The 115,343-nt window shown below is 42.6% G+C and carries 119 protein-coding genes, 2 rRNA genes, 1 pseudogene and 2 riboswitches (1 of these 124 running past the window's edge); of the genes and pseudogenes, 73 read left to right on the top strand and 49 right to left on the bottom strand.

Going from position 1 to position 115,343, the window contains the following annotated elements:
• From QT716_RS00005 to QT716_RS00030, 6 genes are all read left to right on the top strand, one after another.
• Nucleotides 1–129 (top strand): 23S ribosomal RNA (locus QT716_RS00005); the annotation flags it as partial.
• 201 nt (nt 130–330) lie between these two features.
• A 5S ribosomal RNA gene (gene rrf / locus QT716_RS00010) occupies nt 331–446 on the top strand.
• A gap of 773 nt (nt 447–1,219) precedes the next feature.
• Nucleotides 1,220–2,038 (top strand): YihY/virulence factor BrkB family protein, encoded by an 819-nt coding sequence (locus tag QT716_RS00015; RefSeq protein ID WP_317933613.1) that lies wholly within the window; start codon nt 1,220–1,222, stop codon nt 2,036–2,038.
• A complete protein-coding gene (locus QT716_RS00020; protein ID WP_317933614.1) occupies nt 2,039–2,716 on the top strand; it encodes a response regulator transcription factor in 678 nt (225 codons plus the stop codon).
• A complete protein-coding gene (locus tag QT716_RS00025) occupies nt 2,713–4,092 on the top strand; it encodes a sensor histidine kinase (protein WP_317933615.1) in 1,380 nt (459 codons plus the stop codon). Before QT716_RS00020 ends, QT716_RS00025 begins: the two co-directional genes overlap by 4 nt.
• A gap of 73 nt (nt 4,093–4,165) precedes the next feature.
• Nucleotides 4,166–4,564, top strand: coding sequence for a hypothetical protein (locus tag QT716_RS00030; RefSeq protein WP_317933616.1), 399 nt, complete (start codon nt 4,166–4,168; stop codon nt 4,562–4,564).
• Between the two features lie 221 nt (nt 4,565–4,785).
• On the opposite strand, the gene QT716_RS00035 is transcribed toward QT716_RS00030, so the two are convergent.
• The gene (locus QT716_RS00035) at nt 4,786–6,255 is read right to left on the bottom strand and encodes an MDR family MFS transporter (protein ID WP_317933617.1); all 1,470 of its coding nucleotides are present in this window, start codon (nt 6,253–6,255) and stop codon (nt 4,786–4,788) included.
• Nucleotides 6,256–6,516: 261 nt separating this feature from the next.
• Between QT716_RS00035 and cls the strand changes: the two genes are divergently transcribed.
• The gene (cls, locus tag QT716_RS00040) at nt 6,517–7,971 is read left to right on the top strand and encodes a cardiolipin synthase (protein ID WP_317933618.1); all 1,455 of its coding nucleotides are present in this window, start codon (nt 6,517–6,519) and stop codon (nt 7,969–7,971) included.
• Between the two features lie 55 nt (nt 7,972–8,026).
• On the opposite strand, the gene QT716_RS00045 is transcribed toward cls, so the two are convergent.
• Entirely contained in the window at nt 8,027–10,168 is a 2,142-nt protein-coding gene (locus QT716_RS00045; RefSeq protein ID WP_317933619.1) for a type IA DNA topoisomerase, read from the bottom strand.
• Nucleotides 10,169–10,510: 342 nt separating this feature from the next.
• A complete protein-coding gene (locus tag QT716_RS00050) occupies nt 10,511–11,428 on the bottom strand; it encodes a DUF7916 family protein (RefSeq protein WP_317933620.1) in 918 nt (305 codons plus the stop codon).
• A gap of 268 nt (nt 11,429–11,696) precedes the next feature.
• On the opposite strand from QT716_RS00050, the gene QT716_RS00055 reads away from it, so the two are divergent.
• Complete coding sequence (locus tag QT716_RS00055; protein WP_317933621.1) at nt 11,697–12,077, top strand: DUF6508 domain-containing protein; 381 nt, start codon at nt 11,697–11,699, stop codon at nt 12,075–12,077.
• A 38-nt stretch (nt 12,078–12,115) separates the two neighbouring features.
• Nucleotides 12,116–12,466: a protease inhibitor I9 family protein gene (locus QT716_RS00060; RefSeq protein WP_317933622.1), complete on the top strand. Its 351-nt coding sequence runs from the start codon at nt 12,116–12,118 to the stop codon at nt 12,464–12,466.
• 106 nt (nt 12,467–12,572) lie between these two features.
• Here the strand turns inward: QT716_RS00060 and QT716_RS00065 are convergent, their stop codons facing one another.
• From QT716_RS00065 to QT716_RS00135, 15 genes are all read right to left on the bottom strand, one after another.
• Entirely contained in the window at nt 12,573–13,025 is a 453-nt protein-coding gene (locus QT716_RS00065; RefSeq protein WP_317933623.1) for a DUF5342 family protein, read from the bottom strand.
• Between the two features lie 70 nt (nt 13,026–13,095).
• Nucleotides 13,096–13,698: an ABC transporter ATP-binding protein gene (locus QT716_RS00070; RefSeq protein WP_317933624.1), complete on the bottom strand. Its 603-nt coding sequence runs from the start codon at nt 13,696–13,698 to the stop codon at nt 13,096–13,098.
• A complete protein-coding gene (locus QT716_RS00075; protein ID WP_317933625.1) occupies nt 13,691–14,629 on the bottom strand; it encodes an ABC transporter ATP-binding protein in 939 nt (312 codons plus the stop codon). Before QT716_RS00075 ends, QT716_RS00070 begins: the two co-directional genes overlap by 8 nt.
• Nucleotides 14,630–14,663: 34 nt before the next feature.
• Complete coding sequence (locus QT716_RS00080) at nt 14,664–15,521, bottom strand: ABC transporter permease (protein ID WP_317933626.1); 858 nt, start codon at nt 15,519–15,521, stop codon at nt 14,664–14,666.
• Nucleotides 15,518–16,510, bottom strand: a complete 993-nt coding sequence (locus QT716_RS00085) for an ABC transporter permease (RefSeq protein WP_317933627.1) — start codon at nt 16,508–16,510, stop codon at nt 15,518–15,520. The genes QT716_RS00080 and QT716_RS00085 overlap by 4 nt, the downstream gene beginning before the upstream one ends.
• Nucleotides 16,511–16,525: 15 nt before the next feature.
• Nucleotides 16,526–18,130 (bottom strand): ABC transporter substrate-binding protein, encoded by a 1,605-nt coding sequence (locus tag QT716_RS00090; protein WP_317933629.1) that lies wholly within the window; start codon nt 18,128–18,130, stop codon nt 16,526–16,528.
• Nucleotides 18,131–18,252: 122 nt separating this feature from the next.
• The gene (locus tag QT716_RS00095) at nt 18,253–19,080 is read right to left on the bottom strand and encodes an urease accessory protein UreD (RefSeq protein ID WP_317933630.1); all 828 of its coding nucleotides are present in this window, start codon (nt 19,078–19,080) and stop codon (nt 18,253–18,255) included.
• Entirely contained in the window at nt 19,073–19,693 is a 621-nt protein-coding gene (ureG, locus tag QT716_RS00100) for an urease accessory protein UreG (protein WP_317933631.1), read from the bottom strand. Before ureG ends, QT716_RS00095 begins: the two co-directional genes overlap by 8 nt.
• Before the next feature lie 92 nt (nt 19,694–19,785).
• Nucleotides 19,786–20,472: an urease accessory protein UreF gene (locus QT716_RS00105; protein ID WP_317933632.1), complete on the bottom strand. Its 687-nt coding sequence runs from the start codon at nt 20,470–20,472 to the stop codon at nt 19,786–19,788.
• Nucleotides 20,465–20,923: an urease accessory protein UreE gene (ureE, locus tag QT716_RS00110; RefSeq protein WP_317933633.1), complete on the bottom strand. Its 459-nt coding sequence runs from the start codon at nt 20,921–20,923 to the stop codon at nt 20,465–20,467. Before ureE ends, QT716_RS00105 begins: the two co-directional genes overlap by 8 nt.
• Before the next feature lie 12 nt (nt 20,924–20,935).
• Entirely contained in the window at nt 20,936–22,648 is a 1,713-nt protein-coding gene (gene ureC / locus QT716_RS00115; protein ID WP_317933634.1) for an urease subunit alpha, read from the bottom strand.
• The gene (locus QT716_RS00120; protein WP_317934217.1) at nt 22,645–22,968 is read right to left on the bottom strand and encodes an urease subunit beta; all 324 of its coding nucleotides are present in this window, start codon (nt 22,966–22,968) and stop codon (nt 22,645–22,647) included. Before QT716_RS00120 ends, ureC begins: the two co-directional genes overlap by 4 nt.
• 54 nt (nt 22,969–23,022) lie before the next feature.
• The gene (locus QT716_RS00125) at nt 23,023–23,325 is read right to left on the bottom strand and encodes an urease subunit gamma (RefSeq protein ID WP_317934218.1); all 303 of its coding nucleotides are present in this window, start codon (nt 23,323–23,325) and stop codon (nt 23,023–23,025) included.
• Between the two features lie 750 nt (nt 23,326–24,075).
• On the bottom strand, nt 24,076–24,681 hold the full coding sequence (locus QT716_RS00130) for a nucleotidyltransferase family protein (RefSeq protein WP_317933635.1): 606 nt from the start codon (nt 24,679–24,681) through the stop codon (nt 24,076–24,078).
• Nucleotides 24,678–25,664: an XdhC family protein gene (locus tag QT716_RS00135; RefSeq protein WP_317933637.1), complete on the bottom strand. Its 987-nt coding sequence runs from the start codon at nt 25,662–25,664 to the stop codon at nt 24,678–24,680. Before QT716_RS00135 ends, QT716_RS00130 begins: the two co-directional genes overlap by 4 nt.
• Before the next feature lie 147 nt (nt 25,665–25,811).
• Between QT716_RS00135 and QT716_RS00140 the strand changes: the two genes are divergently transcribed.
• Genes QT716_RS00140 through QT716_RS00155 form a run of 4 tightly spaced genes read left to right on the top strand, consistent with a single transcriptional unit; the run spans nt 25,812 to nt 29,637 of the window.
• Nucleotides 25,812–25,964: a capping complex subunit for YIEGIA gene (locus QT716_RS00140; RefSeq protein ID WP_317933639.1), complete on the top strand. Its 153-nt coding sequence runs from the start codon at nt 25,812–25,814 to the stop codon at nt 25,962–25,964.
• Nucleotides 25,965–25,988: 24 nt separating this feature from the next.
• Nucleotides 25,989–28,334: a xanthine dehydrogenase family protein molybdopterin-binding subunit gene (locus tag QT716_RS00145; RefSeq protein WP_317933640.1), complete on the top strand. Its 2,346-nt coding sequence runs from the start codon at nt 25,989–25,991 to the stop codon at nt 28,332–28,334.
• Nucleotides 28,331–29,167, top strand: coding sequence for an FAD binding domain-containing protein (locus tag QT716_RS00150; RefSeq protein ID WP_317933641.1), 837 nt, complete (start codon nt 28,331–28,333; stop codon nt 29,165–29,167). The genes QT716_RS00145 and QT716_RS00150 overlap by 4 nt, the downstream gene beginning before the upstream one ends.
• Entirely contained in the window at nt 29,164–29,637 is a 474-nt protein-coding gene (locus QT716_RS00155) for a (2Fe-2S)-binding protein (RefSeq protein ID WP_317933642.1), read from the top strand. The genes QT716_RS00150 and QT716_RS00155 overlap by 4 nt, the downstream gene beginning before the upstream one ends.
• 49 nt (nt 29,638–29,686) lie before the next feature.
• Here the strand turns inward: QT716_RS00155 and QT716_RS00160 are convergent, their stop codons facing one another.
• The 3 genes from QT716_RS00160 to QT716_RS00170 all read right to left on the bottom strand — a co-directional run bounded on the left by QT716_RS00160 (nt 29,687) and on the right by QT716_RS00170 (nt 31,923).
• A complete protein-coding gene (locus QT716_RS00160) occupies nt 29,687–30,073 on the bottom strand; it encodes a hypothetical protein (protein ID WP_317933643.1) in 387 nt (128 codons plus the stop codon).
• Nucleotides 30,074–30,209: 136 nt separating this feature from the next.
• Nucleotides 30,210–30,662, bottom strand: a complete 453-nt coding sequence (locus tag QT716_RS00165; RefSeq protein ID WP_317933644.1) for a hypothetical protein — start codon at nt 30,660–30,662, stop codon at nt 30,210–30,212.
• 163 nt (nt 30,663–30,825) lie between these two features.
• Nucleotides 30,826–31,923 carry an acyltransferase gene (locus QT716_RS00170; RefSeq protein WP_317933645.1) on the bottom strand — a complete coding sequence of 366 codons (1,098 nt, stop codon included), beginning with the start codon at nt 31,921–31,923 and terminating at the stop codon, nt 30,826–30,828.
• A 300-nt stretch (nt 31,924–32,223) separates the two neighbouring features.
• On the opposite strand from QT716_RS00170, the gene QT716_RS00175 reads away from it, so the two are divergent.
• Nucleotides 32,224–32,445, top strand: coding sequence for a hypothetical protein (locus tag QT716_RS00175; RefSeq protein ID WP_317933646.1), 222 nt, complete (start codon nt 32,224–32,226; stop codon nt 32,443–32,445).
• A 53-nt stretch (nt 32,446–32,498) separates the two neighbouring features.
• Here the strand turns inward: QT716_RS00175 and opuFB are convergent, their stop codons facing one another.
• The 3 genes from opuFB to QT716_RS00190 all read right to left on the bottom strand — a co-directional run bounded on the left by opuFB (nt 32,499) and on the right by QT716_RS00190 (nt 36,459).
• A complete protein-coding gene (opuFB, locus tag QT716_RS00180) occupies nt 32,499–34,016 on the bottom strand; it encodes an osmoprotectant update ABC transporter permease/substrate-binding subunit OpuFB (protein WP_317933647.1) in 1,518 nt (505 codons plus the stop codon).
• Nucleotides 34,013–34,963, bottom strand: a complete 951-nt coding sequence (locus QT716_RS00185) for an ABC transporter ATP-binding protein (protein ID WP_317933648.1) — start codon at nt 34,961–34,963, stop codon at nt 34,013–34,015. Before QT716_RS00185 ends, opuFB begins: the two co-directional genes overlap by 4 nt.
• A 131-nt stretch (nt 34,964–35,094) precedes the next feature.
• Entirely contained in the window at nt 35,095–36,459 is a 1,365-nt protein-coding gene (locus tag QT716_RS00190; protein ID WP_317933649.1) for an alanine/glycine:cation symporter family protein, read from the bottom strand.
• Between the two features lie 392 nt (nt 36,460–36,851).
• Here QT716_RS00190 and QT716_RS00195 point away from each other — a divergent pair, with 392 nt between their 5' ends.
• Both QT716_RS00195 and QT716_RS00200 read left to right on the top strand, forming a co-directional pair.
• Complete coding sequence (locus QT716_RS00195; RefSeq protein ID WP_317933650.1) at nt 36,852–37,817, top strand: c-type cytochrome; 966 nt, start codon at nt 36,852–36,854, stop codon at nt 37,815–37,817.
• Nucleotides 37,818–37,979: 162 nt separating this feature from the next.
• Nucleotides 37,980–38,951, top strand: coding sequence for a c-type cytochrome (locus tag QT716_RS00200; protein WP_317933651.1), 972 nt, complete (start codon nt 37,980–37,982; stop codon nt 38,949–38,951).
• A 57-nt stretch (nt 38,952–39,008) separates the two neighbouring features.
• Here QT716_RS00200 and QT716_RS00205 read toward each other — a convergent pair whose 3' ends face one another.
• The 4 genes from QT716_RS00205 to QT716_RS00220 all read right to left on the bottom strand — a co-directional run bounded on the left by QT716_RS00205 (nt 39,009) and on the right by QT716_RS00220 (nt 41,902).
• Nucleotides 39,009–40,202, bottom strand: a complete 1,194-nt coding sequence (locus QT716_RS00205; protein ID WP_317933652.1) for an alanyl-tRNA editing protein — start codon at nt 40,200–40,202, stop codon at nt 39,009–39,011.
• 85 nt (nt 40,203–40,287) lie between these two features.
• Nucleotides 40,288–41,196, bottom strand: a complete 909-nt coding sequence (locus QT716_RS00210) for an EamA family transporter (RefSeq protein ID WP_317933653.1) — start codon at nt 41,194–41,196, stop codon at nt 40,288–40,290.
• 136 nt (nt 41,197–41,332) lie between these two features.
• Nucleotides 41,333–41,575 (bottom strand): hypothetical protein, encoded by a 243-nt coding sequence (locus QT716_RS00215; protein ID WP_317933654.1) that lies wholly within the window; start codon nt 41,573–41,575, stop codon nt 41,333–41,335.
• 21 nt (nt 41,576–41,596) lie between these two features.
• Entirely contained in the window at nt 41,597–41,902 is a 306-nt protein-coding gene (locus QT716_RS00220; RefSeq protein WP_317933655.1) for a DUF3243 family protein, read from the bottom strand.
• Nucleotides 41,903–42,059: 157 nt separating this feature from the next.
• Between QT716_RS00220 and QT716_RS00225 the strand changes: the two genes are divergently transcribed.
• Entirely contained in the window at nt 42,060–42,566 is a 507-nt protein-coding gene (locus QT716_RS00225) for a general stress protein (protein WP_317933656.1), read from the top strand.
• 96 nt (nt 42,567–42,662) lie between these two features.
• Here QT716_RS00225 and QT716_RS00230 read toward each other — a convergent pair whose 3' ends face one another.
• Entirely contained in the window at nt 42,663–42,851 is a 189-nt protein-coding gene (locus QT716_RS00230; RefSeq protein WP_317933657.1) for a CsbD family protein, read from the bottom strand.
• 218 nt (nt 42,852–43,069) lie between these two features.
• On the opposite strand from QT716_RS00230, the gene QT716_RS00235 reads away from it, so the two are divergent.
• Nucleotides 43,070–43,477: a hypothetical protein gene (locus QT716_RS00235; RefSeq protein WP_317933658.1), complete on the top strand. Its 408-nt coding sequence runs from the start codon at nt 43,070–43,072 to the stop codon at nt 43,475–43,477.
• A gap of 125 nt (nt 43,478–43,602) precedes the next feature.
• Here QT716_RS00235 and QT716_RS00240 read toward each other — a convergent pair whose 3' ends face one another.
• The gene (locus QT716_RS00240; protein WP_317933659.1) at nt 43,603–43,782 is read right to left on the bottom strand and encodes a hypothetical protein; all 180 of its coding nucleotides are present in this window, start codon (nt 43,780–43,782) and stop codon (nt 43,603–43,605) included.
• Nucleotides 43,783–43,896: 114 nt separating this feature from the next.
• Nucleotides 43,897–44,019: a hypothetical protein gene (locus tag QT716_RS00245; RefSeq protein WP_317933660.1), complete on the bottom strand. Its 123-nt coding sequence runs from the start codon at nt 44,017–44,019 to the stop codon at nt 43,897–43,899.
• A gap of 176 nt (nt 44,020–44,195) precedes the next feature.
• Here QT716_RS00245 and QT716_RS00250 point away from each other — a divergent pair, with 176 nt between their 5' ends.
• From QT716_RS00250 to QT716_RS00275, 6 genes are all read left to right on the top strand, one after another.
• The gene (locus tag QT716_RS00250; RefSeq protein ID WP_317933661.1) at nt 44,196–45,005 is read left to right on the top strand and encodes a polyphosphate polymerase domain-containing protein; all 810 of its coding nucleotides are present in this window, start codon (nt 44,196–44,198) and stop codon (nt 45,003–45,005) included.
• Nucleotides 44,974–45,657 (top strand): DUF4956 domain-containing protein, encoded by a 684-nt coding sequence (locus tag QT716_RS00255; RefSeq protein ID WP_317933662.1) that lies wholly within the window; start codon nt 44,974–44,976, stop codon nt 45,655–45,657. The genes QT716_RS00250 and QT716_RS00255 overlap by 32 nt, the downstream gene beginning before the upstream one ends.
• A gap of 125 nt (nt 45,658–45,782) precedes the next feature.
• Nucleotides 45,783–46,862, top strand: coding sequence for an AI-2E family transporter (locus QT716_RS00260; protein WP_317933663.1), 1,080 nt, complete (start codon nt 45,783–45,785; stop codon nt 46,860–46,862).
• Nucleotides 46,863–46,954: 92 nt separating this feature from the next.
• Nucleotides 46,955–47,782, top strand: a complete 828-nt coding sequence (locus QT716_RS00265) for an ABC transporter permease (protein ID WP_398291776.1) — start codon at nt 46,955–46,957, stop codon at nt 47,780–47,782.
• 4 nt (nt 47,783–47,786) lie between these two features.
• Nucleotides 47,787–48,560 (top strand): ABC transporter ATP-binding protein, encoded by a 774-nt coding sequence (locus tag QT716_RS00270; protein WP_317933664.1) that lies wholly within the window; start codon nt 47,787–47,789, stop codon nt 48,558–48,560.
• A gap of 27 nt (nt 48,561–48,587) precedes the next feature.
• Nucleotides 48,588–49,676: an ABC transporter substrate-binding protein gene (locus QT716_RS00275; protein ID WP_317934221.1), complete on the top strand. Its 1,089-nt coding sequence runs from the start codon at nt 48,588–48,590 to the stop codon at nt 49,674–49,676.
• Between the two features lie 50 nt (nt 49,677–49,726).
• Here the strand turns inward: QT716_RS00275 and QT716_RS00280 are convergent, their stop codons facing one another.
• From QT716_RS00280 to QT716_RS00290, 3 genes are all read right to left on the bottom strand, one after another.
• Nucleotides 49,727–50,692 (bottom strand): DMT family transporter, encoded by a 966-nt coding sequence (locus tag QT716_RS00280; protein ID WP_317933665.1) that lies wholly within the window; start codon nt 50,690–50,692, stop codon nt 49,727–49,729.
• Nucleotides 50,693–50,704: 12 nt separating this feature from the next.
• Entirely contained in the window at nt 50,705–51,931 is a 1,227-nt protein-coding gene (pepT, locus tag QT716_RS00285; RefSeq protein WP_317933666.1) for a peptidase T, read from the bottom strand.
• 124 nt (nt 51,932–52,055) lie between these two features.
• Nucleotides 52,056–52,277, bottom strand: coding sequence for a DUF2187 family protein (locus QT716_RS00290; protein WP_317933667.1), 222 nt, complete (start codon nt 52,275–52,277; stop codon nt 52,056–52,058).
• A 235-nt stretch (nt 52,278–52,512) separates the two neighbouring features.
• Between QT716_RS00290 and QT716_RS00295 the strand changes: the two genes are divergently transcribed.
• The 4 genes from QT716_RS00295 to QT716_RS00310 all read left to right on the top strand — a co-directional run bounded on the left by QT716_RS00295 (nt 52,513) and on the right by QT716_RS00310 (nt 55,623).
• Nucleotides 52,513–52,779 (top strand): metal-sensitive transcriptional regulator, encoded by a 267-nt coding sequence (locus QT716_RS00295; RefSeq protein WP_317933668.1) that lies wholly within the window; start codon nt 52,513–52,515, stop codon nt 52,777–52,779.
• A gap of 139 nt (nt 52,780–52,918) precedes the next feature.
• Nucleotides 52,919–53,173: a hypothetical protein gene (locus tag QT716_RS00300; RefSeq protein ID WP_317933669.1), complete on the top strand. Its 255-nt coding sequence runs from the start codon at nt 52,919–52,921 to the stop codon at nt 53,171–53,173.
• Nucleotides 53,174–53,247: 74 nt separating this feature from the next.
• On the top strand, nt 53,248–53,895 hold the full coding sequence (locus QT716_RS00305; RefSeq protein ID WP_317933670.1) for a hypothetical protein: 648 nt from the start codon (nt 53,248–53,250) through the stop codon (nt 53,893–53,895).
• Between the two features lie 211 nt (nt 53,896–54,106).
• A riboswitch (SAM riboswitch) is annotated at nt 54,107–54,221 on the top strand.
• 112 nt (nt 54,222–54,333) lie between these two features.
• Nucleotides 54,334–55,623 (top strand): O-acetylhomoserine aminocarboxypropyltransferase/cysteine synthase family protein, encoded by a 1,290-nt coding sequence (locus tag QT716_RS00310; protein WP_317933671.1) that lies wholly within the window; start codon nt 54,334–54,336, stop codon nt 55,621–55,623.
• A 135-nt stretch (nt 55,624–55,758) separates the two neighbouring features.
• Here the strand turns inward: QT716_RS00310 and QT716_RS00315 are convergent, their stop codons facing one another.
• The 6 genes from QT716_RS00315 to QT716_RS00340 all read right to left on the bottom strand — a co-directional run bounded on the left by QT716_RS00315 (nt 55,759) and on the right by QT716_RS00340 (nt 61,266).
• Nucleotides 55,759–56,655, bottom strand: coding sequence for a glycine betaine ABC transporter substrate-binding protein (locus QT716_RS00315; RefSeq protein ID WP_317933672.1), 897 nt, complete (start codon nt 56,653–56,655; stop codon nt 55,759–55,761).
• Between the two features lie 2 nt (nt 56,656–56,657).
• Nucleotides 56,658–57,311, bottom strand: a complete 654-nt coding sequence (locus tag QT716_RS00320) for an ABC transporter permease (RefSeq protein ID WP_317933673.1) — start codon at nt 57,309–57,311, stop codon at nt 56,658–56,660.
• Entirely contained in the window at nt 57,304–58,440 is a 1,137-nt protein-coding gene (locus QT716_RS00325) for a betaine/proline/choline family ABC transporter ATP-binding protein (RefSeq protein WP_317933674.1), read from the bottom strand. The genes QT716_RS00320 and QT716_RS00325 overlap by 8 nt, the downstream gene beginning before the upstream one ends.
• A 262-nt stretch (nt 58,441–58,702) precedes the next feature.
• A complete protein-coding gene (locus QT716_RS00330; protein WP_317933675.1) occupies nt 58,703–60,226 on the bottom strand; it encodes a BCCT family transporter in 1,524 nt (507 codons plus the stop codon).
• Nucleotides 60,227–60,536: 310 nt separating this feature from the next.
• The gene (locus QT716_RS00335; RefSeq protein ID WP_317933676.1) at nt 60,537–60,767 is read right to left on the bottom strand and encodes an excisionase family DNA-binding protein; all 231 of its coding nucleotides are present in this window, start codon (nt 60,765–60,767) and stop codon (nt 60,537–60,539) included.
• 13 nt (nt 60,768–60,780) lie between these two features.
• Nucleotides 60,781–61,266: a QueT transporter family protein gene (locus QT716_RS00340; protein WP_317933677.1), complete on the bottom strand. Its 486-nt coding sequence runs from the start codon at nt 61,264–61,266 to the stop codon at nt 60,781–60,783.
• Between the two features lie 9 nt (nt 61,267–61,275).
• Nucleotides 61,276–61,320: riboswitch (PreQ1 riboswitch) on the bottom strand.
• Nucleotides 61,321–61,454: 134 nt separating this feature from the next.
• Between QT716_RS00340 and QT716_RS00345 the strand changes: the two genes are divergently transcribed.
• The 7 genes from QT716_RS00345 to QT716_RS00375 all read left to right on the top strand — a co-directional run bounded on the left by QT716_RS00345 (nt 61,455) and on the right by QT716_RS00375 (nt 65,515).
• A complete protein-coding gene (locus QT716_RS00345) occupies nt 61,455–61,670 on the top strand; it encodes a KGG domain-containing protein (protein ID WP_317933678.1) in 216 nt (71 codons plus the stop codon).
• A 288-nt stretch (nt 61,671–61,958) separates the two neighbouring features.
• Entirely contained in the window at nt 61,959–62,228 is a 270-nt protein-coding gene (locus tag QT716_RS00350; RefSeq protein WP_317933679.1) for a KGG domain-containing protein, read from the top strand.
• 94 nt (nt 62,229–62,322) lie between these two features.
• Nucleotides 62,323–62,652 (top strand): four-helix bundle copper-binding protein, encoded by a 330-nt coding sequence (locus QT716_RS00355; protein WP_317933680.1) that lies wholly within the window; start codon nt 62,323–62,325, stop codon nt 62,650–62,652.
• Nucleotides 62,653–62,780: 128 nt separating this feature from the next.
• Entirely contained in the window at nt 62,781–63,182 is a 402-nt protein-coding gene (locus QT716_RS00360) for a GntR family transcriptional regulator (RefSeq protein ID WP_317933681.1), read from the top strand.
• Nucleotides 63,179–64,084, top strand: a complete 906-nt coding sequence (locus tag QT716_RS00365; protein ID WP_317933682.1) for an ABC transporter ATP-binding protein — start codon at nt 63,179–63,181, stop codon at nt 64,082–64,084. Before QT716_RS00360 ends, QT716_RS00365 begins: the two co-directional genes overlap by 4 nt.
• Nucleotides 64,059–64,811: a hypothetical protein gene (locus QT716_RS00370; RefSeq protein WP_317933683.1), complete on the top strand. Its 753-nt coding sequence runs from the start codon at nt 64,059–64,061 to the stop codon at nt 64,809–64,811. Before QT716_RS00365 ends, QT716_RS00370 begins: the two co-directional genes overlap by 26 nt.
• Nucleotides 64,808–65,515, top strand: coding sequence for a hypothetical protein (locus QT716_RS00375; protein ID WP_317933684.1), 708 nt, complete (start codon nt 64,808–64,810; stop codon nt 65,513–65,515). Before QT716_RS00370 ends, QT716_RS00375 begins: the two co-directional genes overlap by 4 nt.
• 41 nt (nt 65,516–65,556) lie before the next feature.
• On the opposite strand, the gene QT716_RS00380 is transcribed toward QT716_RS00375, so the two are convergent.
• A complete protein-coding gene (locus QT716_RS00380) occupies nt 65,557–65,736 on the bottom strand; it encodes a hypothetical protein (protein ID WP_398291791.1) in 180 nt (59 codons plus the stop codon).
• A 144-nt stretch (nt 65,737–65,880) separates the two neighbouring features.
• On the opposite strand from QT716_RS00380, the gene QT716_RS00385 reads away from it, so the two are divergent.
• From QT716_RS00385 to QT716_RS00405, 5 genes are all read left to right on the top strand, one after another.
• Nucleotides 65,881–66,570, top strand: a complete 690-nt coding sequence (locus QT716_RS00385; RefSeq protein ID WP_317933685.1) for a response regulator transcription factor — start codon at nt 65,881–65,883, stop codon at nt 66,568–66,570.
• Nucleotides 66,548–66,727, top strand: a complete 180-nt coding sequence (locus QT716_RS00390) for a hypothetical protein (RefSeq protein ID WP_317933686.1) — start codon at nt 66,548–66,550, stop codon at nt 66,725–66,727. Before QT716_RS00385 ends, QT716_RS00390 begins: the two co-directional genes overlap by 23 nt.
• Entirely contained in the window at nt 66,727–68,958 is a 2,232-nt protein-coding gene (locus QT716_RS00395) for a sensor histidine kinase (RefSeq protein WP_317933687.1), read from the top strand. Before QT716_RS00390 ends, QT716_RS00395 begins: the two co-directional genes overlap by 1 nt.
• A gap of 127 nt (nt 68,959–69,085) precedes the next feature.
• Nucleotides 69,086–69,355 carry a hypothetical protein gene (locus QT716_RS00400; RefSeq protein ID WP_317933688.1) on the top strand — a complete coding sequence of 90 codons (270 nt, stop codon included), beginning with the start codon at nt 69,086–69,088 and terminating at the stop codon, nt 69,353–69,355.
• 172 nt (nt 69,356–69,527) lie between these two features.
• On the top strand, nt 69,528–71,438 hold the full coding sequence (locus tag QT716_RS00405) for a mechanosensitive ion channel (protein WP_317933689.1): 1,911 nt from the start codon (nt 69,528–69,530) through the stop codon (nt 71,436–71,438).
• Nucleotides 71,439–71,478: 40 nt separating this feature from the next.
• On the opposite strand, the gene QT716_RS00410 is transcribed toward QT716_RS00405, so the two are convergent.
• From QT716_RS00410 to QT716_RS00430, 5 genes are all read right to left on the bottom strand, one after another.
• Nucleotides 71,479–72,114 carry a response regulator transcription factor gene (locus QT716_RS00410; protein ID WP_317933690.1) on the bottom strand — a complete coding sequence of 212 codons (636 nt, stop codon included), beginning with the start codon at nt 72,112–72,114 and terminating at the stop codon, nt 71,479–71,481.
• Nucleotides 72,089–73,135, bottom strand: a complete 1,047-nt coding sequence (locus QT716_RS00415; protein ID WP_317933692.1) for a sensor histidine kinase — start codon at nt 73,133–73,135, stop codon at nt 72,089–72,091. The genes QT716_RS00410 and QT716_RS00415 overlap by 26 nt, the downstream gene beginning before the upstream one ends.
• Entirely contained in the window at nt 73,132–73,833 is a 702-nt protein-coding gene (liaF, locus tag QT716_RS00420) for a cell wall-active antibiotics response protein LiaF (RefSeq protein WP_317933694.1), read from the bottom strand. Before liaF ends, QT716_RS00415 begins: the two co-directional genes overlap by 4 nt.
• 239 nt (nt 73,834–74,072) lie before the next feature.
• Nucleotides 74,073–74,681, bottom strand: a complete 609-nt coding sequence (locus QT716_RS00425) for a PspA/IM30 family protein (RefSeq protein WP_317933695.1) — start codon at nt 74,679–74,681, stop codon at nt 74,073–74,075.
• Nucleotides 74,682–74,693: 12 nt separating this feature from the next.
• Nucleotides 74,694–75,041: a lmo0954 family membrane protein gene (locus QT716_RS00430; RefSeq protein WP_317933696.1), complete on the bottom strand. Its 348-nt coding sequence runs from the start codon at nt 75,039–75,041 to the stop codon at nt 74,694–74,696.
• Nucleotides 75,042–75,239: 198 nt separating this feature from the next.
• On the opposite strand from QT716_RS00430, the gene QT716_RS00435 reads away from it, so the two are divergent.
• From QT716_RS00435 to QT716_RS00550, 24 genes and pseudogenes are all read left to right on the top strand, one after another.
• Nucleotides 75,240–76,388 (top strand): thiolase family protein, encoded by a 1,149-nt coding sequence (locus tag QT716_RS00435; protein WP_317933697.1) that lies wholly within the window; start codon nt 75,240–75,242, stop codon nt 76,386–76,388.
• 26 nt (nt 76,389–76,414) lie between these two features.
• A complete protein-coding gene (locus tag QT716_RS00440; RefSeq protein WP_317933698.1) occupies nt 76,415–77,563 on the top strand; it encodes an acyl-CoA dehydrogenase family protein in 1,149 nt (382 codons plus the stop codon).
• Between the two features lie 55 nt (nt 77,564–77,618).
• The gene (locus QT716_RS00445; protein ID WP_317933699.1) at nt 77,619–79,232 is read left to right on the top strand and encodes a long-chain fatty acid--CoA ligase; all 1,614 of its coding nucleotides are present in this window, start codon (nt 77,619–77,621) and stop codon (nt 79,230–79,232) included.
• Between the two features lie 588 nt (nt 79,233–79,820).
• Nucleotides 79,821–80,432: a DedA family protein gene (locus QT716_RS00450; RefSeq protein ID WP_317933700.1), complete on the top strand. Its 612-nt coding sequence runs from the start codon at nt 79,821–79,823 to the stop codon at nt 80,430–80,432.
• A 6-nt stretch (nt 80,433–80,438) separates the two neighbouring features.
• Entirely contained in the window at nt 80,439–81,266 is an 828-nt protein-coding gene (locus tag QT716_RS00455) for an undecaprenyl-diphosphate phosphatase (RefSeq protein WP_317933701.1), read from the top strand.
• Nucleotides 81,267–81,434: 168 nt separating this feature from the next.
• A pseudogene (locus tag QT716_RS00460) lies at nt 81,435–82,142 on the top strand (response regulator transcription factor).
• Nucleotides 82,132–83,487, top strand: coding sequence for a sensor histidine kinase (locus tag QT716_RS00465; RefSeq protein ID WP_317933702.1), 1,356 nt, complete (start codon nt 82,132–82,134; stop codon nt 83,485–83,487). Before QT716_RS00460 ends, QT716_RS00465 begins: the two are co-directional and overlap by 11 nt.
• Nucleotides 83,488–83,530: 43 nt before the next feature.
• Nucleotides 83,531–84,292, top strand: coding sequence for a PepSY domain-containing protein (locus tag QT716_RS00470; RefSeq protein WP_317933703.1), 762 nt, complete (start codon nt 83,531–83,533; stop codon nt 84,290–84,292).
• A gap of 290 nt (nt 84,293–84,582) precedes the next feature.
• Nucleotides 84,583–85,485, top strand: coding sequence for a chemotaxis protein (locus QT716_RS00475; RefSeq protein WP_317933704.1), 903 nt, complete (start codon nt 84,583–84,585; stop codon nt 85,483–85,485).
• A gap of 174 nt (nt 85,486–85,659) precedes the next feature.
• A complete protein-coding gene (locus tag QT716_RS00480) occupies nt 85,660–87,066 on the top strand; it encodes an alanine/glycine:cation symporter family protein (RefSeq protein ID WP_317933705.1) in 1,407 nt (468 codons plus the stop codon).
• Nucleotides 87,067–87,605: 539 nt separating this feature from the next.
• Nucleotides 87,606–89,828 (top strand): ribonucleoside-diphosphate reductase subunit alpha, encoded by a 2,223-nt coding sequence (locus QT716_RS00485; RefSeq protein ID WP_317933706.1) that lies wholly within the window; start codon nt 87,606–87,608, stop codon nt 89,826–89,828.
• Entirely contained in the window at nt 89,813–90,262 is a 450-nt protein-coding gene (locus tag QT716_RS00490; RefSeq protein WP_317933707.1) for a flavodoxin, read from the top strand. The genes QT716_RS00485 and QT716_RS00490 overlap by 16 nt, the downstream gene beginning before the upstream one ends.
• A complete protein-coding gene (locus QT716_RS00495) occupies nt 90,232–91,269 on the top strand; it encodes a ribonucleotide-diphosphate reductase subunit beta (RefSeq protein WP_317933708.1) in 1,038 nt (345 codons plus the stop codon). Before QT716_RS00490 ends, QT716_RS00495 begins: the two co-directional genes overlap by 31 nt.
• A gap of 497 nt (nt 91,270–91,766) precedes the next feature.
• Nucleotides 91,767–95,444 carry a nitrate reductase subunit alpha gene (locus QT716_RS00500; RefSeq protein WP_317933709.1) on the top strand — a complete coding sequence of 1,226 codons (3,678 nt, stop codon included), beginning with the start codon at nt 91,767–91,769 and terminating at the stop codon, nt 95,442–95,444.
• Nucleotides 95,434–97,044 carry a nitrate reductase subunit beta gene (gene narH, locus QT716_RS00505; RefSeq protein ID WP_317933710.1) on the top strand — a complete coding sequence of 537 codons (1,611 nt, stop codon included), beginning with the start codon at nt 95,434–95,436 and terminating at the stop codon, nt 97,042–97,044. Before QT716_RS00500 ends, narH begins: the two co-directional genes overlap by 11 nt.
• On the top strand, nt 97,037–97,606 hold the full coding sequence (gene narJ / locus QT716_RS00510) for a nitrate reductase molybdenum cofactor assembly chaperone (RefSeq protein ID WP_317933711.1): 570 nt from the start codon (nt 97,037–97,039) through the stop codon (nt 97,604–97,606). Before narH ends, narJ begins: the two co-directional genes overlap by 8 nt.
• Complete coding sequence (gene narI, locus QT716_RS00515) at nt 97,599–98,279, top strand: respiratory nitrate reductase subunit gamma (RefSeq protein ID WP_317933712.1); 681 nt, start codon at nt 97,599–97,601, stop codon at nt 98,277–98,279. Before narJ ends, narI begins: the two co-directional genes overlap by 8 nt.
• Nucleotides 98,280–98,324: 45 nt before the next feature.
• A complete protein-coding gene (locus tag QT716_RS00520; protein WP_317933713.1) occupies nt 98,325–98,789 on the top strand; it encodes a GAF domain-containing protein in 465 nt (154 codons plus the stop codon).
• 20 nt (nt 98,790–98,809) lie between these two features.
• The gene (locus QT716_RS00525) at nt 98,810–99,871 is read left to right on the top strand and encodes a sensor histidine kinase (RefSeq protein ID WP_317933714.1); all 1,062 of its coding nucleotides are present in this window, start codon (nt 98,810–98,812) and stop codon (nt 99,869–99,871) included.
• A complete protein-coding gene (locus QT716_RS00530) occupies nt 99,849–100,496 on the top strand; it encodes a response regulator transcription factor (RefSeq protein WP_317933715.1) in 648 nt (215 codons plus the stop codon). Before QT716_RS00525 ends, QT716_RS00530 begins: the two co-directional genes overlap by 23 nt.
• 29 nt (nt 100,497–100,525) lie before the next feature.
• Nucleotides 100,526–101,050, top strand: a complete 525-nt coding sequence (locus tag QT716_RS00535) for a hemerythrin domain-containing protein (protein WP_317933716.1) — start codon at nt 100,526–100,528, stop codon at nt 101,048–101,050.
• Between the two features lie 60 nt (nt 101,051–101,110).
• Entirely contained in the window at nt 101,111–102,601 is a 1,491-nt protein-coding gene (locus QT716_RS00540) for a nitrate/nitrite transporter (RefSeq protein ID WP_317933717.1), read from the top strand.
• A gap of 69 nt (nt 102,602–102,670) precedes the next feature.
• Complete coding sequence (locus tag QT716_RS00545; RefSeq protein ID WP_317934223.1) at nt 102,671–103,690, top strand: ThiF family adenylyltransferase; 1,020 nt, start codon at nt 102,671–102,673, stop codon at nt 103,688–103,690.
• Between the two features lie 12 nt (nt 103,691–103,702).
• On the top strand, nt 103,703–104,209 hold the full coding sequence (locus QT716_RS00550) for a MogA/MoaB family molybdenum cofactor biosynthesis protein (protein WP_317933718.1): 507 nt from the start codon (nt 103,703–103,705) through the stop codon (nt 104,207–104,209).
• Between the two features lie 21 nt (nt 104,210–104,230).
• Here the strand turns inward: QT716_RS00550 and moaC are convergent, their stop codons facing one another.
• Nucleotides 104,231–104,725, bottom strand: coding sequence for a cyclic pyranopterin monophosphate synthase MoaC (gene moaC / locus QT716_RS00555; RefSeq protein WP_317933719.1), 495 nt, complete (start codon nt 104,723–104,725; stop codon nt 104,231–104,233).
• Between the two features lie 61 nt (nt 104,726–104,786).
• On the opposite strand from moaC, the gene QT716_RS00560 reads away from it, so the two are divergent.
• Genes QT716_RS00560 through QT716_RS00590 form a run of 7 tightly spaced genes read left to right on the top strand, consistent with a single transcriptional unit; the run spans nt 104,787 to nt 110,650 of the window.
• Nucleotides 104,787–106,040, top strand: a complete 1,254-nt coding sequence (locus QT716_RS00560; protein ID WP_317933720.1) for a molybdopterin molybdotransferase MoeA — start codon at nt 104,787–104,789, stop codon at nt 106,038–106,040.
• A gap of 14 nt (nt 106,041–106,054) precedes the next feature.
• Complete coding sequence (mobB, locus tag QT716_RS00565) at nt 106,055–106,546, top strand: molybdopterin-guanine dinucleotide biosynthesis protein B (RefSeq protein WP_317933721.1); 492 nt, start codon at nt 106,055–106,057, stop codon at nt 106,544–106,546.
• Nucleotides 106,533–106,979 (top strand): molybdenum cofactor biosynthesis protein MoaE, encoded by a 447-nt coding sequence (locus QT716_RS00570; protein WP_317933722.1) that lies wholly within the window; start codon nt 106,533–106,535, stop codon nt 106,977–106,979. Before mobB ends, QT716_RS00570 begins: the two co-directional genes overlap by 14 nt.
• A complete protein-coding gene (gene moaD / locus QT716_RS00575) occupies nt 106,976–107,209 on the top strand; it encodes a molybdopterin converting factor subunit 1 (RefSeq protein WP_317933723.1) in 234 nt (77 codons plus the stop codon). Before QT716_RS00570 ends, moaD begins: the two co-directional genes overlap by 4 nt.
• 4 nt (nt 107,210–107,213) lie before the next feature.
• Nucleotides 107,214–107,768 (top strand): molybdenum cofactor guanylyltransferase, encoded by a 555-nt coding sequence (locus QT716_RS00580; RefSeq protein ID WP_317933724.1) that lies wholly within the window; start codon nt 107,214–107,216, stop codon nt 107,766–107,768.
• A 4-nt stretch (nt 107,769–107,772) separates the two neighbouring features.
• Nucleotides 107,773–108,789 carry a GTP 3',8-cyclase MoaA gene (gene moaA / locus QT716_RS00585; RefSeq protein WP_317933725.1) on the top strand — a complete coding sequence of 339 codons (1,017 nt, stop codon included), beginning with the start codon at nt 107,773–107,775 and terminating at the stop codon, nt 108,787–108,789.
• Nucleotides 108,790–108,826: 37 nt separating this feature from the next.
• Complete coding sequence (locus QT716_RS00590; RefSeq protein WP_317933726.1) at nt 108,827–110,650, top strand: SEC-C metal-binding domain-containing protein; 1,824 nt, start codon at nt 108,827–108,829, stop codon at nt 110,648–110,650.
• A gap of 129 nt (nt 110,651–110,779) precedes the next feature.
• Here QT716_RS00590 and QT716_RS00595 read toward each other — a convergent pair whose 3' ends face one another.
• Together QT716_RS00595 and QT716_RS00600 are read right to left on the bottom strand one after the other, a co-directional pair.
• Nucleotides 110,780–111,574, bottom strand: a complete 795-nt coding sequence (locus tag QT716_RS00595; protein ID WP_317933727.1) for a TIGR00266 family protein — start codon at nt 111,572–111,574, stop codon at nt 110,780–110,782.
• A gap of 66 nt (nt 111,575–111,640) precedes the next feature.
• On the bottom strand, nt 111,641–112,531 hold the full coding sequence (locus tag QT716_RS00600; protein WP_317933728.1) for a TetR/AcrR family transcriptional regulator: 891 nt from the start codon (nt 112,529–112,531) through the stop codon (nt 111,641–111,643).
• A 187-nt stretch (nt 112,532–112,718) separates the two neighbouring features.
• Between QT716_RS00600 and QT716_RS00605 the strand changes: the two genes are divergently transcribed.
• Both QT716_RS00605 and QT716_RS00610 read left to right on the top strand, forming a co-directional pair.
• Entirely contained in the window at nt 112,719–114,275 is a 1,557-nt protein-coding gene (locus QT716_RS00605) for a DHA2 family efflux MFS transporter permease subunit (RefSeq protein ID WP_317933729.1), read from the top strand.
• A 717-nt stretch (nt 114,276–114,992) separates the two neighbouring features.
• A protein-coding gene (locus tag QT716_RS00610) for an aldehyde dehydrogenase family protein (RefSeq protein ID WP_317933730.1) crosses the window boundary here: on the top strand, nt 114,993–115,343 show its beginning. 1,128 nt of this gene lie beyond the right edge of the window; 351 of the gene's 1,479 nt are visible here — the first part of the coding sequence; its start codon is at nt 114,993–114,995; its stop codon lies off the right edge, out of view.

Genomic DNA, 115,343 nt, shown 5'->3' on the forward strand with positions numbered 1-115,343 from the left:
CCTCAAGATGAGATTTCCCATTACGCAAGTAAGTAAGATCCCTCAAAGATGATGAGGTGGATAGGTCTGGTGTGGAAGCATGGCGACATGTGGAGCTGACAGATACTAATCGATCGAGGACTTATCCAAATTCGAAAAGCGGAAGCAGCCGTTTAGGCTCGTAGGCATAAGACAGATTGACGAAGCGGCGATTTGTGCCGCACAGGCAAGCTGACTTATGACCGAGAGACTGGCTGCTGGAGCTGGACATATAAGTTAAAGCACCGCAAGGTGGTCTTGATACGAATTCAATGTTGGTTTTATCCAGTTTTGAGCGAACAAGCTCAGTTGTCTGGTAATGATGGCGAAGAGGTCACACCCGTTCCCATACCGAACACGGAAGTTAAGTTCTTCAGCGCCGATGGTAGTAGGGGGCTTCCCCCTGTGAGAGTAGGACGTTGCCGGGCAATTTTAAAAACGAGTTAAGGATATTGATCCTTAACTCGTTTTTTTATTTACACCTAATTACGGGAGATCCTTGAGCTTAAAGATTATGTACCTGATAGTCGATTTTAAAAAAGCGGACAGTTTGGTTAAGTTCAAGTGATTCTTTACTATAATTTCCCTTGGATTTTATTTATACAATAGGAAATACATTTCAGTGCCTTGTTAACATAAAGAGATCTCGTCCTATCCCCTGCATATCTCATTTTCGACAACCATTAAGATATTAAATTTCAGAGCCACGTTGAATTTTGGTATCATGAGAATTAATAACATTCAAAGTTTTGGATTACATACCCTCCCCGTCGTACTATACATTTCCTTTTGGCTTAAAAACAGTACAAAGCAATTCATCACTAGAACAAACACTCGAAATAAATCAAGAGCACGATAGTATGACAGTGTGTACTACTGGGACGGTCTACTATATTGATGTAGCGTAGAAGAGACAAGATGATTCAGGATGACAAATGTACAATACGCACAAGCAATTTATCTATAGTAGTTAATTCTTCAAGTTTAGTAGCATAGGGTCATAGAGGGGACGATAGAGTCTTGAACTATCGAGAAATTTTAAAAGTTCTCAGACGATTATAGAGTTAAAGGTATGAAAATTAGGCAATGGGCAGAACATACAATATCAATAATGAAAATGTAACTAGATTTTATAATGAATAGCTAGAAAAATATTATAGTAACAGTACGTATTAATCAGATATTGAAAAGGAGAAAGATCATGAAAATCGGACTTAAGGTCTTAAAGAGGTTTGTGAATGAACGGTTCTATGACCAAGCTGCACAAACTGCTTATTATTTGTTGTTATCCATGCTGCCGTTCTTCATTTTCATGTTGTCTTTACTTAATTTGTTTCCCGTAAATGAAGAGATATTGTTTCGTTTTCTTAGACCGTTCATACCGGATCAATCATTTCAGCTAATCGAGGATAATGTCCGGGAAGTTCTGCGGAATGGGAAAGGGAAATGGCTGTATCTCAGTTTAATAGGTGCGTTTTGGTTATCATCGGTGACGGTACAATCATTGGCCCGTTCACTCGACCTGGCCAACGGGTATATTCGAAAGAGGGGGTTTTGGCTATCGCTAATTCGGGACTTGGGTGTGACGTTGTTGTTCATGTTAGTCGTGCCACTTTCTCTGCTGCTTCCATTTATCGAGAACATACTTCATCAGGTTGTGTCTTACTATGATCGTCTGGATGATTGGCAAGGATGGTTATTCTTATGGCCCAAAGTGAAATGGGGTCTTGGTACATTGTTTTTATTTGTCTTTTTCCTTCTCTTCTATACAATTGTTCCCAGTGGCAAGGTTTCATTTCGAAAGGCGTTACCGGGTGCGATTCTGTCAACTATAGGGTGGCAGCTGTTTTCTTATCTATTTGGTGGATGGGTGACCGCAGTCGATTATAAGAGATTATATGGTCAGTTATCTGGAATTATCATGCTGGTCATCTGGTTTTACATGACTGCAGTTATTATTTTAGTGTCTGGATTGTTAAATGCAGAGTGGAGCAAAGTAAAAACGAGAGGTGTGAAATAGATGTTAACTATAGTAGCGGTTGACGATGATCCGAATATATTAGAGCTCGTACGTATCACGCTAGCAGCAGCGAGCTATAAAGTAATTACAGCAAGGAATGGAAAAGAAGCTTTGGAACTTATGGATCGGGAGGTACCAGACCTAGCTGTAGTAGACGTTATGATGCCAGAGATGGATGGCTTTACGTTAACTAAAAAACTTCGATCTGAATGGGACATCCCGGTATTACTACTTACGGCAAAAGGAGAACTTGAAGATAAGGAGAAAGGGTTTCTTGCGGGTTCTGATGATTATCTGGTAAAACCTTTCGAGCCAAAGGAATTATTATTTCGAATCCGCGCAATTTTGCGTCGTTATGATAAGGCTGTTGATGTTTTCATCCAAGCGGGGCCATTATCGATTAATCGTCAGACCTATGAAGTATCCATTGGGAAAAAGGTATTGTTACTCCCACTGAAAGAGTTTGAATTGTTGTCCGTTCTTGCATCACGCGCCAATCAGGTATTTACTCGGGAAGTTCTGTTGGAGCGTGTATGGGGCTACGATTACGATGGAGACGAACAAACGTTGAACGTTCATATTAAGCGATTAAGGGACAAGCTTGAAGGACTCCCTGAAAAGGTGAATATTGTTACGATACGCGGTGTTGGTTATAAGCTGGATACAGGTGGGGTATGAGATCCCTTTACGGCAAGTTTTTACTGTACACGGCAGGGATTATGATATTCAGTGCGTTAACAGCGTTTCTAGCGGTCAACACGTATTATCATCAAAACTTGAAAGGGTCAAATGATGAAAAAAACATGAACATCGTCCGGCAGCTTACAAGTTATATCGAGCAAAGTGAGCCTGACGACCTGAATCTATATTTAAAAACTCAAGCTGCAGCGGGATATAAGTTATTACTAGTGAATGAAGATTTGGAAGGACGGCGCTACGGTCAAGAGTTTCGTGTAGATAACTTGGATGAAAAAGATGTGCAGGATGTACTTCATGGACAAGCCTATCACGGCATGAAAAACTTCCCGACCGAAACTTTTGTCACTGGTTTTTTTTCGGATGAAACCGCGAATACAGTTGGAGTTCCATTTAAATATAAAGGTCAGGAGTATGCACTATTTCTCAGACCGGATATAAAGTTATTGTTCACAGAGGTACATTATTTACTCGGTGGAATGGTGATTGTAATGGCAATTGCAAGTTTACTGGCTATGTTGATTGTTGCGAAGCGGTTAATACGGCCAATCACGCAGTTAACTCTTGCCACAAAGAAAGTTGGTAAAGAAGAATTCAGCGGTATTTTACAAATTCACCAAAAAGATGAGATTGGACAACTAGCGGAGAGCTTTCAAAAGATGACTGAGCGGCTTGGAGAGAATGATTTGATACGCAAGAAGTTCATTAGTGATGTATCCCATGACTTTCAATCACCATTGTTGAACATTAAGGGGTATGCTGGTTTATTATTAGACGAAACGCTCTCAGCTGAAGAACGGGCAGGGTATGCAAAAGTAATTCAATCAGAGACAGATCGGTTGTCTTCTTTAACTAAACAGTTGCTGCTGTTGACGTCGCTTGATCAGATGATGAGTCCGTTAAAACCTGTGACCTATGATGTTAGTGAGCAGCTAAGAGAGACAGTACGTAAATACCGATGGCTTCTTGAGGAAAAACAAATTTCCCTGTCTATGGAAATCGAGGATGCCGAGCTGACGGGTGATCCTGCTTTCCTGGAAAAGGTATGGGAGAACTTGCTGTCCAACGCGTTGAAGTATACACCAGATTACGGGACCATCAATGTTTCTTTAGATTCGGATGAAACCACTATAATTGTAAAAATCGGTGACTCCGGAATTGGCATTGCGGAAGAAAACTTATCGCACATCTTCAATAGGTTCTATCGAGAAGATGATTCTCGAACGATTGCTGCTGAAGGGACAGGACTCGGGTTATCCATTGTTCAGCAAGTAATTGAACTTCATAATGGCGGAATTACCGTTACAAGTGAGAAGGGGATAGGAACAGTGTTTACCGTCTCGCTGCCTAAATTGTAATGTCCTGTACATGTTGCGTTCATGTTGGATAGGTATGATTAAGATAATTAGAACGACACAGGAGGAATGCAATATGCAGGAAAAATGGAGTATACGCTTAATACGAATCGCTGCGATATTTGGATTGGTTGGAACGGTACTTGGTTCACATATGGCGGGGTCAGGATCGTATGCATTTAAACCTATTCACGCACATATTCTGTTGGTCGGCTGGCTGTCTGTCTTTTCATGGGGCGTGTTTTATAAAATTTACCGTGTTCGTGCAACAAAACTCGTTGCAGTTCACGGGTGGACAGCAATTATCGGATCAATCGGATTGACTGCGGGTATGTGGCTGCAGTTCATTCAGCCGTTTAATATTAACGAGACATTTGCACTCGTCTTCTACATCGTAGGCGGCACAATCTTACTACTCGCCTTTGCATTATTTGTTGTGATGACCTTTCTTATTGACCGTAAAGAAAAATGGTAATTGAAGCTGTAAAGCCGTTCCTGGACATAGGAACGGCTTTTTGTATATTTAGTATGTAAAATCACATTCTAAAAGTTCTAATGGCAATTAAACTTTAAAGCAGAATATTTATCACTCACTTACTTACATATTTTTCATAATCTAGTCAAACACTTTTTCTATAAATAGATAAAAAAACAGCTATCCGATTTTCGGATAGCTGTTACTTGAGGGATAGGATTTCAGGGAAGCTCAATACGCTCTGAATCATCACTCGGTTTCGCACGGTACACAACAAACGAGAGAATAACTGCAACAAGGGACATTGCAAAGGCTATGAAGTATACCAATTCAACACCCGATACTAACGCTAGATTGATCGTCTCAGGATCTGTTGGTGTCGATGACTTTTGTAAAACGTGCAGCTGCTTTGCATTCATAATGCTGATGAAAACCGATACGCCAATCGCACCGGCAACTGGTTGCAACGTAGACATTACTGCCGTTCCATGCGGATATAGACGTTTTGGCAGCTGATTCAATCCGTTCGTTTCAGCAGGCATCATGATGGCGGAAACAGAGAGCATGATAAGGATATAGCTCACAACGACCACCCAAATAGGCGTATCGACGCGTAATTGACTCATCATGAACATTGTACCGCTCAACACGAGTGTTGCAGGAATCATTAGCACCCGAGGTCCGAATTTATCGAACAAAGCACCCATGAAAGGCGACATGATTCCGTTTAAAATACTGCCTGGCAGTAAAACCAATCCAGCTGTTGCTGCTGTTAAAGCTAAAGGACCTTGCATATAAATTGGCAAAATGATTTCCGAAGCGAACATCGCCATAATGATGATCAAAAACATCACAACTGCGTGTGAAAACATCGGATATCGGAATACCCGCATATTCATAATCGGTTCTTCAAGCTTCAACTGACGCCAAACAAATAACGCGATGCCGATAACCCCTATGCCGATGAACAGCCAAACGATCGGACTCGCAAATCCATCCTTACTTTCTCCGACGGAACTGAATCCATAGACAATGGATCCAAAACCGATTGTCGAGAACAAGAGAGAAAGGAAGTCGATTTTGGGCTTCGTCACCTCTGACACATTGACTAAATACTTATAGGCAAAGCCGATTGAGAATAGCGCAAACGGAATGACCATGATAAACAAATAGCGCCAGCCAAAGTATTCAACAATAACTCCTGACAATGTTGGTCCGATTGCAGGAGCAAACATTATGACCAGACCAATCATCCCCATCACTTTTCCGCGTCGTTCAGGTGGATAAATTAATAGAAAAACGTTAAAAATAATCGGCATCAATAATCCAGTTCCGACAGCTTGTATTAACCGGCCAACAAGTAAGATAGAAAATGTAGGGGCACTCGCACAAATTATTGTACCAAGCGTGAACACAGCCATCGTTCCTAGGAAAAGCTGTCTCGTTGTAAACCATTGAAGCAGCAGCGCGGAAATCGGAATGACTATGGCCATGACGAGCATGAATCCAGTCGCCATCCATTGGACAGCTGTCAACGAAATTGAAAACTGATCCATGAGAGTTACGAGTGCAATATTTAATAGTGTTTCGTTTAAAATAGCGAAAAATGCCCCGATAATAAGCGTTAACATAATAGGAAGTACTTTGACATTCGGGTTATCCGCTAAGTATTCATACTGTTTCTGTACCATTCAAAAACCTCTTTCATATAATGTGGCGGTATGTCCTCCAACCTCTGTTAAACAGTTACTAGCAGTTGAGTGAAACTTATTATAATTGATTTACTGGACAATCACTAATTTAAGATACTATCTAAACATAAAAAGCATGCTGTTTCTTTTCAATGGGTACATGGTATAGTGAAGACTACTTTCTAAACAAATAAACCTATATGAAATGAAAGTAAGATGAAGAAATCTTTTTGAAAACAAATCAGGAAAGAAGGTGTGATTATGGAGTTTGGAAATATAATTACAATGATCCTATCCATTACCACGATCATCAACCTAATTTTGTTGGCGGGCGTTCTGTTTTTCGAAAGACGAGACATCGGCAATACGTGGGCTTGGGTATTAGTTTTGGTATTCATCCCGATTGTTGGATTTTTCATATACCTATTCCTTGGTAGAAATATGAAGCAGAAAAACTTTTATAAGCTGACGGACGAAGAACGACATGCAATTAATACAGAAGTGAATCAGCAGCTATCACCACACTATGTAGAGAAGTTACAACAACTGCCATTGCTGAAGAGTCATGAAGAATTGATTCGGATGAATTTGGTATCATCGGATGCTCTTTTATCGATGGATAATGACGTTACAATTTTTGATGACGGGCATCACAAGTTTGATACGCTAATTGCGGATATCCAAGCAGCTGAAAAGGAAGTCAATGTTCAGTATTACATCATTCAGGCAGACGAACTAGGGGCCAGGCTGCGTGATGCGTTGACAGAGCGTGCTAAAGCAGGAGTTAAAATTCGTCTTCTTTACGATGAAGTCGGATCCAAAAAAACACCGCCAAAGTTTTTCGATGAACTGCGTGCCGCCGGTGGAGAAGTTGAAGTATTCTTCCCTTCACTCTTCAGGGTAGTTAATTTCCGTGTGAACAATCGGAATCACCGTAAATTAGTGATTATTGACGGACGCATTGCCTACATTGGCGGATTCAATGTAGGAGACGAGTACCTGGGTCTAGACAAAAAGTTTGGATACTGGCGGGATACGCACCTGCGCATCAAAGGAAAAGCCGTCCATCACATTCAAGGGAAATTCATACTGGATTGGCATCGTGCCGGGAATAACAAGCCAGGCGAGTGGGGAGAGTATACATTCAGCGAAGTGCCACAACAAGGTACCAGTCCGATTCAGGTAGTTTCCAGTGGACCGGATTCCGTTACAGAGCATTTGAAAAACATGTACATTAAACTAATTTTATCCGCGAAAAAAAGGGTCTACATCCAAACACCGTATTTCATTCCAGATACGAGCTTTATGGACGCATGTAAAATTGCGTTGTTATCTGGAGTAGATGTGAAGATTATGATTCCGTGCAAGCCAGATCACCCGTTTGTCTATTGGGCAACGTGGACATATGCAGGGGATTTGCTGGATTATGGCGCAAAGATTTTACTCTATGAAAATGGTTTTTTACATGCCAAGACAATCGTTGTTGACGATGAGCTAGCAGCAGTAGGGACGATGAACATCGATTCTCGCAGTTTTCATTTGAATTTTGAAGTGAGTGCGATTGTCTACGATGAAAAAGTAGCAAAACGACTATCTGAGTTATTCTTTAAAGACATGGAAGTCAGTTCGGAACTGACACCAGAACGTTATGCAGAGCGTTCGCTTCTCATCAGATTCAAAGAAGGTATTTCGCGTCTGCTATCACCTGTTTTGTAATAAATGAACGAAAAATGGAAAGCCACTCATAGCGCGAGTGCTTTCCATTTTTTGTTTACACAAATACTAAATTCAATTTACCTTCCTTCAATTCGAGCATGGCATCGAATTTTTGACCGCTTGAATTTGTGAACCCTTTAATGACATTCGTTTTACCCTTTGTACAAAGCAGTTTAACTTGGGCTTGGGTCAGTTTCTTTTTCAAGAACAGGCCAGGAAACGTCTGCTTGCAGCCATTTTTGTAATTACTGCAGCCGAAAAACTCTTTGCGCGCGACAATCATGCCATTTCCACACTTCGGACAGGGTGCTACTTCAGTAGCGGTGTACGATTTGCGGCTGGATGACTTCGACGGAGGCAGTACGATATCGATTTTTTGCTGTTCCAGTTGAACCGGAACGTCTTCAAGCAGCTTATAGATGAATTTCGACACGCTGCCTAAAAAGTGTTGTCCGGTCCCTTCACCATTGCCGATCTTTTTCAAGTAAGTTTCCCATTTTGCTGTCATCGAAGGGCTTGCGAGCAAACTGCCCTCGATCGCCTGACAGAGGACGCGGCCTTTATCGGTAATGGAGACAATGTTTTTGGTTACCGAAATATAACCATGCTTTTTGATCGTTTCGATAATGTTACTTCGAGTCGCTTCCGTACCAAGCCCCTCAATTTCTTTTAAAATATCTGTCTCGGTCTGGTCTTCGACGAGCTTACCGCATGTTTTCATCATCGCGATCAGCTGTCCTTCAGTGTACGGTTTTGGCGGCTGAGTGGCGCCTTCTTTAATCCCAATTTCACTTTGCACCGTTTCACTTTTTTCGAGAGGAGGAAGGGCGGGCTCGTCCGCTTCTTTTCCTTTTTTAGCGGGTGCAGCAAAGAGCTCTTTCCAGCCTTTGTCCACTTCCGTTTTCCCAGTTGTAAAGAAGGGGAGTCCATTGACGTCTGTTGTCACTTTGGTTTCTGTATATAAATAATCCCGATGGAACATCGCGAGCGCAGTCCGCACCACTTCCTCGTACAAATTTTTTTCCAATGGTGACAATCTAGCAATTGCGGCTGCGGTTGGAACCTTTTTTGTCGGGATAATGGCATAGTGCTCCTGAACTTTGGAGCTGTCGACGAAGCGCTTTTTAGGTGTCTTTGAAGCGATTTCGAATGACTGTCCAATGAGTTCTTGGTATTTTTCAACCGATGATGCCAGGTAATTGAATTCACTCGGCGTGATGTGCCGTGTGTCTGTCCGCGGATACGACACGAGTTTCTTCTCATATAGCGTCTGCATTGTTTTCAAAACTGTTGCAGGACTTGCTTTCCAGCGGCGATTTGCAGTTGCCTGCAATGTTGAAAGCGAGTGCAGCTGTGGCGGCGGCATGCGTTTATCGGTCGTCTTCAGCTCTGTAATCGTACCAGGGGACCGCTTTGTGATTCCACGACTATTTAGCGCTTCTGCGATCAGTTCCCGCTTCGGCTCCTTCAATTTGGCTTTCCCTTTATACGTCCCGTTCGCAGCAGTAAATAACGCTTCTGCCTCAAAAAATGGTTCAGAAACAAACGTCTCAATTTCACACTGCCGCTGATAAATCAAATACACCGTCGGTGATTGCACCCGTCCAATCGGGAACACTTCTTCAATGCCTTTTGCTTTCAATAACAATGTATACAACCGTGAGCCATTCATCCCAACGAGCCAGTCACTGATCTGGCGGGACTTGGCTTCTTCATACATCTGCAAATCTTTCTTATTATCTCGTAAGTTCTCAAACCCTTTGATTACTTCATCGGCTTCCAGGGAATTGATCCACAGCCTCTTTATCGTTTGACCGCGTGCACCTGTCTGATCGTAAATGCTATAGAAGATATTTGACCCTTCGCGATCTACGTCACATGCGTTAATGACGGTATCTGTACTTTTAATGAGCTTTTTTACAACTTGAAACTGCTTGAATTTACCCTTCGAGACTTGGAATTCATAGTGCTCAGGTAAAATCGGCAAACTCCCTAGTGACCAGCGTTTCCATGAAGGATTATAGGCATGGGGTTCTTTCAATTCCACAAGATGCCCGACACCCCACGTCAAAAAAGCCCCCTCCGGAAACGTCGGACACGGGTGAATTTCCATATAGCCCTCGTGCTTGCGCGTTTTGAAGGCATCTGCGTAAGCTTTTGCCTGACTTGGCTTCTCGGCGAGAATCACGGGCTTCATCCAAACACCTCATCTCATTGTTAGTACGCTTGTTCTAATTATCTCATATAGAAATCCGGAAAGCTATTGTTATTGCAATGACAAAAAGCAGCCATCATGCTGTCTTAGGCTAAGTTTTTTTCGGGACGATTACAGCCGAAGCAACAAATTTATTAAATCCAGCGTCGCTAATGGCAAACTCAAAAGGTGAAGTACCCCAATTGATAGCGGATAATGCAAAATTTACAGATGTCGGCTTGTCAACCCCCGGAATTAAATGCAGGAATGTCCTTTTCTTGCATCCAGACGGCCTTAGAAACAGGTAATTCAAACGTGGAGGGACCGAGATCTAGTATTCTTCTTTTATCGCATCACAGAGGACGCCATTCGAACATAAGTATGCCTTCTTCCTCTAATGGCGATTGAGTAGGTCATGATATTTTCAGGAACGGCAATGCCATAATAACCGGTATCACCGATATGATAAATATCTGCACCAGCCATTTTACTATTTAAAGCAATTTGTCGAATCGTTGCTTCGTCCGCACCTTCTTGACTAGTGCCTATTGTGAGCATGGCTAACGCACCTTTTGAATGGACAAAACGAACGTAGTTTTCAGCCGTATCTACAGTAATTCCTGGCACAGTTCCTGGAGCAGGCATTAAAATAACATCAGCGCCTGCTTCAATGAAACATGAAAGGGCGGCTTCTGAAACAATTCCGCTACCGGTTTCGTTAGCGACACCAGCCCCGTGCATTTTTCCAGCGATAATCAAGCCCTCTTCTCCAAAAATCTCTCGTGCTTTCTTAATGGCAACGACTGTTTCTTCGTTTGTCACGCCAGTCTTGGGATTCCCTGTCAAACAGACAAAGTCGAAACCTAGTTTCTTTGCTTCTTTTAACGTTTCTTCGGAAGCTGTTCTGCCTTTAGAGACCGTATTTAACATTTCAATTTGTGGGGCATTCAGGTCAATCGGCTCCAAATTCAAACCAATTGGACGCCCTGTTAATTCTTTCATCTTATGAATGATGGATTCTTTCCTCACACATTCGTATCCTTCTACAGCAGGATTGAACACATCAAATACATTCAATAATAATAAATCCGCACCAAAGGATGCAGCAAGTTCAGCATTTGTGATACCTGGATATAGGGGGGCTACAGATGACATCGTCTCCGATAGCATCACTCTTCCTTCACATGCTTTTATTGATTGCTTCAACTCTTGTCCGTTCATTTTTTGAAAATCGGAAGCTGTGCAGTCTAATAATCGTTTCATAAAAAATCCTCCTCATGGTGGTAGCAGCAATTTTTTCAATGGCAGAGTTCCCGGGGCACCTCATGGTACGTATAGTGCCGTACTTTTTACTAACATAAGTATCTCATAGATTGCCAGGAGGGTCCTATATAGCAGGTGGTGTAAACTAACAGCACAACCTAATAATCCAAATAAATAAATTCACTATTTAAGAACTTGCTTATAAGACATCATTACAATAGATATAAGATGGGCAGTAAACACTATAATAGGAATGGAGAGGATCAGGATGGAACAGTATCGTAAACTTTACTCATACTTGCCATACTTCGAAAAACGGGCAGATGAAAATTTGAAGACTATCACAGAAGGTAGTAGCTTGTTTCATGCGAGTTATGTGGAAAAGATCAACGAGTTCGTTAGCTCTTTCTATGATTCTGGTTTCGTTGACTCGGATTATGGAGGCACGTTAAGTACACATGGGATTACCTCTGTAGAAAAGATAAGGGGAAGTATTCCAACCGCAAGTGCCGATTTATTGAAAGCAATCATGACCCAAATGATTCGAGAGGAAAGATTTTCTTCAGGAGCGATTGCCTCTTATGCGGAAAATGGATTTATTGAACAAGCTCTTAGAAGATTGGGCGGAATTTACGGATATACATCTTAACTGGACTCAACTTGAGTAGATAAAAGGGGATGAGTATTTTGATATATATTGACCCAAATGTGGATTTGCATACGAAAGAATTTGTACAAATCATAATTGAATTTAGAATAAGTCCTGCCCATGTGGCCATTATAAAGAATCCGCTATTGTCACTGGAAAAAGCAACTGAACAAGTTGAGCAAAGTCATCGAGACTTTCTAGAGGAACTAAATAAGTTCTTGGGAGAAAAGCAATATCCATATGCAATTATCGAGAGTTATAAACGAAGCTTTAACGGTGTGGCTTTGGAGCTTCGAGGAATGACTGTTCAGAAATTATTGTCATCCCGTCTCATTAAAGCAATTTATGTGAATCGTGAAATAAGAATACCCGAGACCCCGATAATGTAATGGTCCTTATAGAAAACCACATTTGCGGGCAATTGTAAGGGAGACGACCAAAAAAATCAGCGAACAAAGCCGGTCAAGGCCTCATCACTGATCTTTTTTGTATGTCCTAATTAGTATCATCTAAATGATCCTTCATTTTCTTTTGCACTTGTTTCTCGATTTTTTCGACCTTGGCGCTGTTGATTTTGCGCCGCGGCTTTGGATGGAACCATTCCAGCTTCCCATGACGCATCAACCCTTTGTATTCCTCACCGTCAATTAATAGTTTGAACTGATGGGCTTCATGGACTTGCTCATTAAACATGGGTGTCACTTCAAATTCATTAAATTCTTCAACAGCATCCTCGTCATTGTTTTCATTTAATAGTCTGTGCACCTCGGATTCCACCCACATTAACTGTTCATCATCTAAATCCTGTTTAGGGTCCGGGTTAAGCCAATGGATTTTACCTTCCAGGTAATCCCCTTTGTATTCCTTGCCATTGAGAGAAAAACTGAATTGATTTCTCTCATACGTGCGATTATCATAAATCATTTCTACTTCAAAATCATCAACCAATTCTAAACACCTCCTGAAAATGGACTAATCCTCATTCCCTTATAACGTGAAGTATAAATAACTGATAACTTTAGTGCAACTGATTGAAATCGATTACACAATCACATAATCTTTCTAATAACTGTTGGTCATGGCTTATGACCAGCACTCCAATAGAGCGCTTCTTAGCTAGGTCAAGAATGGTGTGCCAAATTTGCGCTTGAGTGATTGCATCTAACATAGTTGTCATCTCATCGGCAATTAAATAATGTGTATGGGGTCCAAGTGCACGAGCAACACAAAAACGCTGTAATTCACCGCCGGATAGTTCACTCGGATAGCGTGTCATCCATGAGGAAGCAATCCCTAAAGCATCCAAAATCTGAGGATCTACATCTCCAGCTTCAGAAAGGACTTTCTTCATTTTCCATTTTGGATTAATTGCTTTTTCGGGATGCTGCCAGACCAATTGCACAGGAAATGGACGTGTGGAGTTCAGTTTTTGTTGATCCATCCTTACGGTACCTTCATCAGGTTTTAAGTAATTCGCTATAACTTGGGCCAAAGTAGTCTTCCCAGAACCACTTTTTCCATACAGACCTATAATCTCGCCTGGCGCAATGTTCAAGGTTATATTTCGAAACAACCATGGACGTCCTGTATGGCGATAACTTAGTCCTTCGACCTTAAGCATGGAAGCACCTCACCATGCCGCCATCAACCATCCTTGCTTCGGGTTGCTGCTGTGCGCAGAGATCGGTTGATAATGGACAGTGGGATCTATACAGACATCCAGTGGGTGACTGCCCAGTAAATTGTTGTACTTCGGAGGTCGGGAGAAAGCTGTTTTGCGGTAATGCGTTCCAAAGTGCTCTTGAGTAGGGGTGTCTAAGTGATTTTCCATTACCGGAAAAGTCTTTTGCATCTGCGACCTCTAGGGTTTGTCCCGCATAAAAGACTGCGACTTTATCGGCAATACTTTGCGCTGCATCGAGATCATGGGTAATGAACATGACGCCTTTTCCGGAATTAGAGAGGTGTTTGATGAGTGTAAGGGTTTCGTTGCGTGCCTCACTATCTAACCCGGGTGTGGGTTCATCAGCAATGATCAGCTTTGCCTCACTTGCCATGGCCATCGAAACAAGCACCCTTCTAGCCATGCCACCGGACAATTCGAATGGATAGAGGTTTTCGGTTTTAGGTGGCAGACCAAGGCTTTCGAAAATGTTTCGCCTAATGCTTTTCCTGTTTTTATTTTTGATAACTACTTCGACCTGTTTACCAGTCTTCATTAATGGATCTAAAGCATTAACGGATTGCGGGATAAGGAAGATGTCCTTCCCGCGTAACCGAATCTGTTTTTCAGCAGTTAGCTCTTCGCTTTCAAAGTATAATTTCCCACCAAGCTCCGCGTTTTTCGGTAATATCCCTAAGATAGCGTTGGCAAGAAGGCTTTTACCTGAACCGCTTGCACCGACAACTGCGACAATTTCTCCACGATGAATTGTCATATCGAAGTTCGTAATTGCTTGCGTCCGCATCTCACGCAACCCTTTACCATATTGAAGAAAACTTAAAGATAACTGACGTACTTCCATCAATGGATGATGCTTTTGTTCAATCATCCTATTAGCCTCCTTCCAACTCTAAGTCTATCCTTTATAAGTGATTTCCTGAAAATGGGTCAATCCATTTTTGGAGTTGACGTCCGAGTATGTCGAAGATCCCGACCATAGCTAAAAGTGAAAGTCCAGGAAAGAGTGCCAGCCACCACATACCGGTCGATAAATAGCGCATGGCCTCCGACAAGATGATGCCTACTGCCGGTGTTTCCGGCGATAATCCGAATCCAAGGAAGGTAATAGCTGCTTCATGTAAAATAGCGTGTGGAAACAATAAAATGGCCCCAATTAGTAACTGTGGAAGCAAATGAGGCAACACATGGTGTACGGCAACCCATGTTTTGGTTTTGCCTAGCTTCTGTGAAATCGCGACATACTCAGTGGAATTAATCTGCAAGACTTCTGCTCGTAACAACCGGGTCAGGCTTGGCCAATGCGTTACTGCGAGACCAATGACAACGCCTTTAAAACCACCTCCGAGCGTAAAGGCTATCAGCAGTAGTAGGACTAGATGCGGCACGCTTAGGAACAAGTCTATTAACCAAGTCACACAGGCATCGACCGCTCTGTTAGTCAGAGTGAGCAAGCTTAATAGTAGCGCTATGAAACTGCTGATGAGAACAGATAGTAAACCAACGCTAAAACTTAAGGACAGTCCTTTAAGTGTTCGCGCAAGCATGTCGCGTCCGAGCCAGTCCGTCCCGAAAAGGTGTTCCAATGAGGGAGGGATATTTCTAAACTGTAAATCGACGCCCAATTTGTTAGGAGTTATAAATAAACTGCTAATCAGCATTCCTGCCAATATCGAGATTGATATCGAGATGACGACAGTAGATTTCACTCTCAGACTCCACATGTTCTTTCTTTTTCGTATGATGTTGTTTGAGACGCTCATGTGGTTCTTCTCCTTCTTACCCTCGGATCAATCACTTGATACAACAGGTCCGCAATCAAATTGCCGACAAATACGAATAATGTACTAAAGAGGACGATACCTAAAAGAAGAGGTACGTCACCGCCAAGACCTGCTTGTACGACGGCCTGGCCAAGGCCAGGATAGGAAAATACCTGTTCTGCCAAGACCGCTCCGCCGAACAGTTCGCCAAACGATGCAAAATGTAAGGAAATAGCCGGCAACGAAATATTTCTAATTCCATGTCGCCAAAGTAAGGATAGGGAACGTTCTCCTTTCGCTTTAGCAAAACGGATAAATTCACTATCCAGTACATCAATCAATTTTTGCCTAGTATGTAACGCGACATTTGAAACCCCTACAATGCTTAGTGTTAGTGCAGGTAAAAACAAATGTCTAATTCGTTCGTAAATAGTTACATCCTCATTCAATATACCGGAAGGCGTGGCAAGTCCTATAGGAAACCAGCCTAACCATACTGAAAAGCACATTAATAAAAGTAAGCCAAGCCAGAATGCGGGCGTGGAAGCGATAGTGAAGCAGAGTCCTTTTATCGCCGTATCTACCCAAGTACCTTTTCGCATTCCAGCGATGATGCCAAGTAGATAGCCAAGAATTCCAGATATCGCCCATGCAAGCCCCATTAAAGCGAGAGAAGCGAAAAAGCGTTCAGCAATTACATCGGTAACAGGAATTCGAAAGGTTAATGAGGTACCAAGATTTCCATGTAAAACTGCTTTCGCCCAATGGAAAAATCGTGTTGTATTCGTATCGTTCAATCCCCAATAGGCAGCGATGTTTTCCCGCTGCTCAGGACTGACACTTGTCATATCCGCACCAATATAGGATTGGATAGGATCCATAGGTGAATGGCTAACAAGTGTGAACGAGATAATACTGACTGCAACTAAGAGAGATGCTAGCTTAAGTGTATTTTTTACGATGAATAAAGTTCCTTTTTTGGCATACAAAGTATATCCCTCTTTCTACTTTTTCCAATGCCATTGTGAAATGTAATCAGTCATTGGCCAGCCATGTCCATGTGGTTGGATTTTTTGTGGTCCGATTTCTAAATCATCTCGCACGAAGTAGAGGTGTTTCATATTAAGCAGCCAAACCCATGGTGTATCTCCTTTAGCCGAAAAGCCGGTTGAGCCGTCCCACTGTGCTTTTTTCCAATACTCATTTGCTTCATTTGGATCTTGGGAGTTCATCGCTTTTTCCATGTATTCATCAACTTTTGGGTTTGAATAATAGTTGGTATTGTAAAAATCTTGGCCCTTTGTCGTGCTGCTGTATATATTATACATTTCGAGCGGGCTATTACTGCCCCATCCCATCATGACAGGATTCGAATACATAACATGAACGAGTTCGTTCCAGTTTTCTCCTTTGGTGGTGATGTCGATGCCAAGTGGCTTCATAGCGTCGGAGAAAGCGAGGGACAAGGATTGACGGATTTGGTCATCTGCAGGGTAATACAAAGTAAGTGCAGCTTCCATCCCATCTTTTACTCGGATTCCGTCTTTGTTTTCTTTCCAGCCAGCGGCATCGAGAAGTTTCTTTGCTTCTTCTAGATTTCCATCTTCTATAACCGTTTCAGAATTCCACCATGGCAAATGATCTGCTACAGTAAAGGCTTTCGTTCCAAAGCCTTCAAGGACTCCGTCTACTAGATCTTGTCGGTTGATTGCGATGTTAAGTGCTTTACGGATTGCCTTATCCGCCGTAACATCGTTGCCAATCGGATCTCCATCTGCTGTTTTTTCCCCGGAAGGAACATAGGGTAGAACGATCCCACGGTTATCAACGCTATCTAGTTGTACAAGCGACATGTTTGGAACTTCTTGTTTAGCAAAAGAAGGTGTAACAGAGACAATGTCTGCTTGTCCTGACTTCGCAGCTGCAAAAGCCGCATCTTCTGACAGAAAGAGGAATGTAAGTTTCTTGAAATAAGGCTTATCTCCGTAATAAAGAGGATTTGCCTGAACGATCAATTGCTGACCCTTATTCCACTGGACTAGCTCGAATGGCCCTGATCCAATTGGATGTGTACGATACGAATCGTCATAAGCGTGTTCAGGGACGATTCCCATTGTAGCAAGCGAATAAAGGAATGTAGAGTTAGGTTCTCTTAATGTGAAAGTGATTGTGCTTTTATCTATTTCTTCTACTTTTTCTAGGTTCGTCAAATCGACTACGGATCCACTGTTTTTTGCTGTTTCAAACGTGAAGGCAACATCCTTGGCTGTCAGTGGCTCACCGTCGGAAAACTTGACGTCATCCCGAATACGTATTGTCCATAGTTTACCGTCTTCGCTGACGTTGTAGGATGTAGCCAAATCGTTTTGTACTTTAAAATCCTTATCGAATGTCACTAACGTACTTTGAAAGAGAGGAGAGCCATAGTGACCCCATCCTGTTGTCGGGTCGAAGCCTTCTTCGGGCTCACCGCCAATGGCTAGAGTCAGTGAATCATTCTTCTTAGTTGTGTTGCTGTTTTTTTCTAAAGCCTTCTCTGTATTCGAACAGGCCACTATTACACTGGCAATGACGGATAAAGTTATTAATAGAAAAAGCTTTTTTTTCATAGGTCTACTCCTTGCATATCATGATGTATTTAAATAGATAGTACTTAAAAAAAACAGTGCAGAAAAAAATACAGCTCCCAGCAAAGTGCCAGGAGGTATTCTTTTATAAGAAGTCAATTATTTTAGTATTTTCGCAGAGGGTGGGGCTCGGTACCGAACCATTCTTTGTTGACTAAACAGTGGCAGTCTTTAAAAATACGTTCAATTAATTGGGTTGTATTAGCCATTATCCGAATTGACAGCCCAGCTTTAGATAACTGAGAAATGCCTGCCTTGAAATCTCCGCTTTGTTCATCAATCACTTTAACTAACTTTTCTTCCAATTCGGCATCAGACTGCTCCCCAACAATTAAAAATGAACCTAAGTGTGTGTAACCTTCCATTAATCCAAGACTATCCATCGGTTTTTCACCGGGATTCAAATGAATATGGTCGAAGACAATTAGTTCGCTTTCCAAGTAAACTTCAGTTTTCAATCGAATCGAATCATAACTGAAAGTTTCCCCATCGGGTGACCACCCGGGCGTTAGGATATCTGTATATAAGAGAGATGCGCCTTTTTCCATACGGAATACAGTCTTTTGATAATAGCTAGCCGCTTTGTACGCAATTAAGGGATCAGGTAAATATTGAAGGTGACTGTCTCCCTGTAGAAAAATTTCGGCTTCCTGATACGCCTGTTTGGTCGGTGTTCGATATACTTTTGTAGCCGATTGGGTAGTCAACGTAACCATTGCCTGTTCACCAACAGTGACACGCATGCGATACGTATCGCCGTCTAAATATCCACCGCCGGGGTTAAGTAAATAATAACAAGGCTGATTAGAACCATTGTGATAAACAGGACGCATCACTTTGAAAGCCCCTTGAAAAAACACGTTTTTAGTTATAGTTTTTCCGTATTGGTTCTTCTGGACATCAAGCTCCAGAATACCAGTCCAATCAGACATCTTTCTCTAGCCCTTTAAGGAGTGCTTCCTGATTGATCCAATCGATGACTTCGTCAAGGCCGTCTTCGGTCTTAAGATTGGTAAATACAAAAGGCTTATCTTTTCGGAATACCTTTGTATCCGATGCCATCACGTTCAAGTCTGCACCGACTAATGGTGCTAAGTCTGTTTTGTTGATAACGAATAAGTCCGATTTAATCATCCCTTGGCCACCTTTGCGGGGGATTTTTTCGCCTTGGGCGACATCAATGATATATATTGAGAAATCCACTAATTCCGGACTGAATGTTGCTGCTAAATTATCCCCTCCGCTTTCAACGAAAATAAGCTCCACGTCAGGGTGTCTTTCTTGTAATTCTTCGATAGCAGATACATTCATTGAAGTATCTTCACGAATTGCTGTATGTGGACAGCCACCTGTTTCCACACCGATAATGCGGTTTTCAGGTAATATACCGTTCTGTACTAAAAACTTTGCGTCTTCTTTTGTATAAATATCATTTGTGATAACGGCCATGCTAATGTCTTCATTTAACTTTCTAGTTATCTTCTCGATTAGCATCGTTTTACCTGCACCTACTGGTCCGCCTACACCAATTTTTAGAGGTTCCATGACTCAACACATCCTTTTTAAAAATAAATAACTTCTCCTCAGTTAGAAAACAATCAACTAGTAAACAATTTTTTTACAAATAAATAGTCGCTTTAAGATGAAAAAATACGTACATGGACACGTTCGTGCTGCATCTGTGCTAATTCGATGCCCGGGGAAACGATACCTAAGTCTTCTTCGTCCAAACGGTTTATCTTTTCAACGGTTTCAATCAGATGATTTTGAAGGGAATAGATAATCTGCTGTCCAGCCGTTTGCCCGAGTGGAATTGCGCGCACTGCATTCTGTACTAAATTGATGATTGAAGTGTACATGTAATACAAAATTGTTGTATCACGATCCACTTTGAGAAAGTGCCCTGCAATCGTAAAGACGATAACCGGGTGGCCGAATGCACCGTTGTTTTTAATCTGTTCTTGGTATACGCCTAACATAGGGGCTTCATAAAGTGTTTTTGCCATTTTTAGCATTTGTACGCCGATGCGATGCGTTCCTTCACGTGTCTCTTTCGCGAGACACTGAACTGTAAGCAGTCGGTCCAGCTCCCATATCTTGTTATAGTCACCTGATTCTAATGCATCGTAAATAAGTCTCGCGGCGAGGCCATCCGAGTAAGTGAGCTGTTCTTCCAAGTACACGTGCAGCCAATCGGAAAACGTCTCGGCATTGTGGACGAGTTCATCTTGAATATAGGTTTCCAATCCGAATGAATGACTGAACGCTCCCGTAGGAAAGTTCGAGTCACAGAGCTGGAATAGGGATAACGTTCGATTATTCATCGTGACTGTGTCCGATGTGGCGGAACGCCTGCTTTACTTTTCTCTCTTCTCGTAAATAAGGAATCGCCAAATCTTTTAATAATTCCTCTACAAGATAGTCGTATTGAACGAGCATTTCATCTCCTTCAAATTGTGCGGGAAGGTGACGATTTCCTAGTTGGTGTGCGATTTTACCCATCTCATGTATGCTGCGTGGTTGAATGATTATCAGATCATCGGACAGAACGTCAACGATAATCATATTTCCTTCATCCATATAGAGTACATCGCCAGCCAGCAAGTCTTTGGGTTCTTTTAGGCGGATGCCAATCTCACGTCCATGATCCGTGGTGATTCGAAAAATCCGTTTTACTAAGTGATCGCTTTCCAGATACACTTTTTCTTTATGGCGCTTCTTTAATTCTTCCTGTGACAATTGGTCTATATTGGTCACTACTTTTTCAATAATCATCAACTTTTCACCTCAAAATAAGAAATATCGTTGACCCATAGGGACTTTATCCACCGGGTCACATGTAATTAATTCACCATTAATCCGTACTTCATATGTCTGCGGATCCACTTCGATGTGAGGTGTTTCCGAATTCAACTTCATGTCTTTCTTGGTTAGGTCACGTATGCCGCGTACAGGTCGGATCATTTTTTCCAAACCGAGTCTTTCATGTATTTTGTCGTCATAGGCTGCTTGTGAAATGAAGGTCATCGAGCTTTTCGCCAATGTTTTGCCAAGTGAGGCATATGAAGGCCGATAGATCATTGGTTGAGGAGTTGGGATCGATGCATTGGCGTCTCCCATCAAACTGTTGACAGTCAGACCGTTTTTTAAAATCATTTCTGGTTTTGCCCCGAAAAACTTAGGGTCCCATAAAACTAAGTCAGCCATTTTACCTACTTCAATCGATCCGACATACTCAGAAATACCATGCGTAATAGCAGGGTTGATGGTGAACTTAGCGATATATCTTTTTACACGATTGTTATCAGAGAAGTCGAAATCACCTTTCATGATACCACGTTGTTTTTTCATTTTGTCTGCGGTCTGCCAAGTGCGTAGACCTACTTCACCTATTCTTCCCATTGCTTGCGCATCTGAGCTAGTCATACTGAAGACGCCCATGTCTTGTAAGACATCTTCTGCAGCAATCGTTTCACTGCGGATACGAGAATCTGCAAAGGCAATATCTTCTGGAACGGAGGGGTTCAAATGATGGCAAACCATCAGCATATCGAGATGTTCGTCAATCGTGTTCACAGTGTAAGGCATCGTTGGATTTGTGGAAGATGGGAGCACATTCATCATTCCTGCAGATTTGATCAAGTCTGGAGCATGGCCGCCACCAGCTCCCTCTGTATGATACATGTGAATTACGCGATCTTTTACAGCACGCATTGTATCTTCCATGAAGCCGCCTTCATTCAACGTATCTGCATGAAGGGCTACTTGAACATCAAATTTGTCAGCAACAGTTAAGGAATAATCCAATGAAGAGGCCGTCGCACCCCAATCTTCGTGTACCTTCAAACCGATAGCACCCGCACGGACTTGTTCAGCCAGGGGTTCTTCGGCTGCAGCATGTCCTTTGGAGGTCAGACCGACGTTAATAGGGAGTCCTTCCACTGCTTGCAGCATCGTGTGCATGTTATAGGGGCCAGGTGTTACGGTGGTAGCGCGTGAACCAGCACCTGGGCCAACGCCGCCTCCAATAAGTGTTGTAGTACCAGCAGTCAGGGCAACATTCACTTGTTCAGGATTAATAAAGTGAACATGTGTATCGATTCCACCAGCAGTAAGGATTTTCCCCTCGCCAGCGATTACTTCTGTAGAGGTACCAATTACTATATCCACATTGTCCATAATCAAAGGGTTACCGGCCTTACCTATGCCAGAGATTTTCCCATCACGAATGGCGACATCTGCTTTATAAATTCCTGTGTAGTCGAGGACAATGACACTCGTAATAATCACATCAGGGATACCATCGCCACGAGTGACGAGGGGATGTTGTCCCATGCCATCACGAATGACTTTGCCTCCGCCAAAAACGACTTCTTCTCCATATGTTGTGAAATCTTTTTCAATTCTTATGAACAAATCTGTATCTGCGAGCCGTATGGAATCCCCTGTGGTTGGCCCATACATTTGTGCATATTGTTCCCTGGACATTTTAAATGTCATTTAGATTCCTCACTTTCTAAAGGACCATCTACTTTATTGTTGAATCCATATACTTTACGTTCACCAGCATAATCAATAAGTTCAATTTCTTTTTGATCGCCAGGTTCAAAACGGACAGCAGCTCCAGCTGGAACATTCAACCGTTTGCCATAAGTTCTTTCCCGATCAAATTTCAATGCGGAATTGACTTCGTAAAAGTGGAAGTGTGAGCCGACTTGCACGGGTCTGTCACCTGTATTAAGAACGGTGATTTGAATACTTTCTCTTCCAGCGTTACAGATGATGGGTTCGTCTTTTAAAATATATTCTCCAGGAATCATCTTTTCATCGTTCCTTTCCATTCATAGAGTTTGTTAGATGAAGAGCTAAGGGTGTTATCGAATCGGATCATGTACGGTCACAAGTTTTGTCCCGTCGGGGAACGTGACCTCGACTTGAATGTCATCAATCATTTCAGGGATTCCATCCATAACATCTTCGCGTGTTAAAATTGTCGCACCAAAAGACATCAAATCTGCGACGGATTTCCCGTCTCGAGCACCCTCCATAATTTCGTTGGTAATATAAGCCACAGCTTCCGGATGATTCAGCTTTAGCCCCCGTTCTTTTCTGCGTCTAGCCACGTCAGCAGCGACGACAATTAGAAGTTTATCGATTTCGCGCGGTAATAATTGCATGGATTCTTTCATCCTCCTTATAGATAAAGTTTCCTACTCCAAGAATGTGAATATACCTTCTGCTTTATTCAATAACAAATGACTCTGAATTCAGAGAATAATAAGACGGTTGGTAATTGTTAATAAAGTGTTAATATACCACTCGAATGAAAATGTAAAACAACTTACGTTTTTCGTCAGTAAGGTTAATGCTTATTTAGTTGTAAGTAAAAGTTTCAATTGTGCGTCGTGATTTCAACAGGATGTTGACAGAAAAGGGGTTCTCCGAAACGACGAAGGAAGATACGTATTATTAGCATGCATCATGTAGGATGGATGATGCTGTTGTTAGAATGGGGCAGTCAAAAGTTTGCAGCCGCTTGGAGTAGGACTGTTTCATGAGTAAACTCGTCTTACGCGAAAAAACCTAGTTCACATATAGTGATTCCAGATTAAATTTGAACCGAATCCGAGTTTAGATAGAGACTATGAAACGTTGAAACAGCAGTGAAATATGTCTCTTCTAACCTATTTTAAGTATTATAATCGGAAAAGCAAGTTAGACCTCTTGACTTTTTTACTTTTTCTTAATTGGCTGCTTCGATAGTCATTTGGGAAAAGTTCCATTTAATACTTTTTTAGAATACTAATTCGGATGGATCTCTTCAATTGGAACCAAACCCAGAAAGCAAGTGATTTAAGTTGGAAGCGAGAAATAATCTGTTGAAAACGGAGAATGGACTTCTAAAAGGGCTTCTACCGAATTCTATATCAGTATGTTGTCTTGAAGACTTCATAATCTTCTTTTGTGTCGATATCAAATACAAGTCTCTTATCTGTACAAGGCAATAGCCTGCCCTTTTGAAGAAAACTCCCACGTAAAATAGCACGTGCCCCTTTATCACCGCGTAATTCCAAAAGGTCACTATACATAGAAGACGAAAAAAGGACAGGGGGTGTGATGGCTTGTCCGATTGTTGTCGCGACAAATTTTGCAGATGGATTAGTTTTCATACAGTCGATTAATCCTGCAATCATTTGCGTCGTAATGAATGGTTGGTCTGCTAACAAGACCATTACTCCCGCCGCATCATTTTCTTGTGCTTCTTCAATCCCGCAGCGCAAGGATTCAGATTGGCCATCTTGGGATGTGGTGCATTTGATGATTTTACATTTTTTGTTCTTCTTCAGCCTAGCAGGTATCCAATCCATCTTGTCGTTTACTTTTGAAATTACATAGACTTCCTCAAGTGAAGATTGTAAAGCGGTGTCTAGTGCTAGACTTCCTAACGTTTTAGTTCCAACAGGCAACGCTAATTTGTGGGATCCCATTCGGCTGCTGTTTCCAGCGGCAAGGTATACCCCAACAATTTTCATGACTTTTCCCCCTGCCTAACCGCAATGAGTTCAGCCACGATGCTAATAGCAATTTCCTCAGGGCCATCTGCGCCGATCGATAGCCCGATAGGTGTGGAGACCTCCTTTGGTATTTCTCCGTCAAGAAGACGGATTGATCTTTTTTTAGAACCTAATATGCCGAAGTACAACAACTTGAAGTTATATAAGTGCTTCACAATTGCTGCATCAGTTTGGAAATCATGTGTCATGACAACAACGGAGTCTAGTGGACTAAAATTCACGTCAGCAATTCGTTTTTGAATATCTCCTATTTGGATGGATGCTGCGGTTGGAAAATGGTTCTTGTTACAAATCCCATCCCGCCAGTCGAACAAATGAACAGCATATCCAACCTGATTTGCCAGTGTTGCAAGAGGGCGTGCATCAACGCCTGCACCTAATATGTAGATGGCAGGCCGCGGCCAGATCAGTTGTGAGTAGAACAGTTCATCCGCTATTTGAAATTGACCGGCTTTAGTCTGAAAGGGGTGCTCTATATCACTGTTTAATGGTATTCCCATTTGTGTTGAAACTTCTCGATCCATGTAAGTATAGTCATTGAAATCAGTCATGGATTGAAGAAAATGCACAGGTTCTTTTTTTAATAACTGTTTATGGATTAGGCCAAGGAATTGTCTGAAGTTCTCATCGATATCGCGCACTAACACTGTTACAACACCATTGCATCCTACACCGCGTCCCCAGCCCAGATCGTCTTCTGAACTGAGATCATAGTCTACCAGTTCAGCTTTTCCAGTATGAAATAATTGGCTGGAACGGTTCGACAAATCATTTTCCAAGCATCCGCCGCTCACTATTCCAATACGATTCCCGTTTTCTTGCATGAGCATCCATGCGCCTTCCTTCCGATACGAAGATCCTTCCACATTCACAATCATTGCAAGGACCATTGCCTGAGGATCACGTAGAACGGCTTCAATCATTTGTTGAATAGAATGCATATCGCCACCTCATTTCTTACAATCTACTATCGCCTTTGAAATACCGTTCTATTCGTATATTTATTTTTTTAATCATCTTATATAGTTGCGTTGTTATGGAAAGGATATGAACTATACAAAAAGGATCTGTGTGGGGTGTGGTAGTCCATGAATTCAGAAGAAATACAAAGTGGGGATGCTCCGGTTTTCATTGTAAAAGGTTATAAGGAATTACAGACGATTGGGGTGACACTGGAAAAGATGATGGAGGTGGCTGCTCATGAAATTGATGCAGAGTCACTCATTATCGAATCGCATTAACTATTTTGGGGAGGATTTTAGTAAATGATAAATAAGGTATTTACAACCGTCGGAAAGCCAGAAGGGCGAATTGACGCCGTAGAAAAATCAACGGGAAAAGTTAGATATATAGGGGATTATTCAGTGCCGGGTCTGATGCATGCAAAACTTGTGACAAGTACACAAGCACATGCCCGTATTAAATCCATTGATACGACAGAAGCATGGAAAGTACCAGGAGTTCGCGCCATAGTGACGGGAGAGGTCTTCCCTTATCATATTGGTCCGATTTTGGCCGACCGACCGCCTTTGGCATTTGAAAAAGTAAGATATTACGGCGAACCGGTTGCTATCATTGTGGCAGATCATGAGTACCAGGCGAAGTTAGCAACAACGAAAGTGAAGGTGGAATACGAACCGCTGCCCATTGTGAATTCTGTTCAGCAGGCATTCCAGACTGATGCACCACTCGTCCATGAGAATGCAGGAAGTTATACAAAAATTATCAGCAACGTCTATCCGAAAACTGGAACCAATATCGGCAGTCATATTAAAATTCGTAAAGGGAACTTTGAAGATGCATGGGAAAACTGCGAGGAAACAATTACTGCAGACTATTCATTTAACTTGTCGGATCATGCGGCATTGGAGACAAGAAGTACAAGAGTGGAGATCAATCCCAAGGGGAAAGTGATAGTCCATTCCTGCAGTCAATCTCCTTTTACGATAAAAAAAGTACTCAACCAATTTTTTAATGTTGAAGTAGGAAATGTTTTAGTTCACATCCCGATGATTGGCGGTGCGTTTGGAGGCAAGGGGACGGTTCAGCTAGAACCTTTAGCTTACTTAGCTTCGAAATCAGTCGGGGGTAAGTTAGTGAAACTTGAAATGGATCGGGAAGAAGATATGACGACATCACCTTGTCGTATCGGCCTGGATGCAACGGTTCAGCTTGGGGCAACGAAAGAGGGTAAATTAGTTGCCGGGAAATATACGTATCTACTAGATTCGGGAGCGTATACGGATCAAGCGGCGGGTATCACAAGAGCAGCAGCGTTAGATTGTACAGGTCCCTATGACATCCCGAATGTATGGTGCGATTCCTATTGCGTCTACACAAATCATCCATTTGCTACTTCTTTTAGAGGGTATGGCCACCCCGAACTCACCTTTGCTGTGGAAAGAACAATGGATCAACTGGCTAAACAGTTGCAGATTGACCCTCTTCAACTTCGCATTATTAATGGCATTAAGCCTGGACACACAACACCTACTCAAACGGTACTGACTGCAAACAATATAGGAGACATAGAAAAGTGTATCAACCGTGCAAAAGAACTCATCCATTGGGATGAAGGGCAAAAAACGGTGAGTGGCAAAAACAAGGTACGTTCGAAAGGAATTAGTACGTTCTGGAAAACCTCTACGACGGCAACGAATGCAGAAGCGGGTGCCATTTTGACATTTGAAGCAGATGGAAGTGTGAATTTGAATTGTGCTGCGATAGAGTTAGGGCAAGGGACTAAAACAATTCTAGGACAAATCTTAGCGGAAAAGTTAGGAATGGGAATGGACAAAATCCATGTGACGATGGAAACAAATACACAGTATGATCCACATCAATGGCGAACAGTGGCCAGCAGTTCAACCTTTTTGGCCGGACGTGCGGTTATTTCCGCCGCGGATCATGCTATCGCACAATTGAAGAACACGTCGGCAACCGTATTGCAATGTTCAACAGAGGATTTGGATATTGGCGATGGCAGGGTATTCTTGAAGCCGGATCCTACAAAAGGGGTGGAAATGAAAGACATTTCGTTAGGATATACTTATCCGAGCGGCCATACGATTGGAGGACAAGTGGTGGGCGTTGGAAAGTATATTCAACGGCATTTAACACCCATGGACGAAGAGACAGGCTTCGGAAAACCAGGGCCTTGGTGGTCTGTGGGGGTACAAGCTGTAGAGGTTGAATTGGATACCCGGGATTTCACGTATTCAATTTTAAAAGGTGTTACAGTGCTTGATGGTGGAACTATTATCAACCCGATGACCGCAACTCAACAAATGCGTGGCGGTATGTATATGGGCTTAAGCTACGCAGCTAGTGAAAAGTTTGTTTTTGACGAAAATGGTGTCGTTCAAAATGGGGATCTTCGTACTTACCCAATGCTGCGTTACGGGGAACAGCCAGACCAATACCTTGTTGACTTCATTGAAACCCCAGCAGTTGATGGACCATTTGGTGCTAGAGGAATTGGGGAATATGGAGTTATTGGTGCCCCCGCCTGCTTAGCGAACAGCCTTTCAATCGCAGCGGATGCGGAACTTAACCAATTACCATTAACACCAGAATTCATTTGGAAAGCGAAAGGGGAGTCGGGGTTATGATTGCTTTTGACTTCAAATATTTTAAGCCCGCGACCGCCGAAGAAACGTGTGAAACATGGAATGAGGTACAAAGACAAGGGGAAAAGCCGATGATCTTTTCTGGAGGAACGGAAATTATTACTTTTGCCCGTGTAAATAAGCTGTACACGGATGCGGTTATTGATATTAAAGGAATTAAGGAATGTAATGTGTTGGAGTTACAAGAGAACGAAATAGTGATAGGAGCTGCGGTTTCATTAAACAAGATTACGGATTCAAAACTATTCCCCTTATTGGGGGATACTGTTAAGCAAATTGCAGATCGGACCTCTAGAAATAAAATTACAATTGGAGGGAACATCAATAGTCAATTGATTTATAAGGAGGGTGTTTTACCTCTTTTGTTAGTGGATGCGAAAGTGAAACTAGCAAAAAAGAAAGGAGAAGAGGTAGTTCCCCTTCAGTCCATTTTCGATAAAGAACTGAAAATGGGTCCCGGAGAGATGCTCTTGCAGGTTATCATTAACGCCTCCGCTGTTGACTTGCCCTATGCAAACATTAAACGAACAAAGTTTTCAAAAGTAGGGTATCCAGTCGTTTCAGTAGCTGCCCTCGTAAAAGACAATCAGACTCGTGTTGCTTTCAGCGGAGTTTGCAGTTATCCATTCCGTTCACATGAAGTGGAGACGATACTGAATGATTCAAAACTTACAATTAGTGAAAGAGTAGAAAAGGTAATTGGACATTTATCTTCAGAAATAATCGATGATTTACAAGGGACAAAAGGGTATCGGATCTTTGTGCTAAGGAATATTCTATTGGACATTGCAGAGGAATTGGGTATGGCGGAATGAATGTTAAGAATGGAACGTCTAAAGAACTGATTCAGTTGCATGTGAATGGTGAAACGCATGATGCCGTTACACGGACCGCCGATACCCTTTTGGAAACGCTGCGGGGGCAGCTTGGTTTAACAGGTGCTAAGCGTGCCTGTGAAAATGGGGATTGTGGCGCATGCACTGTACTTGTGAATGGAGAGCCACAACTTTCTTGTTTGTCATTAGCTGTGGAGGCATTTAATCAGCCAATTACAACAATTGAGGGTCTGCTGAATTCGCCAGTTTCTAAAGCCTTTGTAGATCACTGGGCGATTCAATGTGGATTTTGTACCCCTGGGTTTATCGTGAACTGTCATGCTCTTGTTAATACCCATCCGGACGCCGATGATTCACTTATACAGGAATGGCTTCAATCTAATATTTGCAGGTGTACAGGGTACCAAGAAATACGTGATGCAGTGCATTCGTTGTTGAAATCACACTAAAGGGCAAATGAATAAACGTCCATGACAGAGAATGTCATGGACGTTTTCGTTACCCCTTTTTGAAACTGTTATTATCGCCATTTAAAGATTGGATAAGTTGAAGCGTTTGTGCAGCTTGCTCAATTTGTTGTTGGACTTGCTCCAATTGCTGCTGTTCGGCTGTGGTGGATTGAGTAATCGCGATGCCTTGCATGTAATTAATTTGTTGGATGGCTTGTTGTAGCTGCTGTTGGGCTTGTTTCAAGTTTGCCAAATCATCCATGACTGTCATTTGCTGAATAAGCTGCACAGCTTGATGCATCGCCTGCATGGCTTGCTTCTTTTTGACATCAAATTTTTGTTCCGTTTGCGTTTGGTTTTCCTTTAGTTGCTGTTGTTGCTGTTTAATCTGTTGTTCCTTGTAGCTCTGACCTGATGTATTACTTTTCATTGTCATACTAACGGCTCCTAACTATAGTTTAATAATCGCTATCATTAGTGTGCCCTAACTTGAAAGTATTATGAAAAGGTTTGTCATCAAGTTAACAATTGTAAATATAGAATGGTGCTGATCTGAAAACTAAGCTTAAGTCTTATTTTTTGATGTCTATAAACACAGCTTTCATGATAGGGATGTTTTGTTCGTCCATATCGGTATAGCTTCCATATACAGTCACCAAAGTGCCTTCTGGAATTTCTGTGCGTTCACCTAAACGAAGGTCGTCCACCCATAGAACTTCTTCATCTGAATCCTTCACATCGCTCTTCAGTCCGTACTGCCCCTCTTCTATGGCAAACACAGTGCCAGTGAACTTTACTTTCTTATTGGCAGGAACATCCCCAGTTGCGATAGCTTCATAATCGACTTCAGCAGAATCTTCTTTTAAGCCTTCTTCTAGGGAAACTTGGTCGTTAGCTGAGTCGGATTTTGCCGATTCAGATACTGATGAACTTTTATCGGAATCTGAAGTGTTTTCAGATTTACTTGCATCACTGCACGCCGCAAGCGTTAAACCCGCTAGTAGTAAAATGAATATTTTTTTCATTTATATCGCCTCCATTGTTTATGATAATCAATTCCGTGTAAAAAGAAAACTGAGGACTTGAATATGAATAAAAAAAACCTGAGAAGATGTACTCTTCACAGGTAATTCAAAACCACAAGTATCCAATTTGTGGGCCATGTGCCTATGAATGATCGTACATACGCTACTCTTTAATTTGCCAGAACAGTTTTGCGTTCTTCGGTAACTTTCCAAAAATAAAGCTCGCAAAAGGTACGAAACGATGGAAAAACCAGATAATGAGATAACACAGAATGACTGTAATGACGTATTGTAAAAGTATAGTGATGTGAAAGGACATCGGAGTTCCGCGTGTCGGTAAATACTTCATCACTTGGAATAGAACGAGTGGGTGCATTAAGTAAAAACCGAACGAATAGTACGCAATGCTGCGCATGCGATGAACGGACTTTTGACTAGACCACTTCACTAGATATTCTGCAAAGTAGAAGAAGAACAAGCTACCAATCACTTTGAACAAAATCGATGTCATTTTATAAAAGTCATCATCAATTGGCAATCGATCGAAGTATGTATTACGGTATCGAATGAAGACATACGTCAGTCCGAATAGCAGACTGGTCACCCCGGCGAGCAGCATCTTCTTTTTTGACATTTTCTCTTTGACAGTCTCGTAGTGAACCCCAATCCATGCACCCAGCATATACGAGCCTATAAAGCTGAGCATCAAAGGTACTTTGACGTAGTGGGTATGCATCGTAAATTGGAAATATCCAAATTCGGCAAGAATCCCGAATAGCCACAAGTATTTCCGGAAAAAAGTAAACTTCCTCACCAGCATCATTAGTAAGGGGAATACTAAATAGAACTGTACGACGATAAATATGAAATAGAGTTGATACTTACTTTCCCCAAATAACATTCTGTGAAGGATATCCGACAAAACAAGCGGCCGATCCTGGTAGTGCCACATTTCAACTTCATATATTAAAGACCAGACAACATACGGGATTAAAATATAGGTAACACGTTTTTTCCAATACGAAAGAAGAACGTCTTTTGTAAAAGGACGGTCTCGATACATATAAAAAAATACAATACCCATGATCATGACAAACATGCCGCCCTCAACCCGTACAATATTATTCAGAAAAAAGTAGAATGTATTCTGAATGGAAGGAGCAGGGAACAAGTGCCGGTATTGAGCTGTTGTATGCACGAGAACCACGAACAACATTGCAAAAAACCGCACATAATAAATGGAAGCAATTTCTTTTTTCATTGAAAATCATTCCTTTACCGGCTTAAAATCTAATTAAATGACAGTATACCGTATAAACCGAATGAATCGCAAAGGTGTCCCAGTTGTACAAAAATTAGTTAACATATTTATTAAATTTCCATGAGTCATCATATTCGGGAAAGCTTTTATCCAAATAGGTTATAAATTTTGTCTTATTATGAAGTTGACCGATAGGAACCATCATAAGAGGCATCAAATGAGCAGGCGGTACTATAGGGGAAGTAGGAATGTTATGATGAGTGAGTAATAATTTAAAAAGAAAGTGAAAGAAGGAATACTATGTTAGGATCAGGGATTATTATCGTATTAAAGATGCTTTTGCCCTTCATTGTTATTATATTTTCCTTGTCGGCTGCACTAAAGGCATTGAGAGGATATGAAAACAAGTCAAAGAAAAAACTAGAGGTAGAACGAAAGAAAACTGCTAAACTACAAAAGACGATTGATAAACAAAATGTCCGGCTAGATAAGCTGGAGCAGACTAAAACGGATGAAAATTAACGGGGAATCCATCCCATAGAAAAAGGGACTGCCACAGCAGTCCCTATTTTAATTCACTTCAATAGTCCCGCATTCTCTAAAAACTCTCGTGCCACGTCTTCTGCGTTTTCACCATCCGAATTGACACGGAAATTCATATCCCGCATTTCATCGTCCGTGACTTTATCAGATAACTTATTCAACACGTCTTCTAGTTCTGGATAGTTCTTTAGCGTTTTTTTCAGCAGCAGAGGAGCACCTTGGTATGGCGGGAAAAGTTCCTGATCATCTTCAAGTACTGTCATATCGTACTCTTTCAACTCGCTGTCCGTCGAATACGCATCCATTAAGTTAATGTCGCCTGTTTCAATTGCTTGATATCTCAATTTAGGCTCCATTGTTTTAACAGAAGGGAAGTCTAACTTATATAGCTTTTGAATTCCTTTGTAGCCATCTTCTCTGTCATTGAACTCTAGAGTGAAACCGGCTTTTACATTTGCTTCAACAGAGCCTAAATCTGAAATTGTTTTCACACCCGTCTGTTCTGCAAACTGCTTTGAAATTGCCAATGTATACGTATTATTATATGACATCGGAGGCAGTAACGTCATATCGAATTGTTCTGATAGGCCATCGCGGGCTTGTTCATATACTTCCTTTCGATCATTGCTGACGGCCTCTTCTTTTAGAAACTCAGAAAGTGCTGTACCAGTAAACTCTGGGTACATGTCAATGCTTCCTGATTTCAATGCGTTGAAAACGAATGATGTTTTCCCAAGACCAGGTTTTAGTTCAACCGTTAAGTCGGTTTCGTCTTCAATTAGTAACTTATACATATTAATGAGAATTTCTGGTTCTGCCCCTAGTTTTGCGCCGATGACAAATTGTTTATTCGAGCGGCCCGAAAGGAAAGGGAATATAATCACCAGCAACGCAACAATGAAAAAGATAATGAGAGCTGTCGCTGCTTTTTTAAATGAAAGACCTTCAAACTTCTTCAACAAAAAGTCGAATGCAAGCGCTAGAAGTGCTGCAGGAATTGCACCAAGTACAATGAGTGAAGGATTATTACGATCAATACCTAGTAATATCAGGTCACCCAGCCCACCTGCGCCAATGAGTGCTGCAAGTGTTGCTGTACCTACGATTAACACCATTGATGTACGAATTCCAGCCATAATGACAGGCATTGCGAGTGGCAATTCGACTTTAGTCAGCCGCTTCCAGGTGGTCATACCCATTGCAGTTGCTGCTTCTTTTAAAGAAGGATCCACTTCTTTAATGCCAGTATACGTATTACGTAAAATTGGAAGCAGCGCATACGCTACGAGTGCGATAATGGCAGGTACTTTTCCAATTCCAAGGAGTGGAATAAGCAGGCCAAGCAATGCAAGTGAAGGGATCGTCTGTAAAACTGCACTCGCTCCGATGACGCTTTCAGCAATTCTTTGCTTATTCGTCAAGTAAATTCCAAGAGGAATAGAAATGAGGACTGCAAATACTAAAGCGATTAAAGAGATTTGAATATGTTCTAATAACGCACTTGCTAGCTCGCTTTTACGATCTTGAAAAACATCAAAAAAGTGACTCATCCTGCAGCCGTCCTTTCTTTCTCATGTGCAGCTAAGAAGGTGAGCACAGTTTCACGAGTTAATGTACCAACGATTTCCCCATTTTCTTGGATTGCGACGATATCGGATAGGAGTAACGCATCCAGTACAGCACTCCACCCCGCGTCTATTGCGAGTGTGGGGATGTCTTGACGAAAAGGCGTGTGTGTCGATTCCATATGATCTTTGACAACGAAGGGCTGTGGGCCGTTGGTGCCGATGAACTGTTGGACAAATGGCGTGGCTGGAGCAGCGGTTATTTCCTCAGGCGTGCCAAGCTGCTCAACTTTTCCATCCTTCATAATACAAATCCTGTCGCCAAGCTTTATCGCTTCTTGAATATCGTGTGTAACAAACACAATTGTTTTTTGAATCGTCTTTTGTAAATGTAATAAGTCTTCCTGTAACTTCGATCGGCTTATTGGATCCAATGCGCTGAACGGTTCATCCATCAGCACAATATCTGGATCGGCCGCAAGAGCTCTTACTACACCGACTCTTTGCTGCTGACCGCCGGACAATTCACTGGGCTTTCTGCCTCTATAGGTTTCAGGATCGAGACCAGCCATATGAAGCAATTCGGTTACACGTTCGCGTGTGCGCTCTTTTTTCCAATGTTTTAGCTCAGGTACGATTGAGATGTTTTCTTCAATCGTCATATGCGGGAACAAAGCGATTTGTTGAAGGACATACCCAATTTGCCAGCGCAATTCATGAATGGAGTACTCGCTAATCTTCTTATCTTGGATGCGTATTGTCCCGTCTGACAAGGGAATCAATCGATTAATCATCTTTAACGTGGTCGTTTTCCCACATCCGCTTGGTCCAATGAGGACAAAAAATTCGCCTCGTTCAATCTTAAAATTCACATCCTCCACAACGTTTGTTTTCCCATCATAAGACTTGGTCACGTTTTCAAATTGAATCATTGGCTCGGTTCCCTCGTTTCTATCGCATTAAGTACATCTGCTTTTTAAATTAGTGGTTCTTTATTCATATATCCTAATCTACATATAAAAAACCTCCAGCTTACCCACACTGGAGGAATTGTTAGTTGTTTTTATTTCTTTCGTTCTAATGGATAAAAGTTTGTAAAGTAATCTTTTGTCACTTCTCGAACTTTGCCACTTAAGAAAAGAACAGCAATTACGTTAGGAATAACAACGATTGCTAACAGCAGATCGAGGAACTCCCAAACGAATTTCAATCCGCCCACAGCACCCACTACAATTGCCAGTAGGTAGACCATGCGCATAACTTTGGATGCGCCTGTGCCAAATAAAAATTCTGCTTGTTTTTCACCATAATAGATAATTACGACGACTGTGGTAATGACAAATAAGAATAAGACAATCGAAATAATAATACCTGAAACAGTCGAGCCAAATACTGTGCTATATGCTTCTGTCACCATAGAGGATGCATTGTCTGCATCGATTACTTTCCATACACCTGTTGTTAAAATTACAAGAGCAGTCATAGTACAGACAATGAGAGTGTCGACGATAACTTCAAATACTCCCCAAAATCCTTGTTTGGCGGGGTGGTTGTTCACTGCAGCTGCATGGGCAATCGGAGCAGTACCAATTCCTGCTTCGTTTGAATAGAGTCCGCGTGCCAGCCCCCATCGAATGGCAGCGGCTACTCCCGCTCCTGCAAATCCCCCAGCGGCGGATAAAGGTTGGAACGCATATTCAAAGATCAGTCCAAAAGCAGCAGGAATTTCTGTAAAGTTAAACGCGATTACAATAAGTGCGGAGACAATATACACTACGACCATTGAAGGAATCAGTTTCTCAGTCACTCGACCAATCGTTTTTATTCCACCAAAAGCGACCAATGCAACGAGTACCGCTACGAGAATGCCAGTCACTAAAGGAGGCAGCCCAAACGAACCCTCGATCGTCGTTGCGATCGAATTAGATTGGACCATTGTACTGGCGATAATTTCAATCATAAGTGCAAATGCAAATACATACGCAACTTTTTTCCAGCCCAGCCCTTTTTTAATATAATACATCGGTCCCCCAACGTATTCTCCTGCTGTATTTTTTTCCCGATATTTAATCCCTAGTACAACTTCAGAATACTTCGTTCCAATCCCGATAAGTGCAACCAGCCACATCCAAAAAATTGCCCCTGGACCGCCAAGTGCTATTGCGACAGGAACACCCACAATGTTGGCTGCTCCCATTGTAGATGCTAGTGCGGAAGTCGTCGCTTGAAAAGGTGTTAATGTCCCATCACCAGAGCCTTTTGACAACATCTTTCCAAATGTCTGATGAAGAATGTGAGGCATGTACCTGAATTGGAAAAACCCTAATTGGATTGTCAGAAATAATCCTCCACCAATTAAAAGTATAATAATTGGCATTCCCCATAAAAAATCTGAAACGTTTCCGACCCATTTTGTAAGTGCATCCATACATTACATCCCCTTTGAGTACTTGAAGTTTTCATTCTATAAAAGTAGCCAATATAAAATTGTCTAACGGATTAATTGTTATATTAGTTAAACAATTAATAGGTTGTCAACAATTTGTATATAACGGAATACACAGTTAATTATAAGGTTTTATTATAAGCTAATAATAATAAACTATTGTAATCATCATATTGATAACAAAGTATTGTATAACTTTTTAATCATTTCCCTTTAAAAGGGTTTAATAGAGATTGTCGAGGGAAGAGAATTGTGCGTGTTGTTTGAAAAAATATAGACAATTGTTACATAAATCTGTTGAAAAGCTTAAAGAAAATAATCTAGAAATATGCAAGAAATGAATCATTCATAAGAAGTTTGGAAGGAGGGGCATAGTGAAAAACAAATCAACAGTAGTTTTAGGAATTTTGGCCATTATCGGGGCAGTCACCATATTTGTTATGGCGAATGAATTAAAAGAAAGTAAAAAGAATCAGCAGGCGATTGCAAATGGAGACATTGAAGAGGTATTGGAAGATATCGATATCGCGCATAATCCGCCTGCAATCGAGGATGTACCGGAAGGACCTGAGGGGGAAGCCATTAAAAGAGGATACGCGCTTATGATGGATACATCAAACGAATTACGAAAAAAAGCGCAGGCAAATGATGGCGAGGAAGTTATGAGTCAGTTAGCATGTACGAGCTGTCATGCGGGTGCTGGCTTGGATGAGAACGTATCCTCATTAGTTGGTGTGACGACGAAATATCCTAAATATCGATCCCGGAATAACAAAATTGCAACGATTGAAGATCGTATTAATGGGTGTATGGTGCGCAGTATGAACTACGTTGAATTTGAAGAAGACGATGAAGATTTAAGTGCAATGGCGGCCTACTTATCTTACATTTCTAAAGGAGTTCCACAAGGAGCGGATTTGCCGTGGTTAGGGAAAAATGAAGTAGATGAAGTACCGATTCCGAATGTTGACAAAGGGAATGCCATTTTTCAGCAATCTTGTGTTGCCTGTCATGCGACAGACGGGGCAGGATCAGGTCCAACTACCGGTCCCGCACTTTGGGGTGATGGGTCATTCAACGACGGGGCAGGGATGGGCAGAATGTCAAAAATGACAGGCTTCGTTCAAAAGAATATGCCATTAACAGATCCGGGGTCACTGACGATTCAAGAAGCAGCAGATGTGTCGGCATTCATTCTCTCTCAAGAGCGGCCAGAATTTAAGGACAGCGCCAATGATTGGCCAGACGGCGATGGACCTAAAGACATTATGAACAAAGAAAAACAGCAGCAGGTAAAGGATGGTACAATCGATTGGGAAAAAGTTCTTAGTCACAAATAATACAACACACTCATACGGTAGATCCTGTGAGTGCTTTTCTGTGTGGTGGACCTTTTTAGGGGAACTAAGGGGTTTCCCTATTTCGAGGGGGATTGTTTTAATGCCATATCTTTGTGTTTAAAGGTTTGGTACCATGGTCTCAAAAGGAAGGGGTAAATAAAAATGAGAAAAACATCAACTTTAGTACTACCTGTATTAGTGGCAATTTTTGCCCTCACAATCGTCCTAATGTCTTTCCAACTAAAAACAAACAAAGCATCCGAAGCTGAAGATATCACTGAAGTGGCCCAGCCTGAAGGGACGGGGAATGGAGAAATAGCGCACAATCCACCGTCTATGGATGACGTGCCGGACGGGGAACTTGGTGAAGCGATTACACGTGGATATGAATTAGTGAATGACACATCTACTGTATTGCGGGGAGAAGCCGCAACAGCTGAAGATGGAGAAAAGCTAGTCAATGAACTTTCATGTACTAGTTGTCACGCAGGCGCAGGCTTAGACAGTGAAGTTTCTTCACTTGTCGGAATGTCTGCCGTATATCCTATGTATATCGGCCGCTCTGGTAAAATTGTTTCGTTAGAGGACCGCATCAATGGTTGTATGGTACGAAGCATGAACGGTACAAAGTTTGAAAGCGATGATCCAGATTTAAAAGCTATGGTTGCGTATATGACATACATCTCTGAAGGAATTCCTGTAGGCGCTGAGCTGCCTTGGAGACATCAGAATAGTGTAGACGACATGCCGATTCCAAGTCTTGCGGATGGAGAAAAGGTGTATCAGCAATCTTGTGCAACATGTCACGCAGATGATGGCAGTGGAACTGGCTCAAACACTGGTCCAACTTTATGGGGAGAAGGGTCCTTTAACGATGGTGCAGGAATTGCACGCCTGACAAAAATGGCGGGCTATATTCACAACAACATGCCTGTAGGAAACCCTGGAAGTCTCTCCGAACAAGAAGTTGCGGACGTTTCAGCATTCATTCTGTCACAAGATCGTCCTGAATTTGCTCACCACGATACAGATTGGCCGGAAGGCGGCCGTCCTAGTGATTCTATGACAAAAGAACGCCGTGATGAAATCAAAGCAGGTACAATTGATTGGGAAGCAGTTATCGGAAAGAAATAAGCAAAAGAAACTCCTCCTCTTTGTGGAAATCACAAAGAGGAGGAGTTTCTTTTTACTTTAAGCATGAACAGGAATGGAACGTTCGAGCAACTGCAAAAGCTCTTCCGCTGAAATAAGCCGTTCGCCTCCGCCTTGCACAGTAGACGCCGAGCCACCGCCCTTACCTTCAATAACAGGCAGTGCAATGGATGAAACAGTTCTCATGTCAGGTGTGAGTGTGTTCGTTCGAGACGCAACGAACTGTAATTTTTCTCCGTCATCGGAAACGAGTAAAACTATTGCCTGATTCCGCAGAGCAAGCGTTTTACGGGCAAGTTTTTGTAATTCTTGCATGGATCGATTTGTATACGTTTTTCGTATAATCGTGGACTTTTCTTCAGCAAGTATGGTTGCTTCCACATCAAGTAATTGTTCTTTTACTCCGTCCAGCTGTTTCTCGAGTGTGCGCTGTGTTTCGAGTAATTGTTGTGTTGCTTCTGCTGCATGATCCATTGGCGCACTCAGTTGCTTCGCAACGTCTGATAATTCATGGTAGACACTTCCTAGGGTATCTAGAACACGCTTTCCACATACAAAGTGAACACGTGTATTCTTTTTTTGCTTTTCTGTGGACAGTATTTTGATAGATCCGATTTGTCCGGTAGAACTCGGGTGTGTCCCACCGCAGCCATTTGTATCGAATTCCGGTATAATTACAAGTCTGATTTCTTCGTCCACACTCACTTGTTTCCGAAGAGAATAAGCGGATAACTCATCTTTCGTAATCCATTTCTGTTCAATGAGGCGGTTTTCCAAAATGATTTCATTGGCAAGTGACTCTGCAGCCTGCAGCTCGTCCGCTGAAATCGATTCTGTGGCTAAGTCGATTGTGACGATTTCACGGCCAAGATGGAAGCTGACAGTGGGGTAGCCGTACAGCTCTACGAAAGCGGCTGTTAAAATGTGTTGTCCGGTATGTTGTTGCATATGGTCAAAACGTCGCTTCCAGTCAACTTCAGCAGAAACCGTACCAATAGATGGTAGTGGACTTTCTAGATAATGACGAATTTCTCCATCTACTTCTTCTACATCGACAACTGCGATGGTCGCGATATATCCAGTGTCATGAGGTTGACCTCCTCCAGTTGGATAAAATGCTGTATTCTCAAGGACCGCAAAAGGACGTCCGTGGTCATCGACAGCTTGCTGTTTCACCACGGTGGTGAAACTTATTTGGTAGGGGTCTTGATAATATAGGCGATCTTTTAACATAATTGAAATCCTCCCTGTAGAAAAAATTTTCATTTCATTCATTGTACGAGTTCAGTCTTCAGTATGCAAAAACGTCTGGATTGCATTAGTGCAATTCAGACGTTTTGTATTTATTATGATTTAGTCGTCGTTGTTCTAGAGAAGGCAATGTCATACCGATTAATATAATGAAAATTCCGATCACCTGAATGAAAGTGATGTGCTCACCAACTAAAATAACAGAAGCAGTCATCGCTACTGGAAGTTCCATGGCACTAAGAATAGACGTCATTGCTGTACCTACTTTTGGTACAGCGATTGAAAAAAGATAAATAGGAATGATAATCCCAAATAATCCAAGGACTAGTCCATATATCAAAAGGCTGCTTGTAAACAATTGTCCACTCCAAACAATTTCAGGTGATTGGAAAAACAGAATAACAATTGCTGCAAATAATGAAGTGAATAATAGGCGAGTTGTGGTATCCATTCCTTCAACGGCTTTTTGATTAGCCATCACGAAGGATGCAAAACTGGTTGCAGAAGCAAGTCCGAATGCCCATCCTTGCCAAGGGATACCGCTTAAATCGACATTTAAGATACCCGCAGCGAAAACTGTTCCTGTGAATAAAAAGACAAGTGAAAACACCTCTATGCGCTTTGGAAGGCGTCGTGAAGCGATACAGTCAAAAAGCATACCAATCCATGTGAATTGAAAAAGCATAACGACTGCAAGTGAAGCGGGCATATATTCTACCGTTTTACCGTAAACGATTCCTGTTAAAGCTGTAAAAAATCCTGCGAGTATCAGTGTCCAACCCCCGCCAAAACGTGGCCGGCTATGTCGAATGACGAGATATAGTAATAAAGCTATTAAAAAGCCTATAAAGTATTGACTAGTAACCGCTTGAGAAGCTGTATAACCATCTTTTATGGCCAATTTAACAATTGAAGACAGAATCCCGTAACTACTTGAAGCAATGATGACTAGCAGCGGATATATCCAAAGTTTCATAATGTATTTCCTCCTAAGCGAATTAGTATACCACGCTAGGAACGGTTTTACTATATAGATGTCAGACCTCTTAATATTTCCCGGGAAATGAACATAAACAAAAGACACCTTCATTAAGCAAGGTGTCTTCGTTTACTTATCTGCCTTCATACTTTTCTTCGCTGGAAGATTGGTCTTTAGATTTTCTGTGGTTTTCAGGCTTCTCTTCTTCCCATTCCATACGAGTATCTTCTACTGGAATTGCGTCTACGGTCTGCATATCTTCATGCATATCGAAAAGGGACTCTTTGTCAGTTTTGATACCTTCTGGATTGTCCATGTGTGGTTCGATTACTTTTTTTCGATCTTCTGATGTGAAAGATTTCTTGTTGTCTTCCATATGTGGTTCCTCCTTTAGGAGTTACTCCGCTTTGACGAGTTTTAGCAAGAGACTGGACAGTGCTTGTTGCTCTTCTTTATCTCCGACTTTCCAAAGTTCCTGGAGTACATATTGCTCGCGATTTTTTGGTTCCTCGTGTTTAGCAAGATAACTTGCTACAAATTCTGCTGCCTTCGTCATTTGTTCTTCGCTAAGTCCAAGTTTTTCACCTTTAGATACTTTGTCCGAGAGATATTCTTTGAATCGACTGAAATTCTGTAAAATATCTTCTTTCTTTTCACTGTCCATTTTGTTCAGTTCACTTTCAACTTTGCCTTTAACGTCCATAGGAAGTGTTCACTCCTTCTGCTTGATACTTACAGTATTGACTTATTAACGGAAATATAAACATTAATTAAATAATTGTTTCTAAAAGCTATAAATTGGGGAATAGATAGTACTAAAAGAATCAGCTATCAAAATTAAAAAAGGAAGTGAATCGACAATGAAACAGAAACGGTATGTTGGCACATTCCATTCCATAGACAATGTGCTAGTCAAAATTACAGAACTTAAATCGCTGGCTTATACAAAAGATGAGATTTTTGCAGTGTCGAATTCAGATGATAATGATCGTATGTTAGAGAATCAGACAGACATCGTATTAGCAACAAAAGAACAAGATAGCTTCTTTGGTCGTTTAAAGTTCTTCTTCACTGATGACCAACCGGCAAAAGAGGCATTTGAGCAACTTGGCTTTAATGAACAGCAAACTCAGGCATTCTATAATGAGGTCAAGGATGGCGGGGTCGCTTTGTTCGTGTTAGATGACCCAAAATCACCAAGATATACTCTGTCAGAGGAAACACAAAGCCCACCAGAAGTGGCGGAGTCGGACAGTGCAAGTGAACTTTCAAATAGTGGTGCTACGCTTGAAAATGCAGATGAGGAAGAAGTAAAAGTAGATGAAAACGCAGGAAGATATCCACGGGTCAACACAAATAATCTATAATTAAAAGCCGACTTTCATAAAGTCGGCTTTTAATTGGAAAAAGATTGAACGGATGTCGATGTGGCATGGACATCCGTTCAACCTTTTTTATTTGTCTTAGTGACGATCGTGATCGTCTTTCATGTCACCAATTTTTTCTTGTACTTCGCCTTTAGCTTTATCCCATTTACCTTCTGCCTGTTTCGATGCATCTCCGGTCGCATTACCATACTGGTCTTTTGCTTCGCCCTTAGCTTTATTGACGGCACCTTTTACTTTGTCAGAAAAACCTTTGTCTTCACTCATTCAAAAAACCTCCTATAAGTTGATAGTGATTTTATACCCCTATGTACAATAGGTTAAACACAGTAAAGTAAGGGGTATAGATATTACCGACTAATAAGATAACAAGATAATAAGGCTTCACTCTCAACTGACAAATAGGTCGATTCATGTCTTTTGAAAAATCTACTTTGTTTGTATACTGAAAGAAAGAGAGTCACGAATTCCTCGGAGGTGATGAGATGATTCGCAGAGGGAGATTTGCGCGTTGGAAGGAAAAAGAGTACGAAATCAGTTCTAGAAACAAACAAATTTATTTAATGACCAAAAATATATCAGAGATTGAGAATGGCTTTTCTAAAATGGGGGGATCCAAAGACTCATTGTTTCGTGCAGTTAATGTAAATGAGTTGGACGATGCTTACGAAATTGTTCCCTATGCAATTTTAGAAGGATATCGATTTGCTGTAGAAACGATTGATTCTTCTACTGGAATGACGAAACTTGTCACTAACAATACATTTGCAGCTAAGAAGATCGAATTACAACCTTACGGAACTGATGAATATATGATAGAAATACCAATTCAAAGTATTTGTTTAAAAGAGGATCGTATCCCTATTTTAGGATTTGAAAATCGATTTGTCTAAAAACAGTCAGTTCCTAAGGGAATTGACTGTTTTTTTAGAAGGCAGACTGGATACTTCTATGTGATGGCAAACAAAAAAATGCTCTCGAAATCGAGAGCATTTTGTACTGATTTGTTGGTAAAAACTTAGTTGTCAAAAACACTTTTACTGTGACCGGAATGATCGGTTTCTTTTTTCTTATCCCCGCGCATGGGTGTGTTAGCAAAGTCATCAAATTGCTTAGACAGTTTGTCACGTGCATCTTTATTGCGCATGAGATAGGCAGCACCGAAACCGATTGCTGCAAGTGCTAGTTTTTTCTTCACGTGGATAGCCTCCTTAAAAAAAGTGTAGTATGTATTTAATTCCCCAAATTTAAGGAAAACAAACAAGTAGCCGGAATTTACTCCCGGCTACTTGTAACGAACCTAGAGCAGAGCTTATTTGGTTGAACTGCTTCCTGCGAATGAGTCAAGCTGTTTCATCATCTTATTCCTGGATTCTTCATTGCGCATTAGATACGCAACCCCAAGACCGAGAGCCACTAGTGCTGTCTTTTTCATAACGAAACATACCTCCTCATTAACATTCGATTCCCGCATAGCTTGCCCACTTTCGAGAAAAACATACAAAAATTTTATATTCTCATCGTTTTCTAATGAATCCTTCATCGTGTTCACATTTTAGTTATGTAAAGTTAACCCTACAAAGACAAGATAACTGAAAGTGAGGGAATCACATGGCGATCGAGATCTTTAGCAGAAAAGAACAGAAGTATTTGATCACACGCCGTCAATATGAAGAATTGGTAGATCGTATTAGTCCTAAAATGCGTAATGTTAAGAATGGGACGGAAGGCAGTTATTCCGTTACGAGTCTTTACTTCGATAGTCCAGACAAATCTATTTACTTTGAAACGAAAAACAAGTTGAAGTACCGCCAAAAACTTCGTTTACGTGTATACGACGAAGCAGATTTAAATAGTACTGCTTTTTTTGAAGTGAAGCAAAGACACAAACAAGTAGTTAACAAGCGTCGAATGATATTGCCGCTTCGGGAAGCATACCGCTACCTCGAGGGTGATTATAAAGAGGATTTTTCCGATATTGAGACGTCTAATCCCCAAGTGATGAAGGAAATCGATTATTTCCGAAAGTATTACGATTTGAAACCGGAAATGGTCGTGAGTTACAGTCGCCACGCGCTTCACGGTGTGACCGATCCAGAACTGCGGATTACGTTCGATTTCGATCTAAAATGTCGGAAACACGATCTGCATATCGAGAATGGCCCTTATGGTGATTATTTTATCGACTCGGATCTTGTTGTTTTAGAAGTTAAAGTAGACCATGCCGTACCCCTATGGCTAGCCCGTATTTTGCAAGAATTGAATTGCGAACAGCGCAGTGCGTCAAAGTTTTGCACGAGTATGGAACTGTTGAGCAGTGATGCGTTACCACAATCAGGCTATATGGAACCGAAAGAATTAGAAGAACCAACAATTGGAGGAATAGAAAATGAATCAGATCACGAGCTTGTTTTCATCTAATGGATTAGAAAGTGCCCCAACTATTTGGATGAGTTTGGCAGCAATGGTTTTAGCATTTGTACTTAGTTTAATCATTACAAAAGTGTACCAAATCACGTTTACAGGAGAGCGATATTCACAAGCGTTTGTTCATACAATCATTATGATAAGTGTGGTTGTGTCGGTTGTAATGAATGTAGTAAGCGGTAATGCTGGAGTTGCATTTGGGTTGTTCGCTGTATTCTCTTTAATCCGTTTCCGAAGTGCCGTGACAAACGCAAAAGACATTGCTTACATTTTCTTCGGACTATGTGTCGGGATGACGGCGGGGCTAATGCAGTTCCCGCTTGCAATTGTGTTGACACTGTTTGCTAGCTTGATTTTCTACTTCTTGTACAAAGTAGATTATGGCAAAGGAAAAGATACACAGCTGTTGAAAGTGACTGTGCCTGAGAACTTGAATCACGAAAACTTATTAGATGATATTTTGGATGAAAAAACTGACTTTTATCAGCTTCGGCAAGTGGAAACAACGAATCTGGGAACGATGATCTTATATACATTTGCCATCCGCAATAAAGTCGAAACAAAAGACCAAGTACTTCTTGACGCTATCCGTGAACGCAATGCGAACTTGAAAGTATCGCTTTCTTACTTAGAAATGCGCGACTAACTGAAATAGAGATCATCCCTTATCTTAAAGGGGTGATTTTTTTTGTTCCGTGTTCGACACGATGCACGGAAACTCGTATACTAATAACAACTAAACAATATATAAATTGGAAAGGAGGCTATATCTTGACTAAGAAGTTGTGGTTCCAATCAGGTGTCGCCATTTTACTGGCATTATTGATTATTAAATTCTTTTTAGAAATCAATTACATCTTTGCACCGGTTGGTATTATTGCCAAAGCCATCATCCTGCCGCTCGTTTTAGGAGGTGTACTGTATTACATGACAGAACCGATCCAACGTTTCCTAGAAAAGCGGAAAGTACCAAGATGGGGAAGCATCCTAATCATTTTTGTGATATTAATAGGCGGTATCTACGGATTTGGGGCACTTGTCGGCCCTCCTATTGCCGACCAGGTTAATACGTTAGTCGATAATGGTCCAAAAATCACTAAGGAACTGACACATTTAAAGGACGTGGCACTTGAACAGAAAAAAGACTTGCCTCCGCAACTTGAACAGTCACTCAATAGTGCAGCAGACAAAATACAGGATTATGCATTAAAATTTGGCGGCTGGTTCGTAGCTTTCCTGCAATCGTTTGTCCAGGCAATTGTTCTGCTAGTGCTAGTACCTTTCTTCTTCATCTTTATGTTGAAGGATCACGAGAAGCTTGCACCGAATATTTATAAATATTTTAGTGGAAAACGTAGGGAATGGGTCAAGAAAACGATCCATGACATTGACCATGTATTACGCAGTTATATTCAAGGTCAATTCTTAATCAGCGCAATATTGGCGACAATAATCCTAATTGGATATTGGATTATCGGCTTGCAATATGCATTGTTGATTGCGATTTTCACATTATTTATGAATTTGATACCATTCATCGGACCATGGATTGCAGTAATGCCAGCGATTTTAATTGCATTCGCCCAAGATCCAAAACTCGTCATATGGGTTGCAGTCATTACATTAATTGCGAATCAGGTCGATAGTAACTTTATCACGCCGAATGTCATGGGGAAATCACTCGACATTCATCCGCTTACAGTCATTACACTCCTTCTTGCAGCCGGTAACATCGCGGGATTTGTAGGAATTATCGTAGCCGTTCCTGTATATGGAGTAGCGAAAGTAATTGTTGCTAACATCTATGCAGCCCGACGTGATATTAAGAAGACAGCCACAAAGACAGTTTAAAAAAACTCCGTATCCCAATAAAATGGGGTACGGAGTTTTTTTTGTGCAGATGCCCACCCAGCCTAGTAGGCCGGCGCATAGATTGAGGTGAGGTGGTGAAAGTGACTCAGTCAGGTAAACTTGCGCAGGATCCAGTGCGCGTAGAACGAGCCGAATGGAAACGTCAGCAGACGAAAGCACGATTGCAGCAGTTGCTCACAATTGTTTCACCCGTTTTTTTACTCGTGCTCTGGGAAGTCATGTCACGAACAGGTGTCATGGATATCCGTTTCTTCCCACCGCCGACCGCGATTCTGCATACATTCTGGGAACTGCTAGTTAGCGGAGCAATCGCAGAACATGTCGGTGTCTCCTTGTACCGGATTGCATTAGGATTTCTTGCAGGTGTAATTCCCGGAATCATTATAGGACTAATGATGGGGCTATTTACGCCGATTCGGCACTTTGTTTCGCCTCTTGTGATGGCACTCATGCCGATTCCTACACTAGCCTTGCTTCCGATCATCATTATTCTATTCGGAATTGGAGATTTGTCGAAAGTCATCACAATTGCAGGAAGTGTTTTCTTCCCAGTCGTCATTAATACGGCTGCAGGTGTTCTTAACATCGACAAAATATACCTAGATGTCGCGAACAACTATGGGGCGAGCAAGTCTCAATTCTTTTTCAAAATCGCACTGCCTGGGGCACTGCCGGTTATGTTGGAAGGAATACAAATGGGGCAGGCGATTGCGCTGTTAACAATCGTGGCGGCGGAAATGATGGGTGCAACTTCCGGTATCGGCTATCTGATTTGGACGTCGTACAAAGCATTTCTTCTCCAAAATATGTTTGTTGGATTGATCATGATTTCGTTCTTTGGTTATTTGTTCTCACTGCTGTTAAGGGGTCTTCAGAAAAAACTGCTGCCATGGAGGTGAACGGATGCCCCCTAAAATTGAAATTGATGATTTGACGAAAGTTTTCGTGAAGAAAACAGGAAGTGTAACGGCGTTGCAACATATTTCTCTCTCTATTGAAGACGGTGAGTTTGTCTGTCTGGTAGGTCCGAGCGGATGCGGGAAAACTACGCTGCTCCGCATTTTGGCAGGACTTGAGAAACATAGCGCCGGAACTTTTAAGATTAACGCTGAACAATCGAAGCGCCCGCTGCAATCGATGGTGTTTCAGGAAAAAGGGATTTTACCTTGGATGACAGTGGAAGATAATGTTGCGTTCGGTCTCTCGATGCGTAAGGCTTCGAAAGATGTCATTGCAAAACAAACAGCTTATTATTTGGAGAAAACCGGTCTCACCCAATTTGCTAATCTTTACCCAAGTGAATTGTCTGGAGGTATGAAGCAGCGTGTCAGTATTGCACGTGCGTTTGCCAATGACCCGGAAATTTTGTTGATGGATGAACCATTTGCAGCATTGGATGAACAAAACAAGTTTATTCTTCAAGAAGAATTGTTAAGTATTTGGGCAGAAACGAAAAAGACGGTGCTGTTCATCACTCATAGTATTGACGAAGCATTGATGCTCAGTGATCGAATCTTACTTATGAGTGCTCAGCCAGGGCAAATCATTCAGGAAGTGAAAATTGACCGGCCGCGTCCGCGAAAAATCGAGGAAATCCGAAAAGATCCTGAATTGGCGGCACAGTTTGTTGACATCTGGCAGCATCTGCAAAAAGAAGTGCAGAAATCGAGAACATGACGAAAGGGGAAGCGTGTGAAACAGTGGATGAAAGTGGGTTGGCTGTCGATTATATTAGGTGTTTCGGTTGTACTTGGAGGATGCGCTGAGAAGGAAACAACGAAGCCTGCGCCGGTGACAAAACCTAGCGATGGAGCTGAAACAGATCAGCTAGCACCGCTTGAAAAACGTACGAAAGTCGTTATCGCAGAAGATGGCGCGGCGTCCGGGGCTGGATTTTATATTGCGAAGGAACGCGGGTATTTCGATGCCTATAACATTGACGTGGAATTTACTAATTTCGCGAATAGTGATGATATGCTTCCAGCACTTGCTGCGGGGGAAGTCTCGATTGCCGGCGGAGTTTCGACAGCTTCGTTCTTCAACGCAATCGCTCAAGGAATCGATGTACGAATCATTGCGGATAAAGGGCACAACATGCCAGGTGAATCGTATTTCTCTTTCGTCATTGGCAATCACATGAAAGACATCATTAAAGACTATCCGGATTTCAAAGGGAAAAAGATTGCAGTATCATCACGCAATTCAATTGATGGATATATTTACGAGGAAATGCTGAAGCATGCGGGACTTACAGAGGATGACGTAGAATACGTTCACATCGCTGACTTTGGTGCGATGCTCGGAGCGATTGACTCTGGAACAATTGATGCTGCGCTCAATATTGAGCCGCTGATCGCACAGGGAATAGACAAAGGATTCCACTTGCGCTTCGGTGACGCAACGGACTATGCTCCAGAATCACAGATTGCAATGGTACTCGCTTCACCGCAATTCATGGAAGACGAAGAATTGTCTATCCGCTTCATGTCTGCCTATTTACGAGGGGTACGGGACTACAACGACGCATTCTTTGAAGAGGTAGATGAGGATGCAATCATCGACATCATGGTGAAGCATACAGCGTTGAAAGATGCGGAATTATGGGATAAAGTCTTCGTAACAGGTCTCGATCCAGATGGCAAAATGTTTGTAGATGACATTCAAAAGCAATATGACATGTATAAAGCGAACGGTGCGATTATCGGAGATATCGACTTTAACAAGGCGATAGATACGAGTCTCGCTGAAGAAGCAGTTGAATTACTCGGGGAATATGAGGCAGCTAAGAAGTAATGATAGAGACTGTCCGAAACGTCAGGTTGTCTGACGTTCGGGCAGTATTTTTATGGATATGCTTGTAACTGCCGTTTGGCGGCGACAGCAGTTTGCCAGCTATGCAGTGACATACCGATAATAATAACAGCGATACCGGCTAAAGAAAGAGGACCAGGAAGCATCAAGTTCAGGAGCAGCATTTCACCAGCCATAGCGAAAATAAGCTCTAGGGACTGTGTCGCTTCCACTGCAGCAAGACGTCCCTGATCATGTTGGACAAGATCCGTTGCCATGAAGAACAAAGTCGTTGCGATGACACCGGAACTCACCCCGACTACGAATGACTGACCGAGCTGGCTGAGGGAAGGAAGTCCGACAGTAGCCCATGCATAGAGTGAAAGTGCAAACCAGACGGGGACTGTCATCAGTGTCATGGCAAGTACCCGTTGAAACGTATCGAGTGATCCGCCTAACAGTTCCATCATCTTACGGTTGCCGAGAGGATAGGCGAAGGCTGCTACAAGGACAGGCAATGTCCCAAATGCCAGGGCTTTCGCTGTAACGGATTGAGCATGCGGAATTTGTATTAAGACCACGCCTGCCAGAATGACGAGTGAAATCATAAGTGATGGAAGAGGAATCCGTTGTCTAACTTGTTGTTTACCATTCTTCGTTTCCAGAGTGATGGAAAACAAAGGGGCAAGTAAGACCCCCGCGACAATCGTCAATTGCCAAGTTCCTGCCAGCAGCCAGCCTGGGGCGTAGGCTGCTGAAAAAGTTAACGGGCCATAAAATAGCACAAAGGCAACAAAACTCCATGCGAAAAAGGGCCACGGTTTGGCGGTCATTTCACGCTTGACCGCTCCGAGACCCTTTCGTGCACCAACGATTGCAAATAGAAACGGAACCATGAAGAAATAGCGGAGGGACGCACTCCACATCCAACTGCCTCCCGAAAGTTCCATCGAGCGGTTTAGCACAAATGTAACCGCGAAAAAGACAGCGGCAAGTACGCCCAGCCATATTCCTTTCATGGTAATGCCTCCTTATGCGCGGGATTCGTAAAGTTTTACAGCTTCAATAATAACTTGTGCTGCTTTTTCCATCGTTTCTGCAGATACAAATTCATAGCGGCCGTGGAAGTTTTCACCGCCTGCAAAAATATTTGGAGTTGGGATACCCATATAAGAAAGCTGAGAACCGTCTGTTCCGCCCCGAATCGGTTCAACAATTGGTGAGATTCCTAATTTGTCGAATGCTTCTGAAATAATATCGACAATTTCCATATGAGGCTTAATCTTTTCGCCCATATTGAAATATTGGTCTTCTAATTCAAGAACGATTGAATCCTCGCCGTAATCTGACTTCATTTGAGCTGCAGTATCGAAAAATAGCTGCTTGCGCGCATCGAACGATTCTTTGTCGAAGTCACGAATGATGTATTCCAACACTGTTTTTTCAACAGAGCCTTGAATGTCCATCAGGTGGATGAATCCTTCGCGTCCTTCTGTCAACTCAGGAACTTCTAACGCAGGCATAGCTGCTTGGAACTCTTGAGCACGTAAGATTGAATTCACCATTTTGCCTTTTGCAGTACCTGGGTGGACATTCGTTCCTTTGAAGGTGACGCGTGCTCCAGCTGCATTGAAACTTTCATATTGCAGTTCTCCGAGTGGACCGCCGTCCATTGTATAGGCAAAGTCGACCCCGAAAGCATCTACGTCGAATTTATGAGGTCCTCGCCCGATTTCTTCATCTGGTGTAAATGCAACGCGCAGTTTACCGTGCTTGATCTCTGGGTGCTCTTGCAAGTAGGCCATAGCTGTCATAATTTCAGCGATACCGGCTTTATCATCAGCACCAAGTAATGTCGTACCGTCCGTCGTAATCATCGTTTGTCCAATATAATTGTTCAATTCAGGAAAGCGACTAACCGATAATACCGTGTTTTCGTTCAAAACAAGATCACTGCCATCATAGTTGTCGTGGCGTTGAGGGTTCACGTTTTTCCCAGAGTAGTCAGGTGATGTGTCTACGTGTGCAAGAAATCCAATGACAGGAATTTCTTTATCCGTATTTGCAGGCAAGGTAGCGAACAAATACCCATTTTCGTCTAATGTGATATCTACTAACCCAATCGTATTCAGTTCTTCTTTCAATAGATGCAGCAAATCCCACTGCTTGGAACTGGATGGGGTTGACGTACTTCTTTCATCTGATTCAGTGTCAATTTTCGCATAGCGAATGAAGCGTTCTAATAACTGTTCTTTCATACTTTTAATAATTCCTCCTTCTATTATATGTATAAGAAATCCAGAAGATGCGATTTCTTAAAAGTAGACAGACAACAAAACCGGCAGAAATGATACATTCTGCCGGAGGTTGTCGAATCTAGGATTATACGACCGTGTAATTTTTGTGTGCGACAACCGTCAATGTAGAGGCTGCACCAATTTGTTCAGCATCCTCTTCGGAAATTTCAACAATAACGGAGTTCTCTAAAATTTTGTGGATCGCTCCAATGACATAAACACCGTTGCGGATGAATGAAATTTTTTCACCAATATGACGGGCTGCAATGAAATCAGAGACTGGATGTTCCTTACGCGGAAAAGCCAAACGAATCCCTCCTCTAGTCTGTTTCGTGTACGTTCTAATTGTGAAGACCCATGGCCATTCAGTAAAACAGACAGTGCGTCTTGCGGTTGGCCCTATGGTTTTGGAACATAATACATCCCTAAGTATAACACAATTCGAACAATTTCGCGCAACCTAGAGGACTGGAAAGGGAATTAATTGACCGGATACCAGAAGGGGTATAGTATGAATGAAAAGAAGGGGGAGGGGCAGATTCATGGAATACGATACAAAAGTGGTTAACCGGCTAAAACGAATTGAAGGTCAAATCCGCGGTGTATTAAGGATGATTGAAGCTGGAGACGAATGCAAAGACGTGATTACACAGCTGTCTGCGTCTCGCTCAGGAATCGATCGTACAATCGGGTTAATCGTTAGTACAAACTTAATAGCTTGCATTGAAAACGAGGAGTTATCTGATAACCCTCAATCTAAAGAAGAGCTCGTGAAAGAAGCTGTAGACTTATTAGTAAAGAGCCAGTAACTGCAGGCTCTTTTTTTTCGGGATTAAACATTAAAATGTTCTCTTAGTTCTCTCATCAAGTCTTAATAATCATCACAGAGTCTTCTCATAGTGCGGGGTTATGATATAAGTATCCCAAAAGGAAAAGGAGAGGAACAAGATGAAAAAGACATTGATCACAGCAGTAAGCGCACTACTTATTTCCGCAGGAGGTGCTCAAGCAGCGTCATTTGCACATGCCGATACAAATGCAGATGCTCAAAGCTCATATGCACACGTACAACACAATTCAAACTGTGGTCAGCAAGCCAACCAAGACATCACAGGTCTAGAAGAATATGCATCAATTGCTTCTGTCATCGACCCAACTAGCTTCACTACACGTGTAACTGAGGACAAGTGTCAAAACGGGTAACTGAGGACAACGTGTCAAAACGGGTAATTCTTTTCTCTGATAACTATGGACGTACTCAATATAAGAGTGTCTTCGTGAAAAAGACAGGACTTCTAAAAGTCATCAATTTAAAAGGTGGCGGTGCAGTACTTGAAACTACTGTAAAAGCAGACACAACAACACCAGCTCCAGAAGCGAAACCAGATGCAGCACCAGGTCAATCCGCTAGCTCTATCAATGGATTACCTGAATACAAGACACTAGCAGGTGCTGTCGATTTGACTGACCTTACACCTGTTATCGTATCAGACAACTACAACAACCGTACGATTCTTCTGAAAGATGCTAACGGTCGTGAGCAATACAAAAGTGTATTCGTGAAAAAGACAGGTCTACTAAAAGTCATCAATCTTAAAGGCCAGGGAGTTGTCATTGAAACAGTCGTAAAAGAAGACACAGTAACACCAGCACCTGAAGTGAAACCAGAGCAAAAACCTGAAGCAAAACCGGAACAGCCTGCAAGTACAATCAGCAGCTTGCCAGAATACAACACACTATCAGCTCATGTAGATCTAAACACACTAACACCTGTAGTCGTATCAGACAACTACAACAACCGCACAATCCTGCTGAAAGATGCTAACGGACATCAACAATTCAAAAGCATCTTCGTAAAACGCACAAACATGCTCAAAATCATCAACCTAAAAGGCGGCCAAATCTTCTACGGCGCAGCTCAATAATTAATTCTTACCCGCAAACCGAAGTCTGCCAAGATTTCGATTTGCGGGTTTTTCTTTTTACTTCGGTTCAAAGTAGATGCATATCCTACGGACGTTAAAATGACTTGATTACAAAACGCAAAACTATCAAATAATTTTGATTTAACTGTTGACTTTCTATTTTCAAGCACGTATACTCAGTTCCAAGATGGAAAACTGAATAAGTCACAAACTCTTATCAAGAGCGGCGGAGGGACTAGGCCCTGCGATGCCCGGCAACCGGCGAGTATAAAAACTTGCAAAGGTGCTACTTCCTACAGATCTATTCTGGATCTGAAAGATAAGGGGAAGTGCCAGAAATGGCAGATCCTCTTCTATAGTCAGAAGGGGATTTTTTGGTTTCCCCATCACCCGTCCGGTGTGCACAGTTCCATCAAACTACTTCCGGAGGTTTTGTATATGACAAATTTTCAACCCGAAACTCTTTTGCTGCACGGTGGTCAAGAACCGGATCCGACAACTGGATCCCGTGCTCTGCCCATCCATCGAACGACTTCGTTCGTCTTTAAAGATACCGAGCAGGCGAAAAATTTGTTTGCCCTCCAAGAAGCGGGCAACATCTACACACGAATCACGAATCCGACCGTCGCGGTATTTGAAGAACGCTTAGCACTTCTTGAAGGAGGAACTGCAGCTGTTGCACTCTCATCTGGTATGGCGGCTGTTGCATTTTCCATTCTGAATATCGCTGAAGCGGGCGACGAAATTATAGCGGCAGCAAATCTTTATGGCGGCACATTTAACTTATTTGCCACTACATTGCCGAAATACGGGATTACAGTGAAATTTGTCGACTCCACAGATCCGGAAAACTTCCGTAGCGCCATTACGGAGAAAACAAAAGGTATTTTTGCTGAAACTATCGGCAACCCCAGCTTACAAGTGCTCGATATCGAAAAAGTGGCATCAATCGCACACGACAATGGCGTACCTCTTTTAATCGACAATACATTTGCATCCCCATACGGATGTAACCCTATTGAATTTGGTGCTGACGTCGTTATCCATTCCGCAACGAAATGGATTGGCGGTCATGGAACAACGATTGGCGGTGTCGTGGTAGATGCAGGCAAGTTCGATTGGACTCAAGGCAGATTCCCAGGGTTTACAGAACCAGACGAGTCGTATCACGGATTACGCTACGGTATCGATACGGCAGCCGCTGCATTTGCGACAAAGCTGCGTGTTCAAGGACTTCGCGATTTCGGTCCATGTCTAGATCCCGACAGTGCATTCAACTTCCTGCAAGGACTGGAGACGCTTCATCTGCGTATCCAGCGTCACGGAGAGAATGCGCAAAAGGTAGCACAGTTCCTGCAAGAGCATTCTTCTGTTGAATGGGTCACCTACACGGGCCTTGACGATCATCCAACAGCTGACCTTGCCAAGAAGTATTTGAAGAATGGAGCGGGATCCATCATTGTCTTTGGCATTAAAGGCGGACGTGATGCAGGACGCCGTGTCATCGATAACGTTACTGTTTGGTCACACGTAGCCAATGTCGGGGATGCAAAGTCCTTAATTATCCATCCCGCGTCTACAACGCACCAACAGCTATCTGCTGAAGACTTAAAGAATTCAGGGGTTACTGAAGAACTCATTCGTCTTTCAGTAGGTCTTGAATCCGCAGAGGATATCATTGCAGATCTTCAACAGGCGATCGAAAAGGCTGCGCCAGTTAACGCGTAAATGGTAAAGAACCATTTTTGACAAGTGAGATAGAAGCAGTTACTCTCATTTGGTAAACTCACACCTTGTCACTCGTCCTTATGGAACCACGAAAAAGCACACATCCCATTAATAGGAGATGTGTGCTTTTTAATTTCAATCTTTTGCAATTAATCCGGATTCCTCTAAAAACTCCTTCGCCACAATCTCAACGACCATTCCATCGTTATCGACTTTACCATTCATAATTTGCATCGACTCCTCATTGATCATCCCGTCGAGTTGGTAAAGCACATCTTCTAATTCAGGATATTGTTCCAATACTTCTTTACGAACTAACGGAAGAGCATGGTAGGGCGGGAAGAACGATTGATCATCTTCTAATACTCGTAAGTCATAGATTGCTAGCTGACCGTCGGTTGTATAGGAGTTGATAACATCCACTTCACCTGCATTAATAGAGCGATACATCATGCCGTGATCCATTCCCTTTACATCTTTAAATCCAATATCATACTCTTTCTCAAAGCCTGGCAGACCGTCGGGACGGTCGATGAATTCAAACACTGCACCTAGTGTGAAGTCATTGGAGTACTCGGCAAAGTCACTGAATGTGACAAGATTCAATTCTTCCGCTTTCGATTCATCAAGCGCTAAAGTGTACGTATTGTTAAAGCCGAATGTATTCAAGGCAACAATTCCGTCTTCCTCCACTAATCGTCTTGTCATTTCCAGCGTTTCTTCAACGTTCCCCGGTTCTTCATGGTAATAAGTAACGACTATTGTGCCTGTGTAATCTGGAATCACATCAATATGTCCATTAGTCATCGCATTCCAAACAACTGAAGAACCTCCAAGGTTTTCTTTATAGATAACGTCAATGTCCGTCTTGCTTTCAATGAGTTGGCCCATTACGTGAGACAAAATAATGCTTTCTGTATTGTTTCTAGATCCGAGTCGTAACGAATCTTTCTCGTTAAAGATACAGCCAGACAATAAACTGGTAACTAGTAAAGTCAAGACAAGTAAACGAATCTTTTTCTTTAAGTTCATAGTTATCGCAGCCCTTTCGGAGTGGTCCACCGCTCTACTCCGCTGAAGAACGTTTCAAGGAGAATAGCAAGAAGGGTTGCAGGAATAGCACCTAGTAAAATCAACCCGTCAATACCTCGAGTAATACCAAGAAATATGAAATCTCCAAGCCCGCCAGCGCCAATGAAAGCGGCCAGTGTTGCATTTCCGACGTTAATGACAGCGGCGGTACGAATTCCTGCCATAATTACTGGAATCGCTAACGGGAGTTCGACTTTAAACAGAATTTGCATGCTCTTCATCCCCATACCTCTAGCAGCTTCTATAGTGGCGGGATCCACATCCTTAATGCCGGTATAGGTGTTCCGCATTATAGGCAGCAGCGAGTATAGAAACAAAGCAGCAATTGCTGTCTTTACACCAATACCAAAAATGGGGATCATAAAACCAAGAAGCGCTAAGCTTGGTACAGTTTGTAGAACACCAGTCCCGCCAAGCACCAACGTTTTCAACGCAGGCACTCGTGTTACGAGAATACCAAGTGCAACAGCTAAAATTGTAGCAATGATCATCGAAAAGAATACAAGCTGAATGTGTATGGAAGTCGCTTCAATAACCTCTCTCCAACGCAATTGTGTCTGTTGGACGAGTTGCTGCCAAATGTTTAAGTTATTCAACTAGCTCACCCTCCATCTCTGTCCACTGACTGGACATCGCTGAAAGTAAAGAGCCTCTAGTGACAAGACCAATTAAAGTATGGTCGGGGTCGACAACCGGAATCATACCGAGCGTAGCATTGTCCATCATAATAATGGCTTCTTTTGCAGTAGCTGTATGAAGTAAATAGGGTTCTGCGGGCACCATGATTTCTGATACATGTTTAATGCCGTCCAAGTTTTTCATAATGTCGTGTGAAGTTACTATGCCGAGTAACTTATTGGATTCATCTGCAATTACCAGAGTGGTTGTTTTACGCTTGCGGATCAGTGAGATCGCGGTTTCTGGAGAGCGCTGTGGGAGAGATGTCACGGTGGACTCAGACAAAATATCTGTCACTGGCATAAGCCCGGGATTTTGGATAATACGATGTTTGCCGATGAATTCTTCAACAAAGCCATGAGCAGGTTCTCTTAGTAACTTTTCAGGCGTGTCAATTTGCAGTAGCTTTCCATCTTTCATAATTGCGATTCGATCACCCATCTTAAGGGCTTCGTCCATATCGTGCGTTACAAAGACAATGGTCTTTTTCAACTTTTTGTGAAGTGAGATGAGTTCACCTTGCAGCTGATCTCGAGTAATAGGATCGAGTGCACTGAACGGTTCATCCATTAAAATAACGTCAGGATTAGCAGAAAGAGCTCGTGCTATACCGACACGCTGCTGCTGACCACCCGATAATTCTTTAGGATATCGCGTCGCATAAATTTCAGGATCTAGACCGACCATCTGGAGCAATTCATTTACACGAATGGAGATATCATTCGCTTTCCAGCCTTTTAACTGAGGTACAATTGCGATGTTTTTCTGGATGGTGTAATGAGGAAAAAGCCCGATTTGCTGGATAACGTAACCGATATTCCGTCGGAGTTCAGCTACATCATACGTATTAATGTCTTTACCATCGATAGAAATGAGTCCGCGTGAATGGGGTATCACTTTATTAATCATCTTCATCGTGGTGGATTTTCCTGAGCCACTCGGCCCGATTAAAACAAGTAGTTCACCTTTCTTGATTTCAAAGCTGACTGAATCGACTGCTTTGAAACCGCCTTCAAATTCCTTTGTAACGTTTTCAAATTTGAGCATGTGTACCTCCTTTTATTGATGGGGAGTTTCATATTGGTCTGAGCAGACCTGTGTATCCCACTATCGATGAATTATCCGAAAATTCGTCGACTTAGCAAGCATAGCACATTAAAATAATATTGAAAGGGGATATTTTTTATTACAATATGTGTTAAAAAAGTAAAAGAAGATGCCCCTGGAGGATTTCCAAGGTCATCTTCTTTTGATAAATATACGTTTCTATAGTACAAAAAGTGATATGTGTAACGTAACATCATCTCACTTATTCGTCATTTTTATGCTTTTTGCGTTTAGCTAATCTAGGGTGCGGTATATTTTCTTCCGTATTGAGCTCTTTAAAGAGCGCATACACCATGAACAGGATAATGAATGAAAATGGTAACGCAGCAATAATTATAAAGTTTTGTAACGCACCTAGACCGCCGACAGACAATAAGATAATTGCGATCGTGGACTGGATAAGTCCCCAAATGACCTTGACACTATTTGGCGGAGTCAATGAACCATATGTGGATTGCATACCCAGTACAAAGGTCGCGGAATCCGCTGATGTAATGAAAAACGAAGTAATCAGCAAAATGGCGAGACCAGACATTATACCGGACCAAGGCAGTTCGTGAAATAATTGGAAGATCACGATTTCAGTATTAGCAGATGCCAAATCTGCTACTCCAGTCATTTGGATGTCGATTGCTGTTGTACCGAATGCTGAGAACCAAATGAAAGCAAACACACTTGGCGCGAGCAATACCCCAATCATGAATTCACGAATCGTACGTCCTTTTGAAACACGGGCGATAAACATACTGACGAATGGTGCCCAAGAAATCCACCATGCCCAATAGAAAATTGTCCAGGCATCAAGCCAATTTCGATTATCGGCATCTAAAGGTGACGTGCTCAAACTCAAATCGATGAAGTGAGAAATATAGCCGCCTACAGAGTCCGTAAAAATGTTGAAGATAAGCAAAGTAGGGCCTAATATTAGGATGAAACCTAATAATGCTAGAGCCAATACAAGGTTTGTGTTCGACAAATAACGGATCCCTTTACTTAGTCCAGACCAGGCTGACAAGATAAAGAGAACTGTTACTACAGCAATTATGATGAATTGGGACCTTACGCCGATACTAAATCCGAACAAATAGTTCAGACCGGCATTAATTTGAACAGCGCCAAAGCCGAGTGACGTGGCTACGCCAAAAGCCGTTGCAAAGACTGCAAGAACGTCAATGAGAGTTCCCCAAGGGCCCTTCATTTTGTCACCGAAAATCGGCTTCAGGGTTGCTGAAATTAATCCTGGCTCCCCTTTTCTGAATTGGAAATATGCTAGTGATAAAGCAACTATTCCGTATAATGCCCAAATGTGGATGCCGTAGTGAAGGAATGTTTCACGCATCGCTTCTTTAAAAGCTTCATTGCTTCCTGGTTCAGCTGATGCAGTATCTACAGCAAAATGAGAGAGTGGCTCGGCAGCTCCATAGAAGACCAGTCCGATCCCCATTCCTGCTGAAAACAGCATGGCAATCCATGTAATAGTTGAAAATTGTGGTCGGTCGGTATCTTTTCCTAAACGTATTTTCCCGTACGGACTAAAAATTAAGTAGATACTAATACCGACAAGCAGTGTCATTAAAAGCAGATAATACCAGCCAAATGAAGTCGCAACGAATGATTTACCAGCACTCGTTATTTTTTCAAAGTGTTCTGGATCAATAACACCATATCCAACAGCCAGAATGATGAGGCCGATAGTTATATAAAAGACATTTGAGATTTTTCTCATGGTTCCCCCTTTAAAGATGTAGTTTTTACAAGCAGTTCAACACTATACTATTGATTTACATGAAGTGCAACCATACAGGTAAACCTCATCAGAAGGTCTTATGAGTTGATGTATTCTTTCTATTATTTACATAATTTAATGAAGCTAAACCTGGACGGCAATGCCGTTAAAAAAAGTTGTAAAGCAGTCCGTAGAAATGGAAATATTTTCATTTTTTATACATGTATTAAAATAATTTCTTAAGGAGAATCGCATTGATAGATAAAGAAAAAACCGAGCCTGTCCAGCGCTAAACTGGTGGCTCGGTTTTTTAATCCTCATCTTTAATATCTCGATCGGGTGGAATCGATTCGCTGCGCCACTCGTCGATTTGTTGTTTAAGCTGTTCCAGCTGTTCAAAGTAAAGACCGAATTGACTTTCGTTTATCAAAAACTGGGTTCCATCGTGAACGGATCGAATTCGTTTGTCCAACACATATTGACTTACTTGTTCAACGGGCATACCAAGTTTGGCTGCTGTTTCTTCAATCGTCAGATACATAGTTCAACCTCCGTCAAATCAGTTTCTCAAGTGGTAGTCGTTTGTTTAATGTATGCATGAGTGGAATACCGATCGCCATGACGATAAATTCACTGATAGCAAGATATCCCCATGTAATCCAGAATGGGAAACCAAGTACCAAATGCAACTGCCACGAAATGATACACATCGTTGTCGTAAAGACAGCAGTATTGACTATCATCCTTTTTATGGGACTAGAGATTCTTTTTACAAGAAAAATAGTAATACTTAATGAGAGAATCGTGTGGCCGACACCGAATACCAAATCAATAGGACCGACTTCAGATAATAGCAAATTTGACACAAAAACGCCGATGACGATGCCTGCGAAAAGCTTTTTGTTGAAGATCACTAAGTGGTTAAAGATTTCAGCTAGACGGAACTGGATGTTCGTAAAGCCAAATGGTGCGAGGACAATCATGACCGCAACGTAAAGTGCGCCAATGATGCCGCTGATTGCAAGTGTTTTTGTTTTCATTTCAATAGTAGCTCCTTAGTTTTTTTTCGTGGGAGGATTTCGAACCACGTATTTTGAACGCTATTCAGTTTAGCACTTAATGAGAAATTCGTACAGTCGACGAATAAGACTACACACGTTTGTAGTGAATAGAACCGGGAATATATTGAATAACTATAAACAAACTGATTACTCTGGGAGGACAGAAAATGACAAACCATGAACATAAGGAAAAAATGACAAGAGAAGAAGCCGGCCGTATGGGTGGAAAAGCAACTGCAAAAAAACACGATAAAGAATTTTATAAAGAGATTGGTAAAAAAGGGGGAGAAGCTACTTCACAAAGTCATGGCAAAGAATTTTATGAAGAAATTGGTCAAAAGGGCGGGTTTGCAAATGCAGAACATAAAAGGGAATCTAAATAGTATGTTTACAGCCATTACTTACGGGGCATAAAACAAATGTGTAGGACAACTCTATAAAACAGAGGTGCCTAGTAAAAGCCCATATAAATGATGCATACTCCGGAGGTGATTTTGCATTTAAAAATCTAGTTAAATAACGTAGATAGTAAAATGTTGAACTGTAAATTAGGGATTTTAGATAAGTCAGCCTAACCAGCAGTAACTATTCACATGCAGCAGTTTATTCGATACGATTCTTGTAACTTGACTTAAATGCAAAAGAAAACTAATTATTTAGGAGGAATTTAAATGACTAACAATAATAACACTAATAATGGAAAAATGTCTCATGAAGAAGCTGGAAGAAAAGGCGGAGAACAAACTTCGAAAAATCACGACAAAGAATTTTATGAAGAAATCGGCCAAAAAGGCGGAGAAGCGAGTTCCAATCACAATAACTCGAACTCGAACTCGAACTCAAACTCAAACTCAAACTCCGATTCCAACTCCAACAAAATGAGCCGTGAGGAAGCAGGAAGAAAAGGCGGAGAAGCCAGCTCTAAAAATAATAATAACTAAGCACTAATGGAGATAACGAGAATCTGGAGGACTTCCAGCTCCTTATTATAAAAAAGTAAGGAAGTTTTCAGTCTATAGATGAAGGAGGACTTGGATGATTTCACGAGAATATGAGGAATGCATAAAAGTGTGTTTAGAGTGTCTAGAAGCGTGTAACAATTGTTTTGACGCTTGTCTAAAAGAAGAAGATGTAAAAATGATGGCGGAGTGCATACGGCTCGATCGTGAATGCGCCGACATCTGCGCGTATGCAGTTCAAGCGATGACGCGCAACAGCCCGTTTGCTAAAGAAATTTGCCAGCTTTGTGCGTATATTTGTGACAAATGTGCGGAGGAGTGCAGCAAACACGACCACGATCATTGTCAACGATGTGCTGAAGCATGTAAGAAATGTGCGGATGCCTGCCGTAAGATGGTAGCGTAATAGAAGAAAGACATCCTAACTATAAAATGAGTTTTAAAAGGCATACCTTTTCAGGGTATGCCTTTTTACTGTTGCAATTAACTGTTATTACACGTATAGTACATTACAACAGTAATGCACTGAGTATCATGAAGGAAGTGATGAGTTTGCATGACGTAGACGGGGATAAGCCGATTTATATACAAATAGCAGATTGGCTTGAGAATGCAATCATCGATGGCACATTAAATGCGGACGAAAAAGTCTATTCTCAATATCAGCTGGCAGAACTTTTCACTATTAACCCGGCAACTGCTGGTAAGGGACTGACGATTTTGTTGGAAGAGGAACTTGTCTACAAGAAAAGAGGTCTCGGTATGTTTGTATCTCCTGATGCCCAGAAAAGATTAAGAACAAAACGGAAAGAACAAACACTCCGTAAGCTTGTGCAAGATTTGTTGCTCGAAGCCGACTTGCTAGGGATCAATAAAAATGAATTAGACAAGATGATTGAAAAAGAAAGAGAATATAGAGAGGGGGAGCCAACGTGACAGTGATTTCATTGAATCAAGTCCAAAAGAAGTACTCACGAATTCCAGTTCTTACGAACGTTACCTTTTCAATAAAGGAGAATGTCATTACGGGAGTAGCTGGCAGAAATGGGGCTGGGAAAACGACGTTGCTTAAAATAATTGCAGGCTTCATGAAAGCGACAGAAGGTGACGTGCAAGTATTCGATGAAAATCCATTCGGAAGTCTCCTTGTATCTGCTAATTCCATCTACATTGATGATGCAATGAGCTATCCAAATCCGATGAAGCTGCAAGAATTACTGCATGAATTCAAGCGGTTTTACGCAAATTGGAATGAGGAACTTGCGATGCGTCTAATGGAATACTTTGCGATACCATTCGATATCCGCTACCAATTCTTGTCGAAGGGAAAGCGCAGTACATTTAATGCCATTGTTGGGATCGCAGCACGGTGCTCTTTAACAATTTTTGATGAACCGACAACAGGAATGGATACTGCAGCACGCAATGATTTCTATCGAGCTTTGCTAAAGGACTACATCGTGAATCCGCGGACAATATTGCTGTCGAGCCACTATATTGATGAAATACAAGATATTATCGAAGACTTACTAGTAATTCACCGCAAGCAAGTCCGTTATCACGGTACGGTTTCTGATTTGCAAGAAGCGCACTTGTCATTACGAGGAACGAAAGAACATTTAACAGAGGGAACATTAGGTAAGACCATTGTTTCCAAAACAAGGAGAGGTTTGCAAGAGGAATGGATTTTGGAAAATGATTTCTCAGATGCCGAACGTACAAAACTTAGCCGCCTGGGCATTGCCAATACTACCCTTTCATTGAACGATGCCTACTTAGCTTTGACAGAACAGCCAAGGGGAGGGATTGACGATGTCTTTGACACACAGAAAGACTAGTGAAGTTGTGAGGCAACAATTTTGGTTCAAGTTAAAAAGTAACGTCGCGGTTTTTACAGTGTTATTCGCACTCCAAATTCTGTTATCCGTTCTTATGACGGGTCCTTCGTCTACTTCAGGAATGGGAAGTGCAAATTTGGAACTTAACTGGAGCACGTATACGAATGACGGAATTATAACGATGACGCTATTTTGGTCACTGGCTATAGGGTTCTTAATGACAACGTCGGGGCAGCGGAATGCATCTTATCTGTACGTAGCCTCCCCTGGAATTGAAAACATGGCAAACTTTTTGTTCTTTGGTGCGGCTTCTGTAATAGCGGGGGTGACTGCGATTTTGTCAGGTAGCATTATGAAAGTCATCTTGCTCTTAACAAAGAAAGAGCAGTTTGTTTCTGACTCTGCCAATTTGCTCGTATCGCCAGTTGACTTTTTTACACAGCTTGCAGCCATGATTTCGTACTCATTTCTATTAATGATTTTAGTTTACACTGCGATGCTTTTTGTTCAAATGAACCGGTTGCTGATTTTACCTATTATTTTGTTGGTATATCTCAATACAAGGATAACGAGTTTTGAATTTTTTGGAGCGACAGGAAACATTCTCAGTTTCTTTTATGGAGAATCTTCTTTATGGCTATTTACTATCAAAGTCACTGCAGCCGTAGCTCTGTTAATGGTTCTAAGTGTAATTCCTTCCAAACGAATTGAGGTGAGACAGGCTTGACATTATTTACGGCAATTTTACCAGTTTTCGTCGTTCTATTAATGCTCCTGACTGTCTGGGGGATTCAAAGGACGATTAGAAATCGATTCTCAAGAAAAACTCATTTTATCCTCATGGGTGCATACATGATTCTATTAGTCGCAGCTTTTGTCGCTGCAGAAGTGATAGGCCATACGAAGGAGATGAATCATCCACCTCTATCTTCCGCACACCAGGAAAAAGTTGATGTGGAGGATGCAATTCTAGCTGGCAAACCTGTACCTGAAGAGGAGTTAATTACAGAACGAATTCATTCAGTCGATGGCCAATTGTCGCTATACCATCCCGGCTCAGACTATGACTCCATATTTTACATTGAGAGGTCCAAAGGAAATGAAAAGAAGGTTATTGAACGGATCTATAAACCTGAACTAACTACAGGCAGAGATGACTTTCCAAGTTATGATTTATCTGACTATGTAAAAGTGAACTTACCCGAATGGAGTGAGTCTGAGATGATATTTCCAGACCAGCCTAATCAGAAGCTGAGCTTTTCTTCGTATTATGACTCAATCGTTCTCAATCAGTTTTCAAGAAATGAGGATAGTGACACTCATGTGGGCAGCACAATTCGTTACCTGATTGTCCACCTAATTATCCCTGAATCGATTGTGCTCAAAAATCAAATGAGTCCAGATTATTATATTGAAGTGACACGTAATTAATCAGCGGTCCCCCATTTCAATACTGAAATGGGGGAACCTGATCAGTGTTTAAATCTATTCTGTTCTTGACCCTGTTCGTCCGGTGTCTGTTGTTTCTTTTTCTTTGCTGCATCATTCTGTCCAATTACGTCAAAATCATCAGGACTTAAATCCATGCCGTATCCGAACTCTTCGCGGCCCAGCTGCTTCGCTTTCTCTTTTCGTTTTTCCTCGTTATTCAATGAAATCACCTCCATTGAGAAGTATGTGCATCTTCAAAAGAATCATCCCCAAACTCATCTTAAGAATTTCTTCATACTTTCCCTTCTTAAATGTTAAGAAGTCCCTGTTACAATAAATTTAACGAGCAAGAAAGAGGTGCGGAGATGGCAACGATGACAATTTTAGTAGCGGATGATGACAAAGAAATCCGTGATGGTATAGAGATCTATTTAAAAAATGAAGGATATCGCGTGTTGAAAGCAGCAGATGGGCGGGAGGCACTGGAATTGCTTAAAACAGAAGAAGTTCACTTACTCATTCTCGACATAATGATGCCCAATATGGATGGAATCACTGCTACGTTTAAAATTCGAGAAGCTCAAAACGTACCGATTATTATGCTGAGCGCAAAAGTCGAAGAATCGGACAAAATCCATGGACTTTCCGTCGGAGCAGATGACTACGTTTCGAAACCGTTCCAGCCAATGGAATTAATGGCACGAGTGAAATCACAGTTGCGCCGCTACGTGCAACTTGGCACGTATGACGGGGGTACAACGCTTTCCGTTGGAGGATTGGTTCTTGACGAAGAAGCGAAAACAGTCACCCTGGATGGCATTCCCATCAAATTGACACCAATTGAATTCAAAATTACAGAATTGCTCATGAAGCATCCTGGCCGTGTGTTTTCCATTAATGAAATCTATGAACGCGTGTGGAAAGAGGAAGCGTATAACGCTGAAAATATTGTGGCCGTTCATATTCGGAAAATCCGGGAAAAGATTGAAACAGATCCGAAAAATCCAAGTTACGTAAAGGTGGTGTGGGGCGTTGGGTACAAAATCGAAAAGTAACAGTGCGCTGCTGTGGTCAATCGTTTCAATTGTGATTGCGCTCGGAAGTATCGTCTATTGTTTCCCGCATATTACAGGTCTTGCAAGTGACGGAATTGCCCGAACAACCCGCACGGTAACGTACTTCATTCAAATTATAAAAGGTGGTACAGTGTGATGAAACGTTACACACCGATAATCATATGGGCATTACTAGTTGCGGTCGCATTTAGCGGTCTTGTAACGTTAACGAGCAGAGGCCCAGAAGTAGTCCTGAAAAGCTATCCTCAATCTCAACAATTTCAAAACCATCTGAACGATATTTATGACGAACTCGGTCGAACTGTACTGAACCCAATCAATCTGGAAGAAGCAGAGAAGAAACTGTCCGTCACACCTGCCGAAATCCAGGAATACAGAACGTATTACGGCGGCTTAGCAGAACAAATTGATAACATCCAAATGCAATACGAAGACCGTATCCGTGAAGCGGAAACGAAAGTAACAGTCAAACAGGCGCTCGTGGATGAACGTGACGGGAAAATTGAGGATATCCGAAAGAATTTTGAAGATGAAAGCTATGTGGAAGGGAAGATTTTGAGTGAAAAGAAGCGACAACTCGGAAGACTCGTCCATAACTATAAATACAACAGCGCGATGATGGAGATCCCATTGGCGTATAGCCTTTGGCCGGTTGGCGGCGGGGATACCATTGAAGGCGGGGAAGTGAAGGGACCTATCGGTTATGAGCGAAAGTTCAATACGCAAAACGGGTATTTGAAGCTTAGTGGTATGGACTCGTCATTTACCGATATCAATTACTATGAAGAAACCTCGACCTATATGGACAACGCGGTACAGCAAGGCGAAGGTGTGACACTTTCAAGTGATGATTTACAAGCGATTGCTCAGCCGGCTGTACTATATGAAGGAATGGTAGCAGTCCTTAAGTCTGCATTTCAAGAGGGCGGCGTGCTCTACGAAGAGGCGAAAACATACCGATCCATAAAAATTATGCTTATTGTATCGGGGCTGGCTGCTATTGCATCAATAATTATGCTCTTTACAGTCTGGAAGTTCAAATGGACTTGGTTTGTCGATCTCCCCTTTACAAAGCGTTATGATTCATTTCGAATCGATTTGAAAGCCGGGATTTTCCTTTTTCTTTTGTTAAGTCTTGTGAATTTCACACGAGAGATATCCGGCAGACTGAATAATATGGCGAGCGGAGGCTATTCTTTCAGTATTCCGAATGCCGTGTTCATGTTTACTATGAGTGCAATCGTCATCGCTTTCCTTGCGTTCCAAATCGGGAATGCCATCACGCGTTATCAGCAGCCGGGTAAATTAGAAAATGATTTTAAGAACAGCTACACTATGCAGCTAATGGATAGTGTGAAAGAAGTGTTCTTAAACCGTTCCATTGCTATCCAGACTCTTCTTTTACTCATTGGGTTTTTCCTTGCCGGGGTAGGATTTGTAGGATCGATGCTTGCCGTAGAATTGTTCATGATTTATGTGTTGTGCGTACTATTCATCGGTTTGCCAATCTTGTTCATCTACATGCGACGCATGGGCTACTTGAACAAAATCTTTAAGGCGACAGAAGATATGGCAGCTGGCAGACTGAACAGCGATATCAAAGTGATTGGCCGTTCACCGTTTGCTAACCATGCAGCCAATTTGAATAATCTACGTGAAGGTGTGGAGCAGTCCGTTACCAGTCAGGCGAAAAGTGAGCGGTTGAAAACGGAATTGATCACAAATGTTAGCCATGATTTACGGACACCTCTCACTTCAATTATTACGTATACGGATTTATTGAAAAACCCGAATTTAACTGATGAAGAGCGATGGGAGTATGTAGATGTATTGGATCGGAAATCTCAGCGCCTGAAGACGCTGATTGAAGATCTGTTCGAAGTGTCCAAAATGTCGAGCGGTACGATGGAGTTATACAAACAGCGTATCGATCTATCCCAGTTAGTGCAGCAAGCAATTGGGGAACATGCAGAGAAGATGGCGGAAATCCCACTTGACTTCAGAATATCGGTTCCTGAAAAACCCGTGCCTGCTGTACTGGATGGTCAGCGGTGGTGGCGGATGCTGGATAACTTGATTGGCAACGCATTGAAATATTCACTTCCTGGTACGCGGGTATATGTAACGTTGCGGGAAGATGATGGTATGGCGGAGTTAGTCGTTAAAAACATTACAGCGTATGAGCTAAACGAAAATGTAGATGAGCTATATGAACGGTTCAAACGAGGGGACGCATCCCGGCATACGGATGGCTCGGGTCTTGGTTTGGCGATTGCGCAATCGATTGTTGACATGCATGGAGGTACAATGGCGATTGACGTAGATGGTGATTTGTTTAAAGTGACAGTACGCGTACCATTAGCTTAAATAGAAGAGGGTACAAACGGCAAATACTATCTGTGCCCTTTTCGCGTTTAAATTAGTTTGAGCAAGGGAATAATAGGGACAGAACCAAAGCCGCTAATAGAATTACGCTGTGGAGGGAGAGATGCAAGTGACTATTAAAGATGGAAAGTATCCAAACAAAAAGGATTTAGAACCCAAAGTACCCAAACCGGGGAAAGTGGCAGGACCTTCAGACGAATTGCCTTTGTCAGATCCGGCAGACTCCAACTTTTCCTATGAGTTCAGAGATAACGAACAGGATACAACGGGAGAACGTGATTCTTCCCTATTTAAAGAGAACGTGGAAGAGCCCTCCAAGCAACCGAATCACAACGAAAAAGCCCATAATGAATGGAACGAATCCAAACCTAGTTCTTGAGCCAGCTGATGTTTATATTCAGCTGGTTTTTCTTGTGATGAATTGGTCATCCGCCACGTGTTAAAACGAGTTGAAGGAATCCCCCTTTTTGAGAATCTTTTTTTATTCAGGTTTACAAAACCTTGTTTATAGGAATAGGTTAGTAGACTTATTACAAGAACGGAGGATCTTAATGTTCAGAGACCCGTACTATTCAAACCTTTTCAGCTGGCTGCCAGATTTGCTGCTTGGAATTATCGTATTAATCATTGGTTTTATCATTGCCAAAGTAGCAGAAAACCTAGTAGTTAAAGCTATGAAGAAAGGTCGCATGAATGAAAGACTGAATATGCAGCACCAAAAGTGGAGTGCTGATCGGATTGCTGGGAAAATTGTATTTTTTGGTATTTTATTATTAACTATTCTCATCTTCTTCAATATGATGAATCTCAACACAATTTCGTCCCCGTTCTTGAATGTATTTGCGGGGCTCAGCGGTGCGGTGCTCGGTATATTAAAAGCGGGTCTTATTCTTTTACTTGCTTGGGTGCTTGCAACTGTTGTCAGAAAACTGATTCTGTCAGCTGGACACAAAGTGAATCTTCACAAGTATGTATCAAAGGTGGGAGGTTCTGCTGAATCAGTCGACAAAGTACAGTGGATTTCAGCGGCCGCTAACGTCGTATTTTATCTGATCTTACTTCTTTTCATCCCTGCAGTTTTAAATGCGTTAGGGCTAAATGGAGTAAGCGGACCGTTTGAAAACTTGTTAACAGGGTTTGTCGCGTTCATCCCTAAATTGGTTGGAGCAGCGCTGATTTTTGCAGTGGGAATCATTGTTGCAAGAATCGTTCGTATGATTGTTACAAAGTTATTAGAGTCAATTGGTACAGACAAAATAGCGGATAAGCTGAAGGTATCTTCTGCTATGAAAGGAACTAGCATATCAAAAGTAATTGGAACAATCGTATTCGTTCTGATTTTAATTCCGGTAACAATTTCTGCGCTAGAAGTGCTTGATTTAGATGGGATTTCACAACCAGCAATCGCGATGTTAAACGATATCATGGTTATGCTGCCTAAGATTGTAGTAGCTATTGCCTTGATACTCGTTGGAGTATACATTGCGAAATGGGTCAAAGGTGTCGTGGAAACACTACTTGCGAACCTTGGCGTTGACTCACTCTCAAATAAGATGGGGGTAAAATCTACAAATCGTTCAGGCAGTTTAACTGTTTCGTCAGTAATTGGAACGATTGTACAAATTGTAATCATATTACTCTTCGTTGTAGAGGCACTTCAAATTGTGCAATTAGCGTTTATGGTAACTCTCGCAACAGCAATATTCGCTTACTTGCCAATGGTTCTTGCAACGGTGCTGATTCTTGCAGTCGGCTTCTGGCTTGCAAACCTTGCCGAGAAGTTTATCGGAAGTGTCATGCAGACAAAACAAGGAACACCGCATATCCTCCGCTACGTTGCAAAATATGCAATCTTAGCGTTTGCGTTCTTTATGGCGCTTAGTCAGCTTGGTATTGCACCTGCCATCATTAACGCTGCGTTCATCCTCATCTTGGGAGGCGTCGCATTGGCATTCGGACTTGCATTCGGTTTAGGTGGACGTGACCACGCATCACGCTATTTGTCCAAAATGGAGTCGAGTCTTCAAGATGCCGATGTATCTAAAGAAAAGTGGGAAGAACAAAAAGAAGAGATGAAACAAGATGTAAACCAGGTTAAGAAAGAAGCAAAAGACGGTATGAATGAAACTAAAGCAGATATGCAGCATGAAAAAGAACAGATGAAACGAGCTGCAGATCAGGCGCAAGCGTCTCCTGTCAATCCGATTGATGAAGTTCCGGGTAATCCTGAGGAAAGCCTAAGAGGTCCAGCTCATTCGGATGTGAATGAGACACCTTTAACTGAAAACTTCGGAGGAAGTGAACCTGCTTCATTCACTGAAGAAAGTACAGATCCGGGCTACAATGAAGTTGAGCCTGGAGAAGAATATCCGTTTGGTGAGCATGATCGTCGCAGTCGTTTTAACAAAGAAGCACATGATCAATGGAATAGCCAAAAACCGAATAACGATTCACCTCAATAAGTATTTAAAAACGCACAGCCGGTTCATGGCTGTGCGTTTTTCATTGGACTAATTTATGGTGAAACGCATAAATGACCGCTTGTGTGCGATCTTGGACTTCCAGTTTAGATAGGACATTACTAACGTGTGTTTTGACGGTTTTTAGAGAGATGAACAACTCATCTGCAATTTCCTGATTGGACTTACCTTGTGCTAGTAACAACAACGTTTCAAATTCACGTTGGGTTAGCTCATCGTGCAAGGGCTGATCTGAAGAACCGCTGCGCATCTTTTCCATCATCTTGACAGTTACTTCAGGCTCCAAGACAGTTTGACCTTGCACAGTTTCCCGTATTGCTTGAGCAATACGCTTTGCATTCGATGTCTTTAATATGTAGCTGGAGGCACCGGCTTCGAGCGCTGGGTAGACTTTGTCGTCATCCAGAAAACTTGTGACTACGATGATTTTGGCTTCTGGCCATTTTTGTATTATAGCTTTTGTTGCTTCTGCCCCATTCAAAACGGGCATCACCATGTCCATTAAAATGATGTCTGGCCGTAAATCCAAAGCTTTCTCTACCGCTTCTCCGCCATTTTCTGCTTCACCCACGACTTCCATGTCGGCTTGGGTGCCAAGGTATGCAGACACCCCGATACGAACCATCTCATGATCATCTGCTAGTAGTACGCGTATCATTACCTTCCACCTCCTCAGTTCGAATTGGTAATTTTACTTCCACAATCGTGCCTTGCGAGGGGACGGATACAATTTTACAGACACCGCCAATTTCAACTGCACGTTCTTTAACGTTCTGAAGACCATAAGAACCGCCTTTGCCGCTAGTTTCACTAAATCCAACACCGTTATCTTGGACTTTAAAAATTGCTAAACCATCACGTTCAATGAAGACCACATCGACTTCTGTAGCTTTCGCGTGCCGCAGCGTGTTGGATAACGTTTCCTGAGCAATGCGAAACAAATGATCTTCGGAACCTTTAGATAATGTAACTTCCTCAAGTCGATAACGAATGGTGAATGTTACTTTTTCCCTTAGTTCTGTAAGGAGTTCTTCCAAACCTTCTTTGAGCGTTTTGTTGTTCAAAACTGCTGGTCGTAAATGCAAAAGAAGTGCACGCATTTCAAGTTGTGCTTGTTGAACCATTCGTTCCACTTGGAGCAAGGGCTTTTGAAGTGTTGATTTTTCAGGCCTTTCAGTTAAAGAGGACAACAACATGGACGCCGCAAACAATTGCTGGGAAACGGAGTCGTGAAGTTCTCGTGCGAGACGCTGCCGTTCTTCAATGAGCCGTTGCTGAATAATCTCATCTTGGTCTTCAGCACGCTGATCTGTGATTCTTTGTAAACTGCGTTTTTGAGTTTCTAGGACATCTGAAACTGTCAACAGAGTCCGGTTTAACTTTCGCGAGATGCCTTTCTTAGAAGGTGAACTCCCTTCTTCTGTAAGTTGTATGAGCCTGCGCTCGATCGTTATCTCCTTAGTTCGCGCGATGCTGTACATCCAGAAAGAAAAGAAAGTACCTAATGCAATTGGGATTATAAGCAGCCAGAACCCTATAGGGACTTCCAGAAATTCGTCATTGTACAGCTGCTGCCATTCCAATGTAGGGCTATATTCAATTACATAATAGACAGCCCCGCCACACAAAGCGATGAACAAGGTCGATAGAAGCAATCCGCGCCAAAAAAGTCCCGTCATTTACGAATCACCTCGACATCCCCGAAGCGGACGGATAGAGAAATGATGAGTTCAGCTTCGGTACCAATTGAGCGGTCGTAGCCATCTTTCATATGGATTGACTCATTCAACAAACGTTTCGGCGTTAGGTCAAACAGCCGACATTCCCCAAATAATGCCGAGCAGTGGATTCGCACAGGTAAGTCATAAGGTAATTCAATCTTCACTCGGCCGAAACTTTGCCGAATCGAAATGAATGAAGTCCGTTTCGGCAGTACAGTATCTGTTACATCGATATAGAAATCACCAACGATACCTTGTACGTGAACGTCTTGCCATTCATAGGAAGTAAATGGAGTCGATTGGCTGGAGAAAAGCCGATCTTTCCAAATACCATTCTGTGTTTCCCGCGTCGTTTCTTTTAAAGGACGCATAATTTCTTCTGCAGGCGTTCCTTTCCACAAACGAACGACAAGATAAAGCAGTATTCCAAAAATGAGTAATCGCAAGCTCCATAAGGATAGCAAAGCAATCACAATGAAGGCGCCGCCTGTGATAACAAGCCACTTGGAGCGTCTTTGAAGTCCGAAATACATGGCAATGGCACCGAAAAAGAAGAAGATGACGTTCCCGTTGCCGAACAAACCTGCTTCAATCACGATTAGCAGGATGAAGGTCATGACCCAAAGTGTTGTCCGTTCTGTAATGCTGCGTTTCATGTTGAATCCTCTCCTTTCTCGATGTCAGTATGACGCTTTTTGCAGAAGGGTTTTGATTCTGTAGATGGATTTGTTTGATTGCTTGGTGTGGATGGTTGAGACTCTTCGGCAACCCGCCCGATACCTTAGGCAACTCGCCCAATTGCAATACACATATACCAAAACACTCGGTAAAAAAGAACTGCCGAGCGGTCAAGTTGGACTCGACCGTCCGGACAGCTCGCTGCTGTCTTTCCAGTTTACACGATTTTCTCAATCGTTGCTTCTTCTGCTGTAAGATTATCGAGACGGCGTCGCATCGATGCGATGTCGTCGCCTTTAGTGAAAGTAGAATACGTATCTTCTTCAGAAGAGGGTTCAAGATCTGCAGAGAAAATACGATCCATACGGCTGTTTGCCCGTTTTGCATTCTCTTCACCCATTAACTTCAATCGGCGCACGTGCATGTCTTTCACTTTGTGTTTCATGCTTTCAAAACGGCGTTCCAACGCAATCATCGACTCTGTCGTGTCTGACTCGAGTGAATGTAATTCGTCTCGTCGGCGGCTATAGGCTTCCGCTTCGTCTTTCGCATAGCTGATAAGTGCTTCGTCTCCTGTTGCTTCTGCTAGAAATAGCTGCTCTGTTCGCTTTTCGGTAAGCTGTTCAGCTTCTAGAAGTTCTTTTGTGACTTCGTCTCGCAAAATCCGCTGACGTTCCAATAGTTTCCCAACCGCTTTCGTTTGTTGCTCCGCTTCTTTGATTGTTTCATTTAGTACGTCTGCTGCATTTTGTGTCTTCCGTTTCGATGTCACCTGTTCGAGATCTTCTTGTATTGCAAATTTGAATTTGTACCATAGTTCATTCATAAATAGTCCTCCTTATTTTGTGAATTCGTTCCATTGCTTTTCAAACTTTGCAAATGGATCCGCGTCAATGACATTGCTGTTTTTCCGTTTGCTTACCTTCCAAGAATGCCAAGCGTAATACGCTCCTGCGGCAGCGAGAATTCCAATGAATGCTGGGATGTTGGAAATACCTGTGAGAATCCCGAACAACAATACAATGCCCCACAGGATACGGCCAATTGTAGAATCACTTTTTCTAAAGTAGTGCCATCCTGCGAATGCCGCTGCTGCAGAAAGAGCTAAGGCTACGATCGATCCGATATTTGCGACTGCCACAATCCCCGCGATAATTCCTAATACAACTAATGCGAATTTTTTCATGTTTTGTGGTGCCTCCCTTCGTTTGTATCCTAATCATAAGGTAGAAATAAAATTTGCCAAACGGGCGGGGTACGGAGATTTCTCTCATACTTAAGGCTGAGGGGGAGAACCGGTGAGAAACAAGTATTGTAAACGTTTTCACTAATTGCTATAGTTATTAGAAAACTATAACTATTTTAATGTGGAGGTTGAGTACATATGAAAGAGACTGTAATTGTTGCAGGCGTGCGTACACCGGTTGGCAGAAGAAAAGGAAGTTTAGCGGGAACGAGGCCTGACGAACTTGCAGCGCTGGTTCTCGATGAGTTAATGACGCGTGCGGGAGTGGCGAAAGAAGAGGTGGATGATGTCATTCTTGGATGTGTGACTCAATCAGGCGAACAAGGCGGCAATATCGCGCGGACTGCTGCGCTAATTGGCGGATTTCCAGTGAGTGTACCCGGTGCGACGATCGACAGGCAATGCGGTTCAAGCCAGCAGGCTGTTCACTTTGCGTCCCAGGCGATACTAAGCGGGGATATGGACGTAGTAATTGCTGGAGGCGTAGAAAGCATGACGCGTGAACCAATGTTTTCTAATATGCACGCGGCAAAGCCCAGCGCAAAGTTAACTGCACAATATGAAATCATTAATCAGGGTCTTTCCGCTGAAAGAATCGCTTCTAAATGGAAGTTATCAAGAGAAACCCTCGATCAGTATGCATATGAGAGTCATCAAAAAGCGATGCAGGGGATTGATGGGGGACGGTTCGACGAAGAGATTGTACCTGTGACCATCATGGATGCAGATGGCAACACAGAGTTATTTTCCATAGATGAAGGCCCGCGTCCTGAGTCAACCCTTGAAGCGCTGTCAGGCTTGAAGACTGTATTTGATGAAACGGGTGTCATCACTGCCGGAAATGCGAGTCAAATGAGTGATGGGGCTTCTGCTGTGTTACTGATGAGCCGTGACAAAGCAGAAACACTGGGTGTCAAACCGATTGCGCGAATTGTTGCCCGTTCGGTTGTAGGTTCAGACCCGACGCTTATGCTGACAGGACCGATTGAGGCGACACATCAAGTACTTAAAAAGGCTGGATTGACAATTGAAGATATGGATCGCTATGAGGTGAATGAAGCATTTGCTCCAGTGCCACTTGCATGGTTAGCAGAAACGGGTGCTGACCTTGCAAAGTTAAATGTAAATGGAGGCGCGATTGCATTAGGTCATCCACTCGGTGCTACAGGAACGAAGCTGCTCGTATCGTTGATGCACGAATTAAAGCATTCAGGAGGACGTTATGGACTGCTGGCCATTTGCGAAGGAATGGGTATGGCGAACGCGACAATTATTGAAATGCTTTAAACCCAGTAAAGGGGAGGTCAATTTCATTGAAACGCTATCGATTCGAAACAGAAGAACATATTTTGTTTAGGAAAACGCTTCGAAAGTTTCTTGAGAAAGAAGCTGTACCTCATTATGACGAGTGGGAAAAGAATCGGCTGATTCCAAAATCTTTTTGGCGGAAGCTTGGTGAAATGGGATTCCTTTGCCCTCAAGTTGACGAGCAATACGGCGGACTGGGATTGGATTTCAGCTACGGCGTCATAATTGGAGAAGAGATGGAACGAGTCGGTGCTGGTTTGACAGGAATTGGGCTGCATAATGATATCGTCGTTCCATATATTGAATCGTACGGAACAGATAAACAAAAACAACGATTCCTGCCAGGCTGTCTGACAGCAGACGTCATTACAGGGGTGGCGATGACGGAGCCTGGCACAGGTTCGGATTTGGCGAACGTTCAAACAACTGCTCGAAAAGAAGGCGAATACTACGTAGTGAATGGACAGAAGACATTCATAACAAATGGCATTAACGGCAACCTGTTCTTAACTGTTGTCAAAACAGATACACAGGCCGAGCCGAAGCATCGCGGTATTAGTCTTCTATTAATAGAAGAAGGGATAGAAGGGTTCACAAAAGGCCGTAAGCTGGACAAAGTGGGGATGCATTCACAAGATACTGCAGAACTCTATTTTGAGGATTGTAAAGTGCCTGTTGCCAATTTAATTGGCGAGGAAAATAAAGGCTTTCATTACTTAATGCAAAAGTTGCAGCAGGAACGGCTTATCGTCGCGCTTGCTGCACAAACCGCAGCGGAAGATATGCTGGAGTTGACGCTGGCTTATGTAAAAGAACGTCACGCGTTTGGCAAGCCGATATCATCGTTTCAAAATACGCAATTCAAACTGGCGGAGATTGCAACCAAAACGGAGTTGGGGAAGACGTTTTTGGAGTCTTTAATCGAAGAGCATATGAGCGGTGCGGATGTTGTCACGAAAGTTTCGATGGCGAAGTACTGGATTACGGAAAGTGCCCGGGAGATTGCAACGGAGTGTATGAAACTGTATGGCGGTTACGGTTATATGGAAGATTATAAGATTGCAAGACGCTATCGGGATATTCCTGTGACATCGATTTACGCGGGAACGAACGAAATAATGAAAGTGATCATCGCTAAAAATCTCGGACTTTAATGACCTTAAGGTAATAAGGAATGGCCAATTTAAAGGATAAAGGGAGATGGCTACAATGATGCAAACACCACTTAACTTATCGTCGTTCATCCGGCGTGCCGAACAATTCTTTCCTGAAAAACTCATTATTTCACGTACTGCTGCTGACAAAATACACCGCATTCCTTATCGGGAGTTTGCAAAACGTACACGAAAGCTCGCCGACGCCCTTACAAAGCTAGGTATGGAACACGGGACGAAAGTGGCTACGTTCGGATGGAATCACCACCGTCATTTAGAGGCGTATTTCGGGGTGCCTTGTACAGGTGCGATATTGCACATGGTAAATATCCGCTTGTCTCCTGAGCATATTGCATATGTCATTAATCATGCGGAAGACGAAATTTTACTCGTAGACGATAATTTGTTTCCGCATTTAGAGAAGTTAGCGCCACTTTTGAAAACCGTAAAGCACTACATCATTATGGGCGACAGTAAAGAAGTGCCCGAGACGAGCCTGTCGAATGTCCATGCATACGAGACCCTTCTTGACGGGGCATCTGATGCGTTCGAGTTTCCAGAGGATTTGGATGAAAACACTCCCGCCGGCATGTGCTATACATCAGCGACTACGGGCAATCCGAAAGGGGTTGTCTACACGCATCGCGGAATCGTGCTCCATAGTTATGCACTTGGACTTGCGGATGCAATGGGGTTGAATGAGCGGGATGTCATTATGCCAGTCGTCCCGATGTTTCACGTTAATGCATGGGGGCTTCCTTTTGCTGCGGTATTCTTCGGTTCCACACAAGTATTGCCTGGACCCGGGATCATTCCGGATCTATTGTTGGATATGATCGAACAAGAAAACGTGACGCTGACTGCGGGAGTGCCGACAATTTGGATGGCTGTTTTGAAAGCTCAAGACGCTAAACCACGCGACTTGTCTTCTTTACGCGCTATTGTATGCGGAGGATCCGCTTCTCCTAAAGGTCTTATTCGCGCATTTGAAGAACGTTACAAAGTTCCGTTCATTGTCGGATATGGAATGACTGAAACGTCGCCACTCGTAAGTTTGTCTGTATTAACATCGGGTATGGATGACGTCACGATGGAGGAAAAAATAAATCTTAGAGCATTGCAAGGGCTTGTGATGCCAGGTCTCGATGTAAAGATTGTGAATGAAAACGGTGAAGTTCCATGGGACGGAAAAACGATGGGAGAGCTTGCGGTGCGCGGACCATGGATTGCGGATGAATATTACAAAGACGAACGGACAGAGGAAGCCTTCCGAGATGGTTGGCTGTATACGGGTGATATCGCGGTCATGACGGAGTTTGGTTATTTGAAGCTAACGGATCGTACGAAAGATTTGATCAAGAGCGGGGGCGAGTGGATTTCGTCTGTAGACTTGGAGAATGCATTGATGACGCATGACGCTGTATTTGAAGCAGCCGTAATCGCCGTGCCACATGAGAAGTGGCAAGAGCGCCCGCTTGGTTGTGTGGTTTTGGCAGATGGCCATACTGCGGACGACGCTATGAAGAAAGAGCTGCTAGAGTACATGGATGGGCAGTTTGCTAAGTGGTGGGTTCCTGACGATATTGTGTTTATGGAAGAGATTCCGAAAACGTCTGTAGGCAAGTTCTTGAAAGCAGAACTGCGTAAACAGTTAAGTGAAGTGAAGTAACTAGAATATGGAATACCCGTCCGGCATAGAGTGCTGGACGGGTTTTGTTGTGCTGCAGTCATAGAAAGAGAGCTTGTTTCGTAAACTCATATAGATGGGACGAAACTTGTAGCGGGAGATGACGTCTTTATGACGAGTTAAAAGAGTAGGGACTTGATTGGTGATATTGTGATTTATGAGCGGAAAGCGCGGGTTATGATCAAAGATTTAGAGTTATGAGCGGAAAGTGGAATTTATGATCACAATTCTAGAGTTATGAGCGGAAAGTGGAATTTATGATCACAATTCTAGATTTATGAGCGGAAAGTGGAATTTATGATCACAATTCTAGAGTTATGAGCGGAAGGTGGAATTTATGATCACAATTCTAGAGTTATGAGCGGAAGGCGGAATTTATGATCACAATTCTAGATTTATGAGCGGAAGGCGGAGTTTATGATCACAATTCTAGATTTATGAGCGGAAAGCGGAATTTATGATCACAATTCTAGATTTAAGAGCGGAAGGCAGAGTTTATGATCACTTCAGCAGAACATAAGGATGGTGGCTGGTTTTGATTGATTAAAAACTTAGGACGGGAGGGCGTGGATGGATGGTTGGATCATGGATACGTTGGCAAAATACGGTTATTTTGGGGTGTTTGCGCTCATTTTAATTGAAAACATTTTTCCACCAATTCCATCTGAGCTGATTCTAACGTTTAGCGGATTTTTAGTTGTAAGCCATGGTCTTTCGATGGGGTGGATGATCACAGCGGCTACAGCTGGATCTGTGATTGGCGCTATGTTTTTGTATGGAATCGGTATGTTTCTCGACGTTCCCCGGCTGGAAAGTCTTACGGATCGGTATGGCCGTTGGCTGAGGCTGAAACGGAAGGACATTCGACGTGCGGATGCGTGGTTTCACAAACACGGTCCGTGGACAGTACTCATTTGCAGAGTGATTCCGCTAGTCCGGAGTCTGATTTCAATACCTGCAGGAATGTCGGGAATGAATTTCCCTCTTTTCATTGTCCTAACTGCTTTGGGCAGTTTAGTTTGGAATAGTATACTCATTTACTTGGGTGTAAAGCTAGGGACGCATTTTGAATCGGTCCTCCGATATATGGACATCTATTCAAACGTTGTGTATATTTTAATAGGAATTGGCGGAGTGGTTGTATGGAGTAAGTATGTCACTTTTCGCAGAAAGCGGGTATAACAATCTATGGATTTATTTGAATTTCTAAAAGCACTTATTTTAGGGTTTGTAGAGGGAATGACTGAATTTGCACCTGTTTCTTCGACAGGTCACTTAATTATTGTGGATGACATGTGGTTGAAAAGTGAGGAGTTTCTTGGGAAATATCCTTCAATCACTTTTAAAATAGTCATTCAGCTGGGTTCAATCTTAGCGGTCGTAGTTGTCTTCTGGAAACGATTATTCAGCTTGGTCGGTCTTTACAAAGTGGAAGGTCAAAAAGCGAGCAAGAGCTTCAACTTGCTGCACGTTATCGTTGGAATGCTGCCAGCCGTAATACTCGGGTTTGCATTTAAAGATTTAATCGATGATTATTTGTTTGGTGTAGAAACAGTTATTGTGGCGCTCGTTGCTGGTGCAATTTTAATGATTGCGGCGGATCGGTTTGGTCCTAAAACACCACGCGTTCAAAATCTTGACCAAATTACATATCGACAAGCATTTACAGTCGGTCTCGTTCAATGTCTCTCGTTATGGCCAGGGTTTTCACGTTCAGGCGCTACAATATCAGGTGGTGTATTGTTCGGGATGAACCACAGAACTGCGGCGGACTTTACGTTCATCATGGCTGTTCCGATTATGATGGGAGCCAGTCTCGTTTCTGTGTTGAAAAACTGGGAATACCTATCGATGGATCATATTTCGTTCTATATTGTTGGATTCCTTAGTGCATTCGTGTTCTCGCTGCTGTCGATTCGATTCTTCTTGAAACTAATCTCGAAGATCAAACTCGTCCCATTTGCAATTTATCGTATTGTATTAGCAGTTATTTTGGCGATTATCGTATTTCTATAAGAAGCATTCCCGCACACAAAGCGGGCTGCTTCTTTTTTGTTTGCATTTAATTTCTCTCACTAGATGATAAACTGATAGAATTAAAGAAAAGTTATCTGTAAGTGGATCAGTACTTAAAATGGAATAAAGTAATTTTACTAACTAAGCGGAGAAAAAGGTGAGCGGATCATGGCTGAAAAACTATTGGTTATAGAAGACGAAGAAAGTATTGCGCGTGTGTTGCAACTGGAGCTTGAGTTTGAAGGATATGAGGTTTCTACGTCTCATACATGAACAGATGGACTTATTATGTATCGCGAACAGGAATGGGATCTTGTCTTATTGGATTTGATGCTGCCTGGATTAAATGGATTGGATGTATTGCGCCGGATTCGCGCAGATGAAACAATGACGCCGGTTATCTTATTGACAGCCAAGAGCGATATGGAAGACAAAGTCGCGGGACTCGATTTAGGCGCAAATGATTACGTAACGAAACCTTTTGAAATTGAAGAGTTATTGGCCAGGATACGTGCGGCATTAAGATTTTCATCAAAAGGTAAAGCTGAAGTTGCAGAAGACGTTCATTTACATGAATTCAATGGACTTTCCATTCAAGATCTTACACGGGAAGTACGTTGTAATGGCGTCCTCGTGGAATTAACGCCCCGCGAATATGACCTATTGTTTCATTTGTTGAAGCATCCCAATCAGGTATTGACGCGAGAGCAGCTGCTGGATGCAGTTTGGGGATACGATTATTACGGAGATACGAATGTAGTGGACGTCTATGTCCGGTATGTCCGGAAGAAGATTGATCCGGAATGTGGACCTTCGTTCATTCACACTGTACGAGGGGTAGGGTATGCGTTAAAGGATTCACGTAATGAAGCTTAAGACAAAAATTCACTTTCTATCCACGTTAATGATGCTTATTTTGCTTATTTTGAGTAACTTAGGGATTTACTTTACATTTGACCGGACCCAACATAAGACAGAATACAGTCAGCTGCTTGGGAGTGCAAAAGAATTGACGGTGGCGCTCAATAAAATGACGGATGAAGAAGAAGCTGAAATTATTTTGCGTGCTTACGTACCGCCGAACGGAGCACTTCGTGTAGTGGGAGAGGAAGGAAAAGATATTTTATCCGTCCAATCGATGGAAGGGTTTGATAAAAAGTTTCCGATACCTAAAAAAGATGAGCAGTATACACTTGTTCCATTTAACGGATATGAAGCCCTGTCAATTGCCATTCCGACAATTTGGCCGACCGAAGAAGTGGTGCAGTTAGAAGTGACTCAGGTACTGACCGATCTAAAGGCGAATTTGAAGCTGCTTCGTGTGGTCATGATTGGGATAACGCTATTTGCAATGATTCCAATCGTAATCTCAAGTATGACACTGGGGCGGATTGTTACGCAGCCAATTGAAAAGCTGATCCATGCAATGACAGCCAGCCGGAAATCAGGAACTTTCCAGCAAATCGCTGTTCCTGAACAGGGAAAAGATGAGTTAGCCCAAATGGGTCAGACTTTTAATGAACTGATGATTCAGCTGGAACAAAACTATCGTAAACAGGAGAAGTTCGTATCGGATGCTTCCCATGAATTAAAAACACCAATTACGGTTATCGATAGTTATGCCCGATTACTCGAACGGCGCGGTATGGACAAGCCTGAGCTTACAGAAGAGGCATTGACTGCAATTCGCAATGAGACGAAACGCATGAAAGAAATGATAGAGCAAATGTTGGATCTTGCCCGAAATAATGAACCGGCCTCCTATGTATTTGAAGAAACGGATCTCCGTATACTTGTCGATGACGCTGCCAGAATGATTACAAGCGCTTATGGGAGAGCGGTTCACGTAAAGGGGCCAGACCAATTGAAATTATCGACAGATGGCACTCACTTGAAACAATTGCTTATTATTTTGCTCGATAATGCGCGAAAGTATAGTGAACAGAACATTGATGTGGAAGTTGAGTTATTGAATCAATATGTTGCTGTTCGTATTCGTGATTACGGTAAAGGAATTCCGGAAAAAGACATACCGTTTTTGTTTGACCGTTTTTATCGGGTAGGCGAGGACCGTAATCGAAAAACAGGTGGAACTGGATTAGGACTTGCGATTGCCAACGAAATTTCAATTGGATTAGGGACAAAATTAGATATCGAAAGTGAAGAAGGAAAAGGGACAGTAGTTACCATTTGGCTTCAGAAAAAGCCAGATTCTCAGTGAATTTTAATATACACCTGCTACGCTATAGAAGAGGTGAACCGACATGAAAAAGAGCAGCAAGTTCATACTGCCATTCAGTCTAGTGTTACTCTTAGTCATCGCAGGTATATTCTATATGAAAAGCATCGTCTCACACGCGGATACAATCCCGTCTGAATCGATTAAGAGTCAACTAGAAACAATGTATAGTGGTAAAGTAAGCGACCTATTATTGAATGATGATATATATGGAGCTACACTTACCCGTGAAGGGTCTATTTACACAGTTCGTGTAGATGGTGAAACGGGTAAAGTTTTGTCCATGGTGTTAAAGGAACCGTCAACGGAGCTGGCTTCAAAGCAAAAAAAAGAGGCTGAAACTGCTGATAAAGACAAAAAAGAAAAAGACGAGTCTTCAGGTGTAAAGGACAAAGAAGATCCAAAGCCGCCGGTAAAGGAAGAGCCCAAACCACAACCTGAAACTCCAAAACCGAATCCGGTACAACCGAAACCTGACCCGAAGCCAAGTCCTAAGCCGCCGCAACAAAACAATCAGAACCAGCATAATAATCAGAACAACCAGAACCATCAGCATGAAAACAAACCTGCACAGCAAAATACAGTGATCATTAGCGAACAACGAGCAGTCCAGATCGCTTTGGGGCAATTGAATGGGGAAGTAGATGACGTTGACTTTGTCAAAACATCAGAGGGTGGCTACTATCTCGTTGAGATTGAGATAGACGTAGATGACGGACCGGATGAAGCAACCTATCAAATTCATGCAATCTCAGGGAAAATCATGTCTGTTACTTGGGATGACTGAGAAGGACAGAATGTATATAAAGGAAAACCGATCAGCCTGCGCTGATCGGTTTTTTAGAGGGGAATAGAAGATATAAAGGCTTTGCATGGTTTTATGAGCGGCCAGATGATTTTATGGTTACAGGATTATAGGCGAAATGGAGAATAGATGATTATATTTCACGAAAAAAGTGCAATGTCCCTCAAGCATTGGATACTTTATGCCGAAATAGACTAATAGAGACGCTATGTATGGAACAACAGACATATGAAAAGTCAAAAAATATGGATACGTGAAAAGGACTGAATGAAATGTCTTACGAAAATGGAATATTACTAGAAAGCGGAACGAACGAACTAGAAATTGTTGAATTTGAAGTGGCTGGGAACAAATATGGTATTAACGTCATTAAGGTGAAAGAAATTATTGTTCCTATGACTATTACCCCCATTCCTCACTCTGACCCTTCGGTAGAAGGTATCATTCAACTTCGTGGTGAAATTTTACCTGTCATCAATATGGAATGTGTTTTAGGCGCGGGAACATCTTCGGATCCGAAAAATGATAAATATATCGTGTCATCTTTCAATAAGCAGCAGGTTGTGTTTCATGTACATAACGTGACTATGATTCATCGTATTTCATGGGATTCGATTGAGAAGCCTACTGGAGCATACTCCTCTGGGACTTCCGCAATTATTGGCGTTATAAAATTAGGTGATGAGATGCTTCTGATGCTGGACTTTGAAAAGATTGTTATGGAAATCAGCCCTGAAACGGGGATACGTGTCGAAGAAGTTCAGAAATTGGGGCCCCGCGAACGGTCTGATAAGCGGCTGCTAATTGCCGAAGACTCACCGCTTTTACGGAAGCTCCTGCAAGAGACATTGTCAGAAGCGGGATATGATCGACTAGAGTTTTTTGAAAATGGGAAAGAGGCACTCTCCTATCTGGAGCGTGCATCAGAAAAAGGTGACATTGCTGATGAAATCCAATTGGTGATCACCGATATAGAAATGCCTCAGATGGATGGACATCATCTAACAAAACGAATTCGGGATCATAAAGGACTCTCCAAATTACCTATCATCATTTTTTCATCGCTCATCACGGATGATTTGAAACATAAAGGGATTAGTGTGGGAGCAGATGAACAAGTGAGCAAGCCTGAAATTGCAGATTTAGTTTTAAAAATTGACCAATTCGTACTATGAAAACTGATGACTTTGTAATGCTCCATAACTAGATATATAGTGTCAGTGGTTTAGTAAACCATCGGCACTATTTTTTGTGTCTAGATGCAGAAAAAAGAGGGTACAGAAGAAACGAGTTGAATAAGACGTAGAAATGATAGTATAGAAATAACAAAAAAGCGGAGGTGGAATTTGATGGTGACAGACTTTTTAGGCTGGGTGACGGGGTCGCTCAACGATTATTTGTGGTCTTATATATTAATCGGTTTATTGTTATTACTCGGAATCTACTTTACGATCGGTACAAAATTCGTTCAATTCCGTCTCTTTGGTGAAATGTTTAGACTAATCACAGAAAGAAAAGAAAGTGAAGATGGTGTTTCAGCATTCCAAGCGTTTACAATTAGTGCAGCATCACGTGTTGGAACCGGGAATGTAACGGGCGTGGCACTTGCCATAGGCATCGGTGGTCCTGGAGCCGTATTCTGGATGTGGCTGATTGCAATCGTCGGGATGGCAACTGCTTTCATCGAAAGTACATTGGCACAAGTGTATAAAGTACGTGACGGAGATACATACAGAGGCGGACCCGCATATTATATGCAGAAAGCATTAGGGATGAGGAGTCTCGGAATTGTTTTTGCTATTTTAATAACGCTTTGTTTCGGTTTCATCTTCAATGCAGTGCAATCGAATACGATTAGTCAGTCGTACTCAGACGTTTTCAATATTCCTGAGTGGGTAATCGGGGTTGTACTAGTTGTCTTGACGGCTATTGTTATTTTTGGCGGTGTAAAACGGATTGTTAAAGTCACTCAATTCATAGTACCCATCATGGCAATTATTTATCTTTTAGTCGCACTTTATATAGTAATTATGAACATTACTGAAATTCCTGCTATGTTTATGCTGATTATTGAACATGCATTTGGTATTAAGGAAATGATAGGCGGAGGAATTGGAGTAGCGATCATGCAAGGTGTTCGAAGAGGTCTCTTCTCTAACGAAGCCGGAATGGGCAGCGTACCGAACGCAGCAGCAACCGCAAACGTTACACACCCTGCTAAGCAGGGACTCGTTCAAAGCCTGGGTGTGTTCTTCGATACAATCGTTATTTGTTCAGCAACTGCCTTTATCATCCTGCTTGCCGGTCTTTACGACACTAGTGAGAAAGATGGTATTCTACTGACTCAAGCTTCTATGGCTGAACACGTTGGATCTTGGGCACCTTATTTTATTGCATTCGCTATTTTGTTCTTCGCGTTTAGTTCTATTATCGGGAATTATTACTATGGTGAAACAAATATTGAATTCATCAATGCACACAAAGTGTGGATGACTGTTTATAGGATTGCTGTACTTGGTATGGTGATGTTTGGTTCAATGGCGAAGGTACAAACTGTCTGGGATCTTGCAGACGTCTTTATGGGGTTAATGGCAATCTTGAACTTAATCGTCATCGCAATACTAGGACGTGTTGCATTCAAAGTACTAAATGATTTCACAGCGCAACGCAGAAAAGGACTTAATCCAAAATTCCAGGCTAAATCGATACCTGGTTTAAAAGGTACGGAATGTTGGGGCGAAGAACGACCAAAGTAACTTTTCATATTTGCAGAATGAAAAAACCTACTGGATGAACTATTATCCAGTGGGTTTTTTTGAAGAAAGTGATGTTTTTTCACAGTTATAAAGGAAATGGTTGCATTCAAAGTGTATAAATATTTCTTGATATTCTGCAGAGAAGAGATTCAAAAATAACTTCTTTGTTTATAAATAGATGCAACTGAAAACCAGTGCAGTTGAAAAGCGGAATAGGAAGAAAAAAGCAAGGATTTCGTCTCTAAATATTTTGAGCGGTACGAGTAACTGTCGACAGTGAAACTGTGATAGACTATTATTTCGTGGTAAAATCCCGGGTGCATTCAACTTGTAAGTAATGTGAAAAATTTTCGTCACTTTTTGCCTATTTACTGTTTTGACACAAGATGTTAGGGTAGATAAGTACATAACACACTATATATAGTGCTGATGTCGAAATGCCGCCATATAGGCTTTCGCAAGAAACTGACACAATGTGCAGTTCTTCAGCTCTTTTTTAATTGCACGATACTGAGAATAAATGGAAGGGGACAGTCGATATGACACTAACTCGTGAAACGAATAATACAACACGCGTACTTGAAACTTTGCAGGAGGAATTTGGTCTGGAACGAACGGCTCCACTAACTGAAGCGAGTAATAAATGGCTGGCTAAGCATCCTGAAGGTGCACTTTCTGAATGGACCAATGCAATGATCCTAGAATCGCTTAGCTATATTGACGAGGCTGCTAGCTATTGGACATTTGTTGCTGCACGACTCTACTTGCAAAAACTGTATGCAGATCAGCAACAGCATCGTGGAGTTGCTGTGTACACGGATTTCGCGGGTCACGTCGCGTCCCTTGTAGAGCAAGGACTTTATACAGAAGAATTGACGAAAAACTATACGAAAGGCGAACTGACAGCAATTGGCGGACTCATTCAACCGGAACGTGACAAGCTTTTTACGTATATTGGATTGAAAACACTTATCGATCGCTACGCAGCTGTGAATTACTCTAAAGTATCTGTAGAGTTGCCTCAGGAACGCTGGCTCGTTATTGCGATGACACTTATGCAGAATGAGAAAGAGGATCGTATAGGTAAAATCGCAGAAGCTTACTGGGCAATGAGTAACTTGTATATGACGGTTGCGACACCAACACTGTCGAATGCTGGAAAACCTCACGGACAGCTTTCTAGCTGTTTCATCGATACAGTCGATGATTCTCTTACAGGTATTTACAACAGCAATACAGATATTGCGAACTTGTCGAAATACGGCGGAGGAATTGGTGTGTACATGGGGAAAGTCCGTTCACGAGGTTCGTCTATCCGTGGATTTAAAGGGGCTTCAAGCGGTGTCCTCCCATGGATTAAACAACTGAATAACACAGCAGTAAGCGTTGACCAGCTTGGACAGCGTCAAGGTGCTGTCGCTGTCTATTTGGATGTGTGGCATAAAGATATCAATACGTTCCTGGATCTTAAATTAAATAACGGAGATGAGCGTCTTCGCGCGCATGATATTTTCACAGGTGTTTGTTTACCAGACTTATTTATGGAAGCTGTGGATGCTCGTGCAGACTGGCATTTATTTGACCCTCACGAAGTACGTACGGTAATGGGCTATTCACTTGAAGACTCTTATGATGAAACAAAAGGAGCAGGCACATTCCGTGAGCGTTACGAAGCCTGCGTGAACCACCCTGAAATTTCAAAAGACACAGTACCGGCAATTGAAATCATGAAACGTATTATGCGCAGTCAGCTAGAAACAGGAACGCCTTATATGTTTTACCGTGATGAAGTGAACCGAGCAAACCCTAATAAGCACGCTGGTCTTGTTTACTCAAGTAACTTATGTTCTGAAATCATGCAAAATATGAGTGCTACTGAATTTGAATCGGTCACATTGGAAGATGATATCGTAGTAACTCGTTCTAAACCGGGCGACTTTGTTGTCTGTAACTTGTCATCTGTAAACTTAGGGAAGGCAGTGCCGGCAGGTGTGTTGGAGCGCCTGATTCCGATACAGGTGCGTATGCTTGATAACGTAATCGACTTGAACAAAATTCCAGTCGTCCAAGCGCAGCGTACGAATAGCCGGTATCGTGGAATTGGACTCGGAACATTCGGATGGCATCATCTCCTTGCACTTCAAGGAATTCAGTGGGAGTCAGAAGAAGCCGTTGAATTTGCAGATGATCTATATGAGAAAATCGCATTCCTGACAATCCAGTCCTCAATGGAAATCGCAGCTGAGAAAGGCGCATATCCACTATTTGAAGGATCTGATTGGGAAACGGGCGCTTACTTCGACAAGCGTGACTATTCGACAGCTGAGTGGAACGAGCTTCGTAAAGACGTAGCTGAAAAAGGAATCCGTAACGGATATCTCATGGCGGTTGCCCCCAATAGTTCAACGTCAGTTATTGCAGGTTCTACAGCATCGATCGACCCTGTGTTCAAGCCGTTTTACCATGAAGAGAAAAAAGACTATAAATTGCCAGTTATTGCACCGGATTTGAATCACAATACGTACGATGTATACCGTCGTTCTGCATACATTGTTGACCAACGCTGGTCCATCAAACAAAATGCTGCACGTCAGCGTCACATCGATCAGTCGATCTCATTCAACTTCTATGTACCGAATAATATCCGTGCTTCTGTATTACTCCAGCTTCATCTGCAAGCATGGAAATCCGGGATGAAAACAACGTATTATACACGCTCGACAGCTTCAGAAATCGAGGAGTGCGAATGGTGTCATTCTTAATTGCCTATGCTTCTTGGAGTGGCAATACAGAAGAAACTGCGGAAATGATTGGGAAGACGCTAACGACAGGCGGTGCATCTGTTCAGATGCACCGTATTGGTACGGGCCCTGTTCCAGACTATCGGGATTTTGACGCTCTGATTGTCGGTTCATTTACGTGGGACAAAGGCTCTACGCCAGATGAAGTAAAAGACTTTGTGCTGGACGTAGGCGCAAAACCAGATCATGTATACGTATTTGGAACGGGAGATACTCAATTCGGCGGCGATGATCTATTTTGTAACGCAGCCGTAAAGTTAGCTCGTTTTTATAATTCAGCGTTTGATCCGCTGAAAATAGAACAAAGCCCACGCGGTGCACAAGAAGTCCGTGTTACAAATTGGGCAGAAGGAGTGCTAGAGCATTGGAGACACTTACAAGAGTTAACGTACTGAATCCAGCAAATCCGAACAAAGCAACTGCGATTTTTGGCGGAGAAGCCAGCGGTATTCTGAACTGGAATAACTTAGCGCACCCCCATTTCTATACATTACGTCAACGAATTCGTTCATTGTTCTGGACAGCAAACGAAGTGGATATGACACAAGACGTGAAGCAATTCGCGAATCTTTCAAAAGCAGAGCAAGATGCTTTCTTGAAGATTATCGGTTTGCTAGCTACTTTAGATGGCCCACAAACAGTAATCGCTATGAAGATTGCAGATTTTGCGACAGACCCATCTGTAAAATCGATTATGGCTACAATTGCAGATCAGGAAAGCGAACATAACCATAGTTATGCATACGTCTTATCGTCTGTAACAACATATGATAAGCAAGTAGCATCGTTTGAAATGGGACGTACGGATGAAGTACTAATGAAGCGAAACGAACGTATCGTTGAAATTTATAACGAATTTGCAACCAATCCCACAATCGAAACTGTATTGAAAGCAATGGTGTATACAACATTGCTGGAAGGACTATTTTTCTATAGTGGATTTGCTTTCTTTTATAACATGGCACGTCACCAAAAAATGGTAGGTACGTCAACCATGATTTCCTACATTAACCGAGACGAGCTGCAACATGGAAAAGCAATCAGTGATATTTTCCGCGCGGCACTTGCGGAAAACCCTGAGTATAATACAGAAGAGTTCACGGAATGGATTTACGACCAGTTCCATCATTCTGTTGAGCAGGAAACTATTTGGAGCCGTTATGTACTGGCTGACATCGAGGGTATAGACCTAGATGAAATGGATGGCTATGTAAAATATCGCGCAAACAAAATGCTGCGTATGCTCGGACTAAGTGAGATCTATCCTGAATTCATTGATAATCCCATGAAGTGGATTCGTGCTTATACAGATAACTTTGATGGTACGAAGACCGATTTCTTTGAGCAAACATCCCGTCAGTATGTTAAAACAAGTGATTTAAACGGATTTGATGATCTATAAGTAGAGAGAAAGCCGAGTAATCAGCGATTTGCTGATTACTCGGCTTTTTTATGACTGAATTTATTGAAGAAGAAAGTAGATTGGAACGTACCATTTGAAAAGCACGAGTCCATTCTCCACTTCCCTTATTCCTCGAAAAATCACTAACGAAATTGAAGTTTGAAATAGGACTATCCCTCATATATCTGCCTAGGCAACAACGGTATAATCAACTTGAAACAGTATTAAAAAACTCAGAACAGTCAATTTGACAAGTGAATTATTTAAAGTAAGCATGTGCCGTTCTGTAACCGAAGTCCACTCATTCCCTTTGAGTAGTAGAAATAAACTGATACTTTTTATCAATTTTCAGCTGAGAAAAAAGAACTGAATTTAGTAATAGGGAAACCCCTAATAGAAAATATTCAGAATAGATTATAGTATGTAGATATAGATGAATTTTAAAATGGAGCATCACTGCACGTCCTGTTAGCCATTAGAAGGGAGCATGAAATTCAATGAAGAAAACAAAGTTCAATTTGAATTACTTTAAACCTGTGGAGAAGTATTCAGGGAATTGGTCCGCGCTCGAAGAAAAGAACCGCGATTGGGAAAATATGTATCGACAACGCTGGTCGCACGATAAGGTTGTTCGTACAACCCATGGAGTGAACTGCACAGGCTCTTGCAGTTGGAAGGTATTCGTCAAGAACGGAATTATCACTTGGGAAAACCAGCAAATTGACTACCCTTCTTGTGGCCCAGAGATGCCAGAATTTGAACCACGCGGTTGTCCGCGCGGTGCCTCATTCTCCTGGTATGAGTACAGCCCGCTGCGTATTAAATATCCATACATACGAGGAAAGTTGTGGCGTATGTGGGGACAGGCGCTTGAAACACACAAGGATCCTGTCAAAGCATGGGCAAGTATTGTGGAAGATCCAGAAAAGTCCACAGAATACAAGAAAGCCCGCGGTAAAGGCGGACACGTTCGAATTCATTGGCGTGATGCCACGATGCTTATTTCCGCTCAGCTAATTTATACAATTAAAAAGCATGGTCCTGACCGAATTGCCAGCTTCACTCCAATTCCAGCGATGTCAATGGTCAGCTATGCCTCAGGAGCTCGATTCACTTCGCTTATCGGTGGGGAAATGCTCAGTTTCTATGACTGGTATGCCGATTTACCACCATCTTCTCCACAAATATGGGGAGAGCAAACGGACGTACCCGAGTCGAGTGACTGGTTTAACGCAGGATACATTATCATGTGGGGATCAAACGTTCCTCTTACTCGCACACCAGATGCTCACTTTATGACCGAAGTCCGCTACAAAGGAACAAAAGTTGTTTCTGTTGCACCGGATTATGCAGAAAGCGTAACACACGCAGATGACTGGATTGCGGCGAATCCTGGTAGTGACGCAGCAGTAGCACAAGCGATGACACACGTAATCTTAGATGAGTTTTATGAGAAACGAAAAGAACCGATGTTCTTGAATTACGCAAAACAATATACGGATATGCCTTTCCTTCTTCTATTAGATGAACACGAAGGAGCTTATAAAGCAGGTCGTTTCTTGCGGGCGAGTGATATCGGGCAAGAATCACAGCATGCGGAATGGAAACCGGTTATTTTGGATGAAAGCACGAATGAAATTATAGTTCCAAACGGCACGATGGGTCAGCGTTGGGAAGATGATGTGAAATGGAATCTGTTACTTGATAAAGAGGATGGAACACGCACCGAACCCGCGATGTCAATGGCAGACCACGGAGCAGAGTGGAATGAAATCCATTTCCCATTCTTTGATAACTTATCGAACGGAGTCTTTACCCGCCCGATTCCTTCAAAAGAGCTGACACTCGCTGACGGAACAACTCGCCGTGTAGCGACAGTGTATGACGTCATGCTTAGTCAATACGGTGTCCGTCGCATCGATCATGAGTTAGAAGCGAAAGACTACTTTGATAAAGAGTCCATTTATACGCCAGGATGGCAAGAGAAAATCACAAGTGTGAAACCTGAACTAGTCATACAGATCGCTCATGAGTTTGCTCAAAATGCCATTGATACGGGCGGCCGCTCAATGATTATTATGGGTGCCGGCATTAACCACTGGTTTAACAGTGACACGATTTATCGTGCGATTTTGAACTTAGTCACATTAACGGCTTCACAAGGCGTGAACGGCGGCGGTTGGGCGCATTACGTTGGTCAAGAGAAATGTCGTCCAATTGAGGGATGGAGTACGATTGCCTTTGCACGAGATTGGCAAGCACCGCCACGTTTACAAAACGCTACTTCTTTCTTCTACTTCGCAACTAACCAATGGAAGTACGAAGAGTCAGGAACACAGTCGCTGATGTCGCCGCTTGGCGGAAAAGCACGCTATGAGCACCCTGCGGATTACAACGTGCTCGCTGGACGACTTGGATGGCTTCCTTCGTATCCGCAATTTAATAGAAATAGTTTGCAGATAACAGAAGAAGCATCTAAAGAAGGTAAAACAACGACACCTGAAATTGTGGAGTATGTAAAAGATCAGCTCGTATCCGGAAAAATGGATTTTGCAATTGAAGATCCGGACGCACCTGAGAACTTCCCTAGAACTCTATTCGTATGGCGTTCAAACCTAGTATCCAGTTCAGCAAAAGGTCAAGAGTATTTCATGAAGCATTTATTTGGTGCGTCAGATGGCCTGCTTGCTAAACCGAATGAGCGTATGAAGCCGGAAGAGGTTGTTTGGCGCGATGAGGTGGAAGGAAAGTTAGACTTACTTGTTGCACTCGATTTCAGAATGACAACGACACCGTTATACGCGGATATCGTGTTGCCAGCAGCTACATGGTATGAAAAAGTTGATTTGTCATCTACGGATATGCACCCATTCGTACATCCATTCAACCCAGCAGTCGATCCGCTTTGGGAATCTAAGTCGGATTGGGACATCTTCCGTGCGATTGCAGAAACGTTCTCGAAAATGGCGGAAACGCATTTACCAGGTGTCTATAAAGACTTGGTGACGTCTCCACTTGCCCATGACTCGGTTCAAGAGATTGCACAACCGCATGGCGAAATCCGTGATTGGAAGAAAGGCGAAGTCGAAGCGATTCCAGGCAAAACAATGCCAGGTATGACAATTGTTGAACGAGATTATACACAAATCTACAACAAATACATTACACTCGGACCACTTCTTTCAACAGGAAAAGTTGGCGCGCACGGTGTTAGCTTCTCCGTTGCAGAAGAGTACGAAATGATGAAGGGTATTAATGGCGTGTATGAAGACGATAGCATTAAAGATGGCTTACCAAAGCTCAACACAGCAAAGCATGCTGCTGAAGCCATGTTGACACTGTCATCTGCAACGAATGGACGCGTTTCCCAAAAAGCATTTGTATCAGCTGAAGAAACTACAGGTGTTGAGCTGAAAGATATTTCGGCAGACCGTGCAGCAGAAAGATTTACGTTTGCACAGATTACCGCTCAACCGCGGGAAGTTATTCCGACGCCAGTCTTTAGTGGTTCTAACAAGTTAGGCCGCAGATACTCACCATTCACTACGAATATTGAACGAATGGTTCCGTTCCGCACCTTGACGGGAAGACAGCATTTTTACTTGGATCACGAAATGTTCTTAGACTTTGGAGAGGCGCTGCCAGTTTACAAGCCGACATTACCGCCGCTTGTTCTCGGACCTCACGATACACCAGTAGCTGGATCAGAAGATTCACTCGTACTTCGGTACTTAACGCCGCATGGCAAGTGGAATATCCACACGACATATCAAGACAACCAGCATATGCTGACGCTATTCCGCGGAGGTCCGACTGTTTGGATATCCGACGTAGATGCGATTGCACATGATATTGACGATAACGCTTGGTTGGAAGTTTACAACCGAAACGGAGTTGTTACGGCACGTGCCGTCGTCAGTCACAGAATTCCTAAAGGTACGATGTATATGTATCACGCGCAAGATAAGCACATTCAAGTACCAGGTTCTGAAATTACTGAAGAACGGGGAGGCAGTCACAATGCTCCTACCCGTATTCACATGAAGCCAACGCAAATGGTTGGCGGCTATGCTCAGCTCAGTTATGGATTCAATTATTATGGACCTATAGGAAACCAACGGGACGAATACGTAGCTGTTAGAAAAATGAAGGAGGTTAACTGGCTTGAAGATTAAAGCGCAAATTGCAATGGTGATGAATTTGGACAAATGTATCGGATGCCATACGTGCAGTGTGACATGTAAAACGACATGGACGAACCGTGAAGGTGCAGAATATATGTGGTTCAACAACGTAGAAACTAAACCAGGTATCGGCTATCCGAAACGATGGGAAGACCAGGAGATCTACAAGGGCGGATGGAATTTGCGAAAAGGGAAGTTAGAATTAAAGTCAGGTTCTAAGTTATCTAAAATCGCCCTTGGAAAGATTTTTTACAACCCGGATATGCCGGAAATGAAAGATTACTATGAGCCATGGACTTATGATTACGAAAAACTAACGACAGCACCCGACAGTAAGCATACACCTGTAGCGCGTGCGAAATCCGTTGTCACTGGCGACTATATGGATCTAGAGTGGGGCCCTAACTGGGAAGACCAACTAGCAGGCGCCCACGTGACGGGTCCAGAAGATCCGAATATCAAAAAGATTGAAGAAGAGATCAAATTCAACTTTGAAAATGCTTTTATGATGTACTTGCCGCGACTCTGTGAGCACTGTTTAAATCCAAGCTGTGTTGCGTCTTGTCCTTCAGGTGCAATGTATAAGCGAGATGAAGACGGTATCGTTCTCGTTGACCAAGAGGCTTGTCGCGGCTGGCGTTATTGTATGACGGGCTGTCCTTACAAAAAAGTGTACTTCAACTGGAAAACAAACAAAGCCGAGAAATGCACATTCTGTTTCCCGAGAATCGAATCAGGGTTACCGACAGTTTGTTCAGAAACATGTACAGGAAGAATTCGCTATTTGGGCGTCCTTTTATATGATGCGGATCGCGTATTAGAAGCAGCTGCAACTCCTGATCCAAAAGATTTGTATAAAGCACAGTGTGATTTATTCCTTGATCCGAACGATCCTGAAGTTCAGGAGCAAGCACGAAAAGATGGTATATCAGAAGCATGGATTGAAGCAGCTCAAAACTCACCGGTGTATAAATTGGCTATCGAGTATAAGCTCGCATTTCCATTACATCCAGAATATCGAACTTTACCGATGGTTTGGTACGTTCCGCCGCTTAGTCCAATCATGAACTACTTTGAAGGAAAAGATTCCATCAAAAATCCAGACATGATCTTCCCTGCTATTGAAGAGATGCGGATTCCGATTGAATATCTGGCAAACATGCTGACTGCAGGTGATACAGAAACTGTAAAAGGCTCACTGCAGCGGATGGCGATGATGCGTTCCTTCATGAGGGCACAATCTTCAGGTAAGGAATTTGACGAATCGAAGTTAGAGCGAGTCGGATTAACAGCCTCTACAACGAAGAAGATGTACCGACTGCTTGCAATCGCAAAATATGAAGACCGTTTCGTTATTCCAACCAGCCATGCTGAAGGACAGATGAACGTTTATCGTTCACAAGGTTCCGCAGGTTATACGGGCATGGGAACGTATGGAGAAGCAGCACCCCAGCCGGATAATAAATATAGCTATTCCGTTATGGGCTCAAATGGGAGCTGTGATGGATGCGGACCAGCGGAAGGTGCCCCGATGAAGACAGGTAAAGAAATTTACGAAGAGAACTTCTATGGGGGGATCTGGCGTGATTGATTTAGACCTTCTGTATGACAAAAAACAAGTCTTTGGTTTTTTTGCAAAGCAATTGTCTTATCCGGAAAAAGATACGTTCCATCCAAATGTGTTTGAAGGGTCGCTAAGAGAGTCCGACCCTTCTTACGCTGATGTGAAAAAGTATTGGGAGACGATGCAAACGTACAGTCTCGATGACATCCAAGAGTTATACACATATACGCTCGATTTTCAAAGCGATGCGACATTGTTCATGACGTATGTTAAATATGGTGACTCTAAAGAGCGTGGACAAATGCTTGCCAGGCTAAAAGTACTGTACGAAATGTTTGGCTTTAATATGTCGGATAGTGAACTATCAGATTTACTTCCGCTCATGTGTGAGTTCATATATATTTGCGATTGGAAAGGGGATCCTCGGGCACAGCAAAGTTTTTCGATGTTGCTTGCTGTGTTGGAAGATGGATCCTATCATTTAATGAAAGCGTTGGAGAAGTATAACAGCCCTTATCATTCGCTTGTGAAAGGGATGAGAGAGGAATTTAAAGCGTGCATCCGTCGGGAGGTTCCAGCCAATGACTAGTCAATTTTTATGGGTAATATTCCCTTACCTTTGTATAGTGGTTTTCATTGTAGGCCACATTTTCCGTTATCGACATGATCAATTCGGATGGACAGCAAAGTCCAGTGAATTCATCGAGAAAAAGCAATTGATGATTGGTAGTTTGCTCTTCCATATTGGAATATTTCCAGTAATTCTCGGTCACGTAGCAGGGCTCGGAATTCCAAAGGAATGGACACGCGCAATGGGAGTCAGTGATCATATGTATCACATAGGTGCAGTGTGGGGCGGCGGTTTCTTTGGAGTTGTGACGCTTGTCGGTATGATCATTTTGACAAGTCGCCGGTTCACCAACAGCAATGTGCGCCACTTGTCATCAGCTTCAGACTTAATCGTCAACTCATTCTTATTATTCATCGTATTCATCGGTGTTTACAGCTCACTTATAACGAATACGACAACGCCAGGTTTTGACTATCGTTCTACAATTTCTATTTGGTTCCGTTCGTTGCTCATTTTACAGCCGCAAGCTGAGTTTATGGCATCGGTTCCGATTGCGTTCAAGCTGCATATTTTAACGGGATTCCTTATTTTTGCGATGTGGCCGTTCACTCGCCTTGTGCATGTGTGGAGTGTTCCGTTGAATTACGTTGGCAGAAGTTATATTCTGTACAGAAAGCACAACAGGAATTGAGAGAGGCGTGATGAAACCTTTCTCTAGTTAGAGGGAGGAAGACTCATGGAAAGCCACGTAGCATTCAATTATCAACAACAAGTTGAACAAATTAGAAATCAGATGCAGTGTGATTTCGTTGCACTTGCACTTGTACAATCAGAAGATCGTCATTTCCAAATTCGTTGGGAATACGCATCAGGAAATATCAGCCAACGCTTCAAGCGGATTGTCTTACAATCCGGTAAGGGAGTAGCGGGAATTGTATTTAAGACCGGTAAACCAATTTTTGCTCCGGTCGCTCATGAGTATTGTGAAAAAGATAACTTATATAATTATCCGATTATTTTGGCGGAGCAGCTTGAAAGTTTCGCTGCTGTCCCACTATTTAAATACAATCGGGTGAAAGGAATTGTGATTGCAGGCTGCCGCAGTAAAGGCTGTATGTCAGAAGAGAAGTTCAAATTGTTGAAATCGCTAGTAGCACCAACATTCGGACCTTATTACAGTGAGGAGTTGACCGGGAATTGAATGGGATTAGTCAAAGTGGTATGAGTAATTTGTTAATGCAGCTCTATGATAATTCCACAGAAGCTATATTTTTCTTCAACAGTGACGATAGCGTACTGTCGATGAACAAAGCTGCTGAAAAAATTCTCGATCCCCAAGTTAGTGAGCTTATGAAAGCTGGTAATACTGAAGCGATTTGTATGGCGTGCAAAGGGTTTACTAGTACAGAAGAAGAGCAAACATGTATTTCTTGTTATATGTCTAATCCTAATTTGGATATCCCTTCTTTCCAAGTATTTTTAGAGACGGCGGGAAGAGGAGTGGTCCCTTACACGGGAAGTATTCAAATGATCGATTCTGAAAAGGGCATTCGCGCATTCATGCTGCGTGATCTGACTCCGCAGTTTAAAACGTCAGAAACGCTTCACCAAAAAACTCTTGTTAAACGAGTCATTAAAGCTCAGGAAGACGAACGTAAACGAATTTCCAGAGAGCTTCACGATAGTGTAGCCCAAGAAATGCTGAGTTCGTTAGTAGATTTACGCGTGCTGAAGTATATGAACGTGGAAGAAGACGTGCTGAAAAAAGTGAAGCAGACAGAAGGCTCACTTATGAGACTGCTCGATGATATCCGTCATCTGTCCGTTCAATTACGGCCTGCAACACTTGATGATTTGGGGTTAGAGGCAGCGTTTCGCACCCACTTTAAATGGGTGGAAAAAAACTACGGTCTTCTTGTATATTTTAACAGCGACATACGTTCGAAACGGTTTGAAGGAGAGATTGAAACCGTTGTCTACCGTGTATGTCAAGAAGCGGTATTTAACGCATTGAAGTATGCAGAGATAGAAGAGATTCATGTGAATCTTACACTGACGTCAGGAGAATTGAAACTAATAGTTTCTGACGAAGGAGTGGGATTTGACGTAAATGCACCAACGTATAAAGGCACAGGACTTGGACTATTTGGAATGAATGAACGAGCAGAATTAGTTGATGCAGCACTGAGCGTTCAATCTGAAATCGGAAACGGAACAACCATTGTACTTACCGTGCCTCTAATGAAGGAGGAGACGGAAGTTGAAAATCATAATCGCGGATGATCATGCGGTAGTAAGAAGCGGATTCATGCACATTTTAAATTTCCAGCGGGATATGGAAGTTGTAGCAACAGCGGCGGATGGACTGGAAGCCTATGACTTGGTTGCTAAGCATAAGCCGGATGTTCTCTTAATGGATTTAAGCATGCCGCCAGGTGAAAGCGGTCTGATTGCTACTGGAAAAATCAACGAAGACTTTCCTGATACAAAAATTGTGATTTTAACGATGTATGATGACGAAGAGTATTTGTTTCACGTATTGAAAAACGGTGCCTCAGGATATGTATTGAAAAATTCGCCTGATGAAGAATTGTTTGCAGCGATTCGCACGGTTTACGATGGAGGTACCTATATTCAGCCGTCTATGGCGACATCGCTCGTACGTGAATTTGTGAAGAAAGACGAAGGAGAAGTTGAAACGGATCCATTCAAAATTCTATCCAAACGAGAAATCGAAGTGCTTCCTCTTGTTGCAAAAGGGTACGGCAACAAAGAAATTGCAGAAAAGCTATACATCTCTGTCAAAACTGTGGAAGCGCACAAAGCAAAGTTGATGGAGAAACTAAACTTGAAAAGTAAACCGGAACTTGTCGAATATGCATTGAAAAAGAAGTTCTTGAATTTTTAAACTGGTCAAGTGAAAACGGAGGCTTCGTAATGGAACCTAAACGATTCAAATTCGATTTGCCTGCGTTGCAGGTGTTAGAAAATGAGCATCAGTATTTAACGTATTTAATGGACAATTGGCATCCGATTGTACTTGGATTCGAAAACAAAATTTATTCTTTAGAAGAAGCCCAAGAGGCAATGGGATCGTTACGAAAAGCATTGATTGAATTTATCGAGCCGTTTAAAAACCATACGGAGAAAGAAGAAGACGTCTTGTTCCCAGAGCTGGCACAATATATTGGCGGAGATCAGGGACCGGTCAAGGCAGTGGAAGAAGAGCATGAAGAACTTGATGCGTATATTGGACACTTCCTTCATCATACGAGAGTCAGTCTGAATGACCTTTCTCTGGAGGATTTAGAGGCGGTGGCGAAAGACGCTGGGGAAGCTTACGAGGCGATTACCGTACATTTCATTAAAGAAGAATCGATTGTGTTCCCGATGGTGGAATCGATGTTGCGGATTGAACAGCAAGACGCGTTATTTGAAAAGTTGTATACACCTATTGTGTAACGCAGGTGAAGGCTCAGTAGTACAAAATCTATTAATCCCTATAGAAATGGACTGATATGGATGATTAAAAAAGTGCAGTTGCCATTACAAACTGCCAACTTAGTTGTTGGGTTTATGGTCTGGGTGCTTATTTCATCGCTACTTCCTTTCATTCGAGAAGATGTGGCAATCCCAGCGTCGCGCGTGGCCATTATTACCGCTGTTCCAGTCGTTCTTGGTTCGGTCTTGCGAATTCCGCTAGGCTACTACGCTAATATATTCGGTGCGAGAATCATTTTCGCAGTTAGTTTTATTTTACTTCTATTTCCAGTGTTTTACATAAGTGCAGCATCGTCGTTTACAGACTTGGTCATTGGCGGAACGTTCCTGGGTATTGGAGGAGCTGTATTCTCTGTAGGTGTAACTTCACTGCCTAAGTATTATCCGAAAGAAAAGCACGGACTTGTTAACGGGATATACGGAATGGGAAATGTCGGAACAGCCGTCACAACATTCGCTGCCCCGGTTCTAGCTACACAATTTGGCTGGAGTGTAACTGTAAAGTTGTACCTCATTCTGTTACTTGCATTCGCGGCACTTAACTTTGTACTTGGGGATCGCAATGAACCGAAAGTGAAAACATCGTTAGTCGGGCAAATCAAAGGTGTCTATAAAAATGAAAAGCTATGGTTCTTCTCATTATTTTACTTTATTACCTTTGGTTCATTCGTTGCGTTTACAATCTTTCTTCCAAACTTTCTCGTAGACTACTTTGAACTCGAAAAAGTTGATGCGGGTATGCGTACTGCTGGTTTCATCATCGTAGCAACGCTATTCCGTCCAGTAGGCGGATGGCTTGCGGACCGTTTCCAGCCATTGTTCTTGCTAATGGGTGTTTTTGCTGGACTAACACTCGCAGGAGTTATGTTGGCATTCTCACCTTCGATTACACTGTATACAATTAGCAGTATGCTCATTGCTTTGACAGCTGGAATCGGAAACGGAGTCATTTTTAAGCTGGTTCCATTTTACTTCAGTAAACAAGCGGGAACTGCGAACGGTATCGTTTCCATGATGGGTGGACTTGGTGGGTTTTTCCCGCCATTGCTTCTATCGGCAGTCCATTCGATTACAGGATCCTACTCTATAGGATTCATGGCCTTTGCCCAATTTTCACTCGTCAGTCTAGTTCTCGTTATTTGGCTCTATTATATGGATCGTCTATCTCTTGCTAAAGAAGTTTTTGACTCAACAGGTCAGGGAATACTAGTGACAGACGGGTCAGGAAAGATTTTGTCCGTCAATCCGGCATTTACTAAGCTGACAGGTTATGAACAAGACGAAATTATCGGCAAAAATCCTAGTGTTCTGAGTTCAGGCAGGCAGTCGAAAGAATTCTACACAACGATGTGGGGAGTTATCGGAGATGAAGGCTCTTGGCAAGGAAAGATGTGGAACAAAAAGAAAGACGGTACTGAATACCTTGAGTTATTGACAATCAACGCTGTGAAAAATGACGATGGCGACGTAACCCGTTATGTCGGCACATTCAGTGATATAACACAAACATAACACGGGGACGGCCGGTCATTTTGACTGGCAGTCCTTTGCTTACTTTATAAGAAAGAGAAGGTGCCTATATTGGAACAGCGCTATTCAAGACAAACCCTCTTTAAGCCAATCGGGGAAACAGGACAACAAAAACTTGAAAATTCACATGCCTTTGTGCTTGGTTGTGGAGCGCTCGGATCCTCAATAGCGGAGACACTCGTTCGGGCAGGGATTGGCAAACTGACCATTGCAGATAGAGACTATGTTGAGCCTTCCAATCTACAGCGCCAACAATTATTTTCAGAACAAGATGCTATACAGGGGATACCTAAAGTGGTTGCGGCAGAAGCTAGATTACGTGCAATCCGAAGCGATGTAGAAATCGTTCCTTTGCTCGATCATATAGATGGACCGCTTCTTGAGCGTTACGCTTCAGATGCTGATATTTTACTAGATGCCACAGATAACTTTGAAGCACGATTATTGCTCAACGACTACGCTTGGAAAGCAGACATTCCATGGGTGTACGGAGCGTGTGTCGGCAGCTCGAGCAGTATATTTCCATTCGTTCCAGGTAAAACCCCATGCTTCCGCTGTTTACTTCCAACACTTCCTTCGGTCAATGAAACCTGCGACACTGCAGGTATTATCGCCCCCGCGGTCCAATTGACATCGGCACATCAGAGCGCAGAAGCGCTCAAGTGGCTGACAGGTAATAAGGAAGCGCTGCGCACCAAGCTGCTGCATGTGGATATTTGGCATAATACCCAGGTAGAAGCAGGCATTATACGATTGAAAAAAGACAGTTGCGAGACGTGTGGAACTGCACCTACCTATCCATCTTTGCACATGGAGTCAGGAACAAATTACGCTGTGTTGTGCGGGAGAGAAACCGTTCAAATCATTCCAGCTGCTGAGCGGGAGCTTACAGGAAATGACGTTCAGCGGGTGGCGGAACGTCTTGGAACAATCGTGAAACAGAACCCTTATTTTGTGGAGTTTTATGCAGAAGGATACAGATGTGTCGGATTCTCGAATGGCAGGATGCTTGTACATGGGTTAAAGGATATTGGCAAGGGCCGTAAAATCTATCACCAGTTGTTTGGATAGGGGGAGAATAGCGTGCATAAAGAAGTTGGGAATCTAAACGAGAAGTTAAATGTTTGCGTACTGACAGTGAGTGACACTCGTACGGAGGAAGATGATAATAGCGGCCGTCTCATTCGCGAAAGAATTCAAGAAGCGGGGCATGAAGTGATTGCCCGCGTCATTTGTCCAGATGATAAAAACGCAATTCTTAAAGTCATAGAATCATGGATTGGTAAGAAGGATGCCGATGCGATTATTATTACTGGAGGAACGGGCATCAGCTATCGCGATGTCACGATTGAAACCATTCGGCCGTTCTTCACGAAAGAGCTGGCTGGTTTTGGGGAACTTTTCCGTTACATAAGCTATGCAGAAGACGTAGGATCGAAGGCATTACTCAGCAGGGCCGCAGCAGGTGCTGTTGGGGAAAAAGTATTGTTTGCGCTGCCAGGTTCTGTTAAAGCGGTGACACTAGCAATGGATCGGCTGGTCATGCCGGAACTGATGCATATCCATTACGAATTGACGAAGCATTTGTAAAAGAGAAAGGACGGACGCAAGTTACGCATCCGTCCTCGTGTAATCACCGTTTTTGCCGCCTGTTTTTGACTGAAGCATAGTCGGTCCAATAACCATTTCTTTACCCGAAGCTTTGCACATATCGTAAACCGTCAATGCCGTTGCAGAAGCCGCCGTAAGTGCTTCCATTTCGACACCAGTTAGCCCGGTTGTTTTAACTTCCGTACGAATGAGTACTTCATAGTGCTGAATAGATTCATCGATATTCCACTCAAATCGAATATCGACGCCAGTCAGCGGAAGCGGATGACACATAGGGATGATTGTCGCAGTATTTTTAGCTGCCATGATGCCGGCGACTTGTGCAACGGCGAACACATCGCCTTTTTTATTTGAACCGTCTTTAATTTGATGGTAAATGGCTTCATTGACAACGATAGATGTACTTGCAACCGCAGTTCGTGAAGTAATCGTTTTATCAGATACGTCCACCATGCGTGCGCGACCCTGATCATTAAAGTGTGTGAGCTCAGACATTCGAATCATTCCTTTCAACTCTGATACACTTAGTATAACAGAAGAAAGCAGGTGCTTTTCAGTGGAAATCAGAAAGCCAATTCCAGTAGCAGATGCTGTAATGCATATTATGAACCATGTTAAAAAGTTAGGTGCTGAAACAATAGTTCTTGAACAGTCTATAGGTCGGGTTTTAGCTGAACCAATTGTTGCACGGCACAGTGTTCCGCCTTTCAATCGTTCTCCGTATGACGGCTTTGCGATACGTGCAGAAGACAGTAAGGGAGCGTCTGGTGATAATCGTCTTGAGTTTACCGTGATAGGTGAAATCGGTGCAGGATATGTGGGAGAAAGGCCGGTTGAAAAGAAAGAAGCATATCGAATTATGACGGGGGCTCAGATACCGACAGGCGCTGACGCTGTTGTAATGTTTGAACAAACTGTGGAAACAGAAAGTGGATTTACTGTGCGGAAACCTTTTGAAACTGGAGAAAATATTTCATTCAAAGGTGAAGATGCTGCAGAGGGAGATGTACTAATTGTCGAAGGGACTCTTATCCATGCTGGAACAATCGCATTGTTAGCTACGTTCGGATATGCAGAAGTCTCTGTTTACCAGCAGCCCGTTGTCGGGGTTTTATCGACCGGAACTGAATTGCTTGAGGTTACGGATGAATTGGTACCGGGGAAAATCCGGAATTCCAACGGTCCTATGGTGAAAGCGCAATTAACTCGTGCTGGTGTTCCTTTTAAAGAATACGGAACAACCAAAGATGATTTGGATGCATGTACGAAATTGGTGGAGCGTGCATTGGAAGAAACGGATGCGCTTATTACAACAGGCGGTGTTTCTGTTGGCGACTATGATTATTTACCGACTATTTATGAACGCCTAGGTGCAACTGTATTATTTAACAAAGTAGCGATGCGTCCTGGAAGTGTAACAACTGTTGCGGTACTCGGGGACAAGTTCTTGTTTGGGCTTTCAGGGAACCCTTCAGCCTGCTTTACTGGGTTTGAATTATTTGCCCGGCCTGCTTTACTCGCAATGATGGGAAACAGAGCACCCTATTTACCCCATCTAAAAGCCTATTTGGCCGAAGACTTTACGAAACCCAATCCGTTTACTCGATTTGTCCGCGCGGTGTGGAAGTTGACAGAGAACGGCTTGGCGGCAGCACCTGCAGGTTTTAACAAATCGAACGCAGTGTCATCGATCGCAAGAGGGAATTGCCTGATTGTACTGCCAAGCGGTACTCGCGGCTATTCTGCAGGAGATGAGGTTGACTTGTTACTCATCGGTTCAGAACAAGGTGCAAAGGACTGGGTGCTTTGAAAACTCTTCACATCGTGGGATATAAAAATAGCGGGAAAACGACATTGCTGGAACGCTGGATCGGTATTGTGAAGTCCCAATGTATGACCGTTTCTGTGCTGAAGCATCATGGACATGGAGGAGGAATTGAGCTATCTTCTGAAAACACCGATACTAGCCGTTTTTTTAAAAAAAGTGCCGATGCCACTCTCGTTGCAGGCGGTGGACAGGCTCAGCTGTTGTTGAATGACGAGCCCCCGTTTAAGACGTTAAAAGAGCTGGCTTCAGGCAATTCCCCAGATGTGCTATTGATTGAAGGATATAAAAGTGAACCAGGAAAGAAGGTCATCCTCGTGCGAAGTGAGGACGACTGGGAAACATTGAAAGAACTCGATGGAATTCAGCTGGTAATTGGCAAGATTGCCTGTAATGACTGGCCTGTCATCGAGAATCGCAGCGATGCGATACAACTCGACAGGTGGTTTGCGGATTGGCTGAAAGAGGAGGAGCACAATGAAACCATTTGAAGTAATTGAGTCACCTATTAATCCACAACAATATGCAGATTATGTACTACACGCAGGGGCCGGCGCGGTGACGCTGTTTACAGGTCATGTCCGTGAGTGGACGCATGGCGTACGAACTGTGTATTTAGCGTACGAAGCGTATGTGCCAATGGCTGAGAAAAAACTAGCGGAAATCGGTGCTGAAATGGAAGCTAAATGGCCAGGCGTTAAAGTCGCGATTGCGCATCGCATTGGTGAACTGCATATTTCAGATATCGCAGTCGTCATTGCTGTTTCTTCTTCACATCGTAAAGCAGCGTATGAAGCGAACGAATATGCGATTGAACGCATCAAAGAAGTGGTGCCAATCTGGAAGAAAGAAATTTGGGAAGATGGCGAAGAGTGGTTAGGCGCTCAGAAAAAATATCCTTCTAAGGGAGAGGAATCCATATGATCCGTGTTAATTACTTTGCAAGACTTAGAGAACTCGCTGGTAAAGGACAAGAGACGTTGGAGCGGGACACTATGACGGTTCAGGAACTGCTAGATTGGGCAGAAGAAACGTATCCTGGATTTGGAAAAGATGACATTCAAGTAGCGGTGAATGAAGAGTACGCCTTGCTGGATGATGTAATTCAATCAGGTGACGAGTGTGCATTCATTCCCCCTGTCAGCGGAGGCTGAAGCTATGATAGGTATTGTATTAGCAGGAGGACAGTCGAGAAGATATGGATCTCCAAAAGCATTCGCAAAATTTCGGGGAAAGTATTTTTACGAGTACGCTATGGATGCATTAGCTTCTCATTGCTCGGAGATTATAATCATAGCAAGACCTGAAGATGTTGACCGTTTTCCTGATGCTGTAACGGTTGTGACAGACATACTTGAGTTTGCGGGACAAGGGCCGCTGGCGGGAATTTTGACTGGGATGTGCACTATTAAAAGCGACTGGTATGCGGTGCTGCCTTGTGACGTTCCTTTTGCTGATGGTTTGATCATCCAAAAACTAGTGAATCATAGGGCCGGCTTTACGTCTGTTGCAATTGAAGAAGCAGGTAAGCTACATCCGCTGCTCTCCCTTTGGAGCAAGGAGGCGGAGTTCGAGATCCGCTCTTTGCTCGAGCAGGAGAAACGAAGTGTCAGACCTCTGATCGAGAAATGGGTAGATGGATCTGACCTATTGAAAGAAACCCCAAACCTCTTTGAAAATGTGAATAGACCTGGACAACTTGAAGGGAGATGACGACATGGAGCCAATAACCGACAAATTTGGTCGGCCGATTCGTGACTTAAGAATATCTGTGACTGACCGCTGCAACTTTAGATGTTCCTATTGCATGCCGAAAGAGATCTTCGGTGATGATTATGTATTCCTTCCAAAAAATGAGTTGTTGTCATTTGAAGAAATTGAACGTCTTGCACAATTATTTGCAAAGCTAGGTGTCAAGAAGCTGAGGCTGACGGGCGGAGAACCGCTTATGCGGCGCGGACTTCCTGAGCTTGTTGGCAAACTTATGAAGATTGAAGGTATTGAAGATATCGGGCTGACAACGAACGCCGTGTTACTCGGTCAATATGCCGAGCCTTTGTATGAAGCGGGCTTGCGCCGGTTGAATATCAGTTTGGATGCACTTGATCCAGATTTATTTGGAGAGATGAACGGCAGAGGCGTAAAACCTGAGCTCATTCTGAAAAATATTGATAAAGCGCACGCATTAGGCTTTACTATTAAAATGAATATGGTTGTAAAAAAAGGGACGAACGAACAGGAAATCTTACCAATGGCACAATATTTCAAAGAACGCGGGATCACACTGCGATTCATTGAATTTATGGATGTAGGCAACGATAACGGCTGGAGTTTTGAGAAAGTTGTTACGAAAAAGGACATCTTAAAACGTTTGCAATCAGTGCATGCACTTGAGCCTGTTGAAGAAGAGTATTATGGAGAGGTCGCAAAACGTTGGAGTTATAAGGATAACGGGGCAGAGGTAGGGTTCATCACCTCAGTTTCCGAGTCATTCTGTTCTACTTGCACACGGGCTCGTCTCTCTTCGGAAGGAAAGTTATTTACCTGTTTGTTTGCTTCAGATGGATTCGATGTACGCGAGCTAATACGTGACGGTGCAACAGACGAAGAGCTTGCTGCCGCTGTAACGGGTGTATGGGAGAATCGGGCAGATCGGTATTCGGATGAACGCACAGAGCAAACTGTGAAAAATCGTAAAAACAAAAAAATTAATATGAGTTATATCGGGGGCTGATCATCAGCCCCCCTGAATAGTCAGGGGGATTTGAAACATGACAGGACGAAATGATCCATGCCCTTGCGGCAGCGGGAAAAAGTATAAGAAGTGCTGTGGGAAAGTGGGAGACGATTTATTAAGCGCTGTAGTCAATGAAGAACTCGATCATATTCTTACACAATTTTTTGATACATATCCAACAGGGACAACTCATGAGTCAATGATGCGCCTAATGCGGCAGTGGGCTGAACAGCTGCGCGGCAGTTGGGAGCCGGCTCATATTGAAGAGGCAGCCTCTGAATTTTATTTATTCATAGAAGATAATGAGCAATGGAAAGCGTATATTCGCAAACAACAAAAAGAAGCAGCCCGCGGAACAGTTCAGGACGTTCTTCGCAAATGGGAAGAGCCATTCATGCTGCTCGGAGAAATTACGGCAGCTAAACCGAATACGTTGGAAGTCACGAAGTTGTTAACGAATGAAGTGATTGAATTGGCACGGATTGAAGGAATGCCCGCCGATGAAGGAACTCTGTTGTTCGGTGTCGTACTTCCAGATGCGAGACGCGGTGAAAACGCAGTAGCGCCGGTATCATCTATGCTGTTCTTAGCAAAATGGAGCAAACAGACGAAAAAGTCATTGCTTGAGTTACGTGAGAAATCATCTGATGATACACCAGAAGAATTCATCAGGAAGCATACGCTCGAAATTTATGAGCTGCTCGTAAAACGCAGTATGGCTTCTATGAACGAAATGATTGAAGATGTACTCGCTCCAGCACAATTGACTGCATTAAAGAAGCTTGACGAACAGCTTGCTCGGGTTGACGAGCCAGCAGATGTCCGTGAAATGCTTCAAAAGTTGGCGGTTGCCTACTTTTTGAATACCGAAGTATTAGATAGTGACGAATTAGACGGTACAGCATTTGTGCAAGCGGCCATTTTAGTGGGCCAGTCCTTATCACTCGTGAAATCAGAAACTGCATTTGAAATAGCGGGAGACAGTGAAACGGTTGAGCAGTATCGTACTGAGTTGAAAGAGTTGTATGATGCGATGATGACTGATGGTGACGCAGCCGCAGCAGCAATCTATGAAATTGGAACGGATCCGAGACCAACGGAATCTGAATTGTGGGAAACGGCAATGACGACCTCAGGCGTCGTCGAACCTGAACGTCGACCGGGAGTAGATGAAGGACGTGCCCAGCGCCTTGCTTATGAAGCATTCGGTGCAGAAACGGAAGAGGCGCGACGGAAATTAGCTGAATCATCCTTAAAGATTGTCCCATCGCTGTCCGACGCACTACTTCTGAAAACAGAAACGGTACATGATATTGAACAGGTAAATGAGCTTTATGAGCGGGCTATCCGTGAGGCCAGCAAACGCTTTGAAGCAGGTGAAAACCCGTGGCAAAATATACCGAACCGACCGTTCATGAGAGCTGCATTTGCTTACGGAGCGCATCTTTTCATGCATGGTGAATTCCATGAAGCGGCAGAAGTTTTCCTGGATCTCGTTCGCATGAATACAACAGACAACCAAGGCGCTCGTTATGAAGCGATTGCTTCGTTAATTCATGCGGGGCGTTTCAATGAAGCAGGCGAGCTGCTCGTTCGTTATGAACGCGGATCTGAAAACGATGCTACGTATTTGTATTTGGATTGGAAATTAGAAAACGAAGCAAGCGGCGGTGCTTCTGAAGAGGAAGCGGAAATGCTGAAAAAAGCATCAGCAGCAAACGGAAATGTCATGCACTTGATGGCCTTCCGCGCACAGACGATTGCCTATCCGCGATACGAACGTCTGGAGCCGGGGAGTAAAGAAGAAGCCCGCTACATTTGGCTGTTGTTGAATGGTCCAAGTGGGGTTAAAGAATAGTCGTAGACTGTTAGGGGAATACTGAAAGATAGTTCTATTGTTTCTTATACAAGATAAATAATTGTAAGTACATGACAAACTATAAAAAAAGCTGTCCGCATACGCGGGCAGCTTTTCAAAATGTGAAACTTATTTTCCACCGAGTAAATCGAACAATCCGCCTGCAACACTGCCTTCGCCTTTTGAACTGCTGCCCGGAACTTGAGGAGCAGAAGCAAATACACGACTTGCCAGACGTGAAAATGGAAGTGACTGGATCCATACTGTACCAGGTCCTCTCAATGTAGCGAAGAATAGACCTTCTCCGCCGAAAAGTGCAGTTTTGACACCTTTCACGGTTTCGATTGAATAATCTACATCGTGTGTCATCGCAACCAGACATCCCGTATCAACGCGAAGAGATTCACCAGGCTGGAGTTTTTTCTCGATAATGGTTCCGCCAGCATGTACGAAAGCAAGGCCATCACCTTCTAATTTTTGCATGATGAACCCCTCGCCGCCAAAGAAACCTGTACCGAGCTTGCGCTGGAATTCTATTCCTACAGACACACCTTTAGCAGCTGCAAGAAAAGCATCTTTTTGACAAATGATCTTTCCGCTATGTTCACTTAAATCCATTGGGATAATTTTGCCGGGATAGGGAGAAGCAAAGGAAACATGTCGTTTTCCAGACCCAGTATTCGTAAACGTCGTCATAAACAAACTTTCCCCAGTAAGTACACGTTTTCCTGCTCCCATAATTTTACCGAACAAGCCGCCGCCGTTGCCGGATCCATCACCGAAAATGGTTTCCATTTCAATATGATCTTCCATCATCATTAGCGCTCCAGCTTCAGCTACGACGGTTTCCTGCGGGTCTAATTCAACTTCAACAAACTGCATATCATCCCCGTGAATCTTGTAGTCAATCTCGTGGTTATTCATTGGCAAATCCTCCGAAATTCGTATTTGTTATAAGGAATTACGGTGAGGCAGACACAAAAGTTTCAATTACCCAAGAAAGTCTATACTTTTTTCCCGTAACTCATGGAGCGATTGTATCTGGTTGGCAAGTTTTTCTGCACACTGTGCATATGCTGTAGTGGAATAGTGTTCTTGAAAAGAGTTCGTGACGGACTCCAGTATAGTAGAGCCGCATTTACCTGTTACAAGTTCATCGGTCAAAAATGTTATATATTCGACGCCTTTGTCTTCTCCATCTTTTTCAAAACGCGCAAGCATGTCGCGCAGCTCTTTTAACAAAACTTCTTTTGCATCTTCGTCATCGGAATAAGCAAGCTTTTCAAGAAGCGCTTTGCCTAACAACTTATCGTCATTTGCAAGCATACCTGCCATTAAGTCATCTAGCCGGCGAATGGCAAACGGCACGAGCTGTTCATAGTTGAACGAACTCTTTTCTTTTCCTCCCACTTTAACGAAATGCAGAATATGCTGCATTATCCCAACGAGCATCACAGCACCATCTGCATTATAAGGTTCGGATTCTGGACCGTACACTTCTAATAACCTTCCTGATAACCATGTAATTTCCGACAAGTACTGTTTCCGGACGAAAGTTCTCATTTCTTCATCATTAGAAAAGAAAACCGCTTCGTAGATAGGTAGTAAATTACGTTCTCGATCCACATGTGCCCGTGTCAAAATTTGTTGTGCGAACAGTGTTTTATCCGTACGGTCTTGTCCAAGAAGCAATTTGCGTCTTCTTGTGATTGATTCATCATTCGCCATTTCCAAAATTGCCAAGAGGCAGGCGTTTTTAGAAGTGAAGTAATTATAAAATGTACCTTTAGAGATTCCAGCTGCAGTTAAAATGTCTTGGACTGAAGTTGCGATAATGCCCTTTTCTTCAAAAACTTGCTGAGCAGCTAGAATTACTTTCATTTTCCGCTCGTTCATCAAATCACCTTTACCTTTGTAGTATACTGCAAGTCTACTCTGGAAACGTTGATTTATCAATGAAATTCAATCATAGAGATTTTTATGTTGATTTATTTGGACTGTGAGTATAAAATGTTCTTCATGATGTTTTTCGGTGTTCGAATCAATGGATAAATGGAGGAATAATTAGATGGAAACAGTAGAAACAAATGAGCATATAAAGAAGATGCACGAAAAGCCTCCATACGGCATAATTTCAATTTTATTCATCGGGGCCTTTGTTGCAATCTTGAATAATACATTACTTAACATTGCACTCCCGACAATCATGGTGGAGTTCGACATTTCACCTTCTCAAGTACAGTGGCTAACTACAGGATACATGCTGATCGGCGGTATCATGATGCCGGCCAGTGCTTTCTTCATTATGAGATTTAAGAACCGCAGTCTGTTCTTGACGGCTATGATTCTATTTTCTTTAGGTACTGCCTTAGCAATTGTTACACCTAATTTCTCCTTACTCGTAGTAGCACGGATGGTTCAGGCCTCTGGTGCTGCATTGCTGATGCCACTATTAATGAACGTCATGCTTGTTGCGTTCCCTATTGAAAAACGCGGTCAGGCACTTGGATACTTCGGTCTTGTAATGTTTACAGCACCAGCGATTGGACCAACACTTTCAGGGTTCATCGTAGAAAATTATTCATGGCGTGCATTGTTCATCGTCGTACTGCCAATTGCTCTTTTTACGATAGTATATGCGTTCTTTAAATTGCGAAACATTACGCCGAACAAACCAGTTAAAGTAGATACTGTGTCGATTTTCCTTTCAAGCATTGGATTCGGAGGACTGTTGTACGGATTCAGTTCTGCAGGACACATGGGCTGGTCTTCAATAGAAGTCTACGGCACAATTACAGCAGGTGTTATCGGTCTGATACTATTTGTAACAAGACAGTTACGAAAAGACGAACCTATGCTTGACTTTAGAATATATAAGCATCCAATGTTCGCTTTATCTTCTGTAATATCGGTAGTTGTCTCAGTTGCCATGTTCTCGGGGATGATTTTGACACCGCTATACGTACAAAGCGTACGTCACATTTCGCCTCTTGACTCTGGGCTGCTCATGCTGCCAGGTGCAATATTGATGGGTATCATGTCGCCGATCACCGGTAAGTTATTCGACAAATACGGACCTAAGGCGCTCGCTTTCACAGGTCTGTCTATCACAGTAATAACCACATATTTGCTCAGTCAATTGAGCATGGAGACAGGCTATTATGAAATCATGGCGATTTATACAGCTCGGATGTTCGGACTATCAATGGTAACAATGCCGATTATGACAAATGGCATGAACCAACTTCCTATGGTTTCCAATCCGCATGGTACAGCGATGAATAGTACGGTTCAACAAGTATCAGGTGCGATTGGCTCTGCTATTTTGCTAACCATCATGACGAAACGTGCAGAATCGACAGGTGCGCAGATTGCTCAGGACGCTGCCGCTGCAGGTAAGATTCCCACTGATGCAGCCGGACTTGCACAGTTCCAAGAACAAGTCGCTCAGCAAGCAGAGCTTCACGGTATCAATTACGCATTTTTCATCTCAACGATCATTGCAGCTGTAGCTCTGGTATTGGTCTTATTCATGAAAAGAGTTCTGCCTCCTAAATTCGAAGAGCAAAAAATACCAAAGACCCCTGTTGAACAGCGTGTCGAAGCACAATTGGATAATGATTAATCATCATCATGAACCTTTTACTGGATGTAAACCTTCCAGTAAAAGGTTCTTTTTTGCGATGAATTCTAATTTAGTGATAAATGAGCAGAATCATAGCGCTTTTAGCAAGACGATAACACCAGAAGTGCTCATAAAATTTGAGAAACGCTCATAAACTTGAGGAAGCGCTCATAAAATTTGAGAAACGCTCATAAACTTGAGGAAGCGCTCATAAACCCTGAGAAACGCTCATAAACTCGCGGAAGTGCTCATAAAACGTGAAAAGCGCTCATAAACGTGGGGAACTGCTCATAAACCCTAGAAAGCGCTCATAAACTTGTGGAACTGCTCATAAAACCTGAGAAACGCTCATAAACTTGAGGAAGTGCTCATAAACCCTAGAAAACGCTCATAAACTTGAGGAAGTGCTCATAAAACGTGAAAAGCGCTCATAAACGTGGGGAACTGCTCATAAACCCTAGAAAGCGCTCATAAACTTGTGGAAGTGCTCATAAACCCTGAGAAACGCTCATAAACTTGAGGAAGTGCTCATAAACCCTGGAAAACGCTCATAAACTTGAGGAAGCGCTCATAAACCCAGAAAAGCGCTCCCCACCTCTCAACCACAAGGACTCTATTAACTTGTTCATCTAATGAAAGGAGATAACCAAGTCCTGTCGAATATAGTAAGAAAGGGCTTACAAATCTATCAAGTTATCTCGAAAGGGGAATGCAGAAATGAAACTGAACAACTACATTAACGGACAATGGGGAACAGATACAGGTGCAGAGTATACAGCGGTGAAAAATCCAGCGAACGGAAAAACTATCGCGGAGGTCCGCCTATCTACTGCGGACGACGTCAACAAAGCGGTAGCCGCAGCGAAAGCAGCACAAAAGAAATGGGCACGGGTTCCTGCACCTAAACGAGCAGATTACTTATATGAAATTGGACGGATCATGATTGAAAAGAAAGAGCACCTTTCTCAAGTGCTGACAAAAGAAATGGGGAAAGTTATAGAGGAAGCACGTGGAGAGGTTCAGGAAGGCATCGACATGGCGTATTATATGGCAGGCGAAGGACGCCGT

It is taken from the genome of Sporosarcina aquimarina, from assembly GCF_033253705.1.
Lineage (GTDB): Bacteria > Bacillota > Bacilli > Bacillales_A > Planococcaceae > Sporosarcina > Sporosarcina aquimarina.

Bases quoted from the DNA above. Each gene is read 5' to 3' on its own strand.
- QT716_RS00015 (WP_317933613.1), top strand. From the start codon at position 1,220: ATGAAAATCGGACTTAAGGTCTTAAAGAGGTTTGTGAATGAACGGTTC.
- QT716_RS00020 (WP_317933614.1), top strand. From the start codon at position 2,039: ATGTTAACTATAGTAGCGGTTGACGATGATCCGAATATATTAGAGCTC.
- QT716_RS00025 (WP_317933615.1), top strand. From the start codon at position 2,713: ATGAGATCCCTTTACGGCAAGTTTTTACTGTACACGGCAGGGATTATG.
- QT716_RS00030 (WP_317933616.1), top strand. From the start codon at position 4,166: ATGCAGGAAAAATGGAGTATACGCTTAATACGAATCGCTGCGATATTT.
- QT716_RS00035 (WP_317933617.1), bottom strand. From the start codon at position 6,255: ATGGTACAGAAACAGTATGAATACTTAGCGGATAACCCGAATGTCAAA.
- cls (WP_317933618.1), top strand. From the start codon at position 6,517: ATGGAGTTTGGAAATATAATTACAATGATCCTATCCATTACCACGATC.
- QT716_RS00045 (WP_317933619.1), bottom strand. From the start codon at position 10,168: ATGAAGCCCGTGATTCTCGCCGAGAAGCCAAGTCAGGCAAAAGCTTAC.
- QT716_RS00050 (WP_317933620.1), bottom strand. From the start codon at position 11,428: ATGAAACGATTATTAGACTGCACAGCTTCCGATTTTCAAAAAATGAAC.
- QT716_RS00055 (WP_317933621.1), top strand. From the start codon at position 11,697: ATGGAACAGTATCGTAAACTTTACTCATACTTGCCATACTTCGAAAAA.
- QT716_RS00070 (WP_317933624.1), bottom strand. From the start codon at position 13,698: ATGCTTAAGGTCGAAGGACTAAGTTATCGCCATACAGGACGTCCATGG.
- QT716_RS00075 (WP_317933625.1), bottom strand. From the start codon at position 14,629: ATGATTGAACAAAAGCATCATCCATTGATGGAAGTACGTCAGTTATCT.
- QT716_RS00080 (WP_317933626.1), bottom strand. From the start codon at position 15,521: ATGAGCGTCTCAAACAACATCATACGAAAAAGAAAGAACATGTGGAGT.
- QT716_RS00090 (WP_317933629.1), bottom strand. From the start codon at position 18,130: ATGAAAAAAAAGCTTTTTCTATTAATAACTTTATCCGTCATTGCCAGT.
- QT716_RS00095 (WP_317933630.1), bottom strand. From the start codon at position 19,080: ATGTCTGATTGGACTGGTATTCTGGAGCTTGATGTCCAGAAGAACCAA.
- ureG (WP_317933631.1), bottom strand. From the start codon at position 19,693: ATGGAACCTCTAAAAATTGGTGTAGGCGGACCAGTAGGTGCAGGTAAA.
- QT716_RS00105 (WP_317933632.1), bottom strand. From the start codon at position 20,472: ATGAATAATCGAACGTTATCCCTATTCCAGCTCTGTGACTCGAACTTT.
- ureE (WP_317933633.1), bottom strand. From the start codon at position 20,923: ATGATTATTGAAAAAGTAGTGACCAATATAGACCAATTGTCACAGGAA.
- ureC (WP_317933634.1), bottom strand. From the start codon at position 22,648: ATGACATTTAAAATGTCCAGGGAACAATATGCACAAATGTATGGGCCA.
- QT716_RS00120 (WP_317934217.1), bottom strand. From the start codon at position 22,968: ATGATTCCTGGAGAATATATTTTAAAAGACGAACCCATCATCTGTAAC.
- QT716_RS00125 (WP_317934218.1), bottom strand. From the start codon at position 23,325: ATGCAATTATTACCGCGCGAAATCGATAAACTTCTAATTGTCGTCGCT.
- QT716_RS00130 (WP_317933635.1), bottom strand. From the start codon at position 24,681: ATGAAAATTGTTGGGGTATACCTTGCCGCTGGAAACAGCAGCCGAATG.
- QT716_RS00135 (WP_317933637.1), bottom strand. From the start codon at position 25,664: ATGCATTCTATTCAACAAATGATTGAAGCCGTTCTACGTGATCCTCAG.
- QT716_RS00140 (WP_317933639.1), top strand. From the start codon at position 25,812: ATGAATTCAGAAGAAATACAAAGTGGGGATGCTCCGGTTTTCATTGTA.
- QT716_RS00145 (WP_317933640.1), top strand. From the start codon at position 25,989: ATGATAAATAAGGTATTTACAACCGTCGGAAAGCCAGAAGGGCGAATT.
- QT716_RS00150 (WP_317933641.1), top strand. From the start codon at position 28,331: ATGATTGCTTTTGACTTCAAATATTTTAAGCCCGCGACCGCCGAAGAA.
- QT716_RS00155 (WP_317933642.1), top strand. From the start codon at position 29,164: ATGAATGTTAAGAATGGAACGTCTAAAGAACTGATTCAGTTGCATGTG.
- QT716_RS00160 (WP_317933643.1), bottom strand. From the start codon at position 30,073: ATGACAATGAAAAGTAATACATCAGGTCAGAGCTACAAGGAACAACAG.
- QT716_RS00165 (WP_317933644.1), bottom strand. From the start codon at position 30,662: ATGAAAAAAATATTCATTTTACTACTAGCGGGTTTAACGCTTGCGGCG.
- QT716_RS00170 (WP_317933645.1), bottom strand. From the start codon at position 31,923: ATGAAAAAAGAAATTGCTTCCATTTATTATGTGCGGTTTTTTGCAATG.
- QT716_RS00175 (WP_317933646.1), top strand. From the start codon at position 32,224: ATGTTAGGATCAGGGATTATTATCGTATTAAAGATGCTTTTGCCCTTC.
- opuFB (WP_317933647.1), bottom strand. From the start codon at position 34,016: ATGAGTCACTTTTTTGATGTTTTTCAAGATCGTAAAAGCGAGCTAGCA.
- QT716_RS00185 (WP_317933648.1), bottom strand. From the start codon at position 34,963: ATGATTCAATTTGAAAACGTGACCAAGTCTTATGATGGGAAAACAAAC.
- QT716_RS00190 (WP_317933649.1), bottom strand. From the start codon at position 36,459: ATGGATGCACTTACAAAATGGGTCGGAAACGTTTCAGATTTTTTATGG.
- QT716_RS00200 (WP_317933651.1), top strand. From the start codon at position 37,980: ATGAGAAAAACATCAACTTTAGTACTACCTGTATTAGTGGCAATTTTT.
- QT716_RS00205 (WP_317933652.1), bottom strand. From the start codon at position 40,202: ATGTTAAAAGATCGCCTATATTATCAAGACCCCTACCAAATAAGTTTC.
- QT716_RS00210 (WP_317933653.1), bottom strand. From the start codon at position 41,196: ATGAAACTTTGGATATATCCGCTGCTAGTCATCATTGCTTCAAGTAGT.
- QT716_RS00215 (WP_317933654.1), bottom strand. From the start codon at position 41,575: ATGGAAGACAACAAGAAATCTTTCACATCAGAAGATCGAAAAAAAGTA.
- QT716_RS00220 (WP_317933655.1), bottom strand. From the start codon at position 41,902: ATGGACGTTAAAGGCAAAGTTGAAAGTGAACTGAACAAAATGGACAGT.
- QT716_RS00225 (WP_317933656.1), top strand. From the start codon at position 42,060: ATGAAACAGAAACGGTATGTTGGCACATTCCATTCCATAGACAATGTG.
- QT716_RS00230 (WP_317933657.1), bottom strand. From the start codon at position 42,851: ATGAGTGAAGACAAAGGTTTTTCTGACAAAGTAAAAGGTGCCGTCAAT.
- QT716_RS00235 (WP_317933658.1), top strand. From the start codon at position 43,070: ATGATTCGCAGAGGGAGATTTGCGCGTTGGAAGGAAAAAGAGTACGAA.
- QT716_RS00245 (WP_317933660.1), bottom strand. From the start codon at position 44,019: ATGAAAAAGACAGCACTAGTGGCTCTCGGTCTTGGGGTTGCGTATCTA.
- QT716_RS00250 (WP_317933661.1), top strand. From the start codon at position 44,196: ATGGCGATCGAGATCTTTAGCAGAAAAGAACAGAAGTATTTGATCACA.
- QT716_RS00255 (WP_317933662.1), top strand. From the start codon at position 44,974: ATGAATCAGATCACGAGCTTGTTTTCATCTAATGGATTAGAAAGTGCC.
- QT716_RS00270 (WP_317933664.1), top strand. From the start codon at position 47,787: ATGCCCCCTAAAATTGAAATTGATGATTTGACGAAAGTTTTCGTGAAG.
- QT716_RS00275 (WP_317934221.1), top strand. From the start codon at position 48,588: ATGAAAGTGGGTTGGCTGTCGATTATATTAGGTGTTTCGGTTGTACTT.
- QT716_RS00280 (WP_317933665.1), bottom strand. From the start codon at position 50,692: ATGAAAGGAATATGGCTGGGCGTACTTGCCGCTGTCTTTTTCGCGGTT.
- pepT (WP_317933666.1), bottom strand. From the start codon at position 51,931: ATGAAAGAACAGTTATTAGAACGCTTCATTCGCTATGCGAAAATTGAC.
- QT716_RS00295 (WP_317933668.1), top strand. From the start codon at position 52,513: ATGGAATACGATACAAAAGTGGTTAACCGGCTAAAACGAATTGAAGGT.
- QT716_RS00300 (WP_317933669.1), top strand. From the start codon at position 52,919: ATGAAAAAGACATTGATCACAGCAGTAAGCGCACTACTTATTTCCGCA.
- QT716_RS00310 (WP_317933671.1), top strand. From the start codon at position 54,334: ATGACAAATTTTCAACCCGAAACTCTTTTGCTGCACGGTGGTCAAGAA.
- QT716_RS00315 (WP_317933672.1), bottom strand. From the start codon at position 56,655: ATGAACTTAAAGAAAAAGATTCGTTTACTTGTCTTGACTTTACTAGTT.
- QT716_RS00325 (WP_317933674.1), bottom strand. From the start codon at position 58,440: ATGCTCAAATTTGAAAACGTTACAAAGGAATTTGAAGGCGGTTTCAAA.
- QT716_RS00330 (WP_317933675.1), bottom strand. From the start codon at position 60,226: ATGAGAAAAATCTCAAATGTCTTTTATATAACTATCGGCCTCATCATT.
- QT716_RS00335 (WP_317933676.1), bottom strand. From the start codon at position 60,767: ATGTATCTGACGATTGAAGAAACAGCAGCCAAACTTGGTATGCCCGTT.
- QT716_RS00340 (WP_317933677.1), bottom strand. From the start codon at position 61,266: ATGAAAACAAAAACACTTGCAATCAGCGGCATCATTGGCGCACTTTAC.
- QT716_RS00345 (WP_317933678.1), top strand. From the start codon at position 61,455: ATGACAAACCATGAACATAAGGAAAAAATGACAAGAGAAGAAGCCGGC.
- QT716_RS00350 (WP_317933679.1), top strand. From the start codon at position 61,959: ATGACTAACAATAATAACACTAATAATGGAAAAATGTCTCATGAAGAA.
- QT716_RS00355 (WP_317933680.1), top strand. From the start codon at position 62,323: ATGATTTCACGAGAATATGAGGAATGCATAAAAGTGTGTTTAGAGTGT.
- QT716_RS00360 (WP_317933681.1), top strand. From the start codon at position 62,781: ATGAAGGAAGTGATGAGTTTGCATGACGTAGACGGGGATAAGCCGATT.
- QT716_RS00370 (WP_317933683.1), top strand. From the start codon at position 64,059: ATGTCTTTGACACACAGAAAGACTAGTGAAGTTGTGAGGCAACAATTT.
- QT716_RS00385 (WP_317933685.1), top strand. From the start codon at position 65,881: ATGGCAACGATGACAATTTTAGTAGCGGATGATGACAAAGAAATCCGT.
- QT716_RS00395 (WP_317933687.1), top strand. From the start codon at position 66,727: ATGAAACGTTACACACCGATAATCATATGGGCATTACTAGTTGCGGTC.
- QT716_RS00405 (WP_317933689.1), top strand. From the start codon at position 69,528: ATGTTCAGAGACCCGTACTATTCAAACCTTTTCAGCTGGCTGCCAGAT.
- QT716_RS00410 (WP_317933690.1), bottom strand. From the start codon at position 72,114: ATGATACGCGTACTACTAGCAGATGATCATGAGATGGTTCGTATCGGG.
- QT716_RS00415 (WP_317933692.1), bottom strand. From the start codon at position 73,135: ATGACGGGACTTTTTTGGCGCGGATTGCTTCTATCGACCTTGTTCATC.
- liaF (WP_317933694.1), bottom strand. From the start codon at position 73,833: ATGAAACGCAGCATTACAGAACGGACAACACTTTGGGTCATGACCTTC.
- QT716_RS00425 (WP_317933695.1), bottom strand. From the start codon at position 74,681: ATGAATGAACTATGGTACAAATTCAAATTTGCAATACAAGAAGATCTC.
- QT716_RS00430 (WP_317933696.1), bottom strand. From the start codon at position 75,041: ATGAAAAAATTCGCATTAGTTGTATTAGGAATTATCGCGGGGATTGTG.
- QT716_RS00435 (WP_317933697.1), top strand. From the start codon at position 75,240: ATGAAAGAGACTGTAATTGTTGCAGGCGTGCGTACACCGGTTGGCAGA.
- QT716_RS00445 (WP_317933699.1), top strand. From the start codon at position 77,619: ATGATGCAAACACCACTTAACTTATCGTCGTTCATCCGGCGTGCCGAA.
- QT716_RS00450 (WP_317933700.1), top strand. From the start codon at position 79,821: ATGGATGGTTGGATCATGGATACGTTGGCAAAATACGGTTATTTTGGG.
- QT716_RS00455 (WP_317933701.1), top strand. From the start codon at position 80,439: ATGGATTTATTTGAATTTCTAAAAGCACTTATTTTAGGGTTTGTAGAG.
- QT716_RS00465 (WP_317933702.1), top strand. From the start codon at position 82,132: ATGAAGCTTAAGACAAAAATTCACTTTCTATCCACGTTAATGATGCTT.
- QT716_RS00470 (WP_317933703.1), top strand. From the start codon at position 83,531: ATGAAAAAGAGCAGCAAGTTCATACTGCCATTCAGTCTAGTGTTACTC.
- QT716_RS00475 (WP_317933704.1), top strand. From the start codon at position 84,583: ATGTCTTACGAAAATGGAATATTACTAGAAAGCGGAACGAACGAACTA.
- QT716_RS00480 (WP_317933705.1), top strand. From the start codon at position 85,660: ATGGTGACAGACTTTTTAGGCTGGGTGACGGGGTCGCTCAACGATTAT.
- QT716_RS00485 (WP_317933706.1), top strand. From the start codon at position 87,606: ATGACACTAACTCGTGAAACGAATAATACAACACGCGTACTTGAAACT.
- QT716_RS00490 (WP_317933707.1), top strand. From the start codon at position 89,813: ATGGTGTCATTCTTAATTGCCTATGCTTCTTGGAGTGGCAATACAGAA.
- QT716_RS00500 (WP_317933709.1), top strand. From the start codon at position 91,767: ATGAAGAAAACAAAGTTCAATTTGAATTACTTTAAACCTGTGGAGAAG.
- narI (WP_317933712.1), top strand. From the start codon at position 97,599: ATGACTAGTCAATTTTTATGGGTAATATTCCCTTACCTTTGTATAGTG.
- QT716_RS00520 (WP_317933713.1), top strand. From the start codon at position 98,325: ATGGAAAGCCACGTAGCATTCAATTATCAACAACAAGTTGAACAAATT.
- QT716_RS00525 (WP_317933714.1), top strand. From the start codon at position 98,810: ATGAGTAATTTGTTAATGCAGCTCTATGATAATTCCACAGAAGCTATA.
- QT716_RS00535 (WP_317933716.1), top strand. From the start codon at position 100,526: ATGGAACCTAAACGATTCAAATTCGATTTGCCTGCGTTGCAGGTGTTA.
- QT716_RS00540 (WP_317933717.1), top strand. From the start codon at position 101,111: ATGATTAAAAAAGTGCAGTTGCCATTACAAACTGCCAACTTAGTTGTT.
- moaC (WP_317933719.1), bottom strand. From the start codon at position 104,725: ATGTCTGAGCTCACACACTTTAATGATCAGGGTCGCGCACGCATGGTG.
- QT716_RS00570 (WP_317933722.1), top strand. From the start codon at position 106,533: ATGAAACCATTTGAAGTAATTGAGTCACCTATTAATCCACAACAATAT.
- moaD (WP_317933723.1), top strand. From the start codon at position 106,976: ATGATCCGTGTTAATTACTTTGCAAGACTTAGAGAACTCGCTGGTAAA.
- QT716_RS00580 (WP_317933724.1), top strand. From the start codon at position 107,214: ATGATAGGTATTGTATTAGCAGGAGGACAGTCGAGAAGATATGGATCT.
- moaA (WP_317933725.1), top strand. From the start codon at position 107,773: ATGGAGCCAATAACCGACAAATTTGGTCGGCCGATTCGTGACTTAAGA.
- QT716_RS00590 (WP_317933726.1), top strand. From the start codon at position 108,827: ATGACAGGACGAAATGATCCATGCCCTTGCGGCAGCGGGAAAAAGTAT.
- QT716_RS00595 (WP_317933727.1), bottom strand. From the start codon at position 111,574: ATGAATAACCACGAGATTGACTACAAGATTCACGGGGATGATATGCAG.
- QT716_RS00600 (WP_317933728.1), bottom strand. From the start codon at position 112,531: ATGAAAGTAATTCTAGCTGCTCAGCAAGTTTTTGAAGAAAAGGGCATT.
- QT716_RS00605 (WP_317933729.1), top strand. From the start codon at position 112,719: ATGGAAACAGTAGAAACAAATGAGCATATAAAGAAGATGCACGAAAAG.